Raw genomic sequence first — 115,343 nt, 5'->3', positions numbered from 1 at the left:
AATTCCGTCAACGGTCTCTTTAGAAGAGGCATTACTCTTTAGCAAGCCCAATTGTTTTAAATAGGAGAATGCGGCAATAGTGGCGTGCCCACAATGTGCTATTTGCTTGGTGGGTGTATAGAAATCTAATTTATAATCTGCCGTCTTAGATTCTGATATAAATGCAGTTTCTGAGAGTCCGACTTTCTGGGCTATCTCTAATTTGTTTTCGTGCGATAAGGCATCTGCATGCAGTACTACACCTGCCGGGTTGCCGCCTTTATTATTCTCGGTGAAGGCATTTAGTATTTGTACGGTTACTGTTTTTGTATCGTCCATCATAACTTATTTAAGGTTTATAGCAGATAGACGGCGGACATTAAAAAAAGACGTAGCTAATCTTCATTATTTTTAAAATCGAGTAATTTACCGGTCCCATCAACAGCAACATTCGGACAACTGAGCAACTGAATTTTTAATATTTCGCGTGCTTTTTGCACCCGAGATTTTGTGCCCGAATACGATATGTTCAAGTGCTTTGCCAACTCCTTTTGAGAATACTCTTGAAAGGTGGTCAATACAATAGCTTCTTTATGCTGGGCAGACAATTCGCCTATTTTCTGATTGATGCAGTTGGTCAACTTTGAATAATTAAAATCATTGGCTTCTTCCTCTGGCATATCAATATCTAGCACATCGACCGTAGGGCTTTGTTGCTTTCGAAAATGGTCTATGATCGTATTTCGCGTAATTTGATATACCCAAGATGTCAACTTAGACGTGTGCTGCAGCTGATGAATTTTGGTCTGTATCTTCAAAAACACCTCTTGATGAATATCTTTTGCCTGGTGCTCATCTTTAATTTTACCCAAAATGAAATGATACAATTCTTCATTGAGGTCTAGCCAAATGGTATTGATTTCATTTTTCATACTACTTTCCTTTTTCCGCTAAAACTGATCTTCGTTGGCAATTAAAGCTCTCCAAATGGCAATAAATTCTTGTACACTTTCTTTTTCTAATTCTGTGTTGACCAATAACAGTTTTCCGACCTTGGTCTTTTCATTAAAGAACATGTGGGTGACTACACTTGGGTCTCCGCCTGTATGCCCAATTTGCCCTTTTGAAGATATGCCCATAAACACACCCATATTGTATTCGTCATTATATTCACTATCACTTCGGTCTTTATGGTTCTCATCGGTCAACTGGGGTATAAATAACTCTTTATAGCTTTCTGCCGTTAACATTGTGCCAGTACCTGCATAGCCTTTTATAATCTCAGATAGGTATTTTGCCAAATCGTGAGCAGAGGTAATGAGTCCGCCATCTGGGTAATTCACTAGCTTGTAAAATGCCAGTTCAGTATCTGCATCGGCATATAACTTGGAATGCATTGAGAAGTCTATGGTATCAAAAGACCATCCGGTACTTGTCATTTCTAAAGGGTCAAAAATATGTTTTTGAGTAAACTCTGGGAACGATTCTCCCGTTGCCTGTTCTAATACATACGCTGCCAAACCTGCGCCAATATTAGAATAGTTGAACATACCGTCTGGTGGATACTTTGAAAAGGTTTTCTTTTTATACCACATGCCTTCTGTACTCAAAATAGCTTTTAGATAATCGCCATGGAGCATCATCTCATCGGGACTACGAAAATTGCCATTTACTTTAGCATCTCCGTTTTCTGCGTCTTTGAGTATATAACCTTTTTTCTCATATTCTAATGGGTCTTTTATACCCGAAGTATGACTAGCCAATTGCCGAATAGTAATTGGTGCATTCTTAAATTTAGGATGTTCTACCTTGAAAGGCAGATAGTCATTTATAGGGTCATCTAATTTTAGTTTCCCTAATTCTCGTGCCTTTAATAATGCCACCCCTATAAACGTCTTAGAAATTGAACCTATGTTCTGAAGTGTGTTTTCTGTATATTTCTTATTTGCCTTCTTGTCTGCAAATCCGAATCCGTTTTCATACAGCGTTCCTTCTTCATTAACGATGGCTACAGAGAAACCAACTATGGGTCCGTCGCCAGCTATTTGCTCTAATTCGTTGGTGAGTTTGTTAGAAATGGAATCATTGGTCTGTGCATAGGTGCTACCTATTAGCATAGAAAAAAGAATAAGCGAACTGATTTTTTGTGCTATCATGATGGTAAACGATTTGATTGATTGATTGATTTGATTGGTGAATGAGCTGCAAGTTAGAGATTTAGGAATTGGTTGTTGGTTGCAAAATAGTATTAAGTAAAAAGTACTAAGTATTAAGTATTAAGTTAGCTGTTTGTATGCCGCGGTTGTGGTGTATAGAAAGTTTTACTACCTACTACGTTTTTAATACCTTAGTTATACTATACAAATCTGAACCAAAATATCTTATCATGTCAAAGCTTCTTTTTACCCTTTTCATGTTTTTATCAATTACTTCGGGGATAGCTCAAAATAGCTTTCAAGATGTATTTTCAAACACAAAAAGACCATCAAAAGACAACATTCGTATAGAATTTCAAGATCATAGAAACAACAAAACCTATTTACCTATATCTATATTAAAAGGAAAGAGTGAAGGTCCTGTTTTTACCATGGTTGCCGGAGTACACGGCTTTGAATATCCGCCAATTGTAGGGGTTCAAGAGCTTTTAAGAGAAATCAATATCGATGACTTAAAAGGTACTTTGATAATTATACCTATTGCAAATACAAGTTCTTTCTTTTCAAGAACCTCTATTGTTAATCCGTATGACCAAGTGAATCTTAATGGTGCTTTTCCCGGGAAATCTTCTGGTAGCGTAACCCAGAAAATAGCCGATTTCATTACTACGACCATAATACCCGCTAGCGATGTATTTTTAGATATTCATGGTGGTGGTGTCAATGAAGATCTGCTTCCGTTTGCACTTTTCTACGATAACCCCAATTATCCGGAACAAACAAAAAAAGCTAGGGAACTTACAGAGATCAGCGGATTTGAATACATTGTTTCATATCCGTTCACTCTAAAGGACAACGAACCTGCAAAATATGTCTTTAAACAAGCCTCGCAAGATGGAAAAATAGCCTTGAGCTTTGAAAGCGGCAAATTGGGCAACGTACAGAAAGATGCCGTAAGCTTTATAAAAAACGGCGTATACAATATGCTGAACAACTTAGATATGTATAATAAAGGAACAGGACCACATGCCAACCTAGTACAACTAAACAACCCGACCTATATCAGCGCCTCCGAAACCGGACTTTTCTATAGCAACCTTAAAGCAGGTGATGCTGTTACAAAAGGTGATATCATAGGATATATTACGAACGAATTTGGCGAGAAACTCAAAGAATACAAAGCTGATGCAACTGGTATTATTCTGTATAAAATATCAACACCGCCAGTGAATGTAGATGATACGTTGTTTTGTATTAGTTCTAGTTTGTAGAATATTGTTTTGTGGTGGTGTGCTAGAAAACTTGTATTTGTTTAATTACAAATAGGAACAAATAAAAAAAGGCTCCCATAACTGAAAGCCTTTTCTAATACTTATTATTTTTTAGAATCGTTTTATCTAATTGCTAACATAAACCGCTTTATCACCAGAGTAATTTGTAAAATATAATAATCCATCTTGCTCTATCTGTACTACTATATCTTCTGAATTAGTTTCGTAAACCGGATAATTATCTGAACTAGGCTGTATCGTAACCAATTCTAAATATCCATTTCCAAGTAGTTTAAAGTGTAATTGATATGCTACTCCGTCATACGTTTCATATGAAGTGGCCGTATATTCTTTGTTGATGGACAAAAACACTTTATCCGTTCTTTCCTCATTGTCATTATTGATTTGTTCATAAGATAGAAAAGACCAATTACCAACGAACTTTCTATGATCTGTCATGTACACCGTAGAATAAGACTCATTGGTGTTTGCAGGAGAAAACTTAATAATATTAGAAGCGTCTACATCTAAATCAATTACTTCCCAATTACTTAATACTTTATCTTCTGTATAAATATCTACATAGTAACTCTTTTCCTCTAAATTTTCTGAAATTGAGATTTTGCCAGTAGCATCTATATTACCCGAAAAGACTGCGTTTACTTCATTGAAATAATCTTCTTTGGTATCGTATACCTTTACCATAAAGTCTGTATACTCATAGTCATCTGAGTATTCTTCTACTTGATCTAGGTCTATTTGAATACTTATAAGGTTTAATTGTTCTTCTGTATCATTACTGGAGCAACCGAATAAAAATATAAGAGATAGATAAGTGAAAATAATTTTCTTCATTTTAATGATTTTCTTTTGGGGGTTGTATGTATCATCAATAATCGTGTTATAATAACATTTTAATGATCATGATATTGTATATCTGAAGAAAATGTAAAATGGCTTTAGGAGGAAGTAGTGCGTAAACTAGTGTTTAGTAAATGGACTTTATTCACGGGGACGCTCTATTCTTTTAGTATTATAGTGAAACTAAATACTTGAATTAATCTTCGAAAAAGCAACAAAAAAAAGACTCCCAAAATGGAAGCCTTTTACGTGGAGAATACCGGATTCGAACCGGTGACCCCTTGCCTGCCAGGCAAATACTCTAGCCAACTGAGCTAATCCCCCAAAATATTTAATATAAAATAAGCGAAAAAACGATTTTCCGAAAGTCTCGCTTTAAAGCTTGTAAATATAATTCATTTTTATAGAGACCCTACTCTCTCTCAAAAGTATATTTCGGCTTAATAGGTTAAACAACTGAGCCCGCCTAAAAAGTCGGGCAGGCTAATTCCCCAAAATAATATTACTCTTTTTCCATCTTCTTCCTGCAGCCGATTTTAAATACTTTTCTCTTACTCTAGCCTCTTGTTTATTATTGTACTCTTCAGTATGAACAATTCGCCAAGGTACATAAGGCTTTGTGCTTTTTACTTTACCAGAATTATGTGTTACCAAACGATTCTCTAAATCGTCAGTCATACCAACATAGAACCTTTTAAAAACATCGCTGTAAAGAACATATATATAACTCATTATCTGAAAAATTGCGCTCCCTGCCCGAACATGCCTTTTTCGGCATGGGCGTGTAGCCAACTGAGCCCGCCTAAAAAGTCGGGCAGGCTAATCCCCCAAAACATTTTATTAATACCGAAGGTATTAAAATTTAACCTTCCCGAGTGCTTTCGGAACGCACAAGAAAACTACGCTAATCCCCCGCTTTTCAAGAGCATCAAAGAAAATACATTTTACTATGCTAACAAAGTACTACTTAATCTTTCTTTACACTTAATACCAAGACCGGTACTGGGGCATAAAACTCCGATTTTGAAATAGTGCTCTTTTCCCATAATTTCTTGAAAAAACCACGTTTTCTTCTAAAAACACACAATAAATCGGGGTGTTTTGCTTGAAAATGCTCTAAAACGCCATGGTACGTAGTTGAGTTTTCTGTGAAAGTCAACTGTGAACTGATGTCCATCAATGCCGTATTTATCTTTAAATCGTCATCTGAATATCCGGGAGTTTTCACCATCAATAAATTTACGTTGGCGTTGTGCTTATTCTTCATCTCAATTAACGGATCAAGAATTCTCTTTCTTTTTAGAATACCAGACTTAAAGGCTACCAATATATTTTTAAACGACTTATACACTGTACCTTTTGGTACGATCAACGTTGGTATGTTCGTTCTTTTAATAATGGCTCCAGAAGTTTGTCCTAAATAATTCTCTTCTTTAATATCATTACTTCTTGGTGCCAAAATAATAAGGTCAATACCTATACCCTTATCAATTTCTTTTAGTCCGTCTTTTAGCTCACCGTTAAAGCTTGCTATTTTTATAGAGACGTCTTTTGTATCTACTGTTGCTACTATTTCCTTTAATCTTTCTTTCGAATTTTCGGCTACCTTCTGTGTTATATTGGTAAGCGTTCCTGTTTTTCCACTGACATTAAAAACGTCCATTACATATATTTCTGCGCCAAAGTCTTGTGCAAAATCTACTGCATATTGTAATGTTTGATTCGCATTTGAGGAGGTCCCGATCGGAACAAGAATATTCATCATGATAAAAAGTGTTGTTTATAACTCTAAATTTACAATTTAATTAAATTGCTTTTATGATAGCACCGGCAAAGATATCGCAAATACCCAAAATTCTTATCATGACAGATGCTTGTAGAATAGCTATGGAAGCCAATGGCATTTACCAATGGACGACCGATTACCCCTCTAAAGCGGCATTTGAAAATGATATAGAACGCAATGAACTTTATGTGCTTCAAAATGATAACGAAATAGTAGGTTGTATTGTTGTTTCCCTTTTTATGGATGAAGAATACACTTCGGTAAACTGGCTGACTGAAAATGTAAATAACCATTATATTCATCGCCTAGCAGTGCACCCTAACTATCAAGGCAAAGGTTTTGCCCAGCAGTTAATGGACTTCGCCGAAAACTTTGCCAGGGAAAACAATGCCGTATCCGTTAGGTTAGATACCTTTAGCCAGAACAAAAGAAATCAGAAATTTTACGAGCAACGTGGTTATACCAAATTAGGAAATATCTTTTTCCCCAACCAAAGCGAACATCCTTTTCATTGCTACGAACTTGTACTATAGAAACCCTATTTTTTGAAAACTTTAGTAAATTTTAAATCTATAAATGCCTTGGCGATCCCGGCAACTATTGCGGGTATTGCAGAACCGCTATTATCCATAACCGATACGGCTATTGTGGGTAATATTCCGGTAGATGGGTTAGAGTCTCTTGCTGCTGCAGGTATTGTAGGCTCGTTTCTTTCGATGCTCATCTGGATTCTTGGACAAACACGTAGTGCCATATCTTCCATTATTTCACAATATTTAGGTGCTGGTAAATTAGAGGAAGTTAAAACATTACCCGCACAGGCTATTTACCTCAACATTGCTTTGAGCATTCTGGTTTTGCTATCTACCATTTTTGTTGTTCAAGAAATCTTCGAGCTCTTAAATGCCAAAGGAAAAATACTGCAATACTGCATTAACTACTACTCCATTCGCGTTTGGGGTTTTCCATTAACCTTATTTGTTTTCGCAGTGATGGGTATTTTCCGCGGATTACAGAATACCTATTGGCCCATGGTCATTGCTATTACTGGTGCAGTTTTAAACGTTATTCTAGATTTTGCTTTTGTATACGGAATTGAAGGATTCATCCCAGCTATGTATTTAGAAGGTGCAGCTTATGCGAGTTTGCTTGCTCAAGCGATTATGGCACTAATGGCGTTCTACCTACTTTGGACGAAGACCGATATTAGTTTAAAACTAAAATTACCTATGCACCAAGAACTTGGTCGTTTGGTAGTTATGAGCTTGAATTTATTTGTTCGTGCCATTGCCCTGAATACCGCGCTTATTCTTGCCGTTAGAGAAGCTACAGCACTTGGCGATAAATACATTGGTGCGCATACCATTGCTATAAATCTATGGCTATTTTCTGCCTTTTTTATTGATGGTTATGGTGCTGCCGGTAATATTATGGGCGGTCGATTATTGGGAGAACGTAATTATGACGGACTCTGGTTATTAGCGAAAAAGATTACGAAATACGGACTCATAGTCAGCCTTGTGATTATGGCTTTGGCTACTATTTTCTATAAACCCTTGGGTAGCTTATTCTCTAACGAACCCTTGGTGCTTTCTGCTTTTTACGGCATCTTCTATATTATTATACTGGGGCTACCTTTTAATAGTACTGCTTTTGTTTTAGACGGAGTTTTTAAAGGTCTTGGTGAAATGAAATATTTACGAAACACCTTGCTTGTTGCTACCTTTTTAGGCTTTGTGCCCATGCTGTTCTTAGGCAAATATCTTCATTGGGGGTTAACAGGTATATGGCTTGCCTTCACCGTTTGGATGTTTATTAGGGGCGCAGCACTCGTATGGAAATTCAGAAACAAGTTCAAACCTTTATTGCAAAATCCGTAATTTTGTATCAGCTGCTTCTAGACAAATCTCTAAGTAGGTAATCTCGATTATCGAGTAAAATAAAATGCTATGGTCACTTCAAGAAAAAATGGAAGTTTATATACACGAATAGATGGTAAAGTTGCTCATGTAGAGTTTGGGCATCCTGCTAGTAATTCTTTCGTTTCTGAACTTCTAGAACGCTTAACAGATACTATTAATGAGCTTTCTGAAGATGAGGCCATATCTGTTATCCTATTAAAATCTGAAGGAGAAAAAGCGTTTTGTGCCGGTGCTTCTTTTGATGAGTTACTTGAAGTATCTAACCTCGAAGAAGGTAAAGCATTCTTTAGCGGATTTGCCCATGTCATCAATGCCATGCGTAAATGCAAAAAGGTTATTGTAGGTCGTGTACATGGTAAAACTGTTGGTGGTGGGGTAGGTCTTGCCGCAGCTTGCGATTATGTATATTCTAATGTAAACGCATCAATAAAACTTTCTGAGCTTAGTATTGGTATTGCGCCTTTAGTAATTGCACCTGCTGTAGCTCGTAAAATAGGTACTGCCGCTATGGGTGAAATGTCTTTAGCACCTACCGAATGGAAAAGTGCTTATTGGGCTCAAGAGAAAGGTTTGTTCAATAAAGTATATGACTCTGCACAAGAAATGGATAAGGAACTTGACTTCTTCATTCACCAGTTGGCAAGCTATAATTCTGAAGCTTTAACTGAATGGAAGAAAGTTTTATGGGAAGGTACCGACCATTGGGATACCTTATTGACAGACCGCGCAGCTATCACCGGAAAATTAGCCCTTTCTGATTTTACAAGAAACGCACTGTCAAAATTTAAAAAATAAACAATAACTGAAACAGCGCTTCGTTCTGTTTCTAAATAATTAGTATGGAATTCTTTCAATTTTTAAACGGAAACCTAGTTTTCCCTGTTCTTGCCCTATCTGTTTTGATCATTTATTTCGTAAATAAAGTACGTACAAAAAAGAAATACAAAAGGTAGTTCAACACCATACGCAACTAATCGGTATTTGAACATCTTATACAAAACCAGTTTTATGTTCGCGAAAATCACATTAGTTTTTCTTTCTATATTCCTCGTTGCCTGTAATAACAACGACGATGCCGAACAGCAAGACTGTTATGAAACTATTTGTACTCATAATTTTGTTACCATAACTGTTAGTGTCAAAGACGCAGCGGGTGAAGCAATAGCATTAGATACCTATGAGGTTATCGATAATGATACTGGTGAGGACTTAGCTGCAGATTTAAACGGCGAAGAATATCAATACCTAAAAGAACAAGGTTTCTACCCTATTATTAGTGACGCCAATCGAGTTCAATACCAAAATACTACCGCAACGCTTACATTTAAAGGTTATGTTGACAATGAAGCCATTATCAACGAAACTTATGAAGTTGGCGCAGATTGTTGCCACGTTAGCTTAATCACTGGAAATACCGAGATTGTTTTAGAATGATTTCTCTCTATAAATCCTTTTAAAGATTCCCTACCTTTGCCATATAATTATAGGCTATGAGCAATATTCGTATTACCAAACAATTCAATTTTGAAACGGGACATGCACTTTACGGTTATGACGGTAAATGTAGAAATGTACACGGCCATAGCTATAAATTATCTGTAACCGTTATTGGTAGACCTATTACTGATACCAGCCACGTAAAATTAGGCATGGTTATCGATTTCGGAGATCTAAAAAAGATAGTCAAAGAAGATATTGTTGACATTTTTGATCATTCTACAGTATTCAATAAAAATACACCCCATGTTGAACTTGCCAAAGAATTAACAGATAGAGGACACAGTGTTATCTTGGCAGATTACCAACCTACTAGTGAGAATATGGTCATCGATTTTGCCGCAAAAATCAAATCTCGCCTTCCAGAAAACATTTCTTTATTCTCTTTGAAACTTCAAGAAACCGATACTTCTTTTGCAGAGTGGTATGCCAGTGATAATTAAGTTTACCAAAACTTAACGGAACACTTTACTTACAAGCTTTCAATTTGTTTTATTTTTAGGGTAACTCCTTAATAAATAACAACATGACCAAACATCATATTTACTGGTGGAATCTTGAAAACCTTTTCGATATTGAAAATTCGCCTAGAAGAAGTGAATTTTTAAACAACCATTTGGGTAAAGAACTTGACGGATGGAGTGCTACTATTCTAGACCAGAAAATTGTCAATCTAACAGCGGTCATATCAAAATTTAATAATGGTGAAGGCCCCGATATATTGGGGGTTTGTGAGGTAGAAAATGAATATGTTATCGAGTTACTTATTGATGCGATGAGCACTGCACTTGATAAGAACTATGGCTATGTGATCTCTGAAGGAGAAGATAAACGAGGTATCGATACTGCGCTTATTTATGATAAAACCAAATACGGACCAGAACAGCAAACCTTTAGTCTACGTATTATAAAGAGAAATACGACCAGAGATTTGTTTCAAGTACATATCAATACTGCCAATGGCAATAAGCTGGTATGCATACTTAACCATTGGCCTTCTAGATCTGGTGGTGAACTTGAGAGCGAACCATTTAGAATTATGGTAGCCGAAAATTTATCGTACTGGATCGAGAGAATCTACGAAGAGCAAGGTGATGATGCAAATATCATATTAATGGGCGATTTTAATGACAATCCGTACAATAAGAGTATTACATCGTATTTAAAGGCTATTAATAATAAAGCCTTGGTAAAAAGTAATAGAGTGCGCCTAAAGTACTTCTATAATGTAATGCATCGATTTTTAGATGCTCAAATAGGCACATTTGTATTCGGTAATGAATATAATATGCTTGATCAGTTTATGATTTCTAAAAGTATATTATCAGAGAAATCAGCATTACCTTTTAAGTTGAGTAGTGCAGAAATCATTGCCTACCCTGAGCTTACTTCAGGCTCGTACCAGAAACCGGTAAAGTTTGGCAGACCAAATTCGTCTACATTTAATGACAAGGGTTATAGCGATCACCTACCTATAAAAATAGTACTGAACGAAAAAGATGCTGCTGTATAATTCCACATCTAAAAACTAGCATGCTCTTATTTTGACCTGTGTATTCCCTCGGTACGCAAAACAGTTATTATATTTACATCCTGATGACGAACATTGAACTTCCCGCAGGAAAAAAAGTATATTTTGCTAGTGATAACCACTTAGGCGCACCTACTATGGAAGAAAGTAGGGTGAGAGAACTGAAGTTTATTCGTTGGTTAGATACGATCAAGTCGGATGCAGGAGTGATTTTCTTAATGGGTGATTTGTTCGATTTTTGGTTTGAATACACCACCGTTATCCCAAAAGGATTTACCAGAACTCTAGGAAAGCTTGCAGAATTGTCGGATGCAGGCATACAAATACATTACTTTGTAGGCAACCACGACCTTTGGATGAACGGTTACTTTGAAGAAGAACTAAACATACCTGTTTACCATAAACCTCAACAATATTCCATTAATGGAGTTTCCTTCTTTATAGGCCATGGTGACGGACTAGGGCCAGACGATAAGGGATTCAAAAGAATGAAAAAGGTATTTACAAACCCTGTAGCTAAATGGTTCTTTAGATGGCTACACCCAGATATTGGCGTTCGTTTGGCAAAACACCTTTCGGTAAGCAATAAATTGATTAGTGGTGATGATGATGCCAAGTTTTTAGGTGAAGACAAAGAATGGTTGGTGCTATATGCCAAACGAAAACTAGAAACGCAACATTACAATCATTTCATTTTTGGTCATAGACATCTTCCCCTAGAAATAGAATTAAAAGAAAATTCAAAATATACCAATCTAGGTGATTGGATCGGTTACTACACCTATGCCGAGTTTGATGGCTTACAACTTTCTTTGAAAGAATTCAGCTAAATTTCATCAAAAACATCGACGAAATACATAAATTTAATTGTAATCCTTTTCTTACAACAAGAATTAAACAGTTCACAACAATAGTTTTATAAAACTAGTTCTTGGTTATATCTTTACAGTGTTATTAAGTTTGAGTGTTGACCCCAAATCTTCACATTACCTACAAGTTTCCCTAGCTTAAAACCCAAATTTTAAGTGTACCTACTTTAAAGAACAGCCCCTATTTTAGGGGCTTTTTCGTTGTTTTATCTTTTCTGATTCAAGTTTAATAATTTCAAATTAAAAAATCCTTTAAATTTTTAAAAATGGAAATACTATTCATTCACTCTTCAGAAAAGATAAATAATTTACATTTTTTATATGATGTCTTTTTTATAAAATCAGACTTATTCAAGTTAAAAATATCATCAAACAACATGTAATCCTTTTCTTACATGTTAAAATTAGCACTTCACAACAAAAGTTAGTGTAAACTACCAATTGGTGATACCTTTACACTGTTGTTAAGATTAAGTGTTGATTCCCAAATCTACAGTTTACCTACAAGTTCCCCCGCTTAATGACCCAAACATTAAGTACCACCTACAATAAAAAAAGCCCCTAATTAGGGGCTTTTTTTATGATATGAATCTAAGTGATTTAACTCTCATGCTCTTCAACATCTTTCTGTAGATCGAGCTTTCTAAATTTAGGCGAAACAATCGCGGTAAGACCAACGGTCAATAAAGTCATGGTGCCGCCAAAAACAACGGCGGTTACCGTTCCCATTAATTTTGCCGTTACTCCGCTTTCAAAAGCGCCCAATTCATTAGATGACCCTACGAACATTGAATTTACCGAAGCAACTCGCCCACGCATATTATCAGGAGTCTTTAATTGTAATATCGTTTGTCTTATAATCATTGATACGCCGTCAACTGCGCCACTTAAGAACAACGCGATAACAGACAGCCAGAAATAGGTAGATAATCCAAAGACGATCATACATATTCCGAATCCAAATACGGCGAATAATAATTTCTTTCCTGCATTTTTATGTAACGGAAACCTCGTAGAACCCAACATTGTTATGGCTGCCCCAACTGCAGGTGCTGCTCTTAATACGCCGAAACCTTCTGACCCAACATGTAATATATCTTGAGCAAAAATGGGCAACAATGCCACTGCACCACCAAAAAGTACGGCAATCATATCTAAGGTTAAAGCACCTAATACTGCTCTATTCTTAAAAACGAATGTTAGTCCTTCTTTTAAACTCTGAAAAACTGGCTCCCCTAACTTCGGATTAAGAATTGGTTTTTTAGAAATATTGAAAAGTGCCGTCAATGCCAATAAGGAAAAACCGAAAATGACACACATAGACCAATGTACACCTATTAAACTAATAGAAAACCCTGCTAATGCCGGACCAAGAACTGATGCCATTTGCCATGTAGTACTACTCCACGTAGCAGCATTTGGATATATTTTTTTAGGAACTATTAAAGCTATTAATGAAAATATAGTGGGACCTAGAAATGCTCGAACCAATCCGCCACAAAAGACCAATGCATATATACCGTAAAGAATAACTTTGGTCTCATAGCTTTCTAAAACAGATGGAAGACTAAGCATAAACAGACCGAAGCTAATGACAGAGAAACCGCAAATACATTTTATCAGCAAGTTTCGCTTTTCTTTTTGATCCACAATATGTCCGGCAAAAAGTGCCATACTAACTGCAGGTATCACTTCCATCAAACCAATAATACCTAATGATAACGGGTCTTTTGTCATCGAATATACTTGCCATTCTATGACTATAAATTGCATAGACCAGGCAAAAACCATGGCAAAACGAACTAGAAGAAAAATATTGAATTCCTTATATCTTAAGGCTGCATATGGATCATTAACGCTCATAAGGCAATCGCTAAATAGGATTCAAAGATATTTAATAAATAACAGGGCATATAAAGAATACCGAACAAATTAATCGATACATGCAATGCTAGTTTTTTTCTACTTATTCAATGCCTAATTCGCCAAAGTAAGAATCTAACTCTAGCTTAAACATGGTGCCATTTATTAAATCTCTTACTTCAATCGCTTCTTGGTAACTTACCGCAAAAGTTATTTGGTGCGCAGGTGTATTCAACAATAAAGATCGACAAGAATCTTTCGTTTTGCAATCTCCACAAATAGTATCCTTGCCATTTTCTACAGTATCTGCTATGCATTTAGAAAAATGCCGCAATTCGCTCTTGGTAAGTAAAAGTCCAATATCCCTGAAAATCACTTGAACTTTATTTGCTTCATTTGGCTTCTCTCTTTTCCATTGGAAGGCTATTCCGAAATCATTTTGGTAAATAGGATGTATATCGTTCATAAGAATTTACATATTTAATATAAATATATGAATCTTATTTAGAACAATTATAAATAGTATTGTTAAATGGTGATTTCTATCTGATTGCCTTCTGGGTCGAGAATCACACTTTCGTAGTAGCCATCGCCTGTAGTTCTAGGCTCACCAGTAATTTTAAATCCGTCAAATCTTAGCTTTTCAGTCAAAAAATCTACTTGTTCTTTTGTCCCTACCGACATGGCAAAATGTATGAATCCGGTATTTACTTCATTATCTGTGGTTGCAGTAATACTTGGTTTATGCATAAGTTCTAACCTTGCACCATCAGTAAAACTTAAAAAGTAAGATGTGAATTTTTTGGTCGCATTATGATACTTTTCTCCTACTACTACGGCATTGAAATACGTTTCATAAAATGCACGCATTGCTTCTAGATCCGTTACCCAAATAGCAATGTGCTCTATTCTCATTTGATGTCCTTTAACTTCAATTGTAGACTCACATTACCTTGCCACTCATTTTCATCAATAGAAAAAACAGCGCTAAAAGGTTTTCTGCCAGTTACCAATGAAAGTTTATCGCCCATATTAAAACCGATACCATCAATTTTATGACTGTCTTGCTGTACTACCGAAACTTTTAAATGTGCTTCTTCTTTACCGACACCTTTTGCATAACCGGTATCTTTTAAGTCTTCTGCCATAAATACTGGTGACATATTACCTGGACCAAATGGAGCAAACTGTTTTAAAATCCGCATTAATTTTGCATTAATATCTTTCAACTCAATTACGGTATCGATACTAATTTCTGGTATCAACATTTGTGGATCAATACTCTCTTTCACCACTTTCTCGAACTGATGTTTGAAGTTATTATACTGCTCTTCTAACATCGTTAAACCTGCAGCATATTTGTGTCCGCCAAACTGTTCTATATAATCTGCACAACCTTCTAGGGCATTATACACATCAAACCCTCTAACCGATCTTGCCGATGCTGCGAGCTTATCGCCGCTTTTAGTAAAAACAAGTGTTGGTCTATAGTAGGTTTCTGTTAATCTCGATGCTACAATACCGATCACCCCTTTATGCCAAGTATCTTTATATACGACAGAAGTGAAACCTTCTTCCTCTTGATTTTCTTGAATTTGCCCTAACGCTTCAATGGTAATTTCTTGATCTAAGCCCCTTCTATCGGTATTGAATATTTCGATTTCAGCAGCGAATTTTATGGCCTGGTCTATATTGGTTTCGGTCAATAGATTTACCGCATATTGACCATGTTTCATTCTACCGGCAGCATTAATTCTAGGTGCAATAACGAACACTACATCGGTTATCGTAAGCTCTGTTTTATTGATCTGATTTATAATAGCTTTGAATCCGGCTCTAGGCTGCTGGTTGATAACCTGTAAGCCATAGAAAGCTAGTATTCGATTCTCTCCGGTTATCGGTACTATATCCGCTCCGATTGCAGTTGCCACTAAATCAAGGTAATAGATAACATCGTCAATAGTTTCTCCTCTTCGAGAACCTAATGCCTGAATTAACTTAAAACCTACTCCGCAACCACATAACTCATCGTACGGATAGCTACAATCGTCTCGTTTTGGATCTAGAATTGCTACTGCATCGGGCAATGTTTTTCCTGGTCTGTGGTGGTCACAAATAATGAAATCAATCTCCTTCTCTTTTGCATAGGCAACCTTATCAATTGCTTTCACTCCGCAGTCCAATGCAACGATTAATGTGAACCCATTATCCTCTGCAAAATCAATTCCTTTATACGATACTCCATACCCCTCATCATACCGATCCGGAATATAGGTTGCCACATTAGGATAGTAACTCAACAGATATGACGACATTAAAGCAACAGCCGTTGTACCATCGACATCATAATCGCCATACACTAAAATATTCTCTCCGTTGGCAATTGCTTCCTCAATCCTGTTCACCGCAATATCCATGTCCTTCATTAGAAAAGGATCATGTAAATCTTCTAACTGCGGACGAAAGAAATCTTTCGCCTCTTCATAAGTTGAAATCCCTCTTTGCAACAATAACTGCGCCACCAAATCATCGACCTTTAACGCATCGGCTAATGCATCAATATCCTCTTGTTTCGGTTTCGGTTTAATTGTCCAGCGCATTCTATTCAGTGTTCAGTTTACAGTTCTTCAAATTCAAATTCAAAAATCAAATTCAAATTCAAATTCAAATTTCTCAGTTGGCAGTATCAGTTGTCAGTGTTCAGAGTATAATCGATATCGTCTTTGCGAGGCACGAAGCAATCTCTCACTTAGGTGTACCAAACAAACAGATTGCTTCTTCCGATTGCTATCGGAATCGCAATGGCGTTTTATTTTTTATGAAAAACAGTCTTAATATCTAGCTCGGCGAATTGTCTGAACATTTCCATTACTCCGCAATATTTTTCGACAGATAAGTCTACTGCTCTTTGTAGTTTTTTCTCGTTTAGGTCTTCACCATGAAAATGATATTCTATAACTACTTTGTCATAAAACTTAGGATGCTCATCAGTTAAGTTTGCGATAGTTTCGATATGAAACTCATCTACTTCTAATTTCATCTTCTTAAACATTGCCGCTACATCTAAGCCAGAGCAACCCGCTAATGAAGACAACATTAATGCTTTTGGTCTAAAACCACTACCGTCACCACCATCTTCTTTGGCGATATCCATTCGTAAAGAATGCCCTGAAGGATTATTACTTTCGAAAGACATGTTGCCCAACCACTTTGTACTAATATGATTTGTTGTACTCATAATTTTATGTTTTTTGTAGGCTACAAAAATACAACAATATAGGCTGGGATGTTGTTAGGCGCCATGTTGGTTGTTGGTAAAAATTATAAAATTGTCATTGCGATTCCGATAGCTATCGGAAGAAGCAATCCGTTTAATTTTGGGTATAAGCTCGAACATGTTTTACTGTCAGTTCGAGTAGTTTATTATTCAATATTTTCATTGAATAATAAAATGTATCGAGAACCATTTGGAGCACGTTAGGTTCTCGATACATTTTATTTTTGAAAAAACAGTAAAGTCATCATTTTTGTAATATATCAGCCACCAATTCTTTCAACTCCCCTACAACCTCTTTTTCGAACCACGGATTCTTACTTCGCCAAAAATGATTTACTGGCGATGGGTGTGGTAACAAGAAAAACTTTGGTAGATATTCTTTGTAATGCAAGACATTTTCCGTCAGGTTCTTTTTTGCTTGTTTACCTAAATATTGGTCTTGTGAGTATTTACCAATAAGTAGAATCAGTTTTACGTTTTTAAATTCATCCCACACTTGCGAATGCCATAATGGGGCGCATTCTTTTCTTGGAGGTAAGTCGCCTGTTTTTCCTTTACCAGGATAGCAAAAACCCATGGGTAGTACCGCAAAATTATCAGGATTAAAGAATACCTCATCAGAAACTCCTAGCCATTCTCGTAGTTTTCTGCCACTGGGTTCGTCCCAGGCTTTGTTCTCAACATGAGCTTTTGTACCTGGTGCCTGACTTACCAATATGATTTTAGAATTAGTAGTACCTGCAACAATGGGTCGTGGCTCTAAAGGCAAGTGCGCCTTACAAACAGTACAACCTCTTATTTTAGATAATAAATCTTGCATGATGTTATTGATGTATACTTTAAATTTCCACCTAGCACTATAGGGTGAAATGACGGAACCTATTCCAAAATCTTAGCTACCAATTGCTGCAACTCCCCAACAACATCTTCTTCGAACCACGGATTCTTACTTCGCCAAAAACGATTTACTGGCGATGGGTGAGGAAGAAGAAAATATTTTGGCAAGTATTCCTCGTAGTGTAAAACGTTCTCCGTCAGATTCTTTTTTGCCTGTTTTCCTAAATATTGGTCTTGTGAGTATTTGCCGATCAGCAATATCAGTTTTACGTTTTTAAATTCTTCCCATACTCTTGGGTGCCATAATGGGGCGCATTCTTTTCTGGGTGGCAAGTCACCCGATTTTCCTTTACCTGGGTAACAGAATCCCATGGGTATAATTCCGAAATTATCGGGATTATAAAATTCTTCATCAGTGACACCTAACCATTCTCGTAGCTTCTTACCACTAGGGTCATCCCAAGGTTTATTTTCTACATGGGCCTTTCTGCCCGGTGCCTGACCTATTACTATTATTTTAGAGTTTTTAGAACCTGCAACAATAGGTCGCGGTTCTAAAGGCAAATGCGCCTTGCAAACCGTACAACCTCTTATTTCAGATAATAAATCTTGCATGGCGTAATTGATGTATAATTTATGCCTCTAACGAGTACTAGCGGAATCTTAATAATAAATAACTCTAAAGCAACTTCAATGCTTCGCCATCAAAAGACAAGCCTTCAAAGCCCGTATTTATAAAGTTTCTAATATTTTGGTGCGAACTTCCTTTAAGGTCAAGAAGCACCTCGTCAAAATAGTACTGACCAAAACAAGCCAAAGTTTCTTCTTTTGAAAGTCCTTCTTTAATAGCAAAAGAGAATAGCTTACAAGAACCTGAATTTTGACCAACTTCGTTACTTACATTACCGTTAGTATATGATGTTGGTGTAAAACTGTATTTCGAATCAATCGCAACCATGGTGTCAGAAAAATTAATTTCTTTCGGTGTAGTCCTTAGTTTATTCTTGAACTCTGCTAATGTCATAGTATTTATTTATTTCCCCCAACAACAATTACAATTTCCCCTTTTGGTGGTTTCTCTGTAAAATGCTTTAATACTTCTTCGGCTGTGCCTCGAACTGTTTCTTCGTAGAGCTTAGTTAACTCTCTTGAAACGGAAATAGGTCTTTCTGCTCCGAAATATTCCACAAAATGCGCTAAAGTCTTTAGCAGCTTATGCGGAGATTCATAAAAGATAATGGTACGTGGTTCTTCTGCCAATAATTTCAACCGTGTCTGCCTGCCCTTTTTTACGGGTAAAAATCCCTCAAAAACAAACTTGTCATTTGGCAGACCACTATTGACCAAAGCTGGTACAAAAGCTGTTGCGCCCGGCAAGCAGTCGACCTCAATACCCGCTTCTACACAGGCACGGGTTAAAAGAAAACCAGGATCTGAAATTGCCGGTGTACCTGCATCTGAAATGAGTGCAATATTCTCACCTCCTTTTAGCTTACCTACCAAATAATCGACCATATTATGCTCGTTGTGCATATGGTGACTTTTCATCTGTGTACCAATCTCAAAATGATGCAATAATTTTCCGCTGGTACGTGTGTCTTCCGCAAGTATTAAATCTACCTCTTTCAGAATACGAATTGCCCTTAAGGTCATATCCTCTAAATTTCCGATCGGTGTAGGTACTAAATAAAGCTTTCCCATGTATTTTAAAGTAAAAAACCTCTAAGCAGGACTGCGAGGTATTGAATTGAAAATTTAATTTAGATTTCGATTATCAAGTAAAAAACCCAACACAAGTGCTGGGTTTTTTACTTATATGGTATTAATTAAGAGAATCTACGAGATACCAATTCAATAAATCGCTCTTCATAGGGTTCTTTACCAGCCCAGTTATTATAATCTGGTTTTACCATATTTTTTATAAAAGATATCGAACGCTCTTCTGTATCAATAGTATTTAACTGAGATAGCACACGGTTATAATCTTCCATACTATTATTAAACAAATGTTTTACAAATGCCAAGCGATCGTTCAAATCTACTTTTACATTACTTTTTGCCAAACGGTCATTCAATGATTTTGGTGTAGCATCTGGTTGCTTTAAGTCCTCTTTAGATGGTGTAAAAAGCTCCATATCATTTTTCATTAGATTGGGCTTTGACATAAATTCTGCCAAAACATCTTCTAACTGATCATTATCCGGCATTTCAGAAATAAACCCTTTTATAGTTTCCATGCCTGGGTGCTTAACGATATCCTCATCATGCGGATTACTCTCAGGTACACCTTTATTTTCTTTCAAAACCGCATTTGCCATTTCTTCAAATTTTGCGGCAATGGCATTTTTAGAAACATCAACTTCCATATCATTGAGTTCGACCTCAATAAACTTAAGCACAGCAAGTTTCTCATATAGGTTTTTAGAAACCTCATACAAATTTGTTACATCATCTAAATTATCAGCAGTCAAAATTTCTGTAGATAACTTTCTCAATTCCAGTTTCAACTTATTTTTCATCTCACAAATTTTACGGTAAAGACTTAAATAGTGGGTTTTTTAAATACCTTTATCATCTTTAAAGAATAAACGAAAATCCCATTATTTTCGTCTAAAATTACAAAATGTTTCTCGAAAACACAGTTAATCATAAAGAACAATTCGGCTGGATAGAAGTCATTGCCGGGTCGATGTTTTCTGGAAAGACAGAAGAATTGATTCGTAGACTTAAAAGAGCGCAGTTTGCCAAGTTAAAGGTTGAAATATTTAAACCTATGGTAGATACCCGTTATGATGATGAAATGGTGGTATCGCACGATGCCAACGAAATTCGTTCTACGCCAGTACCCGCAGCTGCCAATATTCGTATTCTAGCAGATACCTGCGACGTTATCGGTATTGATGAAGCCCAATTTTTTGATGATGAAATAGTTACTGTTTGCAATGACCTAGCGAATAAAGGTGTTAGAGTTATTGTTGCCGGACTAGACATGGACTTTAAAGGAAAACCCTTCGGACCCATGCCTGCTCTTATGGCTACTGCAGAATATGTTACTAAAGTACACGCCATTTGCACACGCACGGGCAACTTGGCAAATTATAGTTTTAGAAAATCTAACAACGATAAATTGGTTATGTTGGGCGAAGTAAATGAATATGAACCCTTAAGTAGAGGTGCATATTACAAAGCTATGCTTAAAGAAAAGGTGAAAACGATAGATGTAAAATCTGAGGAAATCGATACCATCAAAAAGAATGAAAATGGCTAAGGCAGAGGAAACCGTTTTAGAAATTGATCTAAAGGCACTTGGTCATAACTACACTTTTTTACGCTCTAAAATAAAGCCCGATACCAAATTTATGGCGGTAGTAAAGGCATATGCTTATGGTAGTGATTCTGTTGCTATTGCCACATACCTTCAAAATTTAGGCGTTGATTATTTTGCCGTTGCTTATGTAAATGAAGGTGTAACGCTCAGGGAAGGCGGTATTACCGCTCCCATTTTAGTGCTTCACCCACAGAAAACTCATTTTAAAACGCTCATCGAAAACAATCTTGAGCCTAGCATATATTCAAAAACTATTCTATCGGATTTTATAGCAACTGCCGAAGAAATGGGTAAGACAGATTATCCTATTCACTTAAAATTTAATACGGGACTCAATAGATTAGGTTTTTCTGCGGATGACTTACCTGAAATCTCTTCTCTTATTAATCAACAAAAAGCAGTTCAGGTAATTGCACTGTTATCGCACTTGGCAGCTACTGAAGATGCAAACGAAACTGACTTTACCAATCTTCAATTAACTCGGTTTGATGCTATTTGCAAAAAGGTGGATGCACTGTTTACAACCAAGACTTTAAAGCATGTGCTCAATACCTCGGGCATTATTAATTACCCGCATGCGCAATATGATATGGTTAGAAGTGGAATAGGACTTTACGGTTATGGTAACGAACCACATATAGATGCTGAATTGCAACCGGTAATGACACTAAAAACAATCATATCTCAAAAACATACGATACCTACAGGTGAATCTGTTGGCTACAATCGCAAATACAAATCTGACCACAAAACCATAACCGCAACCTTGCCTTTAGGTCATGCAGATGGTATAGGTAGGGAATATGGCCATGGAAAAACATATGTTAGTATACACGGAAAATTAGCTCCAATTATTGGAAATGTTTGTATGGATATGATTATGGTAGATGTCACCAATATTGAATGTGAAGAAGGTGATGAAGTTGAAATTTTTGGAAAAAACCTGTCAGCAAACGAATTTGCGGAGACTGCCCAAACCATAACCTATGAAATACTTACGGGACTTTCTCAACGCATTAAGCGAATTATTAAAAATTGATTCGTTAACATTTCATTAAGGAATCGATTTTTTTAGTAAATTGCGTTACTTTTTAAATTTAACCATTAATAAAAATTAAGTAAACATGTTAAAAGAATTCAAGAATTTTATTTTGACGGGTAACGTCATCGATTTTGCTGTAGCAGTTATTTTAGCTGGAGCAGTAGGATTAGTAGTAAACGGATTTGTTGCTGATATCATCATGCCAATCGTAGGTCACTTCGCAGGTGGAGTTGATTTTGCAGATTTGAAATTGATCTTAGATGAAGCAGTAGTTGGTGCAGATGGCGCAATTGCTAAGCCAGAAAATGCTATCCGTTGGGGTGCATGGATCAACACTATTGTTAACTTGTTGATCGTTGGATTTGTAATGTTCTTGCTAGTTAAAGCTTACAACAAAAGTAAAACTCCTCCAGCTCCAGTTGAAGAAGCTCCAAAAGGACCTACAGCTGAAGAATTATTGATTGAGATAAGAGATTCTTTAAAAAAGTAATCTTAAATAATACTCCCTAATTATAGGGTACCGTTGCACTGCAACTTACATTAATTAAAACCGTCAACTTTGTTACGCTAACATTGTTGACGGTTCTTTTTTTACCTCACTTTGCAAATTGCCTCTAAATAGACAATTGTTACAATTTAAACAATTTGTTATATTTTGATTATTCTTTTCTTTTTTACTTGCGCAAGTACCAGTATTACTTATTTTTGCCGCTTAATAAAATGTTTTACAAATGAAAGTAGCTGTAATTGGTGCCACAGGCATGGTTGGCGAAGTAATGTTGAAAGTATTGGCTGAACGTAATTTTCCTTTAACGGAATTATTACTTGTTGCCTCTGAACGTTCTGTAGGTAAAAAATTGACCTTTAAAGGTAAAGAGCATACAGTTATCGGTTTAGCAGATGCTGTAGCCGCAAGACCTAATATTGCCATATTCTCTGCAGGTGGTGACACTTCTTTAGAATGGGCTCCAAAATTTGCAGAAGTTGGTACTACCGTAGTAGACAACTCTTCTGCTTGGCGAATGGATCCGACCAAAAAATTGGTTGTTCCTGAGATCAATGCTCATGAGCTTACTGCCGAAGATAAAATTATAGCAAACCCTAATTGCTCTACTATTCAGTTAGTAATGGCACTATACCCATTGCACAAGAAATATAAAATGAAACGTGTTGTTGTTTCTACCTATCAGTCGGTTTCTGGTACTGGGGTAAAAGCGGTAAAACAACTAGAAAACGAAATCGCAGGTATACAAGGCGAAATGGCGTATCCTTACCCAATCGGTAGAAATGCATTACCACATTGCGATGTTTTCATGGAAAACGGATACACCAAAGAAGAAATGAAATTGGCACGTGAACCGCAGAAAATTCTAGATGATCGTACATTTTCAATTAGTGCTACTGCAGTTCGTATACCTACTGCTGGCGGTCATTCAGAATCTGTAAACGTAGAGTTCGAAAATGACTTTGAACTTAACGAGGTTCGTCGTTTGTTAAATGAAATGCCCGGAGTAACTGTTCAAGATAACCCTGATACAAATACCTACCCTATGCCAATATATGCTCATAATAAAGATGAAGTATTTGTTGGTCGTATACGTAGAGATGAAACGCAAAGAAACACTTTGAATATGTGGATCGTTGCCGATAACCTTAGAAAAGGTGCTGCAACAAACGCTGTTCAAATCTCAGAATACCTAGTAGAAAAAGGCTTAGTTTAATTTATACCCTGTACAAAGTTAAAACCTTCAAAACTTCACTGTTTTGAAGGTTTTTTTATGGTATTTTAGTACAAACTGAACTACTCATGAAAAAAGTAATACCTGCGCTACTTGCCTTTGCGCTAATTTCTTCCTGTAAAAACGAATCTAAACCTGAACCCATTATTGTGAATTATCCTGTTACCGCAAAAGTTGATACTGTAGATACTTATTTTGGCACCGAAGTTAAAGACCCATATCGTTGGTTAGAAGATGATAGAAGCCCAGAGACTGAGGCTTGGGTAAAAGAACAAAATAAAACTACATTCGGTTATTTAGAAAATATTCCTTTTAGAAATGATTTAAAAAATCGTCTTGAAAAACTATGGAATTATGAGAAACTAGGTTCTCCGTTTAAAAAAGGGGATTACACCTATTTTTATAAAAATGACGGACTCCAAAATCAATATGTAGTGTATAGAGCTAAAGGCGATGAAAAGCCTGAGGTTTTTTTAGACCCAAATACCTTTTCTGAAGATGGTACAACATCTTTAGCTAGCTTAAGCTTCACCAAAGATGGTTCATTGGCAGCTTACCTAATTTCTGAAGGTGGTAGCGATTGGCGAAAAGCGATTATTCTAAATGCTGAAACTAAAGAGATTGTCGAAGACACCTTAATTGATATTAAATTCAGCGGACTCTCTTGGAAAGGTAATGAAGGATTTTACTATTCTAGTTACGACAAACCAAAAGGTAGTGAGCTATCGGCTAAAACCGATCAACACAAGGTATACTATCATAAATTAGGCACTCATCAAAAAGACGACAAACTTATATTTGGTGGTACTTCTCTAGAAAAGCATCGCTACATTGGTGCTAATGTCACCGAAGACAATAAGTATCTATTAATAAGTGCATCTGTTTCTACTTCTGGCAACAAACTGTTTATTCAAAATTTAGAAGACCCGAACGGATTACTTATCCCCATGGTCGAAGACACCGATTCTGATAACTATGTTATTGACAACATCGGTTCTAAGCTGTATATCGTTACGAATAGAAATGCACCCAACAAGAAAATAGTTACGGTTGACGCTGCTAATCCTGAAGCAAAAAATTGGATAGATTTCATCCCCGAAACAGAAAATGTATTAAGTCCGGATACGGGTGGCGGTTACTTCTTTACCGAATATATGGTCGATGCCATTTCGAAGGTGAATCAATATGATTATGATGGTAAACTAATTCGTGAAGTAAAATTACCAGGTATAGGATCCGTTGGCGGATTTGGTGGTGAGAAAGATGATAAAGAATTGTACTTCTCTTTTACCAATTACAACACTCCCAGTTCTACCTATAAATTTGACCCTGCAACCGGTGAATATGAATTATACTGGAAACCAGAAATAGATTTTAATCCCGCAGATTATACTTCTGAGCAAGTTTTCTATGCTTCTAAAGATGGTACCAAAGTACCTATGATTATCACTTATAAAAAGGATACAGAATTGAATGGTAAAAACCCAACAATTCTTTATGCCTATGGCGGATTCAATGTAAGTTTAACTCCGTCATTCAGTATCGGTAATGCCGTTTGGATGGAACAAGGCGGAATTTATGCTGTTCCCAATCTACGTGGTGGTGGCGAATATGGTAAAAAATGGCATGATGCGGGTATTAAAACTAAAAAACAAAATGTATTCGATGACTTTATCGCTGCTGCAGAATACTTAGTGGATAACAAATATACTTCAAAAGAATACTTAGCCATTCGCGGAGGTTCTAATGGCGGATTGCTAGTTGGCGCCACAATGACACAAAGACCAGATTTAATGCAAGTAGCATTGCCTGCAGTTGGAGTTATGGATATGTTGCGCTATCATACATTTACGGCTGGCGCCGGGTGGGCTTATGATTACGGTACTGCAGAAGACGATGATGAAATGTTTCAGTACCTAAAAGGCTATTCGCCAGTGCATAATGTAAAAGCGGGTACAGCTTATCCTGCTACTTTGGTTACTACCGGTGATCATGACGACAGAGTAGTACCGGCACATAGTTTTAAGTTTGCAGCAGAACTTCAAGAAAAACAAGAAGGTACGAACCCAACCTTAATACGTATTGAAACAAATGCCGGTCATGGTGCAGGTACGCCTGTGAGTAAAACTATTGAACAATATGCAGATATTTTCGGCTTTACACTCTATAATATGGGCTACACCGAGCTACCTAATAAAAGCATTTTGAAAGATTTTAAGGAGTAATTACCTTTTGAAATCAATAAATTATTGAAAAATCCGTTTCAAATTGGAACGGATTTTTCAATTTTGCATTCCTAAGAATAAAAACATGTTACGAGTAGAGAATCTATCATTTTCATATGATAAACTTCCAGTTTTAGAAGCTGTTAATTTGCGTATTCAACGTGGAGAGCATGTGGCTATCATTGGTGAAAGCGGATGCGGTAAAAGCACCTTGCTCAAACTAATGTATGGTTTGATGGATTTAGATGAAGGAGAAATTTTCTGGGAAGACGAACAAATTTTAGGTCCGGCTTACAACTTAGTTCCTGGTGCGCCTTTCATGAAGTACCTATCTCAAGATTTTGATTTAATGCCGTTCATCACCGTTGCTGAAAATATTAGCCAGTATCTCTCTGTTTTTTATCCCGATGAATTAAAAGAAAGAACTGAAGAGCTATTAGAAATGATAGAGATGACCGAGTTTGCCGATAAGAAGGTGAAAACGTTAAGCGGCGGTCAGCAACAACGTGTCGCTTTAGCAAGAGTACTAGCTCAAAAGCCGCAAGTGCTACTCTTAGACGAACCCTTTAGTCATATCGACAACTTTCTAAAAAACAGCTTACGTAGAAATATCTTCAATTACCTGAAAGAGAATCTTATTACTACTATTGTTGCTACCCACGATGTAAACGATGTTTTACCTTTTGCAGATCGTGCCGTTGTTTTACGCGATAAAGGCATTATAGCAAGGGCAAGACCTATGGAGCTTTATAAAAATCCTAAAAACTTATATGTCGCTTCTCTTTTTGGTGAGGCAAGTATGATTTCTATAGATGTCCTTAAAACCTATGCAAATACAAAAAGGAAAATAATTGTCTATGCACATGAGTTTCGAGTTTCGCCTTCATCTGGCTTTCATGTTATTGTAGAAAAAGCATACCCAATGGGTGCCTATTACTTAACAGAAAGTAAAAGCGATGATGATGAAACCATCTTTTTCAATGCAGATAAATTATACCCGAAAGGGAAAGAATTGTTTTTAAATGTGGCTATTGAAACTATCAATCAGCGTATACAAGAAGCTGCTGCTAATTAATTTAAAAGCATGTTATGAACCAAGAACAGATTCTTACCGAGTTACAGTTTAAAGCCATTAGAAGTAGTGGTCCTGGTGGTCAGCATGCCAATAAAGTTTCTTCTAAAGTAGAATTATCTTTCCATATCGAATCTTCAGCGGGACTAACAGAACGCCAGAAAAAGAGGGCGCTTCTAAAATTAGAAAACAAACTGAGTAAAGAGGGACTTCTAATATTACAGTGCGATGAATCTCGCAGCCAGCATAAGAACAAAGAATTGGTAATTAAACGATTCTTTAAACTTCTAGAAAAATCTTTAGTAGTACCTAAGGCTAGAAAGAAAAGTAGACCTACTAGATCATCTATTGAAAAAAGGTTGAAGGGCAAGAAAATTGCCTCTCTCAAAAAGCTGAATCGCGGTAAGCCAGACTACTAATAGCTATATCGTTTTATGCGAAAATGGAATAAAACACAAACACAGTTATCGCACCTGTAAGACCTAGAACACCTGTACCTAAACCGAAAAGGCGATACCCTGTTTTTACATTCATGCCGCTCATTTGTGTTACCACCCAAAAGAAGCTATCGTTTGCATGAGAGATTACCGCAGAACCTGCACCAATCACAACCACTACCAGTGCTTTCTGTATTTCGGTGTCAAAACCTAAAGATGACATCATAGGCATGATAATAGAAGCTGTCGTTACCAGTGCCACCGTAGAAGAACCTTGTGCTGTTTTTAAGGCAGCAGCCAATACAAATGGCAAGAAAATACCCATATTATAGTCCGTCAAGGTTTGCCCTAGAATTTCTGCAATGCCTGAGTTCTGTAATATTTTACCAAAGATTCCGCCAGCGCCTGTAATCAATAATATAGAAGCTGCATCTTTAATTGCCTTACCCACCCAACCTGCTGATGAGAGCATATCGTAATTTAATTTTTTAGGCAAGAACAGACATAAGAATACGCCAATTAATAAAGATATAACTGGCTCACCCACAAAATTGATAAAATCTAACAGTCCATTTTCTTGTCCGACATCCATAGAGTTTAGAACGGACTTCAAGACAATTAGAAAAATAGGAACTAGAATGGGTATAGATGCTTTTAAAGCACTTGGCGAATCTTTAATCTCTTGTTCTGCTTCAAGTGCATCTTCAACATCTGGTGCTATCATGGTTTTTGATGCATACTTTTTAGCGAATATGATTCCGACAATCAAAGCCACGATACTTGTTGGAAACCCGAAAGCGATAACCAAACCTAAATCTGCCCCAAGAATACCTGCAGCTGCAATCGGCCCCGGAGTTGGAGGTACCATAGTATGCGATGCCATTAAGCCTAAACCTAACGCTATTGCCGGACCAGCAATTGATATTTTCGCTTTCTTGGAAAGACTTTTATTTAAAGGGTGCAGCAGCATAAAACCGCTATCTGCAAAGACAGGTATAGACACGATATAACCGATAATCCCCATTGCCGTAGTCACCCGTTTCTTCCCTATTAAGCCCAATACTTTTTCTGCAATGGCAAATGCACCACCGGTATGTTCTAAAAACGCACCAATGATGACTCCGAGTACAATAATCAACCCTATTTTACCTAGTGTACCGCCAAAACCTTCATTGATAGATACAATGATATCAGCATAAGGCATACCGGCAAAAATTCCGTATAAAATTGAAATAATGAACAGTGCAAGAAAAGCATGAATCTTAAGCTTTGTCGTCAATATAATTATGGCAATGACCGCGAGAAGTAAGTAGAATATTTCCATGCTTGGTGGTTGTAAATTTTAGAAAACAGAATGAATAAATATACACAGACCATAATTTACAGCCTCAGTTTACATTACATTTCAGATCTATTATTTTAATTAGGGTTGAGTAAGTTGTACTCGTTATAAATTTTCTTCAAATTGCTCATTTCCTCTCCAAAAGATATAATCCCTACCGGAACTTCTCCTACAGTTTCTATACGATTACATTCAAAACAAATCTCTAAAAACCCTTTTAACCTTAACTCCGAATCATAAAACATAAGCCCATGCCTAGGCTTATAACAATCAGCAACTACAATTATCGATTCTGAAACTTGACTATCACTTACTCTAAATAATCTGTCATAATCCGATTTCTTTAAACTAATTCGTTTACCGATATAGTCATCTTTCAAATCCACTTCACTATTTCTAAGACTACTTTTTTTATTTATAATAATTGACTCATAATCACAATTCTCAACAGTTTTACTACTAATTCTTTCAGTAAATTCTTCATTGAAAATAGAGTGCGTTTCAGTTATACATTTTGGAAGTATGGTAATTAATTTTACAGTCGTATTCTTTGTAAAATCATCAAATGAAGTGTTCGTATTCTCTATTTCACTATTTCCATTATTTACCTTCTGCGAAGAGCAACCTAGAGTCATAAAAACCAAAAAAATAAAAATTCTTTTCATTCTCGATATTGAAGTTTGTCTTTTTTATCCTGAAAAAACAAAAATGTAACTTTCATTAAGTTTTGCTCTGTTGAAGATAGATTTTAATTGACCAATACCATCAATAATATCCCCTTTATTAAATGCTCGGTCACTAGATTCATTATCGTGCCAAACTTCAGGATATACTCTATTAGAATTTAATTCTTGCGAATTATAGTTTTCATCCAAACAATTTACGGTTACTGTCTTCAACAACTTATCTATTGTTGAAATTTCAACTGATGATAAATAACTAATTGAATTATCAATAAATTGATCAAATTGATCAATATTGAAATTTTAAAAATCTGGTTTTTCGCCCAAATAATCTTTGGGATAGAATAATGAATCAACAGTTTTATGGTATTGGGAATCCAAAATTTTTTTAAGAATAAATTCTATTCCAAAAGCATTTTTTTTCTAAAGTTTCAAATGATTCTATTTCTGAAATCTCAAATAATAATGGGTCTGCTTTTATTTTAAAAAAAACAGTCTTTGTGATTTCGTAGTATGTCGAACTTTGTCCCATTTAAATTGGATTGTAAATGACTAAAAACTATTGAACACCAACAATAGCCAACTCCTTACCATTAAAACTAAAAATATCTCCAACGGCTTTACCAAAGACGAGTTTACCAATAGGTGTCGCGGCAGATATACAGTAAACCGATTTAGGTTTACTCTTAAATTCCCCTGCCGAAATAGCTATGTAATACACAAATGAATCTGTAACGACCAAACTACCTAAACCTACCGTTGGGGCTTTTCTGTCTTTTGGTACTTTTGAAAGTAGTTGTTGGGTTTTTTCTAATTCTGCGAGTTGCTGACCTAATTTTTCTCGTTCTAACTGTATCATGGCACGACCGGTTTCATGCTTATCGCCTGCACTACTTTTTGTTTCTGACGTTAGCGCAGTTTCCAACTCTTTAATGTGATTCTGTATTCTCGTCAGCCTATCGTTAACGAAATGCACGCAAAAGTCGTAAGCCTCTTTTTTTAAAATCTCAAGTGATTCAGTTTCCTTCAATGTGATACAGATCTGCCAGTTTATAGATCAAGTAATTTACAATTTGATTATCACTTTCACCAGCACTTATCATCTTTTGAATCTCTATTTTATTTTCAGCTTTAAAATAGTCTAAATCGCCAGAACGATCATCACTAAATATGTTCCATGATTTAAGTCCGCTTAGCATTGCCTTATGTGCTTCGTAACGCTTTGTAATAGATTGAACTCTCTTTTTGTCAACCTTTACAGTTGCTTCTTCATCATGCAATAATTTATAGTCTGCAGTGATTTTGGTATCGGCTTTTTCTGCTTCGGTAATAATTTTGAAATATGCCTGAGATACTAATGATTCATATGTTTTATTGAAACCAGCATCTATGCTCTCATCTTCAGCTAGGGGAACATCGGCATCTGTACTTGCGTATAAATCGTCGTTGGCATATGAATTATCAGCTATTAACGATTCTTTCCATGCTTCACTTTTTATATGCTCTTTCCAGACTTTTGCATATTCTCGTTGGTAGTCCGTTTTAGATAAACCACAACTGGTAAGGCAAATACCCCCTATAACAACTGTTAGTACAGCTGCAGCACTTCTTCTTAAAAATGTTCTCATATAGTATACTATGCTATTACAAACCATCTTAAAAGTCTACTGTTCTAGGTAAACCGATAAGTGCATTTTAGGGTAATAGGTAATCAAAGGGGATATACAATTTATAAATAAAATTAAGAGTACCGTTGCCTTTTGGATAAGATTTAAAAAAACAGGTTAAACTGAGCATAAATTAATTAATCAAATTAGCTAATTTTTTACCAATTGTGCTGCCTATGGCAATACCCATACCGCCTAGTCGTACTCCGCATGCCACATTATTAGACACTTGTTTTACAATGGGTTTCTTCTGTTGACCAACACCCATTATACCGCTCCAGCTGTAATCGATTTCAAAGGTGGTATTTGGCAAAATGACTGTATTTAATAGTTGCTTTAGTTTATTCTCAACCAAGGCAGTAGTTTCAAATTCAGTAGTTTCTTCGGCTTTAAAGTCCAAATTACGACCTCCTCCCAACAAAATACGATTATCAATATTTCTAAAATAGTAATAGCCTTCTTCTAAATGAAAAGTGCCTTTTATATGTAAATCTTTAATTGGCTTTGTAATCAACACTTGCGCTCGTGCAGGTTTCACGTTCTCAGATAATAATTGGGCGGCAAAACCATTAGTAGCTATCAGTAATTTTTTGGTTGTAAATTCTAGGTCATCTGTTTTGACAATTACTTCTGAACCTGCATCTTCAAAAGAATGTACTTTGGTTGAATTTACAATTGTGTTGCCTTTTTGCTGGGCTAATTGCACTAAAGATGTCATCATCTTACCGGTATCAATTTGCCCTTCAAAAACCTGAGAAATATAGTTGTTGTTAATTCCTTTAAAATTGAAAGAGTCTGGAGTGACCTTAAAGGCATCCGCTTTAAAAACAGGATGTAGTAACTCATTTACCGATTTTAATTCCTTCAGACAACGCTCGTACAACCCTATATCCTTGTTTAAAAATAACTCGTGTCCGCCATTATTCTGATAACCAATAGCGGCATCACCTAAAAGGTTGCGCAAAGAATGTATACCATTATATCGTTCTTGCACCAGATCAATTACCTCTTGTTCTGAGTGTGTTTTTAAGTCGGATAAAATTTCAGAAATACTACCAAAACAGGCAAACCCGGCATTTTTGGTACTCGCACCTTGTGGAAGTTTCCCTTTTTCTAAAATAAGAATACGTGCTTTTGGATGCTTCCTCCTTAATTCTAATGCACAATTTAAGCCTACAATACCACTACCAATAATAGTATAATCGATATTCGAAAACCACGATGTACGTTCCCAGTAGCTTAGGTTCATTGTATAATTTAGTTTATTGAATTATAATCCTCTTGCATCCATTTCGTCTTTTTCATACCTACTATCTTCTGCCGGATACCTAAGGATGTTTTCATATTTTCCTGATTGTTTTGCCAAAGACCAAATAAGACTTTCACCAGCAAATTCTGAATTGGGTTGATTCTCAAAAACCTCATCGGCATATGCTTTATCGGCATCAATAACGGTCCATCCTTTATTTTTAAATTCTTGTATTAAGTCTCCTAAAAACAAAGCTGAAGTTAAATTATGATGGAGCAATATTGTGTGGTTAATATGTCTGTCGTTCAACTCATACGATAGCTTTTCATAATAATTTGCCCTATCGATTAAATGCTGTAAATAATACTTCTTAAACTGATCTATGTCTGCTTTATCTAACCCAACCTCTTTTATTCGCTTTAATAGGCGTTGGTTTATATACCAATCTGATGCATCAATAGTGACATACCCATTTTTGTATTTATGAGCTTTAAGAACATTTCTAATACTATCTACCTTAAGCTTACTTGCGCCTTCTTTTAAATATGGAAACCTAAAATATTTGACTGAATTACTAAACTTAGAAATGATAGAATCTGTCTTGTTCAATTCATTTTCAAATAAAACTGTATTATTCTTTTCAGAGTTAAAATTAGGATGTGTAAAAGTATGGTTGGCTATATTATGCCCCTTTTCATTCCAGCTAGTCAATAAGTATTGACCTTTTTTATCCAATTTATTTTTACCAGTTACATAAAAAATAGCCTTAAGATTGTTGGTATCTAAGTGCTTAAGTAACATTTGGTTCCAATCTTCAAAGGCAAAGCCACCTAAATCAGAAGTAACACCATCATCAAATGTAAAGCTGATCGTTTTGCTTGAAGATTTTACCGCTTCTTTTACTACTATATCATCTTTTTTCTTCTCTACAGAGCTATCCTTACATCCAATGATGAAAAATAATAATGCGGAAATAGTTATAATTTTGGTCATTAAAAAATAGAGGTTAAATGAACTTTTATCTTTAAATATACTTAAACAGGATAAAATGTAATTTCTCAAAAGAATTAAAATAAAAAAAACTCCAACATTGCTGTTGGAGTTTTCTTGATTAATCTTCTTTAAGTGGATTCATTTTCCAATCGTTCATAAAGGCTGTTGTATAATTACCAGCCAAATAATCTGGGTGGTCCATTAACTGCCTATGAAATGGAATGGTGGTCTTAATTCCTTCAATTACAAACTCATCTAAAGCTCGCTTCATTTTATTGATTGCTTCTTCCCTAGTTTGGGCAGTAGTTATCAACTTAGCGATCATTGAATCGTAATTTGGAGGAATACTATACCCACTATATACGTGAGTATCCATTCTTACCCCATGACCACCTGGCGTATGTAAGGTTGTAATCTTACCTGGCGATGGTCTAAAGTTATTATAAGGATCTTCCGCATTAATTCTACACTCGATAGAATGTAATTTTGGAAGGTAGTTTTTACCTGAAATTGGCACACCTGCAGCTACAAGAATTTGCTCACGAATTAAATCGTAATCAATAACCTGTTCTGTAATTGGGTGCTCTACCTGAATACGAGTATTCATTTCCATAAAATAGAACTTACGATGCTTATCTACCAAAAATTCTATGGTACCAGCGCCTTCATATTTTATGTATTCTGCAGCCTTAACCGCAGCTTCACCCATTGCTTCTCTTAACTTATCTGTCATGAAAGGTGACGGAGTCTCTTCTGTCAACTTTTGGTGACGACGTTGTATAGAACAATCTCTTTCAGATAAGTGACATGCTTTACCATATTGATCACCTACAATTTGAATTTCAATATGACGTGGCTCTTCAATCAGCTTTTCCATGTACATACCGCCATTACCAAAAGCAGCAGTTGCTTCGTTTACGGCGCTATCAAAAAGCTCTTCCATTTTATCTTCAGAGAACACAGCACGCATACCCTTACCACCACCACCGGCAGTAGCTTTGATCATTACAGGGTAGCCCATTTTCTTGGCTATCTTCTTGGCATCTGCAACATCTTTCAAAAGACCTTCTGAACCAGGTACACAAGGTACACCAGCTTCTTTCATGGTTTCTTTGGCCGTAGCCTTATCTCCCATTTTGTCTATTTGATCACCAGAGGCACCAATAAATTTTATATCATGCTCAGCACATATGCGTGAGAACTTTGAATTTTCTGAAAGAAAACCATAACCTGGGTGAATAGCATCTGCATTTGTAATCTCTGCAGCTGCAATTATATTAGGGATCTTTAAATAAGATTCGCTACTAGCAGCAGGACCAATACATACAGCTTCATCTGCAAAACGCACATGTAAACTTTCTTCATCTGCCTTACTATATACAGCTACCGTTTTAATACCCATTTCTTTACAGGTACGAATAACACGCAAAGCGATCTCTCCCCTATTGGCAATCAGTATTTTTTTAAACATCTTTTAAATTTTAAGTTCTTGGTTCCATAACATTCTTAAACACCGTTTAGCAACGGCATCTAACAATAACTACTCAAAATTTAGTTAAGACGGATCTACCAAAAATAATGGTTGATCAAACTCAACTGGTGAAGAATCATCTACTAATATCTTAACGATAGTACCAGAAACTTCAGATTCGATGTCGTTGAACAATTTCATTGCTTCAATTACACAAAGTACATCTCCAATACCAATAGTTTGTCCTACCTCAACAAAAACTGGTTTGTCTGGAGAAGGCTTTCTGTAAAAAGTACCAATGATCGGAGACTTTATAGTGATGTATTTATCATCTTCAGCTTTCTGCTTTTCAGCTTCTGTAGCTCCGGCTGCTGCCTGAACTTCTACTGGTGCAGGGGCTGCAGGCATAGCTTGTTGAGCCATAGGCATCGTATGCACATAAGTTGGCTCAGAATTAGCTGATAAGCTTCCGGTACGAATGGTGATCTTAATATCATCCGTTTCCAGTTTTACCTCGCTGGCGCCTGACTTGGCTACAAACTTGATAAGGCTTTGAATTTCTTTAATATCCATATTTTCTAAGTTATAATTGGTCGTTGTTGTTGCTGTTATAAGCCCATTTTAAGTAGATAGAACCCCACGTAAAGCCACCACCGAAGGCTGCAAATACAAGGTTATCTCCTTTTTTAAGCTGTTTTTCGTAATCGAATAATAATAGTGGTAAGGTTGCCGAAGTGGTGTTACCGTAGCGCTGAATATTCATCAACACTTTTGATTCGCCTACACCCATTCTTTTAGCTGTGGCATCAATTATACGCTTATTCGCTTGATGCGGCACTAGCCAATCTACATCTTCTTCAGTAAGGTCATTTCGATCCATGATCTTCGCTGCTACATCTGCCATATTAGATACAGCAAATTTGAACACCGTTTTACCTTCTTGAAAAATGTAATGTTTTTTATTGGTCACACTTTCTATCGTGGCCGGCATTATAGATCCGCCACCTTCCATACCCAAAAATTGTCTTCCGCTACCATCTGCTCTCAAATACTCATCTTGCAAACCAAGACCTTCTGTATTTGGCTCAAAAAGTACAGCACCGGCACCATCACCAAAAATGATACATGTAGTACGGTCTGTATAATCAATAATCGAGGACATTTTATCTGCCCCTATAAGTAATACTTTTTTATATCTACCGGTTTCGATATGACCGGCAACTGTTGACATGCCAAAAAGAAAACTTGAACATGCAGCTAATAAATCGTAAGCAAAGGCGTTAACGGCTCCAATTTCTGAAGCAACAAAAGCAGCTGTAGAAGCTACCATACTATCAGGTGTTGCCGTAGCAACTATAATAAGGTCTATTTCTGAAGCATCTAGCCCCTTCTTCTCCATTAGGTCTTGTGCCGCTTTAATGGCTAAATACGACGTACCTTCTCCCTCTTCCTTCTTTAGTACCCTTCTTTCTTTTATTCCCGTTCTGCTAGTAATCCATTCGTCATTGGTATCAACCAAATCTTCAAGCATTTTGTTGGTCATTACAAACTGGGGAACATAGCCTCCTACCGCGGTAATAGCTGCTGTAATTTTGGTCATACTTTATTTGCTTTCTTGTAAAAAACTTAAAAAACCTGTCAAAAGTCATGAAAATTAGTGATTTTCAACGACTTTTTGGGTAAAGTTATCGGGTTTTTGAAAAATTGCAATTAATAGCCATATCCGTTTAACCCCTTAGATTATCTGAATAACAAGGCGCTAAAAAACAAATTGGGCTAAAAAAAACTCCCTCCTTCAAATGAAGTGGGAGTCTAGTATAATGTAAAAAGGTATTAAGCTTCTGCTTCTTCGGTTTTGTCAACCAAAACTTGACCTCTATAATGTAATTTTCCTTCGAACCAGTGAGCTCTGTGAAATAGGTGAGTCTCGCCAGTTGTAGAATCTGTAGCCAAAGTAGGAGCTACTGCCTTATAATGTGTTCTTCTTTTGTCTCTCCTTGTTTTGGAAATTTTTCTCTTAGGATGTGCCATTTAAACCTTATTTATCCGTTAATAGTTTCTTTAATTCGTCCCAACGGGGATCGCTTTCTTCTTTTTCTAATCTTTTCTCTTTTGGTTGAAGCTCGTTTAACCTGTCTAACACTTCAGATTTTAAAGTGCCATCTTCAATACCAGGATGAATTCTTTTTTGTGGAACTGCCAATACAAGCATTTCATACACATACTGATCAATGTTCAATTGGTGTTCGTTATGAGGAAGAATTAATATTTCGTCATTCTCATCATTATACTCTTCACCAAACTTAACTACCAAATGCAAATCTCCGCCTATAGCTTGATCATACGGTTCGCTAGTTATGTCACAATCAACATTCACTGTTCCTGATGCTTCCAAATCAACCTCCATCATTGTACTTGTCTTATTAAGTACTACATCTAAATTGATGTTGGTAGCGTTGAATTCATCGTATCCAAAAGAATCAAAGAACGTATTTTCAATCTGGTAATTAAAGTTGTGTTTCCCTTGCTTCAATCCTGAGAAAGGAATATTGAACTCCTTTTGCTTCATCTCGTACACACTTAAATTAACACTAATCGCCCACAAAAGGCGGGTGCAAAGATACTATAATTTTGATAAAAGACAATAGTTATCAACTATTTATCTTTATAACTTTTTAATCTATTCAAAAATTAACGTTCTCTCTTTAAACGCTGCTTTTTTAATACATCTTTTGTTAGCTCTTCGTACTCGGTTCTATTCTTAAATATCTTCAGCGCCATAAAGACCGCTTCTTTGAACGAACTCTCGTCAGCTACCCCTTTTCCTGCTATTTCATAAGCAGTACCATGATCTGGCGATGTTCTAACTTTACTTAGACCTGCCGTAAAATTCACGCCTTGACCAAATGATATTGTTTTAAACGGAATTAAGCCTTGGTCATGATATGCAGCCAAAATTGCATCGAACTTTTTGTAGCCATCAGATCCAAAAAAGCTATCTGCCGAGTACGGACCATATACCAAATGACCCATATTTGACATTTCTTTTATCACTGGCTTCATTACCTCATCGTCTTCTTTGCCAATTACGCCATTATCTCCGCTATGCGGATTTATACCTAACAAAGCTATTTTTGGTTTACGAATACCAAAATCCATCATCAACGACTTTTCTATAGTATTTATCTTATCGCGTATTAATCTTGGTATTATAGCTGCAGATACATCTTTTACCGCTACGTGATCGGTCAATAAACCAACCTTTAAGGTATCGGTCACCATAAACATCAAACTTTCGCCTTCTAATTCTTGTGCTAAAAAGTCGGTATGCCCTGGGAATTTAAATTCTTCTGACTGAATATTGTTCTTATTGATCGGTGCTGTCACCAATACATCAATATCTCCCTTTTTTAAAGCATCTACTGCTGCTCGTAATGATTTAATAGCATATTCGCCACCTTCTTTAGTTGCCTGCCCAAAATCAATTCTAGGCATTTCTTTCCAAACATTTACAATATTGATCTTATTGTCTATGGCTTTTGAAGCTTCGGGTATGCCATTGAAAACAATATTCAGATTCAACCGCTTCATTTGAAAGGAAACCGTCTTATTGGAGGCAAAAATAACGGGAGTACAAAAATCTAACATTCTGCTGTCTTCGAATGTTTTTAATGCTACCTCACAACCTATTCCGTTCAAGTCTCCTATAGAGATACCTAACCTTATTTTCCTATTTTCCTCCATGATAATCTGTACCTTTGTAACCCCACTCAAAACCTTAATATTGGTTTTGACTTCCCCCAAAGGAGAGGTAAAGTGGTTATCCCATGTATACATTGGGATATAAATATTGAAGCACAAAATTACTTAAATTAAACGACACATGTTTACGGGAATTATTGAAACATTAGGTAAGGTTACTTCTCTTGAAGCTAAGGGCGGTAATTTAGATATTACTATAGAATCTAATTTAACATCTGAACTGAAAATAGATCAAAGCGTAGCACATAACGGCGTTTGCTTAACCGTTGTTAGCTTAACCGATACTACATATACTGTAACCGCTATTGCCGAAACCTTAAGCAAAACCAATCTTGATACTTTAAAAACAAACGATACCGTAAATTTAGAACGTGCTATGATTTTAGGATCTCGATTAGACGGACATATTGTGCAAGGCCATGTGGATCAAACGGGGGAATGTACTAGTGTGAAGGAAGATAATGGCAGTTGGATTTTCTCTTTCACTTACGATGCCAAAACAGGAAACCCGACTATTGAAAAAGGTTCTATTACCATTGATGGTACAAGTTTAACGGTAGTGAATTCTGGTAAGAATACTTTTGAAGTAGCGATTATACCTTATACCTACGAGCATACTAGATTTAATACTTACAAACCGGGTACTATTGTAAATCTAGAGTTTGATGTTATTGGAAAGTACGTTGCCAAGTTGATGGCAAAATAATCGGCTATACCTTAATAAATATCTTTTTCTGATATAGAATATAGCCCACAAGGCTATAAAACAACACTACACTTAGCCCATATAAAAGGGATGATGTTTCTAGTGCTAAAAAATCATGAACATATACGGTTTGAAACAACCACCCATGTAACGAGGTGTCGCCAATTTGTATTTGCCCCATTACCTTACTGATGAAACTTGACAAAAAATAAATAACAATAGCATTTGCCCCGGCATATCTGAAGACAGAACCGAATTCTATTTTCTTGACGTCGGTTAAGTAATAAATAAGTGCTAAAATCAAATTTGCCCAACCTGCGGTTACCAACACAAAACTACTTGTCCAAAGGGCTTTATTGATTGGAAAAACGATATCCCAAATGTGCCCTATAATTAATAGACTGCCGCCCAGACCCATTAAAATAGTGGCTTTCTTTTCTTGTTTACTGGTTAAAATGAGACCTGTGAATACTCCCAATAAGGCGCTAGCAATTGAAGGTACCGTACTTAATAATCCTTCTGGGTCATAATCTGCTTTGTAGTTGTGAGAACCGAATACTTTTACGTCTATCCAATTGGCTAGATTATTTGGCGCTCTTTCTAATGTTGATGTCACTCCTTCTACAGGAACAAATGTCATCAGCAGCCAATATCCTATTAATAATATCCCCGTTACCCAAATCAATTGTTTCCAATTCAGGTTGACGAATAATAATGCCGCGAAAAAGAATACGACACCGATTCGCTGCAAGACCCCAGGAAAACGAATATCACTAAAGCTTTTAAAGAACGGAAAATGAATAAGAAATGCGCCTAAGAAGAGTCCTAATACAATTAACTTCAACGCTCTTACTGCAATCTTTTTATAGGCTTTAGCATCTACGGTTCTATTTTTATAAGAGAAAGCAATTGATGTACCCACTATAAATAAGAAAAATGGAAAAACTAAATCGGTCGGCGTATAGCCATGCCAATCTGCATGGAGGAAAGGGGCATACACATTGGACCATGTTCCTGGTGTATTTACCAAGACCATTAACAATATGGTTGCTCCCCTAAATATATCTACCGATAAAATTCTATCCTTTACCATCTAGCTATAAGATGTTTCCTTTTAAGCGGTTCCAAGCTTTAACCAACAATACTCCTGCTATTGCAGAAACAATGGTTAAGACGATAGCTTGTGTGGTTCTACCATAGATCCAATACCCTGTAGCGAACATTATAGAATAAATTAGAACTACCCCTAATAACATTGCTGTTATACCGGCAGGTACACTCCATTTTTCTTTGTCTTTTACAATCTCAACTGCATCGGTTTTTGCATCGGCTACCACTTTAGACCAACCCGGACCACCTGGTTGAATCTTCCTGTAGAAACTTCTCAAAGTATCGGTAGATTCTGGCTGTGTCATGAATGTTGCTATCAACCAAATCGCCGTAGTCAACACTACAATAAATATGTATTCTGACCAGTCTGGAAAAAGACCCGTTTCCGTGGCAAAAAGATATGCACCTACGGGAGTCAATTTTAATATGATAGAAATAATACCTGATGCGAACATCGCAGTAATCTCACTCCATGCATTAATTCTCCACCAGAACCATCTTAGTATAAATATTAGTCCGGTACCTGCACCAAATGCTAATAATATATCAAATAACTGAAGCGCATTTTGTAGCAATAATGCCAATGCAGCACTAAATATCATTAAAACAACCGTTGAAATTCTACCTACCGCAACCAATCTTTTTTCAGATGCATTAGGATTTATTTGTTGCTTGTAAAAATCAAAAACAATGTATGAAGACCCCCAGTTTAACTGCGTACTGATGGTACTCATATATGCCGCAATTAAAGATGCCAATACAACACCCAACAATCCGCTAGGCAGTTTGGTCAACATTGCTGAATATGCTAAATCATGACCTAATTTATCGGGAGTTACATTTGGGAAAGCTTCTTGTATGCTTGCCAAATCTGGGTATACTACTATTGATGCCAAGGCTACCAAAATCCACGGCCATGGTCTTAATGCGTAGTGCATAATATTAAAGAAGAATGTTGCACCAATTGCATGATTTTCATCTTTTGCCGCTAACATACGTTGCGCAATATAACCACCACCACCTGGCTCTGCACCTGGGTACCAAGAACTCCACCATTGCACAGCTAGGGGAATTATAAATAAGGTAATCAATGCTTTCTTATTACTAAAATCTGGTAATATATTTAATTTTGAAGCTACGTTTTCATTCGCCATTAACGCTTCGATACCGCCAACTTCAGGTATATTAACTAGGTAATAAGCAGCACCTATCGCACCTGCCATGGCTACAAAGAATAGAAGAAAATCAGTATAAACAACACCTTTGAATCCGCCAAGGGCGCTAAAGGTTACTGTAATCAAACCAGCACTTACAACCGTTTGCCAAGGTTCTAAGCCTAGCATAATGCTTCCTATTTTAATCGCTGCCAATGTTACGGCAGACATGGTAATTACATTGAAAATCACTCCTAAATAAATAGCCCTAAATTTTCTTAAAAAACTAGCCGGTTTTCCGCCGTAGCGCATTTCATAAAATTCTAAATCTGTATTTACATTCGACTTACGCCATAGTTTTGCATAAACGAAAACGGTCAACATACCTGTTATTAAGAAACACCACCATACCCAGTTACCAGAAACGCCGTTGGTACGTACAATATCTGTTACCAAATTGGGAGTGTCTGTTGAAAATGTCGTCGCTACCATTGAAAGCCCTAAAAGCCACCATGGCATGGTTCGACCTGATAGAAAAAATTCTGAAGAATTTTTACCCGATGTTTTTGACACATAAAACCCTATGCCTAAGACAAGGGAAAAGAAAACTATAATAAATGTATAGTCTAACGTACTGAGTTCCATAAGTTGGTTTTAGGTTGATTGTTAAAGATATATTATTTTAGGACATTCTTATACCTAATACGCTAAACGTACCACGTGCTTCTATCAATAACTACAGAAATTACCCCAACCGCTTGGATCCTTGCATCAATTGCAACTTTTATCATAGGATTATCTAAAGCTGGCATAAAAGGTATTGCGGTTTTAAATGTCACTATAATGGCATTGGCATTTGGCGCAAAACAATCTACAGGCATGGTAGTACCGCTACTTATACTTGCTGATATTTTTTCTGTTATCTACTATAATAAATATACACAGTGGAAGTATGTTTTTAAAGTTCTGCCGTGGATGGTATTCGGCTTACTGATTGGCGTTTTCATTGGAAATGAATTACCTGAGAAGTTTTTTAAAATAGGCATGGCGACCATAATTATCATTACTGTAGGTATGATGTTTTATTGGGACCGTAAAAAAGACAAGACCGTACCTTCTCATTGGACATTTGCTGGATCTATTGGTATCATAGCAGGTATTACCACCATGGTCGGAAACTTAGCAGGCGCATTTTCCAATATTTACTTTTTAGCCATGCGCTTACCTAAAAATCAATTTATAGGTACTGCCGCTTGGTTATTTTTAATCATAAATATCATTAAACTACCCTTTCACTTTTTTGTTTGGAAAACCATCTCCATTGAATCGCTGACCTTAAACTTAATGCTTCTACCAGGTATACTTATAGGTTTCTTTGTAGGTATTCGGTTTATTAAACACATAAAAGAAGCCTTCTTTAGAAAGATGATTTTGGTTTTGACTGCTGTGGGTGCTGTGCTTATTATGCTTAGTTAGTGGTGAGTTTTATTTTTAAGTTTTAAGAAATCCAATTATATTTAATAATGAAAAATTATAATCTGTGGAGTATTTCAATTTGTCTACTAATAATAATTATCACTTTCCTTACCTTCAATGATACTGAACCCAGCATGGGAAAGGCAATTTTATTGATTTATTTTATGTATCCTATATTCGGAATTAGCATATTAATGCTAATCCTAACCTTTATAATTGCAATAACCGGTAAAAAGCTTTTTAATGGCTTAACAATTATAAATATTGGGGTAATATGTTTGACAGGAACTTCACCTTTCTGGTTAATTTGATTTAAACATATATTTTGTGTTGACAAATTTATCAGTTGAAAGAGCTTAACACAGATTATTATATAACTACTCTAATTTGAAATATTCTCCTATAACACACAAAGCTAATCTTATATTTGAATCTTGAAATAATTGATCTTACACATTATGAAAAAGATTAATCAGGTAGTTTTAGTATCTCTTACTGTACTGATTTTTGGATGTCAAACTGATTTTGACTCTGTTAAGTGGAAATCAAAATATGACGGTTTTTATCCACAGCGTAAAAAGATGGTGAAATCCTTAATAGATTCTGAATTATTATTTAACAACTCTCAAGAACACGTAATTGAAATATTGGGCCCTACAGACTCCAAAGACACACTTAATAACGGAAATATTGAATTGACTTATAATGTTCAAGAATCTTACGGTTGGGATATTGACCCAAGATATACTGTTAATCTAAAATTACAAATCGATACCACTAACAATACCGTTGTCTTAATTAATTTAGTTGAATCTGAAGATAGAAGAAGCCTACTTGAAAAAATAACAACGGATTAAATTACTTTTAAATAAACGGCACGCAATTCGAACTTTTGGGCAAAACTAAAGTTCTGCTCATAATTGTATGTAAAAAGTAAAGAATTAAATACTAGGCTCTTCGTTAAACCACCAACCCAATAAAGTTCACATATTTCAGATTAGGGTTAATCTTTACCCCACGTAACCAGTAATTTAGCAGTACTAACCTAAAATACCGTTATATATGAATATCATAGGAAATTTTATAAAAGGAGTTATCGATATTACCGACAAAATTACTGGTGATGACAACCCTATTGAAGATCAAAAAGCTGTTCTCCAAAACCTTTTAGAAACCGCAAAAGAGACTTCTTTCGGTAAAGCCTATGAATTTGAACGTATTTTAGAAAGTGATGATCCGCAGCAAGCATTTCGTGATGCCGTACCTTATTTTGACTACAATCAAATCAATGAGAAATGGTGGAATAAACTGCACGAAGATCAAACCGATGTTACGTGGCCTGGTAGTCCCGATTATTTTGCATTGAGCTCTGGTACTACAGGAAAAACCAGTAAACGTATTCCTGTAACCGATGCTATGATTGATGCTATTCGACAAGCAGGAATTAAACAAGTTCTCGCTCTTTCTAATTTTGACCTTCCGGCAGATTTCTTTGAAACAGGAATTTTAATGTTAGGTAGTTCTACTGATCTGGTTGAAAATGATGACCATTTAGAAGGTGAAATTAGCGGTATAAGTGCGAGTAACATTCCGTCTTGGTTTAGTGGCTACTACAAACCCGGAAAAGAGATTGCCCAAATTGATGACTGGGACGAACGTGTTGCCAAAATTGCCGAGAAAGCTGCAGATTGGGATATTGGTGCGCTAAGCGGCATCCCTTCTTGGATAGAATTGATGTTGAAAGAGGTCATCAAAAAGCACAACCTCAACAACATTCACGAAATATGGCCAAACCTACAGGTATATACTTCTGGCGGAGTAGCATTCGGACCTTATGAAAAGAGTTTTAATGCCTTAATGGGGAAACCTGTAACGGTAATTGACACGTATTTGGCATCCGAAGGTTTTATCGCCTTTCAAGCCAGACCAGAAACCGATGCTATGAAATTGGTGACCGATAATGGAATCTACTTTGAGTTTGTTCCTTTCAATCCTGATTATATTTTAGAGGATGGTTCTCTATCTCAAGATGCTCCGTCATTAACATTATCCGAGGTTGAAACCGGTCAGAATTATGTGCTCATAATAAGTACCGTTAGTGGTGCATGGCGTTACCTTATTGGTGATACTATCGAGTTTACCGATGTGGAACGTGCTGAAATAAAAATAACAGGGCGTACCAAGTTCTTTTTGAACACGGTTGGCTCGCAATTATCTGTCAATAAATTGGATGATGCACTACAAGACATCATGGAAATTTTTGATATTGAAATCCCTGAGTATACACTTTGTGCAAAAAAGTATCAAGACGGATTTTACCATACCTGGTATTTGGGAACTACAGCAACGCAAGATGCTGAAGCTATAGCTGAAAAGCTAGATGAGTCTTTAAAAGCCGCAAATAAAAATTATAAGGTCGCCCGTTCTAAGGCATTAAAGGGAGTGAAAGTTTTTACTATTAATCCTGATGTGTTTTATGATTGGAACGATAGCAACAAAAAGAAAGGCGGACAAGTAAAAATGGAACGTGTGATGAAAGAAGAAAAGTTTGCCGAATGGGAAGCTTTCGTAAATAAGCATGATTAAGTGCTTATTTACCTTGGCTCAATGCATCTCTTTCTTCAACTAATAACATAATTTCTTCTGGAGATAAGTACAGGTTTTTAATACGATCAACATATTCTTGTGTTAACCCTGCTTCTTTTAAAATAAACTCTTTGGTGGCAAGAATATAAGTTTCCATACCATGGGTAACGGCAAAAGAATCTGCACGGCGCTCAGCATCTCGTATATAATTTTCTGAGGTTACATATTTAAAGCCGAAGCCTATTAAATTAAAACCACTTCGCTGCTGATAATCCATTACATGACCGAGTTCATGACCTAACCACCCAATCATAATTTCTGAAGGAATGTCTTTAGTATAGTATACCGAATCGGCAATCTTTATTCTTTCGCTAATCAATATATTATAAGTTCTATTTTTCTTGGATTTAAAGACACTCCAAAATGAAGGTTGTGCCTGCATTGTTGACTTCTTGATTTCCTTTTTAAACTTGAATTCAATTTTAGTATTAGCAAGCTCAGGATAGTGAGAAAGTGCAATTTTTGCTTCTTCAGTTATTTCATCGGGTATTGTATGTTGTGCAGATGCAACCATAGTGTAACTTAATAGTATTAAGATTAAATAATTTGATTTGTGCTTGAATAGGTGTTTCATTATAGTAGCGGACTAAAGAATTTGGCGAGACCTTCTAAAAATTTACTGAACGGTGATCTCTTTTTAAATTTTTCTAAATCTACCTTCGCCTCTTCTGTACAATGTTTAGAAAACAGCTCTTCTATTTCAGAAGCTTTTTCTTTATCATACAAAATAGCATTGGTTTCAAAGTTGTGCTCAAAACTTCTATAATCAAAATTTCCAGATCCTACAGATACTATTTCACCATCAATGATTATGACCTTACTATGCGAAAAATCTGGTCTTAGGTAAATATTGGCACCTACTTCTAGCAAAGCTTCAAAAGTTGAAAACATACTATATTGAGCCAATAATGAATCTGATATTTTAGGGGTTAATAACGTTACTTCTACTCCGCTTAATGCTGCAATTCTTATAGCTTCTAAAACCGGTTCTCCAGGAATAAAATACGGATTCGCAATACAAATACGTTTTGTAGCAATATTGATCATTGCCAAGTATTGCTGCATAATTGCCGGATATCTAGAATCTGGTCCGCTAGAAATTATCTGTGCTACCGTATCTCCTTGTGGTTCTACTTTTGGAAAGTACTTGTCTTGAAGCAACAATTCTTCCTTTCCGGCAAAATGATAGTCTTTTACAAAAACGCGTTGTAAACTGTTTACTGCAGGACCTTCTATCTTCAAATGTAAATCTTGCCACACACCAAGTTCAGAGACCGGTTTCATGTATTTATCAGACACATTGAATCCTCCTGTGAAACCAACTTTGCCATCAATGATTATAATTTTTCTGTGATTTCTATAATTAAGGGTGAACAATAGATTTCCGAAACGAATTGGCATCGTCGGATATGCTTTTACCCCAATATCTATAAACCGTTTTACTCTTTTACCACGCATAGAATTGCTTCCAAAAGAATCATATAACATTCTAATTTCTACACCTTCTTTTATCTTTTTCTGAAACAGTTCGTGAAATCTGTCCAACAACATGCCTTCTGCTAAAATGTAATATTGAAGGTGAATAAAATCTTCAGCTTCTTCAATGGCTTTAAATATTGACCCGAATGCTTCTTCACCACTATTTAATAAGGTTACATTATTGCCTTTGTAAGGAGCGAAATAACTATTTTTTCGAATGAGCGACGCTAGTTTATTTCGTTTGTAATCTTCAAATTCATGTACACTTTGCTCACCGCCTTCAAGTTCTTTATGGGTTTCTGAATACAGTCTTCTTTTTTCGGTTTGCTTTAATTTGAAGAGTTTAAATTTTCTTCTGTTAATTCCAAAAAGGTAATATAAAAGCGGACCTAAAAAAGGAAAAATTATTACAGATAAAGACCAACTAATCATCTTAGTTGCTTTGGATCCATTAAATATAATATTGACTATACTCCATAAAGTTACCGCTATGTATGCAAGCCAAAAAATGGTATTCATGATTAATTGTTTTGTTCCTTAACAAGATACTATAATTTGCTTAAGCCCTTGTTTGATTAAACCTATCAAGATACTTTTAGTTTTAAACGAGTTAATTACTACCTCGATATGTGAGTACTTTTAAAAAAAAGTAATGGGAGTAATCGCTATGGACAAAAAACAGATAACCTTATATTATAGTTCGCAAAATTCAATAGGCAAACAACTAAATGCCTATGTTGAATCTTCTGGTAAAGATCATTTAACTATAGATATTTCTAAGACGAACGTTACGGGTACGCAATGGGCAGAACTTGCTGATGGTCTAAATAAAAACATTTCTGATTTGGTCAATACCGACCACCCAGACTTTAAAGAAGCTTATGGCGAAACATCTGTTGATCTTGATGATGATGGTTGGTTGAAAGTACTGGACAAGAACCCTAGTTTACTCAAAAACGCCATCGTTATAAAAGGTAAAGATTTTATTGAACTAACCAGTGCGTCAGATTTTAAGCAATATATGGATCCTGATAGTGCAGGTATAGAAAAGCCTTATAAATAACAGCGATTATAGAAATTCAACGTTTAAGTTGATACATAGGGTTGCTAAACTTCTAACCACATTCCCTTAAATATTCCTTATGTACAAAATTCTAAAATGGCTTGTTCTACTTCTTATTTTCTGCGTTGGTGGCTATATGCTTGCCGAATGGAAAATGAAAAAAGAGGTCGTTAGCTTTTTAGAAAAAAAGGTGCCTGATCATATAGACTTTTCATACGATAAATTGACTATCAGCCTAATGAAAGGCAACATAGCATTTAAAGATGTTGCCGTAGTTAGTTTGGGTAAGCAGACTTCTTCTTGCGAAATTAAAGTGGATGCCGAAATGCTCTCTATCACAGGAATTGACTACTGGAAAATTCTATTTCAAAAATCTATCTACATTAAATCGCTAACGCTTACCAAACCTCATCTAAATTTTAAAACTTGCCCTGAAGACACTGATAATGTAGTTGCCAATAAAAGCAACCCTATCAAATTACTAAAAAAAATATTTGTTGAAGAAATCATATTCGATGCTGGTAAGGTTGAAATTTGGGACGCTAGTGAAGAAGTCTCATTAATAGCTGTCGACCAAATAAATCTATCCTTAAAAGAAGTAGCTACCGACCCAGAAATTATAACCAAATATGTTCCCTTTACATTCTCAGAATATACTATTGAAATTCTAAATTTAAACGCTCCTTTAGGTGAGTTCGAAGCGCTAAAAATGCAATCAATGGTGATGAACGATGCCACTATTGATATTACTAATATATCGCTAGCTACAAAACTTACTAAAGTTGAATTGAGCAGAGAAATTAGATATCAAAGAGATCATGTAGACTTATCTATTCTCTCAATAAAAGTTGAAGACCATAACTATTTAGTCAGTAATGATTCGCTTCAAGTAAACTTCAAAGAACTTATACTTTCACAGCCTAAACTAGAAGTTTACCGCGATAAGTCTAGATTAGAAGATTTTAGAAACAAGTCTCTTTATGGTAAATTATTGCAAAAACTGCCCTTTAAAGTGGCAATTGACTCCGTTTTTATCGAAAAAGGAGCAATAGTCTACGAAGAGAATATTCCGAATAATGTGAAAGCCGGTGCATTGAGTTTTGAAAATTTAGATGCAACAATCAGTAATTTATCAAATAAAAAAAATATTAAAGACCCTGTTCAAATTCAACTAAATGCCGATTTAATGGGAACAGGGAAATTTCATCTTAATTGGCAATTTGATGTTTATGATCCCCGAAGTACTTTTCTGATTTCTGGCGGATTAGCCAACTTCAATACTTCAAGTTTAAATGATTTTCTGGTGCCGAACTTAAGAACACAAACTACAGGAACTATCGACCAACTTTACTTTACTATTTCTGGAGACGAATATGTTGCTACAGGAGATATTAAAATGAGATACGAAGATTTTAAATTTCAAGTACTCAACAAAGAAAGAAACGGAGTAAAAAAAGTACTTTCATTTATTGGCAATCTATTTATAAATGATGGGTCAAAAACAGATGAAGATGGGTATAGATATGGTGATATAGAAACTGAACGAATAAAGAATAAATCGTTCTTTAATTATCTATGGGTCAATTTACAAGATGGTCTTTTAGACGTACTGACAGGTAACGGAAAGAAAGATTAGACTAAATGATTTAAAAGTAAAAAAGCCAGGTAGTAAACTACCTGGCTTCTCTTTTCATAGCAATATTTTAATTCTAGTTGTCATCAGTAGCATCTTCTACTGCGTCTTCAACTTCATCAGCTCCATCTTCGATTTCATCTCCAACATCATCAATTCCTTCTTCAATCTTCTCTCCCGTAGTTTTTTCTTCTCTACAGCTTGTTGCAATGCTCATTGTTGCAAATGCAAATACGATCATTAATAGTGACTTTTTCATAATATAGATTTTAATAATTAGGTTAACATTTAAATATTTAGGTATAAAGGTTTACTTGTTAACTAAATAGTTTCCCATACCTGTCACTGCAAATATGAAGGTTTTAATGGCGTCACTTTAGTTGTAAAAAAATCAATATTAACTCATCTACGAAATGCGCATATGTGTCAATTAACATCTTGAAAGTGTTAAGGTTATTCTCTTTTTTCTAGTTTTTTTGTACTGTACGATTGCCATTGTACATAAAATAAAACAATGAGAGAGTTAACCATAAATAGTTCAAAGTCTGACGATATGTTTTCCAAAATACAAACGTGTATACAAGGGGATCTCATTGAGGACTGGGGCGAAAGTGTTTTAACTTTTGATAATACGGTTGGAAAAGGCTCTTTGCGAACCATCGATTTTAACTCGGGAGTATCTCTTATTGATTGTAATATAAAACTAAATGAAGAAACTAAGGTTGTTTTTGATACTAAAGACCTGGCACCTATAGAGTTCATTTTTATTACAAGCGGGTATTTTGAGTACAGTGAAAATAATACAGATACGTATACCAGATTAGAGCAATTTCAGAATACGATTATATCGCATAAACGTGAAGCCGAAAAGACATTTCTGTTTCCGAAGAACGAGACTTTAAAAATCAATTTTATACGAATTAACCGTCAAGAATATTTACAAAAGAAGAACAATAATATATCTAAACTAAACCAATTATTGGTGTCATTATTTAATGATAGCAAAGGGGAGGCTACTTTTCAACATGGTGGCAGTTTTAGTTTAAGAATTGCAGATGAAATTAAATTGCTAAATGATGTTGATGCTACCAGCGGTATGCTTAGGTCTCTTTCTCTTGAGGGTAGACTTTATCTAATTCTATCGCTACAGTTGTTAGAACATAAAAATTTTGAAGAAAACATGAATTTACCTGAAGCTATTTCTAAAGAGGATATTCTAAAGATTCACAAATTAACCACTTACATATTAGAACATATTTCTGATACTGTTTCTATAACATCGTTAAGCGCAGAATCTGGATTAAGCCCTAAGAAACTTCAAATTGGTTTTAAGATTTTATATTCTAAAACCGTGAATGAATATGTTAGACAGCTGAAATTAGAAGTCTCGAAAGATTATCTAAAAAATTCCGATTTATCGGTTTCTGAAATTGTGTACGCTATTGGTATTAAAAGTAGAAGTTACTTCTCTAAAATATTCTTTGAAGCTTATGACATTCTACCAACAGACTATAGAAAGCATTTAAAAAATAAGAACTCTTCATTACGCTAGCTTTCTGGATACTCATAGGGCATTAACATACTGTCATATGAGATATCTTGATTAAATAGATTCTTTGCAATAGGTCGTATTTCTAAATCTGTTGTATGTGGCGGTTGTAAAATCATTTGCGCTCTTTCTATTTTAGTATCTTCTGAAAGCCATTCATATTTATCGTCATGGTCTATAATTACCGGCATATAATCTACTAGGTTTTGGTAATTAACCACTTCTTTCTCAAGCGGACCAGTCAATAAAGAACACGTAATAAACCCATCATCTAGAATAGTATAAATACCTGCTAAGTATAATATTCCGCCATTTTTACGACTTACATGGTAAGGATATATTTCTCCGTTTTTCAATACCGAAGTAAAGAAGCCGGTTACCGGTATAATACATCTACTATTCTTAAACGAATCATAATACCACATATTCGTATCTATTTTTTGAGCAGAGATAGTCAACGTATTCGTCAGCTTTTGAAATAGCCCCCAATCATCATTAAAAGTACTTGGCAATAAACCCCAAATAGCTAAATTAACAGCATTGGGTTCATTCATGGTAATTATGGGAATAGAGACTTCCCTTAAACCGCTAATTACTACTTGCGGAGCATATAAATTTGGATACTTGAACAAGGCATTTACATCTTGTTCTATCTCTTTCATTTTTGCTGTATTTGAAATTTTAAAATACATATCAATCATTTTCATTTAGTACAAATTTCATCAATAAAGCGAAAGGCAATTGTTGCAGAAACATAAAAAGATAACGCATTAAAAAAGAGCTTATTAATTGTTACCTAGCGGGTAAATACTTGAAAAAATTAAGCATAAAAAAAGAGGCTATAAATAGCCTCTTTTTACATTCACCAAATATGCACTTACCTAATATCTTCTAACATTTTAATGTTTGAGAGTCCGTTTTTAATTGCCTCTTTCTGACTTCTTAATACGGTTGCCGTTGTAGATGGTAAAGAAGTATCTACTAATACATCTTCATACTCTTCAATTGCAGCTTTTTCTCCTCTAATCGCCTCTTCTAACATAGCTTCTGCATTATCTAGAGAGAATAGTGCTTTTACATCCATCCAAGCTCTGTGTGCTTTACCTGCAATGCTATCGCCTTTATCAATTTCTTGACCAAATGTCTTGATTTCTGCCTTTAGTTCATGACCAAAATCGTAACGTTGCTTTGCCTTTGTTTCGAAAAAAGCTTTCAACTGAACATTATCAGTGTTTTCTGCTGCCTTCTTAAATCCTTTTTCGGCATCATATGTTTTTTCTAAAAGTTCATTTAATTTATTTCCTACTTCTTCTGTATATGTACTCATTTTGTATAGTTTTAATGATGTGATTTTTTATTTAGAGATGTCAATCATAATTACATCTTGTAAAATTTATTTCTATTCTTAAATTCTTGTAATTTTCTTTTTAGCTCAGATACATCTTTACTTTTTGATGTATCTGAATACATTAATACATGCTCCATATCAATTTCGCAAAATGCATCCTCTTGATCACTGCTGTTATCAATATCGATACTGTCAACGATAAAATCTTTTAGCAATAAACTGACGAATGCTAATACTATCATTATCGATATACCTGTAATTAATTGTATCATCTGTATTGTTTTGATGACAAATATATATTCAATTATACGTACTTTTTATCTTGAAAAATTATAGCATTAACTCCTTTGAATAGGGTTAATTTTCAAGGTTTTAAGGTCAAAAATATAATGTCCTTGCTATACAATAAAGAATAAAATTATAGAACTTGTAGTATCAAATTAGTTCTCACGTTTGTGCTACTCTAAATGGTTATTTCCATCACATGGTTCTCCAAAAAACTAGCTGTGATGGAAAGCACAAACAATAAATAAATTTATTATGATAAGAAAAGGTACAATAGTAAAATGGTCTTGGGGTAATGGTACTGCCGAAGGTAAAGTTGAAGAAACTTATACTTCAAAAACAACAAAGACAATTAAAGGAAATGAAGTTACTAGAAATGGTAGCGATGATGACAAAGCACTTTACATTCAACAAGAAGATGGCGATTATGTTTTAAAGAGCGAAAGTGAAGTAGAACGTGCCGATTAATTTATAAACAAACTTTTAGTACTACTTCTTTATATCTAAATTCAATAAGGGATTAAAATCGGCTATTAGGTTTATCAATTCTTTTTCTGCTGCGGTTTGGTATTCTGATGAAGTTGCCTTCTCTACGCTTTCAAAAACATCATTAAGCTCACTCTTTTCATACTTTTTGACTACAAATGGGTGTACATAGTATTTTTTGCACACATTTCTAGTATTACCCAATGCTTTGGCAGTAGCGTCAAATGCTTTTATCACATTCTTTTTAATTTCACTTTCTGCATCGGTAGGCTCATTTTCCATAAGCGATTCAAAAAATATGAGCGTACCTGACCATGTTCTAAAATCTTTAGCAGTAAAAAGTTCTCCGCTTATTTCTTGTAAATATTCATTGACCATACCACTATCAACTCCCGTTTTGGTTCCGTCTTCATCAAAGAATTGAAAAAGATCCCAACCAGGTATTTCTTCACATTGCAATACTAACTTGCGTAATTTTCTATTATTTAAAGTGATACTGTGCTTTTTGCCTTTCTTACCGGTAAATTCAAATTTTAGCTTATTCTTACTGGTTTTTAAATGCCTTGTTCTTAAGGTTGATAAGCCATAGGTTTTGTTTCTTCTTGCATATTGCTGATTACCTATGCGTATATGGGTTTCTTCCATTAACCTTACAATTAGGGCGAGAACTTTTTCTTTAGGCCATCCATCTAACTGTAAATCTTCATCTACCTTTTTTCGAATTAAAGGCAAAGCTTCTCCAAATTGATGCATTCTTAAAAACTTGGTTCTGTTTCTTACTCGTAACCATAATTCATGGTAACGGTATTGAAGTCTATGCTTGACATCAAAACCTACTGCTTGCAAATGTGCATTGGCAATAGGTGCAATTTTCACTTCTTGCCATGCCGGCGGAATTACCAGTTTTTTAATTCTAGATAGTTCAGCTTTTTTACTGAGCGGTTTATTCTTTAGTAAATACAGAAACTGATCTTTCTCTTTAATTCGCAGTATAGATAACGCTTCTCTGTTTACATATTTTAAGTGCATGTGCGCAGCGACATCATGCGGCTCACTCGCCAGTAGTTCTGAATAATTCATCTATTATATTCTTTTAAGTTTGGCATTTGTACAAAAACAAGCAATTCTGTTTACTCTTTTTTTCACAACTTGAAACAAAAATAACGAATCAAGCGGCTATATTGGTGTTCTATACAACTCTTTTGTAGCCTAAAAACTTCTTTTAGCTATTTCATAATTCACATACATTAAGCTCGATTGCGGTAGAATTTTTACTATACGGATTCTTTTTAACCGCATAAGTTCTCTACCTTTCCTATTATAAATATCCATTGCTTATGAAAGGAGAACCAATGTTAATATGTATACCAGACATAAGCGGATTTACTGAGTTTATGAGCGAAACTGATTTTGAATTAAGTTCTAAAATCATTCCTGCGCTTTTAAACCAAATTATCTACACGAATAAAATCGGACTCAAAGTTTCGGAAATAGAAGGCGATGCCGTTCTATTTTTTAAGACTGGCGAAATGCCGAGCTTAGAAAATTTAATTGAGCAGTGTAGAAAGTTTTATACCGAATTTTATAAGGAACTTACTTCACTTAGAAAAAAACATATAAAGAATAAAGATGCCGAATCAATACCCGAAATTCTTGGTCTAAAAATTATACTACATTACGGTAAAGAAATCGCTTTGACCAAAGTTGGTAATAGCATTAAACTGTTCGGTGAAGATCTTATTATAGCTCACAAATTGTTGAAAAACGAAATTAACTTGAGCGAATATTTACTCTTAACCGATGGCTTGACCAATTACTATAAAGAGAACAATTTAAACGATCAGTTCGATTGGGGCTCATTAAAACATAATTCTACCGAGTATGACCACGTGGGTGAAATAAACTACTCATATATCAACTTAAAACCTTTGGTAGAAGAATAAACTTTACATCACTTCTAAACTGTAAAACGTTCATCATTGCCTCTTCTGAGTCAAAGATAACTTTCCATATCCTTTAATTTTGTAGTAGAATAATTAAACAAAATTATGAGCTATTTAGATATTAAATCAAAAGATATACAGCCAATCGTTGATGAATTGAACACGTTGCTGGCAGATTACAATTTGTACTACCAAAACCTGAGAGGTTATCACTGGAATGTTTCTGGAAAGAACTTTTTTGACCTCCACATTAAGTTCGAAGAACTCTATACCGACGCAAGAATTAAAATCGATGAAATTGCTGAGCGTATCTTAACCCTAAGACACAACCCAACTAGCGAGTTTTCAAAATATTTTGAAATGTCTTCTATTAAAGAAACATCTTCCCTTATTGCAGATACCGATATGGTAGATCACATTTTAAATCAACATGAAATTTTGTTGAAGCAAATGAACAAGGTGATTAAGAAAGCTGAAGCTGGTGGTGATGAAGGAACTATTGATATGATCGGTGGTTATATAGGCGAAATTGAAAAAGTAAGTTGGATGCTTGATGCCTGGTCGAAAGAATAAGTTAACTACAAATAACAGTATATAAAAAAGCACCTCTTAAATAGAGGTGCTTTTTGCTTTCAACTAGATTGCAAATACAATCTGGCTATATATTATTTTACTACTTTTCGCATTATATATAACATGCCAAATTTCTTGGCAGCAGAGAATGCGGTCGATACCCAGTTATACGGACTCAAGTCTTCTTGTACATCTTGTTTCAATCCTTTAAGCTCTTCTAAAGCAATTTCGCGCTCTAATTTCAAGCGTTTTAAATTGAACTCTATTTCCTCAAAATTTTTGTACATATCTTCTTAATTAAAGAATTTAACCGACAGCTTTTTTACTAGCATGTTGTCAATTTTACCTCTAAAAACATAGGCTAAAATTAATAACACGACAAACAAAGCTCCGGCAATTAAACAAGCGCCTACCATACTCTCGAGAACATTTGCCAAGAAAACAACACCTGCTACCGTTATAAATATAAGTGCCAAAAAAGCAAGACCACCTATAACTGCCATTTTCAGCAGCATACCGGTGGTCATTGTTAATTGTTGAAACACTTTTAGCCTGTAGTATTCTTGGGTTTTCTTGTAGTAAACCTCTCCTACATCAATTGCCTTATTAGACGTTTCGTTAAGTGAATCAATAACTCCCATTTATACTGTTTTCTGCAGTTTCTTATTTTTTGACTTCAACTCCGACAATTTCTTCTCTAAAGTTGAAATTACATCTTCTGTTTTATAGCTCAAATCAGAAACTAAAGATTCTACTCGTGTATCTAAAGTGTCTTTTTCGTCAGACATTTTAGAAGCAACTCTGTTTTTTAGGTCTACTGCATTGTCGGCAAAATTATCTCTTGTTGCAGCTGCTTGATCAGCAATTAATTTTCTTGTATTCTCACCTTTATCTGGTGCGTAAAGAATTCCTAAGGCTGCACCTATTGCAGATCCTGCGATAATTGCTAATAATGTATTTCCACTATTGTTCATATTATATATTTTAGATTAAACGTTTTTTAATACATGATAAACTATTGCTTATCGTGTTATACAAATGTCTAAAATAAAGATACAACTACTTAACTCAAAACCTTTTAATATTGACGTTAACAATAGCTTAAAAGGGTTAAGAATAATTTGAAACGAATTAATACATCAAACTCTTTACCTCTAAATTTGCAACTATGAAAGAATATCAAACTAAGAATCCGTACAACGGTGAAGTTGTTAAGACATATATACAAGACAGCACTGCCGATATAGAAAAAAAATTACAAAAAGCCTTAGCTATAGAAGCCTCTTGGGCAGCTGTGGAAATTGAAGATAAGTGCGAACTTCTCTCCAATGTGGCAGAACTGCTTATAGACCGTAAAGAGGAATATGCAGAGCTGATGACCCAAGAAATGGGAAAACCTTTTTCTCAAGGTATTTCTGAAATTGAAAAATGTGCTTGGGCATGTGATTTTTATGCACATAACGCTGAAGACCTTTTAGCTGATGAAGTAATAGAAACCGATGCCGATGAGAGTTTTATAAGTCACGATCCCTTAGGATGCATTCTTGCCGTTATGCCATGGAACTATCCTTTTTGGCAAGTACTACGTTTTGCGGCACCTACATTAACAGCTGGTAATACTGCATTACTTAAACATGCGCAAAACGTAACTGGTTGTTCTATGGCTATTGAAAAGCTATTCTTAGATGCAGGATATCCTGAAGGATGTTTTCAAAGTTTAAAAGCGGGACATGAAGAGATTGAAAAGCTTATTGCCAATGACGGAATTAAAGCGGTAACCTTAACCGGAAGCGAAAAAGCTGGTAAGTCAATAGCTGGTACAGCAGGAAAAAACTTAAAGAAATCTGTTCTTGAACTTGGCGGAAACAACGCTTGTATTATTTGGGAAGATGCCGATTTAGACCAGCACATCGATACTATGGTAACGGCACGTATGCAGAATACGGGTCAAAGTTGTATTGCTGCAAAACGCTTTATCGTTTGTGAAGACATTTATGATTCTTTTCTAGAAAAATTTACTACAAAAGTGAAATCACTTAAAAGCGGTGATCCTATGAAAGAGGATACATTTATAGGTGTTATGGCTCGAGAAGACTTAGCTGAAGAACTTCAAAAACAAGTAAACGATTCTATTAAGCAAGGTGCTAAAGTTGTGCTGGGCAACATGCGTAAAGATGCTTATTTCTCACCTACCATACTTACCGATGTAACTGTAGACATGCCGGTATTTAAAGAGGAAACTTTTGGACCTGTTGCTGCCATTACCAAAGCAAAAAACAGAGAAGAAGCTATTGCCTTAGCTGCAAATTCTAGATTAGGACTCGGTAGTATGCTATTCACTGAAGATATCGATGCCGCTATGGATGTAATATCTAATATACCCGATGGCGCATTCTTTATAAACGATATGGTTAAATCTGATCCTCGATTGCCTTTTGGTGGTACAAAAGCATCTGGCTATGGTAGAGAATTATCGAGAGAAGGCATCTTAGAATTCGTAAACAAGAAAACGATTTACATTAAAAAATAAAATGATGACACAAAATACACAAGAAACAAAGTTTGTAAAAGAATCGGAAGAAGAAACACAACTATACATTCTACAAAAAAATAAAAAAACTAAAGTAGGGGTAACCATATTGGTGGCTTTTCTTGTTGTACTTGTTATTGGTGTTGTAATTTCAAGTGTGTTTTTCACCAACTAAAGAATACTACTCAAAAAACAAAAGGTGAGAATAAATTATTCTCACCTTTTTTTGGTCGTACCAACTCGTAACCTATTTGCTAAGCTTTATCTGTTTTTATTTTCAATAAGATGAATACACAAAGGTTTCGAACAATCCATTAAACGCAAGAGAATTATTTTTGTACTTTTCTAAAGTATTATAAAACTATCATGTCTACACTAGTTGCTACAGCCGAAGAATTTGCCACTAATCAATTAACTGGCAATACTGACCCAAGATATCTCTATCATAATCTTAGGCATACACAACGTGTTGTAGATAGTACCAAAGAACTAATTGAAGGCGAAAAAATTGGCGATGAAGAGAGCGAACTACTTTTAGTTGCAGCTTGGTTTCATGACCTTGGGTACACTGTTTCTTATGGGAATCACGAAGAGCATAGCTGCCAATTATCTAGAGATTTTTTAACCAAGCATAATTGTACTCCAACTTTTATCACCAATGTTTGCAACCTAATTCTGGCAACTAAAAAAGGGTACGATCCAAAAAATGAATTGGAGAAAATAATTCGCGATGCAGATTCTTCTCATTTCCATGTCAAGAATTTTATGGCAACGACCGAATTGCTAAGAGAAGAGCTTGCTTTAATAGGCAAAGAAAGTAATACTTCAGCAGACTGGCGAAAAGAAAACATAACTCTATTACGAGCCAAACATCGTTTTTATACCGAATATGCCATAACTCATTGGCAAAAAGGGAAAGACAAGAATATTAAAAGGCTCATCAAAGCAAAGAAGAAGAATAAAGAGCTCATTAAAAAGGAAAGTTTAAAAGCTAAATTTAAGGGAGAATTACCAGACCGCGGAATACAAACATTATACAGAGTTACACTAAGCAATCATTTAAAACTAAGTGATATTGCTGATACAAAGGCGAATATTTTACTTTCTGTGAACGCCATTATTATTTCTATGGCATTGGCAAACTTGGTTCCAAAATTAGATAACCCCTCTAATGACTATCTATTTTACCCAACATTTCTATTCATTATTTTTAGTGTAGTGTCTATGGTGATGTCCATTTTAGCGACCAAACCAAATGTAACCTCTGGTCAATTTACAGAGGAAGAAGTCACCTCTAAAAAAGTAAATCTGTTGTTCTTCGGTAATTTTCATAAAATGAAATTAGAGCAGTATAACTGGGCAATGTCTGAACTTATTAAAGACAAAGATTATATCTATAGTTCATTAACTAAAGACCTTTATTTTCTTGGGATTGTTTTAGAAAGAAAGTATAGAATTTTACGGTGGACGTATACCGTTTTTATGGTAGGAATGATAATCTCCGTAATTGTATTTGGTATTGCGCTGAAGTTCTACGGTCCAGAACGAATATTAGAACTCCCCGTAATGCAGCCTTAAGTAAAGCAGCTGTCATTAAATTAAATGCGGAAAAAGCTAACTGCAAGATTTAGACTCCGAAAGTCATCAAAAGTATACACGTTAAAATTCCGATTGCAGCAATTACGATAGTAACTTTTAAAGCTTTTGCAAAAGCTGGCTCTTTAGTCTGATCATTTACATTTACCCTGGTCATGAGTGGTTATTTAGAATTATACCACAAATTTATGCCGAAACATTCTAGAGTTTTAACTTCATAAATTAATTTCTTGTCTCCATTGTACTTATTTCAACTCATTTATATCTTGTAAAGCATTATTTTACAGCTAGTTGTCTTTAACTCATTTGTATCATAGCTTCTTTAAATGTAGCTTTTGGAGCCGAACACATTGGGCACTCATACGCGTCATCAATATCTTCAAACTTGGTACCTGCGGCAATATTAAATTCCTCATCACCAAATGTCGCATCATAAACCGTTAAGCAGTCTTGACATTGATATAACGATTGTGTTGCTTCTATAACTTCAACACTAGTTGTTTCTTCATCATCTTCGGCGCGACCTAATTGATCAAAGTACATTTTACTTAACTCCATCAACAACCCAGGTAATTCTATCTTATCGATATCTTGAGCATAGGTAATGTACTTTTGACTATTAGGGTCAAAATGCTCGAAATGCAGAACGTTGTAGGTGGGGCGGACTTCAAATTCTTTAACAATGGTGGGCAAACTATTCTTTTCAATAATCACCGAGGCAAAGTGCGAACGTTTACCCACCTCATTGCTAATACCAAAAGTAAGTCCGTAGGTACTTATATCATTTTGATCAAAACTTCGAACCAAATACTTCTTTAACTCCAGCGCCTCGCCATCATCAATAGGCACATGCCAATTCATCTCTAATTGCGAATGCCTTACATTGATTCCTTTTTTGCCCAAAAAGCGCTCTAAGGCAGGTCTACTAGATTTTTTGATACCTTTTACTACAAAAGATTTCCACGGGGTAATACAGATTTTACCAATACTATTATCCAAACAAAAGCCGCAGAATTCTTTTAAGAAGGATAGATCATATTTATTATTTCTCCAATAAAGACCAAGCCAATACATATCTGAACCCAACCGGTTCATACCTTCATAATAAGGAAAGGTCTGAAAAGGAACCTTCAGTTCCTTTTCCATAGTTTTGTTGTTGGTTTCTAAGTTCTTGTTCATCACAAAGAACAACTCATCTATATCGGTAATATCTTCATAAATTTCTTCGATCTGTTTTGAGATAGAATTGATATCCCAACTATAAATAAGCACGGGATAAAAGGATGATGATTTCCAATGTGGTAGTTTTATATTCAAGTACCAATAATCTTCTTGTTCAGATGCTATAAAGTTGAGGTTACCACTAAAAATAGGAACCAAGCGTTGTTTTGGATCGGTAATATTGATTTTCAACTTCGGTAAAAAATCAAATCCTTCTAAAATATATAAGTAGGTAGAACCCTTTAACCAATGGGTCATATCAAAAATATCTGCAGATACATACGAACTTACAATGTTCTGATAAGTACGATTGGCAATAATATCGGTATTGAATTTCGAGATACTTTCTAGCTGCTCTTCTTTTGCATCCTTTAGCGGAAACAAAATATCTTGTCGAGACCCAAAATTAACACTTGTGAGTCCGGCAGACTCCAGCATGGTAATAATATCTTTCAATTCACCAGGTGAAGTAACACCACCTTTTATCAGTATTCTATGAAGATCATCGTTCATGTCTCGCTATTTTAATTTGCTAATACCAGTTGTTTCTTTAATAAATCTTTTATCTCGGGCTTACAACTTCCGCAGCCCAAACCGGCACCGGTTTCTGAGCATAACTTGTTGAAATCTGAGCATCCACCGTTGATGGCATCTACTACATTACCTTCACCAACCTGACTACAAGAACACACCAATTTACCTTTTAGTGGTACAGAGGTCGATGCTCCACGCAGCAACTCATTTCGTTTTTCAGATAGTTCAATCTCTTCTTCTATCAGTCTTTTAAATTCTGCAAACTCATTTTTATCACCCAATAAAATGGCACCTTTAAGCGTATCATCTTTTACAATACACTTCTTATAAAAACGCTTGCTCACATCCATTAAAATAATTTCTTCATAAGAAGAATCTCCTATGGGTGAATTCACCATACCAATACTGCAGAGATCCAGATTTTCGAACTTTAAAATGTTCATTAAAACCGAGCCATTGTAGATACTACTAAAGTCCCCTAGAATAAAGTTCGCCGCAATATCTGCTTGCTGCTCGGCAGCTGAGGTAATACCGAAAAGTGAGTTTTTAAACTCCGCAATTTCCCCCAAAGCAAATATCGAAGGATCACTACTTTGCAAGTATGAATTTACCACCACACCTCTTCGGGTTTTGATCCCCGTTGGTTTTGCCAATTCTATATTCGGTCTTGTACCAATAGCATAGACTATGGCGTTGCACTGAATAGAACGCCCAGTTTTAAGATTTACAGATAGGCTATGTTTTTGATCCTTATCTTCAAAAACAGTACTTACTTCATTATCGAAATACAAATTTATACCTCGTTCTACTACATCTTCTGCCAATAAGCGACTGGCAATAGTATCTAATTGACGCTCCATTAAACGCGGTGCGCGTTGAATGACACTAATATTGATGTCTATTTTCTTTAAAGCTGCAGCAAGCTCTAAACCTAACAAACCACCACCAACTATAACCACATTTTGGTCTTTTGCTTGCAGTCCGGTTTCTGCGAGGTATTTTCTTAATTTATCGGCATCTCCTCGTTCACGCATGGTAAAACGACCTGGTAATTGTATTTGCACATCACTAGGTATAAATGCCCTACTACCGGTTGCCATAATCAATAAATCATAGCTGTGTTCTTTACCGTCGGAATCTAAAACCGTTTTGTTCTCCGCATCAATATTGTCGATACCAATACCTTTATGTAAGGAAACATCTAGCTTTTGTAGCTCTCCATCTTTTAATTTCTCTAAGGCTTCCCAAGAAAGCTCATCACTAACATATTCAGGGAGCAATACACGATTATAAAAGGGATCTTTCTCTTTTGAAAAAACGTGTAATTCGTCTATACTATTTTTTTCTCTGTACGATTGTATAAAGCGGTATGCCGCAGCACCTGCACCTATTACAACTACTTTCTGTTTTTCTTTTACAAATTTTGAAACCTCAACGGCACAGTATTTAAAATCTGGCTCTTTTGATACAGGATCGACCAAATCGTTGGTTAGGTTATTTGCCCTACCAAAATCATTATTCAATACTTTACCCCAATGCATGGGCAAGAAAACCACCGATTCTCGTATATCATAATTGAGCTGCACTTTTACCTGCACTTGCCCTCTTCTACTTTTTACTACTGCAATATCGCCTTCCTTTATTTTTCTCAAATAGGCGTCTACCGCATTCATTTCTAAATAGGGCTGTGGAACATGGGTCAATAACCTTTTTACTTTACCTGTTTTGGTTCGAGTGTGCCATTGATCACGAACGCGCCCTGAATTCAATATTAGCGGATAGTTATTATCGGTTTCTTCAGACTTATTATACAACGTCGACGGAGCATTAAAATGTGCTTTTTTATCATTCGTAAAGAACTTAAGATCCGTAAATAATCTTGGTGTACCCTTATGTGTTTTATGAGGTACAGGCCACTGAAAACTTCCTTCATTGATCAAGCGTTCATATGACAAGCCAGAAATGTCTATTTCAGTGCCTTTCGTTAATAAACAGTGTTCGTCATAAACTTCACTGCTATTCTTATAATCAAAACCTTTATAGCCCATTGCCTGTGCAAAACGCCATATAATTTCTGCGTCTGGCAAAGCTTCACCCGGAGCATCTATTACTTTAGGCAAATGACTGATGCGTCTTTCCGAATTGGTCATCGTGCCTTCTTTCTCTAACCAACCTGCTGCAGGTAATAATAAATCGGCAAATTTTGTGGTTTCAGAATTATGAGAAATATCTTGAACTACTACGAATTTTGCCTTTTTTAAAGCTCTTTCTACTTTGTTAGAATTAGGCATACTAACTGCGGGATTGGTACAGACAATCCAAACTGCTTTTAACTTTCCTTCATCGAGGGCATCGAACATTTCTGTTGCCGTGTACCCTGGTTCTGCTTGTATTTCACCTCCTCCCCAAAAGTCTGACACTTCTTTTCTATGCGCCGCATTCCCTAAATTTTTATGTGCCGCCAGTAAGCTTGCCATACCACCAACTTCTCTACCACCCATGGCATTTGGCTGACCTGTTAATGAAAACGGACCAGCACCTGGTTTGCCAATTTGTCCTGTTAATAAGGATAGATTTAATAATGATACGTTTTTAGCTACACCAATAACACTTTGGTTCAACCCCATAGTCCACATACTAATGAACTTCTTGGCATTACCGATATATTCGGCAGCTTTACGAATATCACCAACGGGAATACCACATTTTTTTGCGGCTTCTTTAAGGGTTAGCGTATAAGCCATTTCTTTAACGGCCTCATAATTTGAGGTGTGCTTTTTTATGAAGGCGGAATCTATTTTTCTTTTCTCAATTAATCGACGGGCAATGGCATTGAAAAGAATTACATCGGTGCCCGGTAAAATCTGTAAATGTAAATCTGCCACTGCACACGTTTGTGTTTTACGTGGGTCTACTACAATTATTTTTACCTGCGGATTCTCTTCTTTATGCTTTTCTAATCTTCTATATAAAATAGGATGACACCATGCCGGGTTTGCCCCTGCGATTAGGAAGCAATCTGCCAGCTCAATATCTTCGTACGAAATAGGTACAGAATCTTCACCCAAGGTTTTTTTATAACCTACCACGGCAGAACTCATACATAGTCTAGAATTGGTATCTATATTATTGGTGCCAATGAACCCTTTTGTTAGTTTATTGATGAGGTAGTACTCTTCCGTTAAACACTGACCGGACACATAAAAACCGACACTATCAGGACCATGCTTGGCAATAATACTTTTAAAAACTGCAGCTGCACGTTCAAAAGCAGTGTCCCAAGAAACACGTTGTAAGGGGTGATTTATGCTCCACTTCATTTCTGGATACAGAATGCGGTCTGTAGTGTCTTGAGCTACGTAGTTAAGATTACGTCCTTTGCTACACAGCATACCTTTATTAGATGGGTAATCGGGATCACCATCTACCGAAATAGTTCCTTTTGCATCAACATTGACAAGTATACCGCAGCCAACACCGCAATAGGAACATATTGTTTTATGAGTTTTATTACTATTCATTTTATCAGTGATAAAGAATGGTTCAGAAGTATACTGCAAATTATAAAAAGTACGTATAAATACGTACTTTTTTATCGTAAATGTTCTGCGTATAATCGAGTGATCCGCAATTATTCTGCCTTAAGACTGAGAATGAATCAATAAATAGGAAAGTGAGGTATTGAAATGTTAAAATGAAATATTGGCTGAGTGAACTGTACTGAGAATATTTTTAGGCGGAATTTATTTCTTTTTCCAATCTCTTACTTTTACGCCTTTACTGAACTTAATTTGAGATACCGAAAATCCTTTTTCAATTATTTCATCATTTCTTAATTCAGATTCTTCTATAGTACTTTTACTTTTCAATTTGATATAAGCATCAAGTTTATGCGATTCAGAGTTCCAGAAGAAGAAATAGCTATTTAATTTTGTGTGAACAACATTTAAATATGTATTAATTGCGTTACTTTTTAAAAGATCTTTCATTGCAAGGTCCCAAGTCTTAAATTCATCTTTTGTGAATTTCGAAGGATTTATGTCCTTTGCAATATTCAATCTCAAGGCGTAAAGACTTTGTAATTCCGTTCTTGGTTTTGAAAACCCTTTCTGAAATAAAACATCATCATTTTCCATTTCCAAAGCACATTGTTTGATTTTATCATCAGGATATGCCTTTAATTTAGTGAGGACTTGAGTAAATGTCATGTGTTTCAAAATATTGTTTAACATTCAACCACACAAAAAACTAAATCAAATTATGCTTCTGTGCCTTTTTAGAAAGGTCAATAAGGTTTTTTACATCCATCTTACGCATTAAATTAAAACGATGTGTTTCAATAGTACGTTTACTGTTTTGAAGTTTTTCTGATATCTGTTGATTGGTTAAACCAGACAATACCAACTCTAATACTTTCAATTCTTTATTCGTTAAATCAAAAACATTGTCGGCGTTTTTACGTGGCTCTTCTTCTTTAACCACTTGTTTTTTAGCACTCAACAGGTTATTTACAAGAACATTACTTATGTCTCCGCTAAAGTATTTACCACCTTCTCTTACGGTGTGTATTGCCTTAATGAATTCTGATTTATCGGTATCTTTCAATAAATACCCATTTGCACCAGAGCTAATAGATTTTAAAATGTATTCTTCTGAGTCGTGCATAGATAGTATAATGGTCTTCACCTCAGAATTGCTTTTGGTCAATTCTGCTACGGCATCAATACCGTTCATAACGGGCATTCTAATATCAATGATTAAAAGATCAGGATTTACCTTCCCCACCAATTCAATAGCTTCTTTACCATTCGATGCTTCACCGATCACTTCTAAATCAGATTCAGATTCCAATAAAGAACGGATTCCGTCCCTAACCAAAGCGTGATCATCTGCCAATACTATCCTCGTTGTTTCACTCAAAATATAGGTAATTATACGTACCGTGCTAAATTACATATTTTAAAAACAACAATACGGTCTACACAACCAATGCTGTATAGACCGTATAACTAACTAAATCCTTGTAAAACCCTATTCTTTTTTGGTATTCAAAAATTGAGGCTTGATCGTTAATTGTACCCAAGCCCAATTTTGACTACTTGCCGCTAAGTCTTCTGTAACCCCTTTAAGTTCATACATACCATCTGCAGCGAACATTTGAGAATACCCAATTGCAAGACCATAACCATTGAACTTTTTGGCAAATACCAAATCAATTTCGGTACCCAAAGATTTTTCTCCGCTTGGTAATTCTTGCTCGCCGCTAAAGTTCAATACTTTAACCAATAAACTAGATTGCTTACCTAAATCGAATTTTGCACTGGCATGAATATCAAAAAGACCTACCGAATTTGCGTGGTTACCTACGTAGAAATAATCCATGAAGCCGTTGAACTTATGATTGGTTCCGTATAGTGGAAAAAATGCTTCTGTTTTGTCTGCAGTATCCGCTTTGTTTCCGCTGATCACTTCTGCACCTAACCCTAAAGACACTTTATCGCTAGCCTTATACCCAAGCTCTAAACCTAATAAATAGGCTCCACCAACTTTGACCTCATTCTGTCTTTCACCTGTTTGTATAAATGCATTCGCCTCTGCATTAAATTTACCTACTTTATAACTCAAATGCGTACCTATAGTTTGTAAACTACTTAACCCATCTGCAGCACCTTCGGTATCGAAATTTTGAAATCCGTTATTCAATGCTAAAATACTACCAGAGAATTTATCCCATTGTTGTTTGGCATATAGATATTGCATGGTTTTATAGGTAAAAAAACCAGATGTATTATACGCTGTACCTACAGATTGAAACCCTGTTGGGTTATCAAAATCTTGACTAAAAGCAAGACCTACATCTAACATAAATTTGTCTTTCTTGTACTTTAAAAGTCCCGCGTCATGGTTTCTACCTTGTTGCGCCCAATCCAATCCGCCAAAAATACGCTGGTCGTCATATGAAATAACTTGTCTGCCTAACTTAGTAGACCAGCCTTTGCCTAAATTAATGCTTGCCCACGCTTCAAATACAGCAAAAGAATCGTTCTGGTCATCTGGTAAAATTTGTCTGTTCTCACCCCAAACCATCACATCTTGTATGCTCAAATAAAATTGATACGCTTCCGACTCATACTTTGCATTTAAACGTGCACGGGTAGAGATTGCAAATCCTGCATCTGCAGCATCAGGAATTATGCTTCCGAAACCATTTCTATATTCTGTTCTTGGTCTAAACTGCCCGTCTAAGGTAAATTGGGCCATTGCCATTTGTACACATAGAAAGACAAGCGCCGCTATTATATATTGATTTTTCATTGAATATTATTTAGGATAATGACATAGCATTCTAATCAACCTTATTAAATTAATTCGGTCAATGCTTGGCATTAAGTAGTGTTAAAATGTTTAGTAGGTTTTTTATTAGTCTAAGCTTGCTAACTTAAATTCGGCTTTCATTTCTTCTTTAACCGCTTTTTCATCGGCTGTAGAAAATTTAATTGCCAAGGTTGTTAGCGCGGTAATGGCTACAAAACCACCGATAATAAAGTACCCACTAGAAACAGCACCCGAAGCAGCAGCAGCTTGTGCCGCTTTCATAGCTTCTTCACCTAAATTTGAATTTGCTGCTAAAGCATTTGTTTCTGCCATTGCCGATTTAGATTTAAGTAATAATGCTGCTAAAAATGCACCTACATTACCACCTGCACCTACGATACCAGATATAGAACCAATGGCTTTTTTATTTATAAATGGCACTACAGAGAAGGTTGCACCTTCTGCCATTTGTACAGTAATACTAAAAGCAATTAAGAATATAATACCCAATGCAAAACTGGTAGTCAATGAAAATATAGAAAGCATAGCACCTTCAAGAGCAAGAATAACGGTTAAGAAAAGAACTCTACCACGTAACCCTTTTAATCTACCGAAACGGTCACCAAAAAATCCGCCTAAGGTTCGGGCAAATATGTTCATCAATGCAAAAGAAAGTACCAAATTACCAGCCATAGACCGTGTAAGTCCGAATGTGTTTTGCAAGTAATCATCCATAGTACCATAAACGGTAAGTTCCATACCGAAAGATGCTGCGTATACGATGAAAAGAATCCACACTCTGTAATCTTTCAATACACTTAAAAATGATTCTTCATCTTTTTTAAGTGTCGGCATCTTACCAGCCTCCTTTAATTCTTTGAAGTTTCCTTCGGGAGTATCCTGAGTAAAAAAGTAATAAACAACACCCATTAACATTGCAATTACCCCAGCAATGATCATTGAATACCTCCAAGCAATTTCATCTGCAACACCAAAACTTACTACAGCTGCCGCAATTAAAGGCATACCAAGACGATTGGCACCACCACCTAAATTTCCCCATCCTGCTGAGGTAGCATTGGCAGTACCAACAATATTGGGGGCAAACATAATAGAAGTATGAAATTGCGTTATTACGAATGATGCTCCAATAAACCCTATAAACAATCTACATATTAAGAATTGTGTTGGTGTCTGTACAAAGCCAATTAGTATTACGGGTATGGCACCAAATATCAATAAATAGGTATAACATAATCTAGGACCATATTTATCACATAATTTTCCAATTAATAATCTAGCGAAAACAGTACCGGTTACTGCTAAAATAATTGAGTTCCATTTTTGATCAGGAGTCAAACCTAAATCTTTTACCACGTCGGGCATAAATGGTACAATTCCAAACCAAGCAAAAAAGCATATAAAGAATGCTATTGATGTAATCCAAAAAGTACGTATTGGCATACTTTTCAAATCTGTTAATTTTAAGGTTGTCGATTTTTTAGATAGATTTTCCATAATATAGTTCGTTTTAGTTCCTATTGATATACAAACCTACTATAATTAATACGTATAAATACTTAGTATTATAATTTTATAAGCGCAAATACGTATTTTTATGTAAATACGGAATTTGAGAAGGATAAAATAGAGAATCGATATTATTTAGCAGGAGATTTTTATAAATCCTTAATTTGAGATTGACATTGACCACCTCTACATTAAGAGATTAGAAGATTAAAAGGTCTTAATACGTATAAGATTAGAGTTAAATAGCATCATGCAATATACGCTGTACTTCCTCTTCAAAGAAAGATGGATGATCGGCTACTACATCACCGATAACAATAATACCATGCATCGTTGTATCTATATTAGATGTATGATGTTGAATACTATCTAAGCTAGCCACAACGCAGCTTTCATTTTCTGTGGTTCCGTTTTGTATTACAGCTATAGGCGTCATTCTACCTCTATATTTACTGACCTCATCTACTATTTCAATAAGTTTTCTAATCCCCATTAATATGACCATTGTGGTAGATGATTTTGCTGCATATTGCAAATCTTGTGAGAATGTACCATCTTTTTTAGTAGCGGTCATTACCCAAAAACTACTGCTTACCCCTCTTTTGGTCATTGGTATTCCTTGACTAGATGGTACGGCAATCGAACTTGAAATACCAGGTACAATACTTACAGGTATACCAAATGCTTCTACATATTCTATCTCTTCATTAGCTCTACCAAAAACAAATGGATCTCCGCCTTTTAAACGGACTACATGTCCAAACTCAAATGCGTATTTTACTATTAGTTCATTGATTTCATCTTGGGTATGGGAGTGTTTTCCACATCTTTTACCTGTATATATTTTAGGCATATCGGTACGTAGTTCAGATAATAATTCATCGCTAACTAATGCATCGTATAATATAACATCCGCTTCGTTCAATACCTTCAAACCCCTTACTGTTATTAGGTCTTTAGCTCCAGGACCTGCTCCTACTAAACTAACTTTTGCCGTTTTCTCTAATTCCATCTTCATAGTATTTAGCTTTATTAATTATCGATTCAGCAACAAGAATACGTATTTTTTTTGATATAAACATAGAATATATACGTATTTATACGTAATATTGCTCTGTAGCTAAATAAGTAAGCGTATGAAAACTATACTAGTTGTCGGTAATGGAATGGTAGGATACAAATTTTGTGAGAAGTTTGTAGCTAAAGAAGAAAGCAATCAATTTAAACTTATTGTTTTTGGAGAAGAGCCCAGACCTGCATATGATAGAGTTCACCTAAGTGAATTTTTTGAAAACCAAGATGCTAAAGCCCTAGAAATGGCTCCGGCAGAATGGTACGCAGAAAATGGTATAGAATTAATAGTAGATGAACGCGTTGCCGACATCCACAGAACGAATAAAACCATCACCACAGCCAAAGACAGAGCGTTTTCTTATGACTATCTGGTTTTAGCAACAGGATCATCTGCTTTTGTACCGCCTATTAAAGGTGTTGAGAAAGAAGGTGTTTTTGTATACAGAACTATAGAAGACTTAGAAGGCATGTTGGCTTACGCCGCTAAACTGAAGGCAAAGAACCCAAATGCGAAAGCTGCTGTTCTAGGTGGCGGACTTCTAGGATTAGAAGCTGGCAAGGCAGTTATGGATATGGGTTTAGAACCACACATCGTAGAGTTCGCGCCAAAATTAATGCCGAGACAGTTAGACTCTAGAAGTAGTCAAGTACTACAATTGAAACTGGAATCTATTGGTTTAAACATACATCTAAGTAAAGCTACCAATCAAATTCTTGGAGATGATGGATACATTACAGGAATGGAATTTGGAGAAGATGATGTTTTAGATGTTGAAATGTTAGTAGTTTCTGCAGGTATTCGCCCAAGAGACGAGCTAGGCAGAAGTTCTGGATTAGAAGTTGGTGTTCGTGGCGGTATTGTTGTCGATAACAAAATGCAAACATCTGATAGCAATATATACGCCATTGGTGAGATTGCTCTTTATAATCAAATGATTTACGGGTTAGTTGCACCTGGCTACGATATGGCCGGTGTGGCAGTAGACCAAATTTTAGGCCATACAGAAACACTAATGCCTGCTGAAATAGACATGTCGACCAAACTAAAGTTAATTGGGGTTGATGTTGCTAGTTTTGGAGAGCCTTTTATGCCTGCAGCAAAGGGACACTCCATAATTTTTGAAAACAAAACACAACATTTATATAAAAGAATTAATGTTAGCCTCGATGGCAAAGAACTGCTAGGTGGTATTCTAGTTGGTGACGCATCTGATTATAGTATGCTCCACCAAATTTACTTGAACGGAATGGCAATTCCTGAAGATGCTTCTCAATTAATTCTACCTGCAAGCGAAGGTGGTTCTGCTTTTGGTAGTGCTTTAGATTTGCCAGATGAAGCTCAAATTTGTTCTTGTGAGAATGTAACTAAAGGTGAAATTTGTAATTCAATTAAAGATGGTACTTGCGAAGATTTAGCTGGTGTTATCGGCTGCACCAAAGCAAGTACAAGTTGTGGTGGTTGCAAACCAATGGTGACGGATCTTGTAAATGAAACTTTAAAGTCTCTAGGTAAAACGGTTAAAAATGTTATCTGTGAGCATTTTGAATATAGCCGTCAAGAACTATACATCATTATAAAAACCAAGAAACTAACAAGTTTCAATGAAGTTTTAGATACTTGTGGTACCGGTCATGGATGTGAGACTTGTAAACCTTTAGTTTCTTCAATATTCGCAAGTTTATATAATGTTACCCCTAACGTAGAAGATGTTACTCAAGATACGAATGATAAATTCTTGGCAAACATTCAACGTAATGGAACGTACTCTGTAGTACCAAGAATCGCAGGTGGAGAAATTACACCTCAAGATTTAATCGTTCTAGGTAAAATAGGTTCAAAATATAACCTGTACACCAAAATTACAGGTGGTGCACGTATCGATTTCTTCGGAGCGGAATTAAATGATTTACCTGCCATCTGGAAAGAATTAATTGATGCCGGTTTTGAAAGCGGACATGCCTACGGTAAATCTTTACGAACGGTAAAAAGTTGTGTAGGATCAACATGGTGCCGCTACGGATTAGATGAAAGTATCTCTTTTGCAATAGAATTAGAAAATAGATATAAAGGGTTACGTTCACCACATAAATTAAAAGGAGGCGTATCTGGTTGTATACGTGAGTGTGCTGAAGCACGTGGAAAAGATTTTGGCGTAATCGCAGTAGAGGGCGGTTGGAATTTATATGTTGGCGGTAATGGTGGTGCAACACCTAAACATGCCAAATTATTAGCCGAACAAATAGACAACGAAACTGTAATAAAATATTTAGATCGTTATCTAATGTACTATATACAAACTGCCGCACCATTGATGCGAACAGCAGCTTGGTTAGATAAATTAGAAGGTGGTATAGAGGAGCTTAAAAAAGTAGTTATCGAAGACAGCCTAAATATCAATGCCGAATTAGAGCAGCAAATAGAATTTTTGATTGATGCATATGAGTGTGAATGGAAACAGGCCATTGAAAATGAAGAAACAAAGAAACGTTTCAACCATTTTGTGAATTCTGACGATAGAGATGACAACTTAGTTTTTGTACCGTTGCGTGATCAAAAAATGCCAAAACATTGGGAGGCCAAAAGTAAAAAGGTTGAAGAGATACTATAAGCTAGATTTAAACATTTTCTTAAAAAGATATCATTATGAGCGAATTACTTTTAAAATATAAAACGGTAAAAGAAGAAAAGGTTAGCGTATGGTTTAAAGTTGCCCCTGTAAGCGCTTTTCCTAGTGATGGTGGATCATGTGTAAAATATAAAGATTTGCAGATTGCCGTTTTTAATTTCTCTAGACTTAACAAGTGGTATGCTTGTCAGAATTTATCGCCCGAGAAACTCGAAAATGTATTGTCAAGAGGTATGCTTGGCGACCATAAGGGAATTCCGAAAATAGCTTGTCCATTACACAAAAGGACTTTCTCGTTAGAATCTGGCGAAAATTTAAATGGAGATTTGGACCCTATCGCCATTTACCCGGTAAAAATAGAGTCGGACTTTGTGTATGTTGGCTTTTCTGAATAGCTTTGAGTAAATAATTGACTTATGGCGACGACGGATAAATTACTGGTAGCATTTCAACATTTTGACGAAGCCAACAAGCAAGATCCAAATACTGAAGTTTTTGAAGGTACTACCTACCCTAAAGAAGTACTCTACGGTATTCGAATGACAGAACGCTTAAACGAATTTGACCCAACTGCTTCTGAAGCTTTACGCCTTACAGCACGTTGTCAACATATCTGCAGATGGGAAATACCTCGGGAGTCTTATGAAATGAACCGCGAGGGATATCTAAGATGGCGACAAGAACTAAAAAAATTCCATGGTAAAAAAGCTGCTTCTATTTTAGAAGATATTGGTTATGATGATGAAACCATTGACAATGTCAAATTTCTTTTAGAGAAAAAACAGCTAAAGAAAAACGAAGAAACCCAATCTTTAGAAGATGTTATCTGTTTAGTATTCTTAGAGTTCTATTTTGAACCCTTTGCGCATAAACATCCTGAAGATAAGACTATAGACATCCTTCAGAAAACATGGAAAAAAATGTCTAAGAAAGGTCAAGAAGCGGCATTAAAATTACCGTTGTCTAAATATTCTTTAGATTTAATTACCAAGGCACTGCACGCCTAAGTATAATTTACTAATCACTTTTATGGCCAATAACGAGCACAATATACCATTGGACACGGCTACGTTTATACGTATACGAAAGTGGTATTTGTTGGCATTGGCTGCCATTGCGCTTACTGTTATTATCGCCCAAGTGCTGATTCAATTGCATCTAAAAGCACAATCTGGCGATTCTCAACTTATTAATGTAGCAGGTAGACAACGTGCCTTTAGCCAAAAACTGGCAAAAGAAACCTTGCTACTAAAAAATAGTAACGACCCTACAGATAAAAAATTAATATTATCTGAAATTGAGAAAACACTAAGCGTTTGGAAAGTATCTCATGACGGACTTCATTTAGGCGATGCTTCTTTTAACCTGCCCTACGAAGATGACCCTAAAGTACAGTCGCTTTTTAAAGAATTAGAGCCGCACCATTCTGCCATGGTCACAGCTGTTGAAAACATTCTTTCAACTCACGAGCAAAATATCAACGCCAATGTTCAAGAAAATGACCTAAACACATTGTTGAATAATGAGCGTCCGTTTTTAAGTATTATGGATCAAATTGTAAATGAGTATGATGCCCGTAGCAATGAGCAACTTCAGAAACTAAAACGAAAAGAATATTGGTTGTTGGCATTCTCTTTATTGATTCTGCTATTAGAAATCTTCGTGATTTTTAGACCGTTATCCATCCAAATTAAAAATACCATTGGTCATTTAATGGGTAAAGATGAGGAATCTAAGGGTCAGCTAGACAAAATTCAGAGCTTATACAACGAAAAGGAACGCTCTCTTAAAGAACTTCAAGAATTGAATTTCGTAATTGATAACGCAGCCCTTTTTGCAAGTATTCGAAAAGATGGTACCATCGTATTTATTAGTAAGAAATTCTTAGACTTACTAGGGCACGATACGGCACCTGTAAACAAACCTATTTCAGAAATACTCACTATTGAAGAAGGGCAGCAATCGTACCTTAAAGAGGTGTTGAAAATCAATAGAAAAAATGTAATGCGTAATGAAGAGCTGCAGGTAGTAACCACAAAAGGCGCTACGATTTGGTTAGATATGTCTATCGTACCCATGCATCAATCTACTTTAGAGCAAGACATTCTTATTCTATGCTCAGACATTACAGAGCGTAAAGAAAATCAGCTTAAAGTACAACAATTGACCAAGCAGAATTTTGAAGAACGCATGCAACAAAAGAAGGTGCAAGCAAGCCAAATTGTAGAGGGTCAAGAAGAAGAACGCAAACGTATTGCCAAAGATATTCATGATGGTATTGGACAAATGCTTACCGCCCTTAAATTTAATATTGAATCTATTGATATTGAAAATACTGCTAAAACAGGAGAGAAAATCGCCTATTTAAAAGCATTAACCTCAGACCTAATTAAGGGTGTTAGAACAGCCACTTTTAATCTTACTCCGCCAGAATTAAGTGACCATGGTATTTTTCCTGCAATTCATAAAATGACCACTGAGCTTTCTAAATTGACCGGTAAAAATATCTTGTTCAAAAACAAAACAGACGACAATATAAGATTCGACTCTTTGGCAGAAACCAATATTTATCGCGTTACCCAAGAGGCTGTAAACAATGCCATAAAATATGCTGAGGCTAATTACATTTTGGTTACTTTAAATTACTCCTATCCTATTTTGAGCGTGGTGATCGATGATGATGGTAAAGGTTTTGACGATACCATTCTTGGTCTATTACCAAAAAATAATAGTGAAGGCGGTATGGGTCTGTTTTTTATGAAAGAACGTATCGACTATATTAACGGCAGACTTTTTATAAACTCTGAAATTGGAAAAGGAACGAGAGTTACTATCAATTACAAAACAGAAGAAAACAGAACATCACATGGAACGGAATGAGCTTTACCCCGTATTTTTAAAAGTATCTAACCTACATATTTTAATTGTTGGCGGTGGCAATGTTGCGCTAGAAAAATTGACCTTTTTGTTAAAGTCAAGTCCTAATGCACAGGTAGAAATGGTTGCACCTATGTTCCGCGAAGAAACCATTGCACTTGCCAATAAATTCGATATAAAAATGAATGTAGCGAATTACGATGTTTCTTATTTGAAAGGGAAACACATCGCTATTGCTACCACAGACAACGTGCCTGTAAATGAACAGGTATATCACGATTGTAGAGAACGGCAAATATTAGTAAACGTAGCCGATAACCCACCTTACTGCGATTTCTACATGGGCGGCATTGTTACAAAAGGGAATGTAAAAGTGGCCATTTCTACTAATGGAAAATCACCCACCACAGCCAAAAGATTACGTCAGTTTTTTGAAGACGTAATACCTGAAAATATTGATGATCTCGTAAAAAACCTCAACGAATTTAGAAAGACCATAAAAGGCGATTTCGAAGAAAAAGTCGAGACCTTAAATGAGTTTACTAAAGGGTTGGTGAATAAGAAAGAGGAGTAATCTAGTTCTCAAAACTAAGATGGGCAACGTCATGACTACAACTGTAATGCGCGTTGTCTGCTGCGTATACAGCCGAATCTGCTGAATCTTGTGCTTCTTTCATTAAACGCTGTGCTTTACGCATATAGAATTGTAAGTTACCAAGGTTGTTTGCCTTCGTAGCATTTTTTACATTTTCAAAAGCTTCGGTAGAAAAATCGCGAGAATCTATAGTATGTCTTTCGGCATCTATAGTGTAACTCATGGTTTCTTGTAAACCGCAGGTTTGTGAATCGTATTGCGCTTCTGAAGCCAATATTACAGCTTCATCTGCAGCATTAACTGCCTGCCCCATTAAAAGCATTGCTGTTTTAGTATTTTTTCGCGCCTTACTTATTGATGCATCAAAAGAAGCAATTTCAACAGCGGTGCTTAAAGAATCTGAAAGGGTACTTACTTGCTGCATGTAGCTCTGTACATCGCTAATCTCACTTTTAAAAACTTCACATTGGGCTTGAACAGATGTTGATGTTAAAAACAGTACTGCAACTTTTAGGTAGGTTTTAATCGTAATCATATTTGGGGGAAATTTGATAGGTTATGATACTAACTGCATTATTTCGCAAATCGTATTATTATTAGGCCAACTGCATAGAATAAGGAAAATTCTTGTTAATTAGGATTTAATCCTCTCATAACCATTGCTCAAAACAATGCCTAAGTTTCAATACCTTTAACCATTGAATCGTAGTGCTAAAACATGACTAAAGAATCCATCCGAAAAATACTTTCTGCATTTAATCTCAACGGAAGTTCATTGAATTGGACGCCCTTAACTAGTGGACTCATTAATGACACGTATTTGGTTACGGAAGATGATGACCAACAATATATTCTTCAAAAGATAAATACCCAGGTGTTTAAAAATGCTGGTATTCTGATGGATAATATTCAATTTGCTTTACCTGTGCTAAAAGCAGACGATTACAGCCAAATTACTTTTCTGAATACAACTACAGGAACCAATCATCTTATTCAGGACAATGATTTCTGGCGGATGATGACCTACATACCCAATAGTACCACTTACGATACAACAACCCAAACTTCAACTGCCTTTGAAGCAGGACGCATTATTGGCAAGTTTCATCAGCTCTTGCAATATTCAGATACGGCACTATTTAATGATACCCTACCCAAGTTTCATAATCTAGACTTTAGAACTCTAGAGTTTCAAGAAGCACTGCAGAATGCTGATGCACAAAAAACAGAAATTGCTGACGGCGCCATAAAAAAGGCAAAGTCATTTCTCAAAGAACTGCAACATTTAGATACTACTAATTTGCCCGTTAGAATTTGCCATAACGATACCAAATTGAATAATATCTTATTCTCTAAATCCAATAATAAAGCATTGTGCCTTATTGATCTAGACACCATTATGAAAGGCTATTTCTTCTACGATTTTGGTGATGCCATTAGAACTGTAGTTAACAATGCACCTGAAGATGAGCAGAACCACGAATTGATAAACTTTGATGAATCATTGTTTAAAGCCTTTGTTGATGGCTTAGCCGATAATAGTTCATTTTTAACTGTTGAAGACATAAAGAGTTTACCATTAGGTGTCGTTTTTATGCCCTTTATTCATGGTTTACGTGCATTAACTGACTACCTGAACAATAACAGGTATTATAAAGTTACTTACGAGAATCAAAATTTAGATCGTTGTTATAGTCTCTTCGATTTTGCTGAAAAGGCACTCAATAAAAAAGATTTTATGGCAGCTTATATCACACAAAAGCTAAGCTAGGTTAAAGTTGACTTTTATGGCTTCAGTTTTAATTTGGTAATAGTACCGATACCGTCTTTTTTTCCTTCGCTTGAAATATACAATTCACCATCGGGACTAAAAGTGATGCCTTCCGGTTGTGGAAATATATTCTTGTCTAAACGATATCCTTTTTTAGCAATTCCGTTTTCATCTAAAATCAATAGTTTAGGCTTTGCGCCTTCTAACATGTATATTTCTTTGGTCTTTGGGTGTATGGCAATGTCTGAAGGGCGAAAGTTCTTATACACCTTCTTCTCCCTAAAATGCTTCAATACGTCATCACCCATATCTAAACGCATTACAGGATTAGAATCCAATTTATAATCCTCCAATGAAAATGCATAAACACCTTTGAAATCATCTGAATCAATATCACGGTCTTTAGGTATCATCAGCAATCGATTATTTACTACATCTAATTCTAAACTTTCCATGTTATTCTTCTCATCAAAGCTGGTTTCGTAAGATGTTATTTTTCTATTTGAATCTTGAAAATTCTCCACTATAGTAATCGTACCATCACTCTCTAAAACATAGGCATTATCCCCTTTTACCGAAAGACCTTCATAATCGCCGGCATTCCCGAATTCAATTTCTTGTATCACCTTTTTTCTTTCTAAATCATAAATAAATATGATTCCGTCTTCATCTTGCACTGCAGCTATTTGATTTTCATCCATCCAAGAAATACCAGAAACTTCACGTAATTCTTTAGGTAATTTCCATCGTTCAGAAATTTCATAGGCTACCTTATCAGCACTATCATAAGGCATCCAATCTCTAAAGTTCATAAAAAGAAAACTCATACCTAAAACGATGGCAGCAATTGTCCAGAATTTTACTTTTGCCATACTCAACGTGTTATTCTTAGTTGTCATAATTCTTTTATTTAAAACTGTTTAGACAAAACTAGCCTTCAAATCTGTAAAGAAATAGGAATGGAATTATTGAAGCACTTTTTTATAAAAAGCTTAACGCAGCTGAGGAAAAATTAGCGTAAAATTATGCTTCTCAGAATATGTATATAGCAACTGTAGTTGATATTTATCTGCAATAGCCTTACTAATAGCAAGTCCTAATCCGGTAGAGCGACTATCTGCAGAAGTCTTTTTAAAACGCTTGAAAAGACTGTTGGTATCTAATGCTGGTGCAGCACCATAATTTCTGACAGTTATTTTATCTGCATCAATAACAATGTCTATTTCTTTATCAGCCTGCCCATGTATTATTGCGTTTTTAATTAAGTTCGTCATCATAACAATAGCTAAGTCGGTATTCATGGTATACTGCACATTAGCATGTCACGTCCTAAAATACGGCTACAGATTAATATTATTTTTAAGCGGCATATTGATGCACGTAATTTGGTGTTTTATAATCTAAAGATAAATGCAATCTTTTAGAGTTGTATAATTTGATTGCATTTTTGGCTGCTTTTTTAGCATGTACAACGCTTGTAAAAGTCTGGTCAAGATAGAATTCATCTTTTAGAATACCGTTGACCCTTTCGGCTAGGGCGTTTTCATAGCAATGGTTTTCTTCTGTCATACTAATTTCTATTTTCTTTCTTTTTAGTATTTGGGTATAGACGTTACTACAATATTGAATACCTCTGTCGGAGTGATGAATAAGGCTGTCAATGTTCTTAGCATTGTAAATAGCCTTATTTAAAGCTCTGACACAACCTTTTAGTTCAAGGCTATCACTCAGGTCGTATCCAACGATTTTACGGGAGTACATGTCCGTAATCAATGCCAGGTAACAGAATCCTTTTATAGTTCTGATATAGGTAATATCGGATGCCCAAACCTGATTAGGCCTATTGATCTTCAAGTCTTTTATAATGTTATTATACTTGTAGAATCTGTGATATGAATTGGTAGTTCTACAGGAGTATCTCTTTCTTCTTATGAGCAAATTGTTTTCTCTTAAGATACGGAATAGCCGGTCTCTGCCTACTTTGATGTCATACTTGTGAAACTCATCTTTTAATGACCTCATGAGTTTTCTGGTGCCTTCTCTGGGCAGTGTTCTTCTACTTTGCCGAACAAGTTCGATTATATCCTGTTCTATCTGTTTTTTGATTAAAAACCTTTTTTGGTATTTGTAATAGGCATCTCTTTTCAAATCAAAAGCATTGCAGATAGTACCAATGGATAACAGTCTTTCATTACGGTTTATCGGTGCTACTTTCATTAAGGCTTTATGTTTAAGTTTTTTTTTAATTCCTCAACATCTCTATAACCTAGATTCTCAGCAGCTACCTCGAGATAGCTATCGGTCACCAATTTGTCCAGGTCTTTTTTAATAAGAAGGTCCTTAAGTTGCTTTAGCTCTTTTTGCAGGGCTTTGATACGGGAAAGTTCATCGTCTGTTTGCACGGTTACACGGGTGTTCATTAGATCTTTACGATCGTACTTTTTTATCCATACGTTTATAGTACTGGATTGTATACCGTAAGTTAATGCAATTTGTCTTTTGGAATGGTTTCCTTTGGTTAGTTCTGCCAATACCTTGAGCTTAAAGCTCTCACTATAGCGTTTTACATATCCATCATTTTTATACATATACTTGAAGTGTTTTGTATACATATTTCAGGACGGGTCAGCATTTGCTACAACGTTTAAACGCATATTTTTATGTGTAGCAAAATCTGAGAAATCTGTAGATACATTTTTTGTCAGTTCATTAAAATCAATAGTCTCTTCTTCTAAATACTGTTTGTTATCAATTTTAGAAAGCAATAACAATGACTTGTTTAATCGCGTTAATCGTGTAAGATTATCTAAAACACCACCAACTTCTTGCGATTGTAAACCTGACAGTTCATTTTGCTCTAACAACAACTCTAACTTGTTAATAGCAATGGCAAGCGGCGTCTGTAATTCATGTGCTGCATTTTCTATAAACTCTTTTTGGGCTACATAACTATCGCGCGATTTCTCTGTTAAACGCTCTACACTTTGGTTCAATAAATTAAACTCGTCTATTGTTGTAGGTTCTGATTTTATGGGGTCGTCCTTTTCTATACGAAAGCCTTTTAACCTATCAATGAGGGTGTAAAAAGGTTTCCACACTTTTTTCATGACCAGGTTGTTAAGCACCACAATGCTCAGAATCAATACTAGGTAAAGTCCCACCAAATACTTAAATAAGTTTTCTATTTGGTCATCTTCTTCGACCATAGAAGTAATGAGCTTTATTTTGTAATAATTACCGTCTTGTTGAAACGTGCTTTCAAGCATACGAATAGGCTCATATTCATCTTCGTTCTGCATATACATTAACGTATCGCGATAACTATCTTTAAACTTGGTATGATCACCAACCTCGGTGTTTTTAATGGTGTAATTATTGACTCCGAATTCTGTGTCTTGCAGCAAATCTGGATCATCGTTTACCGCTCTTATTATTAATTCTTTTTGATTCTCCAATCCGTCATCTAAACTATCATAAACCTCATCTAACATGGCAAAATAAAAGATCACCGCCCATATAGATATAAGTACAATGAGCAGTATGGCAAAGTATTTTGTAGTGTGATTTAGAAGTTTCATAGTTGCTACAAATTATATAACCTGTAATTTATACCCAACACCATAAACGGCTTCTATCTCTATACTTGCCACAGCATCTGAAAGTTTTTTACGTAGGTTTTTGAATTGAGAATAGATGAAGTCAAAACTATCTGCTTGGTCAATATGGTCTCCCCACACATGTTCTGCTAAAGCAGTTTTGGTCACCAAACGTGTTTTATTAGATATCATATATAAGAGTACGTCGTATTCTTTACGGTTAAGAACTACCTCTTTTTTATTAATATGAATGCTTCTACTTTCTGGGTCGATGCTTATGTTTCCAATTTCTATGAGCTTATTACCATCAAAGGTTCTACGACGAACTATTGCTTTTACCCGTGCATGTAATTCTGCCATATGAAAAGGTTTGGGCAAGTAATCATCTGCACCTAAATTAAGTCCTTTTATACGGTCGTCTAAAGAGTCTTTTGCCGAAACAATAATTACCCCGTCATCTTTACCCAATTGTTTCAATTGTTTTAAAAGTTCTAAACCATTACCGTCTGGCAACGTTATATCTAACAGAATACAATCATAATCATACACCCCAATTTTAGTGCTGGCGGTTGCAAAATCTGCAGCAGTTTCTACCATATACTGCTCGCGCTCTAAAGTTAGGCGCATATTCTCTAGCATTTGGGGTTCGTCTTCTATAATTAGAATTTTCATGGCACTGTTGTTTGCAACAACAATATAAAAGAATTCTAGAAAGATATGGGAATTATAACCCTAAGCATTTAAGCGCTAAAAAAAGTAAAATTACCAGCATTCCCAATTTCTTCTAGATTTGGCTCTTTTCTTTGAAGGGAATTTAAAAATTTACTGATAATGAAAAATAAGAATTTAGCAACAATAGCTTTAACCATATTGGGTGTATGTACCGTATTTGCACAAGATATTAACCCTAATTCTGTGCCCGCAAATTTAAGACAGAGTTTTGAGCAAAATTACCCTCAGGCAAGTAATGTGGAGTGGGAATTAGAAGGACAGTCATATAAGGTTGAATTTGATAATAATAGACTGGAACATGAAATTTGGTATACTACGGATGGAATAGCGACTAAAGCGGAACATGAAATTACCGCAGCAGATTTACCACAAGCCATTACCGCTGTAATTGCCAGTAACTATGCCGGATACAAAGTAGATTCTGTCGAAAAAACTACTATGGACGGTTCTACTACTTATGATGTTGAGCTAGAAAAAGGATGGAATGATGAAAGAGATGTGGTTTTCAACGAAAGCGGAAAAGTATTGAGTGAAATGATTGATTAATGTTTCTTTGATTGGGAGATGTGGAAAGGGCCGGAATTTTGATTCCGGCTTTTTTTTGTTCGTTAGCTACCTCGAAGAAAACTACATTACTTCTCTATAAGTTCATCTAACAGATTACGTATTTTTTTACTGTTCCAATCTGCGGCACCGGTTTCTTTTATGATGATTTTTCCTTTAGCATCAATTACATAATTAGTGGGGATGCTATTTTCTTGCAATATTTCGGGAGTTTGCATTTGTGGAAAATAGATAGGTAGTTCATAACCTCTCTTTTCAATAAACCGATGTACTCTTTCTGGCTCTTCTTGAGTCAATAATATAAAATTGACCTTGTCTCCGTAGTCTTTATACAAATCTTGAATTCCTGGTAATTCTGCAATACATGGCGGACACCAAGTTGCCCAATAACTGATAAAAGTAACCTTACCTTTACCTACCGATATGCTTTCAGTTTCACCTTGTAAATCAACAACGGCATATTGAAACGGATTAACCTCATTTTGGTCTTCTTCATCTTCAATACTGGGTGACCAAATTGCTACTTTCAGTTTATTGACGGCAACCTGAATTGGCGTTCTTGTCTGCGGAATTATCAACAACAAGATAAACACCACAAATATGATATCACTGATTTTAAATTTTCGCTTTTTCATGTGATGTGTGAGTCGAAATACTTGGTAATTGTTTACGGAAACTTTAATTTAACAAACAAAACAATACTATTTTACCTCCCAAACATTATAGATAGACCCAAAACAGTATTATTGTTCAAATTATATTGTTATTGTGGCTTTTTACTTTCTTTAAGGAATCCGTTAAATACTACCCCAAATAAAGCAAGCCAAAGTAAACGGAAAACCCAAATATTCATATCAATTCCAAAAAATTGACCTGTATCGCTGTCTCCAACAAAACTATATGCTATTTCAATTATCGCTATGACCATTCCAACAATTGATAATATTTTTCTCATAATTCTAATTTTGTATCCCTAATTAATTGGCCGAAAACTTAACGCTTATTTTCTGGAATCTAACTCCTTTTTCAGCGCATTCATATTCTTTACATTTAAGGGTATAATTGCTGATAACGCTAACGGAACTGCCAATAACGGCGTGAATCCATCTTGAATAGAAACATAGATAAAAAAGAGTAAAACTCCAGTTAAACCTATTGTCAAAACCCACACCATAGTTTTTACTGCTGTATGCCTTTTAAGCAGTTCTTCTGTACTTAATTTAGAGAGCGATTCTTTATTCATACTCTAATCATTAAAATTTTATCACCAGTTTCCTTTCTCGTATAAATCTAAGAAAGCTGCTGCTGAAACACCAAGAAAATCCACTAAAAAATGAGAGAAGATAGTCCAACGTAGGCTATTCGTCTTCTTATAAACCCATGCCCAAACGACACCCATGATTAAGGTAGAAATGACCAACTCAAATCCACTATTGACGGCGGAGTTAACCCCGAATGCTGCATGATTAATTGCAAACAGTATTCCTGTGAACAATACTGAAGCCCAATTAGACCACGTTTTGGTATAGTCTAACAATAGTCCGCGCCAGTAAAACTCTTCAATAAAGGGATTAAATACCGCAAGTAGAATCCAAGGTAACCAAATGGTCCAATGGTCTAACAATTGATAGTGCATTAGAAAAAGAGGCAACGGAATCAATCCGACAATTACCGCAAATAATTTCCAACCAAAAGCTCCTTTAGCTTTCTTTAACCAATTGGCAACGGACTCTTTTCCTCCGTATTTAAAAATAAAGAAAATCCAAAGTGCCCAACCAATAAGAATCATGGGTATAAATGCCCATTTCCCCATGAATTCACCGAAACCAAAAGCAACCGCAAAATTTACGGCAATGATCAAAAAAGGGGATGCGATAACTAGCTCTCTTTTCTGAAATGCCATAGCATATATTTTTAGTTTTGGTTACAGTTATGTTGTGTAGTCTTGTTCTTCCATTGAATCCAATATTCTTGCAATCCTTCGTTGGTTGTTTTCAAGTTACTAATATCTAAAGATTCGCCAGGCATTAAAAGCGGACTTAATTCTTTCTTTCTACGAGATAATGAGGGTTCATGATTCCATCCGCCTACATGATCAAAAGAAGTATAGGCATAGCATTTTGTAACAACAGTAACAAACGGAATCTTCAACTCATACGTTACCACGCCAGAACCCATACCATTGGTAGACATGTATATGTTTTCAAAATCTACTTTTACGTATTTATCTTGAGCATAGAGTTCCTTTAATTTATGCCCAACCTTAGCTGACATGGTATTCGAGAATTGATGGCCGACATCTGAGCCATCGATAAATTCTTTACCATAATAACTACCAAAACAACCTTCGTTGTTGCATTCGATATTAACAGTAGTTTGTACTTGGGTTTTCACCGCCACCTTTTGGGCATTGATATTATGGCATAACAAAATAGAAATAAGCATTACCAACATGTGTTTTGTAATCGCCATTTCTTTTAAATTATACCAAATCGCTAATGAAAATTACTCTACTGCTTCTTCTTTGGACTTATTGTATTTGGTGAATTCTACCTTTTTGTCTTCCAAAATTTTGTAGAACCTACGGTGGCTAATTTTAAGGTCTTTCGTTATTTGAGCTACCTTTTTCTTTTTCTTCTTATACAGTTTTATCTCTGCCGTTACAGCTTTGTTGAAGTAATATTTGTGAAGCGCCTCTACTACCTCTAGTTCTGTTTTGCCGTTAGTGCTAACCAACTGTTCAATTTCAGATTTTATTTCTTGTAAGCCTTTCATATTGTTGCTTATTTTTCAGGCACAGCAGCTGAGAACTTAGTAATAAGACCAGCATACTTATCTAAATCTTCTAGAGAATGATTACCGTAATCATTAACAACATTGAACTTTATATTGTTGTTTGCCAAGAAAGTGGCTACTCTTTCAAGCTCTTCGGGGGAACCTTTAATTTCAATTTTTGCCATTATTTACAAATACATTTTATTAAGTGTTTGCCTAATTTAAGATTATTCTTTGAATTCTGTGCGGTAAAATTTGCCGCCAAGGCATATACCTTTTAAAGTTAATTGAATTTTTAGAATTTTCGCTGCTACACTGTCTATATAATAGATTTTGTTGAAAATGAGTTTTTGGTTTTTACTTGAATGAGGTAATTGGAGAGTAAGAAGTCTTGTCTCGGACGGACATCAATAAAAAAGCCCAATAATAAAGAGCAACACTAATTTATTCTGGGGGAACTTTAGTATACCAATATTAAGGGCTGCCTCAATTTAACATTTTATTAGGAAATACAGAAATCAGTTTTTGAATTAAATTTAATATCAATGTATAGAAACTTCTTAAAAACCAAGAAAGCAGCCTTTTAGGCTGCTTTCTATTATCTAAAATATCTTCAATTTACTTAGTCACCTACATAAGTGAAAGTCGTTACGTATGTTTCATTCTCGTCTGAGTGCATAGAAACCGTAGAAACGGTTGCTGCAGTTGGGTAATCACCATCGTAAGTGTAAGACAAGTTTATGGTGTATTCTATTTCACCTTCCTCATTTTTATACACTACTTGCGACGGATTGTTATTAGGGAACAATGCTTTTGCCCTTGCAATTTCTTCTGCCTGTGGAGCTTCTGCAAAATTCAATTTAATTTGATCTAAAACATCAATCATTCCTGCTGCTTCTGCCGTTTTGTAAAATGGGTTTGGCTTATCGTCATAAGAGATTTCTGCTGTGTAATACACGACCTCTTCTTCGTCAGTCATATAATCATAATCGTACTCTATAAATTTGATTACAGATGGGTTACCATTGTCATCATATTCTTCTATTTGTCCGGTTTCAAAAGCATCGTACGGCGATTCATATAATTCTTCTACATTTCCGTTATCTACGTTACCGGTTACATTACTTAAATTATCTCCATCATAAACGAAGTTGGTCGATTCTGTTCCGTCGAAAATAGACGTTAATTGTAAATCATTATTGTACGAAAATAAAATGTTGCCGCTATCTTCTGAATCTTCGGCAGACGTAACATTTATTGAGCTGATAAGCTTTGTCTCTACGTTTCCGTTAACTTCTTCAAACTCCTCTGAGGTTGACTTTTCACAGCTAAAATTAATCACTGCAATAGAGGATAATAATAGTAATTGATTAAATGTTTTCATGGTGATTTTGGTTTTAATTTATTTGTTAGGTCTATACTTAACAAACCGATTTTAAAAATATTGCACGCCCATTTATTACGGTTTTCCGTAATATTTACGCTACGTCAATAACCATGGTATTTGTAGGAATATTTACTTATAAAACTTTTTTGAAAAATTTAAATGCTTACTATTTCTTAACATTAATTACCTAAATAAAACAACACATTTCTACGTACCCTAATTTGCTGTTAAACTTTAAAACAACAGGGATCACGCTTTATATTAATTCTTACTTTTAGGTATTGTACTTCGTCTTTGTACAATCAAACCAAAACCTAACACAAACTAAATCATGAAAAAATTACCAGTTTTCTTCATGGCATTTTTATGTGCCATAACCTCATCTTTTGCAATTACCACAAACAATTTACCTGAACCTGAAAACACCTTTATTGGCACTTGGACTATCGATGTAGTAGGTGGCGGCGTAGCTTGGCTAAAAGTACACGAGCAACAAGGTGTTTTAGACGGCGAATTATTATGGATCGGCGGTAGTATTTTACCTGTATCTGATGTGTACTTAGTTGATGAAAACACCTTAATTGTTACCCGTACTTCTGAAGAGGAACTAAAAACCACCTCAGGCAAAGCACGTACTCACATCAGAACTTGGACGATGCGCATTACCAAAATAAATGATGCCATTGCTGGTACCATGACAGGACCTGCTTGGGGAAATACAGGTGAAAATATTAGTTATTTTACTGGTTCTCGCATGCCTGCCGCAGGACCTGCATCAGACTTTAGCACTTTAAAATACGGTAAGCCGATCAAACTTTTTAACGGTAAAAATATGGATGGCTGGAGAACGATTGACCCTAAAAGTCCGAACGGATTTAAGGTCGTAAACGGCACTATGCAAAATGACCCTGTACAACCAGAAAATGGTGAGCATATTTATTATGGCAACCTACGTACCGATCAAGAGTTTGAAGATTTCAATTTAAAATTAGAGGTTAATGTACCTGAAGGAAATAACAGTGGCGTTTATCTTCGGGGGCTTTACGAAATACAAGTGGTCGACTCATACGGTCTAGAATTGGACAGTCATAATATGGGTGCTCTTTACAGCCGTGTTACACCAAGTGAAAATGCCGAGAAACCTGCTGGCGAATGGCAAACAATGGATATAACTTTAGTAAACCGCCATGTTACGGTGATTTTAAATGGAAAGAAAATTATAGAAAATGCAGCAGCTGAAGGACCAACCGGAGGAGCAATAAGCTCTGACGTTTTTGCACCAGGCCCTATTTACTTACAAGGTGATCACGGTAATGTTGCCTACAGGAATATTGTGCTTACTCCCTTTATAAAATAATTCTGAAAAACAAGTACTGATTGACACCACCTAATTAAGTGGTGTCAATTATTTATATACCTTAAACATAGTACACATATTTAGTATGAACCAACGAACATAAGTAGCTAACCGCCTTACAAACAAGATTCCATCGGACAAGGAGCGAAGAGAGGATTTTATAACCTTTGTTCTTTTTAAAGACGGAAAACCAAATGGAGACTGGGAGATATTCTCGGACAACTTTGGCGAATTCGATTTAGACAACCCCTAATAAAGTACATTGAAACATCGCCTATGCAGATTAGCACAAGAAACAGGTGGAGCGCTTTGTGTTTGTTAGAAGGATATTTAAGATTACCTATTAATTTAATTTTTACATATGAAAAAGTATTTTATTCTAATTGTTGCAACAATTTTTCCTTTGTGGGGATTCTCGCAAGATGTTACAATTGTTAATCAATTTATCAGCTCATTGACTACGCAACAAAAGTCAAAAATCGTACATGAATTCAAAGAAGTTACGCGAGACGATTGGCACTTTCTGCCTTGGAGTTTATATGAGCGAAAAGGACTGCCGTTAAAAGAGCTAACCCCTGATCAAAAGGGATTGGTTCACAAACTGCTGCAATCCTCATTAAGTGATACAGGCTACAAGCAGACCACCGAAATAATTGGTTTAGAAAAAGTACTGGCTGCTATTTCTGGAAACACCGTCTATAGAGATCCCCAAAAATATTACGTTTCCATTTACGGTGATCCAGCAAATGAAGATGCTTGGATGTGGTCTTTTGAGGGACACCACGTTTCTTTGCATTTTACTACCGTTGCTGATAAAGTTTCATATTCACCAAGGTTCTTTGGCTCTAACCCTGGTAGAATTATGGAAGGGGAACATAAAGGGTTTAGTCCGCTAGTAAATGAAGAAGACTTAGGGTTAGAACTCATTAATATGCTAAGCGATAGCCAGCAAAAAATAGCCATTTTTAATGAAAAAGCATATAACGATATTCAAAGCTGGAATAATTCAGTAGCAGAAAAACTACCCTCTGAAGGTATATTGGTAAGCGATTTAAATGCCAATCAGAAAAAACAGGTAATGAGTATTATTTACGAATATGTTTCTACCATACCAACAGATCAAGCTAAGGAGAAAATGGATGCCATTAGAAATGAAGAATTAAATGATATGCGATTTGCATGGGCAGGGGCGACAGTTCTTGGTAAGGCTCATTATTACCGTATTCAAGCAAAATCATTTATGATTGAATTTGACAATAGCCAAGACAATGCCAATCACATTCATTCTGTCTGGCGCGATTTTGATGGTGATTTTGGTAGAGATTTATTAAAAGAACACTATAAAAAAAGTAAGCATCATCATTGATGATTTCTTAAAATATTTCAATAAAAAATGCCCATCATAACCTGATGGGCATTTTTGTTATTTAGGTAATTAATTATCACATTAGGCTTGTTTACAGCTTTGCATTTCGACTGCGCTCAATGTTACAACCTCTAAATTCATTCCACTAACTCACCATATCTTTAGACTTACTCTGCAGCTCCTTCAAAAATAGAATTAAAAATAAGCTTGTACGTTCCTCTTGGTTGTGCTCTAAACTGTGGTCTAAATGCAAATAACACTACAGCGCCTTTTCCATATTTCGCTTTTACCATTGCTGGCTTTTTAGCGATATACTTTTTCTCGCCCATTGCCCAGCCGCTCATCAACAAATCTTTTTCTGCATAGTTAGCAATAACCTCAACTTCTGGTGCCGGAGCATCTTTAATATCTTCTGTACCGCCTTCTCCTTTTTTAGTTTGCTTATCAATTACAAAAGCACGGCTCTTATTAAACGAAACTGCCACCGTGTCTTGCATACCAAATGCTAATGGATGTGTTGTATCTATTCCTGCTTTAATCAATGAACCAGGTATAAAGAACTCTGTACTTTCTGTACCTGCTGTAGCATCTTTTAATGGTAAACCAAATTGCTCTATTACATAGTTACTTGCTTCGTCGAATGCTATTAATGTTCCGCCATTTTTTACATAATTGCTTAGTGCTACCGACCCTTCTAAACCAATACCACCAGTAAATTTCTCTGGCATTTTTAATGGAGAATTACCATGTAAAATTGATTTTGGTCGTTGCGACGGTAGTATCAAAACATCATACTGAGATAAATCTTTTGTTTGAATGTCTTTATCATGAAGGGTATCGGTCTCGAACGAATATTCATCCATTATAAAACGAGTCCATCCTTCATCCATATTTGGCACCCAAGACTTATACAACCCTACTTTGGGTGCATGTACTTTCGTTAGTTCTACTTTTGGTTCTGCGGATAATCCTATTACTTCTAAACCATATTCAGCAGCCAAATCTTCTACAGAAGCACTACCGCCAGAGACGATATAGGCACCTGCCGGATATGTTGTTTTTCCTGATTTGAAGGATGCCTTTGTTTTATACGCCGTACCGCCTGCTTTTAATACTTTGTTAGCTACAATTACCGATGCATTACTGTTGGCACTAAGCAAATATCCGAAAGAAGCATTTCCTTTTACATCACCTTCATAATACGATGCTTCATCTGATACTTTCTCTGTAGCCACTTCAAAAGGCTCTGCAATTTTATCAACCGTAATTCCCATTTGCATTGGCAATGTCCAACCTGCTAAGTCATACGGAGTATCTGGAGGGCCGCCTGGGTATTGAAAACGTGTTGGGTAATTTTGCTTCTCTAACAAATCCATCAAATATGGTCTAAACGCTTGTGCCGTATAAATTACATAAGCACCTTTTTCATATTTCTTTCCGTTGACCTCAAAACTTTTGGTTGTTTTCTCAATTTCGATTCCACCTTTAAGTAACACATTTACCAAGTTCACAGATTCAAAAGCATCCCATTGATCCTTACCGATTACATATGCAAACGGTCCTTCTTCTTTGGAATCTGCAATTGCCGACGCACCCATTTTATAGATATTATATAGGTAGTTGCTCTTACGGTCAGCCGCCAAATCTAAGGTTGCCCACGTCGCAGTCAACATATAATCTACCGCATCGCGAAAATGAGACTCGCCACCTTTCCATGGATCTGGGTACATAATATCTGTACCATCGGTTGGTGTACCGCCAGCAACGGTTTTTGGTAATTTCTCTGGATCATAGAATCTTGGAGTCGGACTTGTATGACCAACTTCAGTTAAAATTCCGATCATGTTATGGTAGTAAGGCACAGTTCGCCCACCACCGTTCCAGAACATGGTATAGAAATTATCGGCAATTGCACCTGGCATATTCTCTAATGAAAACCTTTTGGTCATTGCAGAACCTAACTCACTTACACCTGCAGTAATCGCTGGGTGAATTCTTGGGTTTACTGGATCTGCATATGGTGGCAATGATATTTTTGTCCAAGATGGAGAAGATTGGTGATGGTTATACACTATCTGCGGATACCACTCATTGTACAATATCTTGGTAACATTATAGGTCTCTGGCATGGTATTCATGAACCAGTCTCTATTGTTATCATGACCCATGTAATAGTGATACAAAATTGGAGGTCGCGATGTTTCATAAGCGGTACCTAAGTTCTTTTTGTACCAATCAACAACAATATCTAACCCATCTGGATTCATTACAGGCATCAATATCGTAATGACATTCTCCCTGATTTTTTTCATTTCTGTAGTTTCTGATGTGGTCAAAGTATACGCCAGTTCAGATGTCATTTGCCCATGCGCCAATTCGGTAGAGTGCATACCGCCATCGATCCAAACTACAGCTTTACCTTCTTCAGATAGTTTCATAGCCTCATCATCTGAAACCTGAACACGAGCTAGTTTAGTACTAATGTCTTTCCACTTGTCTAAATCTTTAAGGTTCTCTTCGCTAGAAATAAACAAGATGTACATTTTTCTACCCAATACAGTAGTCCCAATTTCCACTTTTTTAACGCGTTCAGAAGAAGCGTCTAGTTTAGAAAGGTAGTCTTCTATTTGGCTGTAGTCTGCCAGTTTGTAGTCGGCACCTACCTTAAAGCCAAAAACATCTTCTGGAGAAGGTACAGTTTGCGCCACCGTCACAGATATGCACGAAATGGCAAGTACAAAGGTCAGCAATGCCGCCTTGTACCAAGAGTTTTTTGTAGTCATTTTTCGAATTAGTTTGTTTGAACTAGTAAATTAAGAAATAGTAGAGAGCTAGGTAAATATAGCTTAGAAAGATTGTGTTAAAAGAAATGTTAATTTCTGAGTCGGTAATCTAATGGGGTTGATTTTATTGAATTGTATGTTATGCTACATTCTATCAGTAATCTATGAGGTACGAACAAGCAAATTCTTGGTAACTTAAGAAGAAAAATGTATAAATTTTACTTTACTGGGTTATTATTTATTGAATTTGGTCGTTCTACTTTAATAAGGCGAGCATAGGTGGGGTTATTTTGAAAAAACTCCGCCCTTGTAACTTTAGATGTTTTATGATCTCCTGTATGGCTCCAACCTGGAGGCATAAAAATATATAAGAATTTATTCTTTATCCCTGGCGCCTTAGCTACATCTTTGAAAAGACCTACGAATTCTCCGAAATAGACGTCCATAAAACTACCAGAGTCTATTTCTCTAGTTATACCATACTCTATTTTCATTTCTTTTTTCTCCTCTTGATACGTACCAAATACATGATCCCATATATTTAACAAATTACAGAAATTAGTATCCATATAAAGTGGATTTTTAGCATGATGAACACGATGATGTGATGGTGTCAAGATAATTTTATTCAATGGTCCTAAACGTGCATCTTTAATTACATTCTCACCCACATGAATAAATGCTCCGTAAGTGCCATCAATAAACATTATCAAAAATAAAAGCTCTGGCTGAATCCCTAGTAATATACAAACAGTAGTACGTATAGTATCTGCATATGGAGCTTCTAAAAAAAAGTGTGCATGTGTTACCGAAAGATTCATGTTTTCAGGCGCATGATGCGTTGAATGAAGACACCAAAATAATCGCACTTTATGTCCCCAATAATGATATAGAAAATGGGCGAATTCCCAAATGATATAACCATATATAAACCAATACCAAGTCATGCTAGTTTGAAAAGGAGCATACTGCTGAAATAAACCAATAATTATAGTAACCATGGCTATGGCAATAAAACGACCAATAAACCTATTGAACACATAAATAAGAAAATTGACTTTATAAACCTTGGTGTCTGGCTTTTTATAGACGAAACCTAATATCAATTCTAAGATTAACAACAACGGTATAATTGGGTAAATAAGGGAAACCACACCGTCGAATGTTCTGAACTTACTATAATCTCCTGTCTGTAGAATTTCCCAAGCTTGAGATATCCCTAAGAATCCTATTACTTCATTGTAAATTGTATCTAAAACCTCCATGATCGTTCTTTTAGCAACATTATAATAACATCATTGCGAATACTCCATTAATTTAAATATGAAATTACAAATGTGATTGATAATACTAAAGAACTTTAAAAATAACAAAGGCATAAACAAATTCGACGAACAATAGATTGGGGTCGACCGAAGTTGAAATCAATTAATTAGAGTAGTTTATAAGAAAACAAGTTTCTAGCCTTAATAAGAAAGCTCAGCTTTAAGAAATATCGTTATTGAAGAGGTAGATGTATAGCACCTACTTGAATGTAGACTTATCTAAAACAAAAAAGAGAAGCCTTTTGGCTTCTCTTAGTGGTCCCACCTGGACTCGAACCAGGGACCACCTGATTATGAGTCAGGTGCTCTAACCAGCTGAGCTATAGGACCGGTAACAATTCTAAAATTGCTCTGTAAAACTTTTTCAATTAAAATCGATAAAGACTGGTGCTCAAACCAGCAATTTCAGAACTCGCGAATTGCGGTTGCAATATTACTACTTATTTTTAATCGACACAAACAAAATAATGCTTAGTCTCTAATTTCTTGACACAACTCTACCAACACCCCATTCGCGGTCTTTGGGTGAACGAAGGCTACTAGCTTATTATCAGCCCCTTTTTTAGGTTTTTCATTCAATAACGTGAACCCCTCCTTTTTTAACCGTTCCATTTCTGCAACGATATCTTCTACTTCAAAAGCCACATGATGTATGCCTTCTCCCTTTTTTTCTAAGAATTTGGCAATAGGTCCGTTTGGTTCTGTGGCGGCCAAAAGCTCTATTTTATTAGGTCCGTTTTTAAAGAAAGATGTCATTACGCCTTCTGACGCTACTTCTTCTTGTTTATAGGGTGCTATGCCCAATAATTTCTCGAAAAGCGCATTAGAATCTTCCATGTTCTTTACCGCTATACCTAAATGTTCAATCTTTTTCATGCCTTATTAGCTTCAGTGTAACTTATATAGGGGTTAAGATACAATTTCTATGTATTTTTGCAGTATGGAAACGCAAAGACAACGTAAAATAGCTGGGGTCATTCAAAAAGATATTGTAGACATTCTACAAAAAGCTGCCATTCATGGCGGACTTCGTAATACCCTAATATCTGTGTCTAAAGTTGCAGTAACCACAGATTTATCTATCGCTAAAATATACTTGAGCATTTTCCCTAATGACAAAGCGGGCGAATTAATGGAAGGTATTAAGTCTAACCAACCACTTATTAAACATGAGCTATCTCAACGTACGCGTAACCAATTACGTAGAGTGCCTGAGTTGCTTTTTTACCTTGATGATTCTTTAGATTACATTGAGAATATTGAAAAGTCATTAAAACGTGAAGAAAATCCAATAGAAAACAGAGATTTGTTACCTAAACGTAAAAAGTCCTGATCGGTTGAATTTTCCTCTCTATATCGCTAAAAGGTATGTGCGTTCTAAAAGCACCCAGAACGCGGTCAACATTATTAATTTTATCACCTTTTTAGTTATAGTTATTGGCTCTGCAGCACTTTTTATTGTGCTTTCGGCTTTCGCCGGATTAAAAACCTTTAGCCTTTCTTTTACTGAATCTTTTGACCCAGATTTGAAAGCATCTCCCGTAACCGGAAAGATTTTTACACTTTCTCCTGAACAAGAACAACGTTTACATTCTGTAGACGGACTAGCATTTTACTCTAAAGAATTAGAAGAAAAAGTATCTCTTGAGCACCGAGGTAAAAACCATATTGCCTACATAAAAGGTGTTGATAGTAATTACACCAAAGTAACTGGCGTTGATAGCACACTCTATATTGGCGACTGGACTATTAATGATACTCAAGTTGTTTCTGGTTTAGGTATAGCCAATATTCTTGGTGTTACCATCAACCAATTTCGTAGCCCAATGCAGATCTATGCTTTTAAACCCGGTAAAGGCTCTATTTCGCAACAAAGTATTTCATCACTCTACAATCAACTACCTATGGTTATTGGCGGTGTGTATGCTGTAGAGGCTGATTTGGATAATAAATATGTGTTTGCCGATTTAAGATTGACTCAAGCTTTACTTGAAAAAGACTCTTTATCTATTTCTGGAATTAATTTTAAAATGGATGAAGGCGTTGAACCAAGTGCTTTACGTTCAGAGATTCAATCTATTCTTGGTGCTGGTGTACAATTAAAAAACAGACAACAACTGAATAGTACCCTTTATAAAATGTTGAATACCGAAAACGTTGCTACATACCTCATCTTTACCTTGGTACTTATCATCGCACTTTTTAATGTAGTCGGCGCTATTATTATGATGATATTAGATAAGCAGCAGAATTCAAAAACACTGTACAGCCTTGGTACAACGATAAAAGAATTACGTAGAATTTACTTTGTACAGGGTATTCTAGTTACAGGTTTTGGCGGATTTATTGGAGTCTTAATAGGTGTACTTATCGTTTGGTCTCAACTTGCTTTTAGCTGGTTGAAAATTACTCCGTCATTAGCTTACCCAGTAAAATTTGAATTCATCAATATTGCCATTGTTCTTGCTACTATTATTGTACTAGGTGTCATTGCATCTAAAATTGCAAGTAGCCGAATCAATAAAAAATTGGTTGACCTTTAAACGGTAGTAAATTCGTGATCTCCAAACTTTTGCATCACCTCATCAAAGGCTGCAAATACCGATGCAGAATCATCACTAGTTACCATTTTCATTCGATACTCCTTAAAATTAGGAATTCCCTTAAAATAGTTGGTATAATGTCTACGGGTTTCAAAAACACCTAATATTTCACCTTTCCAATCTATAGACATTTGCAAATGACGACGAGCGGCATCTACACGTTCTTCCATCGTTGGTGGGGCTAAATGTGTTCCCGTTTCAAAAAAGTGTTTTATTTCTCTAAAAATCCAAGGGTACCCAATACTAGCACGACCGATCATTGCACCGTCCAAGCCGTATTCATCACGCATTTTTAAAGCTGCTTCTGACGAATCTACATCTCCATTACCAAATACAGGTATATGCATTCTAGGGTTGTTCTTGACCTCTCTAATTGGGTTCCAATCAGCATTACCCTTATACATTTGAGCACGGGTTCTACCATGAATTGAAATTGCCGCACAACCTACATCTTGTAACCGCTCTGCAACCTCAACAATTCTTATAGAATCATCGTCCCAACCTAGTCTTGTTTTTACGGTAATAGGCAAGCTGCTATGTTCGACCATTGCCTTAGTCAAAGAGACCATTAAATCGATATCTTTTAATATACCGGCTCCCGCTCCTTTAGAGACTACTTTCTTTACAGGGCAACCGAAATTAATATCTATAATATCTGGTTTAGATTTCTCTACAATCTCAACCGACTGCAGCATACTCTCTAAATTTGCGCCAAATATCTGAATACCTACTGGGCGTTCCTTTTCATAAATATCTAATTTCATGACACTCTTTGCGGCATCACGAATTAATCCTTCCGACGAAATAAATTCTGTATACACGACATCGGCACCTTGCTCTTTACAAAGGGCACGAAATGGTGGGTCGCTCACATCTTCCATCGGTGCTAAAAGCAACGGGAAATCAGGCAGTTGTATGTCTCCTATTTTGGGCACTGGCGTAATATTTTTGGGTTGCAAAGTTATATAAAAATACGACAAGGGCATTACTTAGACTTTTGTATAAATTGTATGGTCTTGAAGGCAGTAATCACATGCTCTAATTCTTGTTTATAGAAAGAGCGTAAATTAGTGACGAAATTGGTCTTTTAAACTACTAAATCTACCACCAATAAATTCATGATTAATTCGCTCCTTATTTTCTCAATACCTTATGAGCCTGTTGTATTTGGTGTAAAATTAAACATGCATCTTATTCTTGAATACTTGGCGTTCTTTCTCGCATTCAGATATTATGTTTTTCTACGGAAAAGAAGTACTGATGTCATTTCATCTAACAACCGATTATCTATAATTATTGGTGCCATTTTTGGAGCTTTGTTTCTCTCTAGATTAATCGCATTTTTTGAGAACCCCGTGGCACATATTCAAGAAGATTGGCTATACAATCTGAATAACAAAACCATAATGGGCGGACTGTTTGGCGGACTTTTAGGTGTAGAGCTTGCCAAGAAGATTATTGGCGAAAAACATTCTTCTGGAGACCTGTTTACATTACCTATTATCTTAGGGATTATCATTGGCAGAATTGGCTGCTTTTTAGCGGGTATTAAAGAGTTTACCTATGGGAAAGAAACAACATTATTTACAGGTATGGACTTAGGTGATGGAATTCACAGGCATCCTATTGCGTTGTATGAAGTGGTGTTTTTAACGGTGCTTTTTATTATCATCCGTAGACTTCAAAAATCAAATCTTACTTTTAAGAACGGAGCTCTTTTTAAGCTCTTTATGGTCAGTTATTTCTCCCTTCGTTTCTGTATCGAATTTCTAAAACCCAACAGTTTTTATACCCTAGGTCTAAGCAGCATTCAAATATTATGTTTAATTTGTTTGGTTTACTACTATAAATTCATCCTACAGGGAATAACATATGTCCGAAAAAAACTATACGTATTATGATTTTACTTTAAGTCTTTGCCCAGAATGTCTTAGAAGGGTAGATGCTAAAATCGTTTTTGAAAACGAAAAGGTGTACATGCTTAAAAATTGTAAAGAGCATGGTAGATCTAAGGTGCTTATTGCTGATGACATCGAGTATTATAAGAACATAAGAAATTATAATAAGGCTTCTGAATACCCGAAAATATTTAATACTGAAACTCATTATGGCTGCCCTTATGATTGCGGACTTTGCCCTGACCATGAGCAGCATTCTTGCCTTACGGTTATAGAACTGACCGATCGTTGCAACCTTACCTGCCCTACCTGTTATGCTGGTTCTTCGCCAACTTATGGTAGGCATAGAACGCTTGAAGAAATAAAGAAAATGCTCGACGTTATCGTAAAAAACGAGGGCGAACCAGATGTGGTGCAGCTTAGTGGTGGCGAGCCCACTATTCACCCCGATTTCTTTGAAATACTAGATTACGCCAAGTCCCTACCTATTCGGCATTTAATGTTAAATACCAACGGAATTAAAATTGCGAAGGATTTTGAATTTGCTAAACGATTGGCTACTTATGCTCCAGATTTTGAAGTGTATTTACAATTCGATTCGTTGGAGAATAAAGTGCTACAAACTTTGCGTGGTGGAGATTTAGCCGATGTTCGTTTAAAAGCTTTAGAGCATCTCAATACTTTAAACCTTTCTACCACACTAGTAGTTGTGCTACAAAAAGGATTGAACGACCACGAAATGGGAAGCACCATAGATTTTGCCTTGAAGCAAAAATGTGTTCGCGGAGTTACTTTTCAGCCCACCCAAATAGCAGGTCGTTTAGAGAATTTTGAAGTGGATGAAAACCGCATCACCTTAACAGAAGTACGTAGAAAGATATTAGAACAATCCCCAATTTTTGAGTCGGACGATTTAATACCCGTTCCTTGCAATCCTGATGCATTGGTAATGGCCTATGCTTTGAAATTAGGCGATGAAGTGAATCCGCTTACACGTTTTATAAATCCGGATGACTTATTAAACGAAGGAAAAAATACCATTATTTACGAGCAAGATGAACAGCTACATGGTAAAATGATTGAGCTTTTTAGCACAGGTAATTCTGTAGAGAAAGCTTCGGAAAACTTGAAGAGCATTATGTGCTGCCTACCAGAAATAGATGCGCCCGAGCTTGGGTATGATAACTTGTTTCGCATCATTATAATGCAGTTTATAGATGCCCATAACTTTGATGTACGTGCTATAAAAAAATCATGTGTGCACATCGTAAATAAAGACTATAAAATTATTCCGTTTGAAACTATGAACCTCTTTTATAGGGATGATAAGATTGAACGACTAAAGGAACTACAAAACGAAATGATATGATTTTAGAAGGCAATTTAGATGGTCTAGCGACCTTCTTATTTCTAATAATGTTCGGTCCTGCAATTTTGTTCATTCTTATAGGTGCCGTTTTATTTTATTATGAGAAGAAAAAAGCGGGTAAAGTATTTATGATTTTAGCTGGAGTGTATTGTTTAATAAGCCTTGGAATCTGCGGTGCTATGCTGTCATAGTATCTATAAACGCTTACCCTCTTCTGTATTCTTTCTTTTCGAGTTATCTCGTATTTTAGAGTTTCCGAATTTATATCTAAAGCCTAAAACAAATAATCTATTCTCGACCCTACCGCTAACTGTGTTTCGTTGATCAAGATAATTTCTAGTTGAAAGTGTATTACCGTTATTAAAAATATCTTCAACACCCAAAGAAATACTTGCGTCTTTATTCCAAAAGGTTTTTCTAAACGATACCCCTAATTTGCTAAATGACTCCGAGATTGCATTACCACTAATGTATGGTGAAAAATACGTATAGGTAACATCGGCAAAGAGCGATTCATCTTTAAGAAGTGTGAAGTAATTGTTGGCGCGAATAAAGGTGGTCCAAATAGAATTCTCTACTATGGTATTTGTGTTTAGGTCTGTAAAGCTCTTTTTATCATGATAATGGCTAACAAGAGCATATAGATACCAATATGATGTAAGCTCTTTCGACACACTTGCATCGATACCGTAAAAATAATTGGGTTCTAAATTTATATATTGAGTTCTTAATGTATTGGTTTCGTTGTCTTGGATAATTTGTTGCGCTTGTTCATTGGATTTTCTATTGACAAAGAATACCACTTTATAATCGCGGTCATACACATAATCGAACTGCACATAATCACTATATGCCGGCTTTAAATTAGGGTTACCTTCATAAAGAGAATTTGCCGTTAAATAGAACTGAAAAGGATTTATGCTACTATATCTCGGTCTAGTAATTCTTCTATAATATTTTAAATAAAAGGCATTCTTTTCTTTCTTATATGAAAGCGCCATATTAGGAAAAAGTTTAAAATAAGAAGTTGTATTTAAAGAAGCCGACATGTCTAAATTACCTTCGGTATCTGTATACTCTGCTCTAAGTCCAACATTTAATTTCCAACTTTCCCAATTGTTATTTAAGCTGACATAGCCTGCATAAATTTGTTCGTCATAATCAAACAAACCAGATTCTGTAGGGCTTATTCCGTTTACCGAATCATCAAAACCAGATTGCATAATACTCGCTTCAGAATTGATAGTTGCCACTCTCAAGCCTGTTTCCATTACAGATTGCTCTGTTAGCGGTAGTGTAAGGTCTGTTTGTGCACTAAAAAGGTTTATTATTTGATCTGAGCCTATATTCAATGTGTTTTCTGATGTATTCTCTGTAAAGCCCTGTACTATGTTATTGTTCAATACCTGGTTCTGTTTAGAATCATAGTAAGTAAAATGGGCATTAGTAGTTAGTTCTGCTCCTTTATCATTTAATTTATATACCCAATCTAGATAGTTAGATGTGTTGTACGAATCATCTTTTTGTACGTTTAAACCATCTAACCTAGCAGTTAAGTCGCCATCGATAGTATTAATATCTGTAATTGAGAAATAATCTGTATTTCCGTTTGGTGATAAATTAGAGGTGGAGGTTATGCTTAATGTATTCTTTTCATTTAATTGTACATCTAAAAAGAGGTTGATATTGTGACTTTTCTTCTTGCCTATTATTTTTTGTTCAGCTGTCCAAACTTCACTTTCTTGTCCGTTTTCCAAATAGGTAGTAATGTCGGTATATCTCGTCAAGTTTCTATTGTGGCTAAAACTATAGTTGGTAGAGAAATCTATCTTTTTTCCTTTAAAAAAATGGTCAGTACCTAGTGTGTGCTTTGGTAATACCCCTTGTGTATATCTATTGAATACGGCACCATTATAACCCGCAACCAAGTTTTTCTTCATTTTAATATTAATCAGTAATCCGCCTTCTGCACTGTATTTAGCAGGCGGACTCGTAATTACTTCAATAGCTTCTACATTGCTGGCTGAGCTGCCGGTAAGAAGGTTCACAATATCGCTTTCTGGTAAGTTTACTAGTTTACCATTAATCATCACATTAACATTGGGGCTACCATTGATGTATAAACGATTATTCATTACCATAACACCAGGGGTACGTTTTAAAACATCCCAAATATCACCATCAGATAATGCGGTGTTTTCAATACTAAAAATATGGCGATCTGCTAGTTGTTCTAATACTGGCTTTTTTTGAGTGACTACAACCTCATCTAACTCTTGAGCGCTTTGAAGAACTAAGGGTTTCATTTCAATATTTTCTGAAATTGAAATATTAGAGCTCTCCACAGTATTTGCTATGTAGCTGGCGACAATATTATAAGTGCCAGAGGTAACGGCTTTAAACTCGTAAAAACCTTGATCATTTGTTACCGTGCCTTTAATGAATTCACCTTCGCTGGTTAACAAAATTACATTCGCTAAAACAACAGGGTTTTGATTATCATCTATTACTACACCATTAATAATAAAATCTTGAGAAAACGCTAGAGAAAACGAAAGACAAAATAGTAGTGTTATATAGAAATTCTTAGTCATTTAGTGTGCGTATAACACTAAATGTAGGAAAGTAATATTGAATTATCTTACGTAAATCTTAATTTTTTCTTAATAAAAAATAAAGGTTCTGATAGTTAAATAGTTAACTTTACTCTAGACGTTCGCGCTCTATTTTATCTATATCACGTTGGTTGTCTTCTAAGCGGAAATTACCAAAGTTGTACGTGAAGCCAAACTTTACAAATTGGGTTTCGGGAACCGTTAAATAACCGTTGTCTTGGTTTAAATATTTAGAAGATACATACCCATTATATTTACCTAATAAGTCGTTTGCACCTACGCTTAGTACAGCTCTATTATTTAAAAATGATTTTCTTAAACCTACGGTTAAATTTGTAGTTTCTTCTTGTATATAAGATCCCTGCAACCAGCCTGACAAGTATGTAAAGCCTAGTTCTCCTTTAAAACTGCCGTCTTTAGACAGCGTTATATAATTTGTAAGGTCTATATACGCACCGTCAAAATCATTGGTAAAAGAATACTCATCACTTTGTAATGCAATAAAAGATTCCTCTTCATGAAAAAGAGAAATATAGCTGTACAAATACCAATTATTAGTGATTGACTTGCCGTATGAAAAATCAAAACCGTAAGAGGTACTTTCTAATACGTTTTGAGTAACATCTCTTAAAACGAGATTATCATTATCTTGAAAAGTAAGTGTAGAAATATACATACCGTTATCACGGTAATAGAAGTCAAAAAAGAATTCTTGATTAAGGGTATAATTCAAGTTGAAATTATGGCTAAAACTAGGTGTTAAATTAGGGTTACCCTCTTGAAAGGTACGTTCATTAATATAGGTTCTAAACGGATTCAAATCTTCATAACGAGGGCGTTGCACTTTTCTAGCATAATCAAATGCCAAACTATGGTGGTCATTGATATTGTGCAGAATGTATAATGATGGGAATAGTTCAAAATAACTAAGCTTATTCATACTTGATACATTTACAGACACTCCTGAACTTTCTGTTTGTTCTGCACGTAACCCAGTTTTTATACTCCATTTATCCCAGTCTTTCGAAAGGCTAAAGTAACCCGCATACACGCTTTCGTCATAGGTATAGTCATCAGATAAATTAGGTATAAACTGCGTACCGTTATTCTGTAAAAAATAATCTAATCTACTTTCAGAATCAATAAAAGAACCTTTTGCCCCTGTTTCAAAAAATACACTGCCAAAATAATCAGTGTAATCTATTTGAGCGGTCTTTATTTCTATCTGTTGATCGGCAATAGTCGAGAAATTAAAATCGCGCAGAAATGAGCCACTAGGCTGAAAATAATCTGAGTTTACATCTTGATTTCGGTCTAAACCAAAATTTGTATAGTGTGCATTTACAGTTAAATTTCCTTGGTCTTTAAACTGATGTTTAAAAGTAAGATCGCCCGAAACATTATGCTTCTTTTCGCTTAAAAAACTGTTGGTTCTGAATATAGAATCTAATACCCCTGCGCTGTTTTTAATGGTAGTTTCCTGAAAAAAATCAGCATCCTTTTTTGGTTGATATTGTGCGTTGCTTGTTAAGCTTAGGGAGTTCTTTTCGTTAAATTGATAATCTACCGATACCCCTGCGCTATGGGTATTAGTACGTATTACTTGATCAAAATCTGTATCCCAAATAGAAGTAATACCAGTATTATCCATAAAATTGGTACTGCTCAAAGTATTCTTAAATTCCTTTTTGGGTGTGTAATTATAGCTTGCATTTACATTTAGTTTTTTGGTTTTATAAAAATGCGATGTTCCAAAATTGTACTTCGGAAAAACTCCTTGTGTATACCCAGCATTTACATTGCCTTTATAGCCCACAGATACATTTTTACTGGTAACAATATTTAAAATTGACCCACCCTCAGCATCATAACTTGCTGGCGGATTATGAATAACCTCAACTGATTTTATATTCTCGCCTTGGTAGTTTTCTAACAGACTTCTAACCTCTTCTGCAGACAGTTGCACTTTTCGATTATTGATATAAACCGTTGTTTCTTGATTTCTTACTTTCAACTCATCATTCATCATAATGACTCCTGGTGTTTGACGAAGAATATCCCAAGAACTGTTCTGAGAAATGACAGTATTTTCCACATTGAAAACAATGCGATCAACTTCTCTTTTTACTACAGGTTTATTGCTTACAACCGTAACTTCATTAAGTTGTTCTGCTTGCTGCTCAATTATTACTGCTCCGATTTTGGTGTCCTTTAAAATCTCTATCGCTAAGTTTTCTGATGTTTGACCTACATAAGACGCTTTTAAAAAATAGAGTCCCTCTGCAATATCAGAGAATAAAAACGCTCCATTTTCGTCGGCAGAACTTCCTTTAACCAATACAGAATCTGTAACGGTCAGTAGAAATACAGACGCAAATGCAACGGGTTCTTGGTATTGATCTTTAACCTCACCTTTTAATTCAAAGGTTTGACTATACCCAAAATGGGACATACCTATGCAGAAGAATAAAATAGCCGTTAGTTGTTTCAAAGTTGACTCGGGGTTGGTAATCAAATCTAGTTAAAAAAACGTTGTAATCCTTTACAATATATGTAATCCAAATCAATCTACGCAACTATAAATAGGTAACTACACTCAAGCTTAGCGCTATAAATTAGATTATATTTGCAATTGCTCTTTAATGCCGGGGCAATAATCCTGGTATAAATTGGCTTTATTATTACTGTTACCGCTATGAAAAACATTAGAAATTTCTGCATTATTGCACATATTGACCATGGTAAAAGTACCCTGGCAGACAGACTGTTAGAGTTTACCGGTTCTGTTACCGATCGAGAGAAAAAGGAACAGTTGCTTGATAGTATGGATCTTGAAAGAGAGCGTGGTATCACTATAAAAAGTCATGCCATACAAATGGAGTACACCTACAAGGGTGAAGAATATATTTTAAATCTAATTGACACTCCTGGTCACGTAGATTTCTCATACGAAGTTTCTAGATCAATTGCTGCCTGTGAAGGTGCATTATTGGTGGTAGATGCTGCACAGAGTATTCAAGCACAGACGATTTCTAATTTATATTTAGCTTTAGAAAACGACCTTGAGATCATACCTGTTTTAAATAAGGTTGATTTACCAAGTGCCAACCCAGAAGAGGTTACCGATGATATTGTTGATCTTTTAGGTTGTAAGGCAGAGGAAGTAATACCTGCATCTGCAAAAACCGGTATTGGTATTGAAGAAATATTAAGTGCTATTATTGAGCGTATTCCAGCACCAAAAGGTAACCTAGACGAACCATTACAAGCACTTGTGTTTGATTCTGTTTACAACCCGTTTAGAGGTGTTGAAACTTATTTTAGGGTTATAAATGGCGAAATTAAAAAGGGACAAAAGATAAAATTTGTAGCAACCGACAAAGACTATTATGCCGATGAGGTAGGTACTTTAAAGTTGACACAAGAAATTAAAAAGAGCGTTAAGGCTGGTGATGTTGGTTATTTAATTACCGGAATCAAAGATGCTCGTGAAGTTAAAGTAGGTGATACGATAACTGATGCTGCTAACCCAACCAAAAACGCAATTAGCGGATTTGAAGATGTAAAGCCAATGGTTTTTGCAGGTATTTACCCTGTTGATACCGATGAGTTTGAAGAGTTACGTGCTTCGATGGAAAAACTACAATTAAATGATGCCTCTCTTGTATTTGCACCAGAAAGTAGTGCAGCACTTGGATTCGGATTTAGATGTGGTTTCTTAGGAATGCTACATATGGAAATTATTCAAGAGCGTCTAGAGCGCGAGTTCAATATGACGGTAATTACTACGGTACCCAATGTTAGTTACCATGCATTTACCCGTAAAAATCCTGATACCCCAATTGTTGTAAATAACCCAACAGATTTACCTGACCCATCAAGTATTGATCATGTTGAAGAACCTTATATTAAAGCTACCATTATTACGAAAGCTGATTTCGTAGGTAACGTTATGTCATTATGTATTGAAAAGCGTGGTGTAATTACCAATCAAACGTATTTGACCACCGAGCGTGTTGAACTTAATTTTGACATGCCTTTGGCAGAAATCGTTTTTGATTTTTATGACCGTTTAAAAACCGTCTCTAAGGGATATGCCTCTTTCGATTACACGCCTATAGGTATGAGACCTTCTAAACTGGTTCGTGTAGATATTTTACTAAACGCACAGCCGGTAGATGCGCTATCTGCATTACTACATGCTGATAATGCTGTAAATATTGGTAAGAAGATTTGTGCCAAGCTAAAAGAACTGATACCAAGACAACAGTTTGATATTCCAATTCAAGCTGCTATTGGTGCAAAAATCATTTCTAGAGAAACTACAAAAGCCTTACGTAAAGATGTAACTGCTAAATGTTATGGTGGTGATATTTCTCGTAAACGTAAACTTCTTGAAAAACAAAAGAAAGGTAAAAAACGTATGCGTCAAGTTGGTAACGTAGAAGTGCCTCAAGAGGCATTTATGGCGGTATTGAAGCTAAACGATTAAGTTACTCTAACCACTTTCTAAAGTCGGAAGTGGTAGAAGTACTTGTCATTGCTTTTTCTTTACACCCCTTTACCGTAATAAGTAATCGGTTTTTAAAGTGGCTCTCTATCTGTTCAATAAACTCAATATGTACTATTTCGCTACGGTTAATTCGAAAGAATTTCTGTGGTGGTAATTGCTGTACTAAACTGCCAATAGTTTGAGATATCGGGTGTCTTTTGCCTTCTTGGTCTGTGGCAATACAAAAATCGCCTGAGGCTTCAATCATACTTATATCTGACGTATTTAATAACTGAATACCATTAGAACGTTTTATAACAAACCGTTTTTTATAATTATTCTGATCCTCTTTTAATGCCAATTTTAAAGCATTAAAAGTGTCGCTATTTAATTTACTATCGTATTCCCCTTGTTTAAAAAGTGATTGATATTTTTCTAGTGCTTTTATAAAATCAGCATTTGTATATGGTTTTAAAATGTAGGCAATACCGTTGGTGTTAAATGCCTGGAACAAATAATCATCATACGCCGAGCAAAATATTATTGGACAACTCACCTCAACCTCATTAAACAAGTCAAAAGAAATTCCGTCTAACAACTTAATATCAGACAAAATAAGATCGTATGAATTTGCCGCTAAAAGTGTTTTGCCCTCAGCTATAGATCGTGCCCAGTGATTCGTTATTTCATCATCAAAAAATGTTTTAATGTGACTTAACAATTTCTGATAAGCAGGAATTTCATCTTCTAATATTAAAAGTGTCATATGCTTCTAATTAGTTGCTTAATTTAATTATCGGAATTGAAATTTTATATTCCGTTTCACTTTCCTCTATTTGAGGTAACTCTTTTGAAAGTAATTGGTATCTCGATTTTAGGTTTAAAAGCCCTGTGCCTAAACTGTCTTTAGTTTTCGTAAAATTTGATTTTTTATTCTCTACAGTTAACCAATCTTCATCAATATCTATGACAACATGTATTTTGTTCTCACCATTTACCTTATTGTGTTTTACCACATTTTCTAGCAACGCCTGTACGGCACCAGTTGGTAAAAATTTGTTCGAAAAATCAATATTCTTATTCACATGAAAATCATAATCATCGCCGAACCTTGTTTGAATTAAGAAGATATAATTCTCTGCCAAATTCATTTCTTTAGACAACTCCATAACCTCAGCATCTTTTGTTTGAATTAAATATCTATAGATTAATGACAAGCGATTAATATATTCTTTTGCCTTTACAGTATCACTGTCTATTAAGGCATCTAATGTGTTGAGGTTATTAAAAAGAAAATGTGGATCTAATTGCGAACGTAAAAGTTTTAGTTCATTCTCTTTCTGCTGTTTTTGAATTTTTACAACCTGCGTTTGGCTTTCATAAAACTTCTTAGTCAACAAAATCCCCAAGGGAATGCCAACATTGTCTGCCCCTACAAAAAGCCCGTTAAGAATAGCTCTATGCCAGACTGGAAATTCATTACAATCATTTTCACATGACCAATAACCAGCAAGAAGTTCAATAAATCCTGTTGCGGTTAATATCACGATTGCTAAACTGATTAATGCAAAATAGTTTGGCTTACCTAATAAATAGTTTGGCATTAACCAATACAAGAACAACACAATTGCAACAATGGTCATCAAAATATAAGCAGGAATATCGATTAGGTACTCTAACAAATCATTACCATAAGTATAATATTGCCATACATTAAAAAGTGATGTTACTCCTAAAATTATACTCAGTAAAATATAATCTGACTTATTAAGTTTCGTGTTCATGTACTGCGCTGTATTAATTATCTTGTTTAATACGGTTTTGTTCGTCTTTTGAAGAGTTCTCTCGCTTATTGTTTTTTCCGAATTTTGAACCAAAGCTATAGTTCAATTGTAAAAATACATTGTTTCTTGCCCAATTAGAAACCACAGTTGCATCTACATTATCATAGCTTACACTACCGGTAAAAGGTCTTTGTATCAATTCTTCATACTCTAAACTAACCTTTAATTTATCATCAAGAAAGCTTTTGCTAATAGCAATATCCATACCGGCCATCCAGTCATATTCAATGATTCCTTCTAATCCGCCAGAGGTGTAATATCCAGATATTTCTGAATTAATTTCCCAGGGTAACTCATATTCAGCTCCTGCAAAACCTGTAAAGCTCCATTTAGACAAGTCTAATGTCGGTTCTAAATTTTCAGAGGTATATTCATTATGATTCGCTTGAACGCCAACATAACCATCTATATTCTCTATAAAATCTAATGGTGCATAAAAGCTAAAACTCCAGTTTTTGTTTTCAGCCAAGTTAATCATAGTTCTAGAGGTCTGTGCAGATGCATCGTTCTGGGTAATAATTTCAAATAACTGATCTGAAGTTTCTCTATAACTTATATTAAAGAATGGTTGGTTTTCATACGTCAAATTAAACTGATAGCTATTTGTAAATGCAGGTTTTAAATTAGGATTTCCTTCTTCAAAAGTAAACGGGTCATAGAAATACACAAAAGAATTAAGTGAGCTGTAAGAAGGTCGTTGAATACGATAACTATACGCCAAATTTGCACTAATTTCTTCTGTAATTTTTCTACTGATACTTGCACTCGGAAATAGCTTTGATATTTTTCTAGTTCTTGTCTCACCTGTAGTTGTGGCGGTACCTTCGGTATCACTTTCTTCCCAACGCAATCCGCCAGAGAAGGTCCATTTATCAACCTTTAAGTTCATTTTAGAGTAAAAAGCAAGAATCGTTTCATCTACCAAGAACCGATTGCTTTCGGCTGGTCGAAACTGAAAAACTCCCTCATTATCTTCCGTTAAAGATTGTAAGTCACTATCTGATTTCACATCAGAAAACTTAGCACCCGCATTCCATGAAAAATTCTCATTTACTGTTCGTTTATAATCGATTTTATAGGTATTAATCTTATAAGATGCATCTTGAAAATAACGTCTATTATTATATGGCAATTCTGATGCACCTACTTGATATAAATTGTTTTCATTGTCATAGCTATAGTCCACAAAATTATAATCTAGCACTAGTTTATTCTTATCATCTTTAAACTCGTAGTACGGATTAACAGAATAGATACTTCTATTTCTATCAAAACTATTATCGGTAAGTAATGTAATATCAGATGAGGTACTTGATATAGTTGTGTTGTTATTTGATATACGGTCAGAATCACTATTTACCATTCTACCGTTCACCCCGATTGAATGTTTGTCTGTTAAGTAATAATCAACACCTGCACCAATATTCGCAATAATGGGGTCAAAAGCAGATTTTGAAGTTTGTTCATAGGTTTCATCTAAGACCTTACGTGACAATGTTAAATCATCTCTTGAGGTAGATTTTCTATATCCTGCGCTTAATTGCCAATTAAGTTTGTTTTTATAGCTCGCTATAGAAGCACTGGTCGCATACTCAAATCTATTCTCATAGCCCACCATTTGCTTTACATTGCCGTGCGTGCCTAGTTTTACATTATTCTTTAAAATGATGTTTAGAATTGGTCCAGAGCCTTCGGCGTCGTATTCTGAACCTGGTTGTTGTATTAACTCTACCTTAGAAATATTGTCTGCCGGCAAATCTCTTAACAAACTTGCGGTGTCCATATAGTCGGTAGTTTTACCGTTAATGAGTATTCTAATATTGCCTTGACCCGCATAACTTACATTACCGTTGGTCATTATTATACCCGGCACTTTTTTTACTACATCTTGAAGATTGGTGTTCACCATATCTGAATTTTCAAGATCGACAATTAGCTTTTCTGCAGTTTGTTTAATTTGTGGGCGTCTACTTTTTACAACGACTTCATCTAAATTTTGAGTTTCTTCGTTCAGCGTAAAATCTACTATTAATTCTGATTGAGGTATTTGAAATTCATCAGATCTTTTGGTTTCAAACCCGAGAACAGATGCCTCTATCACATAAGTGCCATTTGCAATATTCTCAAATAAATAAGCACCAATTTCATTACTGATTACACCGGTTATAGCTTTTTCTTCACCTACCTGATAAAGAATAATATTAGCATAAGGTAACGGTGTTTTTAATGGGTCACTTATAGTACCCGAAATAGTGTTTTGAGCGATAGTAACCGCTGTGATTAGTAGGGTAACTAATAGAATTGTTGATTTTAGTTTCATGACTGGTCGTTTATTGATTGATGCCGTAAAACTATAGTCAACCTCTTATTCTATAAAGTAGATTCTGCCCAATTGGGATAAAAAAGAGGTAAAGCGGGTGTATCTATCGTAAACAGCAATCATATAAAAGATAGGTTTAGACAGAAAAAAAATATTCCAAAGTACTTAATAGGGATAAAATGCTCTATTATGGATTCTCTTTGGCTTCTTCCTTATCTGGGTCTTCAAGGGGGAACATTTTACCCAAGTATGCCAATTTGTATCCTTTTTGAATGTCTGTGAATTCTTTACTAAATGCAGTAATAATATGTATTTCTCCTTCTGGATCTATCAGAAATAAAGGAACAATATCTGCATCGGCCTTAGTTATTTCTATCAAACCTTCGTAATGCTCTGTATCGTGAAGTTCGATTTCATGTATCGCAGGATATTTTCGTGCCGCTTCGGTCAATTTAATAAAGTCGTCGGTGTGCGAAAACAATCCTTCTTTTGGGTTGTTCTCTGGATCTGACATTTCATCTGCATCTACCAATCTAAAAGAGCCATTCTCCCCAAATGCATCTTGAAATTTATCTATAGCATACCTGTTTATATCTGAGTTTGCGGTCAATGCCATTAAATAACCAATATCGTTAAGTTCGATATTATCGGTTAAATTATCAGAATAAATGTTTGCTGAAATAGCTTCTAATCCTAATTTATTTGCCTTTTCAATATTAGACTGATTATTGTCTATAAGCACTACATGCCTGTCGTTTTTGTGTAAATACTCTCCAATTAAGCGAGATACTTTTGAGGCGCCTAGAATTAAAATTCCTTCAGACTTATTAAGAAAGACACCTATTAGTTTTGCAAAAATTCTAGCTGTGGTAGCATTTAATAAAACGGTACCTAAAACAATCATGAACACTAGCGGAGTAATATAGTCTGCCCCTGGCTCTCCCTTAGCTATTAATTTAGAACCAAATAAAGAGGCAATACCAGCTGCAACTATACCTCTTGGACCTACCCAACTGATAAAAAGCTTTTCATTCAACTTTAAACTAGAGCCAATAGAACTTAAGAAAACACCGAGTGGTCTAATGATTAACACTATAGCTAAAAACAGTACTATGGTTTTCCAAGTATAAATTAATTCTAAATCTGAAATATCAATATTCGCAGCTAATAAAATGAATAGTATAGAGATTAAAAGAATGCTCAACGATTCTTTAAAATAGAGTAATTCTTTAATATTCGGTAAATTGGTATTACCCATTACCATACCCATAACAACCACCGCCAATAAGCCAGATTCATGTGCAAAAACATCTGACATGACGAAAACGCCCAATACTACAGATAGCGATACCACATTCAATAAATAATGTGGAATAAGACTTTTTTTGATTAAAAATGTTAGTGCATGTGCAAATGTGAAACCAAAGGTAAAACCGAATAACAGAATTTTACCGAACTCGATTAATGCAGTCATAGTATACGCTTGACCTTCGCCAACACTTATAAATTCATAGACTAATACCGCTGCCAATGCACCAATAGGATCAATTAGAATTCCTTCCCATTTTAATATGGCAGAAACGTCTTTTTTAAGTGGAATATTCCTTAGAATAGGGGTAATTACTGTCGGGCCCGTCACAATTATTAAGGCTGAAAACAAGAAACAAAGCTGCCATGAAAGTCCGAATAAAAAGTAGGCTGCCAATGCTGCTCCAAAAAAGGTCGTTAAGCTACCAAGAGTAATTAACTTGGTTATTACCGGACCAATATTTTTAATCTCAGAACGCTTAAGTGTTAGTCCGCCTTCGAATAAAATAATGCTTATCGCCAATGACACAAAGTAATACAAACTATCCCCAGGAAAAAGACCCTTGGTTCCGTTCCAAATTGGCTCGATAATTTTAGAATGATCTTCGGTGTATAATGTTGATAATGGACCTACAATTAAACCTATAAGAATTAATGGTAAAATTGCGGGTAGTTTTAAGCGCCATGCTACCCATTGAGCAAGTATTCCTAAAATGATAATTCCTGCAAGCTCTAGCATACATTTTATTTTGTATAAAAATAACAATTAAACGTCACTATTAACATAAAGAACGTCGTAAACAGTGCATTTTTGAGTACTAGGTTCGACAGTACCAATTCACTTGTAATTATTTAGCCCTATCTTGTTGAGCACAACATTAGAACCAACGACTTATCAAGTTATATAATTCCATTTTATTCGGATTTGCATTTTCGCCTTCACTCAAAGTAAATATACTAGAATCTAGCCGCATTGCATATTACTTAAACTGCAAACTTATTCTTCTACATGTAGGAGAAAAGACCGCTGAAAAATCTGCGAAGATTAATCAAATTATTTCTGAAACTGAACAGGCTGACGAGGCCATTGAAGTGGTTTGGAAAGAAGGTGACCCTGAGCAAATTATAACTAAAGCTTGTATCGATTTAAAAATCGATTTATTGATTTTAGGTGCTTTGCAACATGAAAATAAGTTTCAATTTTATGTGGGTTCTATTGCCAGAAAACTAACACGTAAAGTTCATTGCTCTGTTCTGCTATTAATTAAGCCAACAGAAAAAAGAGTGCCTTGTAAACATATTGTCGTAAACGGTCTAGATGCCCCCGAAACACCAATGGCCATTGAACATGCTTTTTATGTATCGAGCCTTTTGGGTGCGCAACAAATTACCATTGTTGAAGAAATTTTGCCAAAAGAAATTCAGGTAAACGTTGAAGATGACCGTTCGTTAAAAAAGGCAAATATTATTAAACAACGAATTAGACATAGAGAAGATTCTAGGGTCAACACCATCTTAAGTTCTCTACCAGAGAACATTACAAAAGGCATTAAGGTGAAAACACAAAGTATTTTCGGCAAAAGAGGATATTCTATTGGGCATTATGCCGAGGTGGTAAGAGCTGACTTGTTAGTTATGAACGCACCTATAAAAACTAGTATTTGGGATCGAATATTTCCACATGATATTGAATATATCCTATCTGATTTACCAACCGATTTATTAATAGTTAGAAAATAGATTTGACAGCTAAAAAGCAGAATAATTCAAACTTTATAGCCACGCTTCCAAAGAATTTATTTTCTGGTTTCGTTGTTTCATTAATAGCCTTACCTCTTGGGTTGGGACTTGCTCTTGCGAGCGAGGCACCGCCTATATCAGGTATTATCGCTGCAGTTGTAGGTGGTATTGTTGTGTCGATTCTTGGAGGCTCGAATGTAACCATTACAGGACCTGGAAATGGTTTGGTCATTGTTCTTTTAGGCGCGATTACGACCCTTGGTGGGGGTGATCTTTATGCTGGGTATTT

General features: G+C 35.6%; 119 protein-coding genes and 2 tRNA genes (2 of these 121 running past the window's edge). 45 read left to right on the top strand and 76 right to left on the bottom strand.

Translation table 11 applies throughout. The features are described from left to right. The 3 genes in view from QSV08_RS16955 to QSV08_RS16945 are tightly spaced (at most 53 nt apart) and all read right to left on the bottom strand, a layout consistent with a single transcriptional unit that may run on beyond the window. Positions 1–321 carry the 5' portion of a PhzF family phenazine biosynthesis protein gene (locus QSV08_RS16955; RefSeq protein ID WP_324024895.1) on the bottom strand. 567 nt of this gene lie to the left of the window's left edge, so 321 of the gene's 888 nt are visible here — the first part of the coding sequence; its start codon is at positions 319–321; its stop codon lies beyond the left edge, outside the window. 53 nt (positions 322–374) lie between these two features. After that, on the bottom strand, positions 375–911 hold the full coding sequence (locus QSV08_RS16950; protein WP_324024894.1) for a sigma-70 family RNA polymerase sigma factor: 537 nt from the start codon (positions 909–911) through the stop codon (positions 375–377). Between the two features lie 18 nt (positions 912–929). Further along, a complete protein-coding gene (locus QSV08_RS16945; protein WP_324024893.1) occupies positions 930–2,135 on the bottom strand; it encodes a serine hydrolase domain-containing protein in 1,206 nt (401 codons plus the stop codon). Between the two features lie 230 nt (positions 2,136–2,365). On the opposite strand from QSV08_RS16945, the gene QSV08_RS16940 reads away from it, so the two are divergent. After that, a complete protein-coding gene (locus QSV08_RS16940) occupies positions 2,366–3,406 on the top strand; it encodes a succinylglutamate desuccinylase/aspartoacylase family protein (RefSeq protein WP_324024892.1) in 1,041 nt (346 codons plus the stop codon). 126 nt (positions 3,407–3,532) lie between these two features. On the opposite strand, the gene QSV08_RS16935 is transcribed toward QSV08_RS16940, so the two are convergent. From QSV08_RS16935 to QSV08_RS16920, 4 genes are all read right to left on the bottom strand, one after another. Then, on the bottom strand, positions 3,533–4,261 hold the full coding sequence (locus QSV08_RS16935) for a hypothetical protein (RefSeq protein WP_324024891.1): 729 nt from the start codon (positions 4,259–4,261) through the stop codon (positions 3,533–3,535). Between the two features lie 256 nt (positions 4,262–4,517). Then, positions 4,518–4,591: transfer RNA gene (locus QSV08_RS16930), tRNA-Ala, on the bottom strand. Between the two features lie 159 nt (positions 4,592–4,750). Continuing rightward, on the bottom strand, positions 4,751–4,999 hold the full coding sequence (locus tag QSV08_RS16925) for a GIY-YIG nuclease family protein (RefSeq protein WP_324024890.1): 249 nt from the start codon (positions 4,997–4,999) through the stop codon (positions 4,751–4,753). Between the two features lie 235 nt (positions 5,000–5,234). Beyond that, positions 5,235–6,032 (bottom strand): universal stress protein, encoded by a 798-nt coding sequence (locus QSV08_RS16920; RefSeq protein ID WP_324024889.1) that lies wholly within the window; start codon positions 6,030–6,032, stop codon positions 5,235–5,237. Positions 6,033–6,085: 53 nt separating this feature from the next. Between QSV08_RS16920 and QSV08_RS16915 the strand changes: the two genes are divergently transcribed. The 7 genes from QSV08_RS16915 (at position 6,086) to QSV08_RS16885 (ending at position 11,833) form a co-directional block, all read left to right on the top strand. Further along, complete coding sequence (locus QSV08_RS16915) at positions 6,086–6,586, top strand: GNAT family N-acetyltransferase (protein WP_324024888.1); 501 nt, start codon at positions 6,086–6,088, stop codon at positions 6,584–6,586. 12 nt (positions 6,587–6,598) lie between these two features. Further along, entirely contained in the window at positions 6,599–7,933 is a 1,335-nt protein-coding gene (locus tag QSV08_RS16910) for an MATE family efflux transporter (RefSeq protein ID WP_324024887.1), read from the top strand. A 69-nt stretch (positions 7,934–8,002) separates the two neighbouring features. Continuing rightward, complete coding sequence (locus tag QSV08_RS16905; protein WP_324024886.1) at positions 8,003–8,770, top strand: enoyl-CoA hydratase/isomerase family protein; 768 nt, start codon at positions 8,003–8,005, stop codon at positions 8,768–8,770. Positions 8,771–8,983: 213 nt separating this feature from the next. Continuing rightward, entirely contained in the window at positions 8,984–9,409 is a 426-nt protein-coding gene (locus tag QSV08_RS16900) for a hypothetical protein (RefSeq protein WP_324024885.1), read from the top strand. A 56-nt stretch (positions 9,410–9,465) separates the two neighbouring features. Beyond that, positions 9,466–9,915: a 6-pyruvoyl trahydropterin synthase family protein gene (locus QSV08_RS16895; RefSeq protein WP_073241193.1), complete on the top strand. Its 450-nt coding sequence runs from the start codon at positions 9,466–9,468 to the stop codon at positions 9,913–9,915. 83 nt (positions 9,916–9,998) lie between these two features. After that, entirely contained in the window at positions 9,999–10,985 is a 987-nt protein-coding gene (locus tag QSV08_RS16890; protein ID WP_324024884.1) for a hypothetical protein, read from the top strand. An 83-nt stretch (positions 10,986–11,068) separates the two neighbouring features. Then, entirely contained in the window at positions 11,069–11,833 is a 765-nt protein-coding gene (locus tag QSV08_RS16885; RefSeq protein WP_324024883.1) for a UDP-2,3-diacylglucosamine diphosphatase, read from the top strand. Between the two features lie 639 nt (positions 11,834–12,472). Here QSV08_RS16885 and QSV08_RS16880 read toward each other — a convergent pair. From QSV08_RS16880 to QSV08_RS16835, 10 genes are all read right to left on the bottom strand, one after another. Beyond that, positions 12,473–13,735, bottom strand: a complete 1,263-nt coding sequence (locus tag QSV08_RS16880; RefSeq protein WP_324024882.1) for an MFS transporter — start codon at positions 13,733–13,735, stop codon at positions 12,473–12,475. 103 nt (positions 13,736–13,838) lie between these two features. Next, positions 13,839–14,201, bottom strand: a complete 363-nt coding sequence (locus QSV08_RS16875) for a hypothetical protein (RefSeq protein ID WP_324024881.1) — start codon at positions 14,199–14,201, stop codon at positions 13,839–13,841. 62 nt (positions 14,202–14,263) lie between these two features. Further along, a complete protein-coding gene (locus QSV08_RS16870) occupies positions 14,264–14,650 on the bottom strand; it encodes a VOC family protein (protein ID WP_324024880.1) in 387 nt (128 codons plus the stop codon). Continuing rightward, positions 14,647–16,335 (bottom strand): single-stranded-DNA-specific exonuclease RecJ, encoded by a 1,689-nt coding sequence (recJ, locus tag QSV08_RS16865; RefSeq protein ID WP_324024879.1) that lies wholly within the window; start codon positions 16,333–16,335, stop codon positions 14,647–14,649. The genes QSV08_RS16870 and recJ overlap by 4 nt, the downstream gene beginning before the upstream one ends. Positions 16,336–16,544: 209 nt before the next feature. After that, a complete protein-coding gene (locus QSV08_RS16860) occupies positions 16,545–16,973 on the bottom strand; it encodes an OsmC family protein (protein WP_324024878.1) in 429 nt (142 codons plus the stop codon). 283 nt (positions 16,974–17,256) lie between these two features. Beyond that, the gene (locus tag QSV08_RS16855; protein ID WP_324024877.1) at positions 17,257–17,832 is read right to left on the bottom strand and encodes a uracil-DNA glycosylase family protein; all 576 of its coding nucleotides are present in this window, start codon (positions 17,830–17,832) and stop codon (positions 17,257–17,259) included. 59 nt (positions 17,833–17,891) lie between these two features. Beyond that, entirely contained in the window at positions 17,892–18,464 is a 573-nt protein-coding gene (locus tag QSV08_RS16850) for a uracil-DNA glycosylase family protein (protein ID WP_324024876.1), read from the bottom strand. A gap of 64 nt (positions 18,465–18,528) precedes the next feature. Beyond that, the gene (locus QSV08_RS16845; protein ID WP_324024875.1) at positions 18,529–18,873 is read right to left on the bottom strand and encodes a HopJ type III effector protein; all 345 of its coding nucleotides are present in this window, start codon (positions 18,871–18,873) and stop codon (positions 18,529–18,531) included. 5 nt (positions 18,874–18,878) lie between these two features. Then, on the bottom strand, positions 18,879–19,550 hold the full coding sequence (rsmI, locus tag QSV08_RS16840; protein ID WP_324024874.1) for a 16S rRNA (cytidine(1402)-2'-O)-methyltransferase: 672 nt from the start codon (positions 19,548–19,550) through the stop codon (positions 18,879–18,881). Positions 19,551–19,675: 125 nt separating this feature from the next. Next, the gene (locus QSV08_RS16835) at positions 19,676–20,368 is read right to left on the bottom strand and encodes a hypothetical protein (RefSeq protein WP_324024873.1); all 693 of its coding nucleotides are present in this window, start codon (positions 20,366–20,368) and stop codon (positions 19,676–19,678) included. A gap of 104 nt (positions 20,369–20,472) precedes the next feature. Here QSV08_RS16835 and QSV08_RS16830 point away from each other — a divergent pair, with 104 nt between their 5' ends. The 7 genes from QSV08_RS16830 to arfB all read left to right on the top strand — a co-directional run bounded on the left by QSV08_RS16830 (position 20,473) and on the right by arfB (position 27,674). Continuing rightward, positions 20,473–21,117, top strand: a complete 645-nt coding sequence (locus QSV08_RS16830; RefSeq protein WP_324024872.1) for a thymidine kinase — start codon at positions 20,473–20,475, stop codon at positions 21,115–21,117. After that, the gene (gene alr / locus QSV08_RS16825) at positions 21,110–22,216 is read left to right on the top strand and encodes an alanine racemase (RefSeq protein WP_324024871.1); all 1,107 of its coding nucleotides are present in this window, start codon (positions 21,110–21,112) and stop codon (positions 22,214–22,216) included. The genes QSV08_RS16830 and alr overlap by 8 nt, the downstream gene beginning before the upstream one ends. An 85-nt stretch (positions 22,217–22,301) precedes the next feature. Next, positions 22,302–22,709 carry a large conductance mechanosensitive channel protein MscL gene (gene mscL, locus QSV08_RS16820; protein ID WP_324024870.1) on the top strand — a complete coding sequence of 136 codons (408 nt, stop codon included), beginning with the start codon at positions 22,302–22,304 and terminating at the stop codon, positions 22,707–22,709. 241 nt (positions 22,710–22,950) lie between these two features. Further along, positions 22,951–23,940, top strand: a complete 990-nt coding sequence (locus QSV08_RS16815; protein ID WP_324024869.1) for an aspartate-semialdehyde dehydrogenase — start codon at positions 22,951–22,953, stop codon at positions 23,938–23,940. A gap of 86 nt (positions 23,941–24,026) precedes the next feature. After that, a complete protein-coding gene (locus QSV08_RS16810) occupies positions 24,027–26,183 on the top strand; it encodes a prolyl oligopeptidase family serine peptidase (protein ID WP_324024868.1) in 2,157 nt (718 codons plus the stop codon). 85 nt (positions 26,184–26,268) lie between these two features. After that, complete coding sequence (locus QSV08_RS16805) at positions 26,269–27,258, top strand: ABC transporter ATP-binding protein (protein WP_324024867.1); 990 nt, start codon at positions 26,269–26,271, stop codon at positions 27,256–27,258. Between the two features lie 14 nt (positions 27,259–27,272). Continuing rightward, complete coding sequence (gene arfB, locus QSV08_RS16800; protein WP_324024866.1) at positions 27,273–27,674, top strand: alternative ribosome rescue aminoacyl-tRNA hydrolase ArfB; 402 nt, start codon at positions 27,273–27,275, stop codon at positions 27,672–27,674. Positions 27,675–27,687: 13 nt separating this feature from the next. On the opposite strand, the gene QSV08_RS16795 is transcribed toward arfB, so the two are convergent. The 13 genes from QSV08_RS16795 to pdxA all read right to left on the bottom strand — a co-directional run bounded on the left by QSV08_RS16795 (position 27,688) and on the right by pdxA (position 38,841). Continuing rightward, complete coding sequence (locus tag QSV08_RS16795) at positions 27,688–29,016, bottom strand: GntP family permease (RefSeq protein ID WP_324024865.1); 1,329 nt, start codon at positions 29,014–29,016, stop codon at positions 27,688–27,690. 95 nt (positions 29,017–29,111) lie between these two features. Next, positions 29,112–29,699 carry a hypothetical protein gene (locus QSV08_RS16790; RefSeq protein WP_324024864.1) on the bottom strand — a complete coding sequence of 196 codons (588 nt, stop codon included), beginning with the start codon at positions 29,697–29,699 and terminating at the stop codon, positions 29,112–29,114. A 24-nt stretch (positions 29,700–29,723) separates the two neighbouring features. After that, positions 29,724–29,990, bottom strand: coding sequence for a DUF1877 family protein (locus QSV08_RS16785; RefSeq protein ID WP_324028385.1), 267 nt, complete (start codon positions 29,988–29,990; stop codon positions 29,724–29,726). 286 nt (positions 29,991–30,276) lie between these two features. Continuing rightward, positions 30,277–30,747, bottom strand: coding sequence for a 3-oxoacyl-ACP synthase (locus QSV08_RS16780; RefSeq protein WP_324024863.1), 471 nt, complete (start codon positions 30,745–30,747; stop codon positions 30,277–30,279). Next, the gene (locus QSV08_RS16775) at positions 30,734–31,345 is read right to left on the bottom strand and encodes a hypothetical protein (protein WP_324024862.1); all 612 of its coding nucleotides are present in this window, start codon (positions 31,343–31,345) and stop codon (positions 30,734–30,736) included. Before QSV08_RS16775 ends, QSV08_RS16780 begins: the two co-directional genes overlap by 14 nt. A gap of 172 nt (positions 31,346–31,517) precedes the next feature. Next, entirely contained in the window at positions 31,518–32,633 is a 1,116-nt protein-coding gene (locus QSV08_RS16770; RefSeq protein WP_324024861.1) for an NAD(P)/FAD-dependent oxidoreductase, read from the bottom strand. Positions 32,634–32,654: 21 nt separating this feature from the next. After that, positions 32,655–33,626: a polysaccharide deacetylase family protein gene (locus QSV08_RS16765; RefSeq protein WP_324024860.1), complete on the bottom strand. Its 972-nt coding sequence runs from the start codon at positions 33,624–33,626 to the stop codon at positions 32,655–32,657. Between the two features lie 118 nt (positions 33,627–33,744). Next, positions 33,745–35,097, bottom strand: coding sequence for an acetyl-CoA carboxylase biotin carboxylase subunit (gene accC / locus QSV08_RS16760; RefSeq protein WP_324024859.1), 1,353 nt, complete (start codon positions 35,095–35,097; stop codon positions 33,745–33,747). 84 nt (positions 35,098–35,181) lie between these two features. After that, a complete protein-coding gene (gene accB / locus QSV08_RS16755) occupies positions 35,182–35,670 on the bottom strand; it encodes an acetyl-CoA carboxylase biotin carboxyl carrier protein (RefSeq protein ID WP_324024858.1) in 489 nt (162 codons plus the stop codon). Between the two features lie 10 nt (positions 35,671–35,680). Beyond that, entirely contained in the window at positions 35,681–36,697 is a 1,017-nt protein-coding gene (locus tag QSV08_RS16750) for a beta-ketoacyl-ACP synthase III (RefSeq protein WP_324024857.1), read from the bottom strand. Between the two features lie 233 nt (positions 36,698–36,930). Next, the gene (gene rpmF, locus QSV08_RS16745; RefSeq protein ID WP_324024856.1) at positions 36,931–37,128 is read right to left on the bottom strand and encodes a 50S ribosomal protein L32; all 198 of its coding nucleotides are present in this window, start codon (positions 37,126–37,128) and stop codon (positions 36,931–36,933) included. Between the two features lie 7 nt (positions 37,129–37,135). Next, positions 37,136–37,666, bottom strand: a complete 531-nt coding sequence (locus tag QSV08_RS16740; protein WP_324024855.1) for a YceD family protein — start codon at positions 37,664–37,666, stop codon at positions 37,136–37,138. A 122-nt stretch (positions 37,667–37,788) separates the two neighbouring features. Further along, positions 37,789–38,841 (bottom strand): 4-hydroxythreonine-4-phosphate dehydrogenase PdxA, encoded by a 1,053-nt coding sequence (pdxA, locus tag QSV08_RS16735; RefSeq protein WP_324028384.1) that lies wholly within the window; start codon positions 38,839–38,841, stop codon positions 37,789–37,791. Positions 38,842–38,980: 139 nt separating this feature from the next. On the opposite strand from pdxA, the gene QSV08_RS16730 reads away from it, so the two are divergent. After that, on the top strand, positions 38,981–39,565 hold the full coding sequence (locus QSV08_RS16730) for a riboflavin synthase (protein ID WP_324024854.1): 585 nt from the start codon (positions 38,981–38,983) through the stop codon (positions 39,563–39,565). 4 nt (positions 39,566–39,569) lie between these two features. Here QSV08_RS16730 and QSV08_RS16725 read toward each other — a convergent pair whose 3' ends face one another. Further along, complete coding sequence (locus QSV08_RS16725) at positions 39,570–40,658, bottom strand: acyltransferase family protein (protein WP_324024853.1); 1,089 nt, start codon at positions 40,656–40,658, stop codon at positions 39,570–39,572. 4 nt (positions 40,659–40,662) lie between these two features. Beyond that, entirely contained in the window at positions 40,663–42,474 is a 1,812-nt protein-coding gene (locus QSV08_RS16720) for a sodium:solute symporter family protein (RefSeq protein ID WP_324024852.1), read from the bottom strand. Between the two features lie 75 nt (positions 42,475–42,549). On the opposite strand from QSV08_RS16720, the gene QSV08_RS16715 reads away from it, so the two are divergent. From QSV08_RS16715 to QSV08_RS16705, 3 genes are all read left to right on the top strand, one after another. After that, entirely contained in the window at positions 42,550–43,305 is a 756-nt protein-coding gene (locus QSV08_RS16715) for a sulfite exporter TauE/SafE family protein (RefSeq protein ID WP_324024851.1), read from the top strand. 458 nt (positions 43,306–43,763) lie between these two features. Further along, positions 43,764–44,162 (top strand): hypothetical protein, encoded by a 399-nt coding sequence (locus QSV08_RS16710; protein ID WP_324024850.1) that lies wholly within the window; start codon positions 43,764–43,766, stop codon positions 44,160–44,162. A gap of 205 nt (positions 44,163–44,367) precedes the next feature. Further along, the gene (locus QSV08_RS16705; protein WP_324024849.1) at positions 44,368–45,891 is read left to right on the top strand and encodes a GH3 family domain-containing protein; all 1,524 of its coding nucleotides are present in this window, start codon (positions 44,368–44,370) and stop codon (positions 45,889–45,891) included. A 4-nt stretch (positions 45,892–45,895) separates the two neighbouring features. On the opposite strand, the gene QSV08_RS16700 is transcribed toward QSV08_RS16705, so the two are convergent. Beyond that, positions 45,896–46,525: a hypothetical protein gene (locus QSV08_RS16700; protein WP_324024848.1), complete on the bottom strand. Its 630-nt coding sequence runs from the start codon at positions 46,523–46,525 to the stop codon at positions 45,896–45,898. Beyond that, the gene (gene cls, locus QSV08_RS16695; protein WP_324024847.1) at positions 46,525–47,949 is read right to left on the bottom strand and encodes a cardiolipin synthase; all 1,425 of its coding nucleotides are present in this window, start codon (positions 47,947–47,949) and stop codon (positions 46,525–46,527) included. The genes QSV08_RS16700 and cls overlap by 1 nt, the downstream gene beginning before the upstream one ends. A gap of 133 nt (positions 47,950–48,082) precedes the next feature. Between cls and QSV08_RS16690 the strand changes: the two genes are divergently transcribed. Together QSV08_RS16690 and QSV08_RS16685 are read left to right on the top strand one after the other, a co-directional pair. Beyond that, positions 48,083–48,493 (top strand): arsenate reductase family protein, encoded by a 411-nt coding sequence (locus QSV08_RS16690; RefSeq protein ID WP_324024846.1) that lies wholly within the window; start codon positions 48,083–48,085, stop codon positions 48,491–48,493. A gap of 79 nt (positions 48,494–48,572) precedes the next feature. After that, on the top strand, positions 48,573–50,129 hold the full coding sequence (locus QSV08_RS16685) for a hypothetical protein (protein WP_324024845.1): 1,557 nt from the start codon (positions 48,573–48,575) through the stop codon (positions 50,127–50,129). Positions 50,130–50,202: 73 nt separating this feature from the next. Here the strand turns inward: QSV08_RS16685 and QSV08_RS16680 are convergent, their stop codons facing one another. Then, positions 50,203–50,385: a hypothetical protein gene (locus QSV08_RS16680; RefSeq protein WP_324024844.1), complete on the bottom strand. Its 183-nt coding sequence runs from the start codon at positions 50,383–50,385 to the stop codon at positions 50,203–50,205. 255 nt (positions 50,386–50,640) lie between these two features. Here QSV08_RS16680 and QSV08_RS16675 point away from each other — a divergent pair, with 255 nt between their 5' ends. Continuing rightward, on the top strand, positions 50,641–51,678 hold the full coding sequence (locus QSV08_RS16675; RefSeq protein ID WP_324024843.1) for a helix-turn-helix domain-containing protein: 1,038 nt from the start codon (positions 50,641–50,643) through the stop codon (positions 51,676–51,678). Here QSV08_RS16675 and QSV08_RS16670 read toward each other — a convergent pair. The 3 genes from QSV08_RS16670 to QSV08_RS16660 all read right to left on the bottom strand — a co-directional run bounded on the left by QSV08_RS16670 (position 51,675) and on the right by QSV08_RS16660 (position 53,265). Next, positions 51,675–52,337, bottom strand: a complete 663-nt coding sequence (locus QSV08_RS16670) for an SOS response-associated peptidase family protein (protein WP_324024842.1) — start codon at positions 52,335–52,337, stop codon at positions 51,675–51,677. The genes QSV08_RS16675 and QSV08_RS16670 overlap by 4 nt on opposite strands. A gap of 215 nt (positions 52,338–52,552) precedes the next feature. After that, complete coding sequence (locus tag QSV08_RS16665; protein ID WP_324024841.1) at positions 52,553–53,002, bottom strand: ferritin-like domain-containing protein; 450 nt, start codon at positions 53,000–53,002, stop codon at positions 52,553–52,555. Between the two features lie 50 nt (positions 53,003–53,052). After that, a complete protein-coding gene (locus QSV08_RS16660; protein WP_324024840.1) occupies positions 53,053–53,265 on the bottom strand; it encodes a hypothetical protein in 213 nt (70 codons plus the stop codon). A 298-nt stretch (positions 53,266–53,563) separates the two neighbouring features. Between QSV08_RS16660 and QSV08_RS16655 the strand changes: the two genes are divergently transcribed. Beyond that, positions 53,564–53,776 (top strand): DUF2945 domain-containing protein, encoded by a 213-nt coding sequence (locus QSV08_RS16655; protein ID WP_324024839.1) that lies wholly within the window; start codon positions 53,564–53,566, stop codon positions 53,774–53,776. Between the two features lie 21 nt (positions 53,777–53,797). Here the strand turns inward: QSV08_RS16655 and QSV08_RS16650 are convergent, their stop codons facing one another. Further along, the gene (locus QSV08_RS16650; protein ID WP_324024838.1) at positions 53,798–54,874 is read right to left on the bottom strand and encodes a DNA topoisomerase IB; all 1,077 of its coding nucleotides are present in this window, start codon (positions 54,872–54,874) and stop codon (positions 53,798–53,800) included. A 257-nt stretch (positions 54,875–55,131) separates the two neighbouring features. Between QSV08_RS16650 and QSV08_RS16645 the strand changes: the two genes are divergently transcribed. Further along, a complete protein-coding gene (locus QSV08_RS16645) occupies positions 55,132–55,737 on the top strand; it encodes a DUF2652 domain-containing protein (RefSeq protein WP_324024837.1) in 606 nt (201 codons plus the stop codon). A 105-nt stretch (positions 55,738–55,842) separates the two neighbouring features. Beyond that, positions 55,843–56,310: a Dps family protein gene (locus QSV08_RS16640; protein ID WP_282074983.1), complete on the top strand. Its 468-nt coding sequence runs from the start codon at positions 55,843–55,845 to the stop codon at positions 56,308–56,310. A gap of 92 nt (positions 56,311–56,402) precedes the next feature. Here the strand turns inward: QSV08_RS16640 and QSV08_RS16635 are convergent, their stop codons facing one another. Genes QSV08_RS16635 through QSV08_RS16625 form a run of 3 tightly spaced genes read right to left on the bottom strand, consistent with a single transcriptional unit; the run spans position 56,403 to position 57,284 of the window. Beyond that, on the bottom strand, positions 56,403–56,597 hold the full coding sequence (locus tag QSV08_RS16635) for a hypothetical protein (RefSeq protein WP_299798917.1): 195 nt from the start codon (positions 56,595–56,597) through the stop codon (positions 56,403–56,405). Between the two features lie 6 nt (positions 56,598–56,603). Beyond that, on the bottom strand, positions 56,604–56,951 hold the full coding sequence (locus QSV08_RS16630) for a phage holin family protein (protein WP_324024836.1): 348 nt from the start codon (positions 56,949–56,951) through the stop codon (positions 56,604–56,606). After that, a complete protein-coding gene (locus QSV08_RS16625; RefSeq protein WP_324024835.1) occupies positions 56,952–57,284 on the bottom strand; it encodes a YtxH domain-containing protein in 333 nt (110 codons plus the stop codon). Between the two features lie 194 nt (positions 57,285–57,478). Between QSV08_RS16625 and QSV08_RS16620 the strand changes: the two genes are divergently transcribed. The 3 genes from QSV08_RS16620 to QSV08_RS16610 all read left to right on the top strand — a co-directional run bounded on the left by QSV08_RS16620 (position 57,479) and on the right by QSV08_RS16610 (position 60,418). Next, on the top strand, positions 57,479–58,840 hold the full coding sequence (locus tag QSV08_RS16620) for an NAD-dependent succinate-semialdehyde dehydrogenase (RefSeq protein ID WP_324024834.1): 1,362 nt from the start codon (positions 57,479–57,481) through the stop codon (positions 58,838–58,840). 1 nt (position 58,841) lies between these two features. After that, the gene (locus QSV08_RS16615; protein ID WP_324024833.1) at positions 58,842–59,015 is read left to right on the top strand and encodes a hypothetical protein; all 174 of its coding nucleotides are present in this window, start codon (positions 58,842–58,844) and stop codon (positions 59,013–59,015) included. A gap of 191 nt (positions 59,016–59,206) precedes the next feature. Beyond that, positions 59,207–60,418, top strand: coding sequence for a Pycsar system effector family protein (locus QSV08_RS16610; protein WP_324024832.1), 1,212 nt, complete (start codon positions 59,207–59,209; stop codon positions 60,416–60,418). Positions 60,419–60,467: 49 nt separating this feature from the next. Here QSV08_RS16610 and QSV08_RS16605 read toward each other — a convergent pair whose 3' ends face one another. From QSV08_RS16605 to cobA, 8 genes are all read right to left on the bottom strand, one after another. Next, positions 60,468–60,593: a hypothetical protein gene (locus QSV08_RS16605; protein WP_324024831.1), complete on the bottom strand. Its 126-nt coding sequence runs from the start codon at positions 60,591–60,593 to the stop codon at positions 60,468–60,470. A 140-nt stretch (positions 60,594–60,733) separates the two neighbouring features. Beyond that, positions 60,734–62,170 (bottom strand): rubredoxin, encoded by a 1,437-nt coding sequence (locus QSV08_RS16600; protein WP_324024830.1) that lies wholly within the window; start codon positions 62,168–62,170, stop codon positions 60,734–60,736. Between the two features lie 11 nt (positions 62,171–62,181). Beyond that, entirely contained in the window at positions 62,182–65,712 is a 3,531-nt protein-coding gene (locus QSV08_RS16595; protein WP_324024829.1) for a molybdopterin-dependent oxidoreductase, read from the bottom strand. Positions 65,713–65,934: 222 nt separating this feature from the next. Then, on the bottom strand, positions 65,935–66,399 hold the full coding sequence (locus tag QSV08_RS16590) for a hypothetical protein (RefSeq protein ID WP_324024828.1): 465 nt from the start codon (positions 66,397–66,399) through the stop codon (positions 65,935–65,937). 40 nt (positions 66,400–66,439) lie between these two features. Then, positions 66,440–67,111 carry a response regulator transcription factor gene (locus QSV08_RS16585; protein WP_324024827.1) on the bottom strand — a complete coding sequence of 224 codons (672 nt, stop codon included), beginning with the start codon at positions 67,109–67,111 and terminating at the stop codon, positions 66,440–66,442. A gap of 111 nt (positions 67,112–67,222) precedes the next feature. Further along, complete coding sequence (locus tag QSV08_RS16580; RefSeq protein WP_324024826.1) at positions 67,223–68,506, bottom strand: alginate export family protein; 1,284 nt, start codon at positions 68,504–68,506, stop codon at positions 67,223–67,225. A gap of 105 nt (positions 68,507–68,611) precedes the next feature. Then, complete coding sequence (locus tag QSV08_RS16575) at positions 68,612–70,024, bottom strand: MFS transporter (protein ID WP_324024825.1); 1,413 nt, start codon at positions 70,022–70,024, stop codon at positions 68,612–68,614. A 250-nt stretch (positions 70,025–70,274) separates the two neighbouring features. Continuing rightward, the gene (cobA, locus tag QSV08_RS16570; protein WP_324024824.1) at positions 70,275–71,054 is read right to left on the bottom strand and encodes a uroporphyrinogen-III C-methyltransferase; all 780 of its coding nucleotides are present in this window, start codon (positions 71,052–71,054) and stop codon (positions 70,275–70,277) included. Positions 71,055–71,172: 118 nt separating this feature from the next. On the opposite strand from cobA, the gene nirB reads away from it, so the two are divergent. From nirB to QSV08_RS16545, 5 genes are read left to right on the top strand one after another with little or no spacing between them, the layout of a single operon-like run. After that, a complete protein-coding gene (nirB, locus tag QSV08_RS16565; protein ID WP_324024823.1) occupies positions 71,173–73,719 on the top strand; it encodes a nitrite reductase large subunit NirB in 2,547 nt (848 codons plus the stop codon). 35 nt (positions 73,720–73,754) lie between these two features. Next, positions 73,755–74,132: a nitrite reductase small subunit NirD gene (gene nirD / locus QSV08_RS16560; protein WP_324024822.1), complete on the top strand. Its 378-nt coding sequence runs from the start codon at positions 73,755–73,757 to the stop codon at positions 74,130–74,132. Between the two features lie 21 nt (positions 74,133–74,153). Continuing rightward, the gene (locus QSV08_RS16555; RefSeq protein WP_324024821.1) at positions 74,154–74,744 is read left to right on the top strand and encodes a DUF4202 domain-containing protein; all 591 of its coding nucleotides are present in this window, start codon (positions 74,154–74,156) and stop codon (positions 74,742–74,744) included. Positions 74,745–74,766: 22 nt separating this feature from the next. Beyond that, a complete protein-coding gene (locus QSV08_RS16550) occupies positions 74,767–76,617 on the top strand; it encodes an ATP-binding protein (RefSeq protein WP_324024820.1) in 1,851 nt (616 codons plus the stop codon). Continuing rightward, on the top strand, positions 76,604–77,188 hold the full coding sequence (locus tag QSV08_RS16545; RefSeq protein ID WP_324024819.1) for a precorrin-2 dehydrogenase/sirohydrochlorin ferrochelatase family protein: 585 nt from the start codon (positions 76,604–76,606) through the stop codon (positions 77,186–77,188). The genes QSV08_RS16550 and QSV08_RS16545 overlap by 14 nt, the downstream gene beginning before the upstream one ends. Position 77,189: 1 nt before the next feature. Here the strand turns inward: QSV08_RS16545 and QSV08_RS16540 are convergent, their stop codons facing one another. Next, positions 77,190–77,744 (bottom strand): hypothetical protein, encoded by a 555-nt coding sequence (locus tag QSV08_RS16540; protein WP_324024818.1) that lies wholly within the window; start codon positions 77,742–77,744, stop codon positions 77,190–77,192. 183 nt (positions 77,745–77,927) lie between these two features. On the opposite strand from QSV08_RS16540, the gene QSV08_RS16535 reads away from it, so the two are divergent. Beyond that, positions 77,928–78,980, top strand: a complete 1,053-nt coding sequence (locus QSV08_RS16535; protein ID WP_324024817.1) for a phosphotransferase enzyme family protein — start codon at positions 77,928–77,930, stop codon at positions 78,978–78,980. Between the two features lie 14 nt (positions 78,981–78,994). Here the strand turns inward: QSV08_RS16535 and QSV08_RS16530 are convergent, their stop codons facing one another. The 6 genes from QSV08_RS16530 to QSV08_RS16505 all read right to left on the bottom strand — a co-directional run bounded on the left by QSV08_RS16530 (position 78,995) and on the right by QSV08_RS16505 (position 83,248). Continuing rightward, positions 78,995–79,879 (bottom strand): SdiA-regulated domain-containing protein, encoded by an 885-nt coding sequence (locus tag QSV08_RS16530; protein ID WP_324024816.1) that lies wholly within the window; start codon positions 79,877–79,879, stop codon positions 78,995–78,997. A 93-nt stretch (positions 79,880–79,972) separates the two neighbouring features. Next, positions 79,973–80,281 (bottom strand): ATP-binding protein, encoded by a 309-nt coding sequence (locus tag QSV08_RS16525; RefSeq protein ID WP_324024815.1) that lies wholly within the window; start codon positions 80,279–80,281, stop codon positions 79,973–79,975. Between the two features lie 58 nt (positions 80,282–80,339). Beyond that, positions 80,340–81,197 (bottom strand): IS3 family transposase, encoded by an 858-nt coding sequence (locus QSV08_RS16520; RefSeq protein WP_324023650.1) that lies wholly within the window; start codon positions 81,195–81,197, stop codon positions 80,340–80,342. Further along, complete coding sequence (locus QSV08_RS16515; RefSeq protein WP_226989911.1) at positions 81,197–81,592, bottom strand: transposase; 396 nt, start codon at positions 81,590–81,592, stop codon at positions 81,197–81,199. Before QSV08_RS16515 ends, QSV08_RS16520 begins: the two co-directional genes overlap by 1 nt. A 3-nt stretch (positions 81,593–81,595) precedes the next feature. After that, positions 81,596–82,558: a histidine kinase dimerization/phospho-acceptor domain-containing protein gene (locus QSV08_RS16510; RefSeq protein ID WP_324024814.1), complete on the bottom strand. Its 963-nt coding sequence runs from the start codon at positions 82,556–82,558 to the stop codon at positions 81,596–81,598. 12 nt (positions 82,559–82,570) lie between these two features. Continuing rightward, positions 82,571–83,248, bottom strand: a complete 678-nt coding sequence (locus QSV08_RS16505) for a response regulator transcription factor (RefSeq protein WP_324024813.1) — start codon at positions 83,246–83,248, stop codon at positions 82,571–82,573. Between the two features lie 159 nt (positions 83,249–83,407). Here QSV08_RS16505 and QSV08_RS16500 point away from each other — a divergent pair, with 159 nt between their 5' ends. Next, complete coding sequence (locus QSV08_RS16500; RefSeq protein WP_324024812.1) at positions 83,408–83,854, top strand: PepSY-like domain-containing protein; 447 nt, start codon at positions 83,408–83,410, stop codon at positions 83,852–83,854. Positions 83,855–83,940: 86 nt separating this feature from the next. Here QSV08_RS16500 and QSV08_RS16495 read toward each other — a convergent pair whose 3' ends face one another. The 8 genes from QSV08_RS16495 to QSV08_RS16460 all read right to left on the bottom strand — a co-directional run bounded on the left by QSV08_RS16495 (position 83,941) and on the right by QSV08_RS16460 (position 88,031). Further along, a complete protein-coding gene (locus QSV08_RS16495; protein WP_324024811.1) occupies positions 83,941–84,507 on the bottom strand; it encodes a TlpA family protein disulfide reductase in 567 nt (188 codons plus the stop codon). 128 nt (positions 84,508–84,635) lie between these two features. Continuing rightward, positions 84,636–84,827 carry a hypothetical protein gene (locus tag QSV08_RS16490; RefSeq protein ID WP_324024810.1) on the bottom strand — a complete coding sequence of 64 codons (192 nt, stop codon included), beginning with the start codon at positions 84,825–84,827 and terminating at the stop codon, positions 84,636–84,638. A 45-nt stretch (positions 84,828–84,872) separates the two neighbouring features. Then, positions 84,873–85,115: a hypothetical protein gene (locus QSV08_RS16485; protein ID WP_324024809.1), complete on the bottom strand. Its 243-nt coding sequence runs from the start codon at positions 85,113–85,115 to the stop codon at positions 84,873–84,875. 21 nt (positions 85,116–85,136) lie between these two features. Beyond that, a complete protein-coding gene (locus QSV08_RS16480) occupies positions 85,137–85,775 on the bottom strand; it encodes a CPBP family intramembrane glutamic endopeptidase (protein WP_324024808.1) in 639 nt (212 codons plus the stop codon). A gap of 11 nt (positions 85,776–85,786) precedes the next feature. Continuing rightward, positions 85,787–86,344 carry a hypothetical protein gene (locus QSV08_RS16475; RefSeq protein ID WP_324024807.1) on the bottom strand — a complete coding sequence of 186 codons (558 nt, stop codon included), beginning with the start codon at positions 86,342–86,344 and terminating at the stop codon, positions 85,787–85,789. Between the two features lie 33 nt (positions 86,345–86,377). Continuing rightward, complete coding sequence (locus QSV08_RS16470; protein WP_324024806.1) at positions 86,378–86,647, bottom strand: hypothetical protein; 270 nt, start codon at positions 86,645–86,647, stop codon at positions 86,378–86,380. Positions 86,648–86,655: 8 nt separating this feature from the next. Then, complete coding sequence (locus QSV08_RS16465; protein ID WP_324024805.1) at positions 86,656–86,832, bottom strand: hypothetical protein; 177 nt, start codon at positions 86,830–86,832, stop codon at positions 86,656–86,658. A gap of 437 nt (positions 86,833–87,269) precedes the next feature. Continuing rightward, positions 87,270–88,031 carry a hypothetical protein gene (locus tag QSV08_RS16460; protein ID WP_324024804.1) on the bottom strand — a complete coding sequence of 254 codons (762 nt, stop codon included), beginning with the start codon at positions 88,029–88,031 and terminating at the stop codon, positions 87,270–87,272. Between the two features lie 334 nt (positions 88,032–88,365). Here QSV08_RS16460 and QSV08_RS16455 point away from each other — a divergent pair, with 334 nt between their 5' ends. Both QSV08_RS16455 and QSV08_RS16450 read left to right on the top strand, forming a co-directional pair. Next, positions 88,366–89,391: a family 16 glycoside hydrolase gene (locus tag QSV08_RS16455; protein WP_324024803.1), complete on the top strand. Its 1,026-nt coding sequence runs from the start codon at positions 88,366–88,368 to the stop codon at positions 89,389–89,391. 361 nt (positions 89,392–89,752) lie between these two features. Further along, positions 89,753–90,757, top strand: coding sequence for a DUF3500 domain-containing protein (locus tag QSV08_RS16450; protein ID WP_324024802.1), 1,005 nt, complete (start codon positions 89,753–89,755; stop codon positions 90,755–90,757). Between the two features lie 167 nt (positions 90,758–90,924). Here the strand turns inward: QSV08_RS16450 and QSV08_RS16445 are convergent, their stop codons facing one another. From QSV08_RS16445 to mce, 4 genes are all read right to left on the bottom strand, one after another. Beyond that, the gene (locus QSV08_RS16445; protein WP_324024801.1) at positions 90,925–93,540 is read right to left on the bottom strand and encodes a M14 family metallopeptidase; all 2,616 of its coding nucleotides are present in this window, start codon (positions 93,538–93,540) and stop codon (positions 90,925–90,927) included. A gap of 218 nt (positions 93,541–93,758) precedes the next feature. Further along, a complete protein-coding gene (locus QSV08_RS16440) occupies positions 93,759–94,805 on the bottom strand; it encodes a sterol desaturase family protein (protein WP_324024800.1) in 1,047 nt (348 codons plus the stop codon). 316 nt (positions 94,806–95,121) lie between these two features. Beyond that, positions 95,122–95,195, bottom strand: a tRNA-Ile gene (locus tag QSV08_RS16435). 141 nt (positions 95,196–95,336) lie between these two features. Then, positions 95,337–95,741 carry a methylmalonyl-CoA epimerase gene (mce, locus tag QSV08_RS16430; RefSeq protein ID WP_324024799.1) on the bottom strand — a complete coding sequence of 135 codons (405 nt, stop codon included), beginning with the start codon at positions 95,739–95,741 and terminating at the stop codon, positions 95,337–95,339. A 64-nt stretch (positions 95,742–95,805) separates the two neighbouring features. Here mce and rbfA point away from each other — a divergent pair, with 64 nt between their 5' ends. Both rbfA and QSV08_RS16420 read left to right on the top strand, forming a co-directional pair. Beyond that, on the top strand, positions 95,806–96,198 hold the full coding sequence (gene rbfA / locus QSV08_RS16425) for a 30S ribosome-binding factor RbfA (RefSeq protein WP_073241328.1): 393 nt from the start codon (positions 95,806–95,808) through the stop codon (positions 96,196–96,198). A gap of 4 nt (positions 96,199–96,202) precedes the next feature. Then, a complete protein-coding gene (locus QSV08_RS16420; protein ID WP_324024798.1) occupies positions 96,203–97,408 on the top strand; it encodes an ABC transporter permease in 1,206 nt (401 codons plus the stop codon). On the opposite strand, the gene dusB is transcribed toward QSV08_RS16420, so the two are convergent. Next, positions 97,405–98,403, bottom strand: coding sequence for a tRNA dihydrouridine synthase DusB (gene dusB, locus QSV08_RS16415; protein ID WP_324024797.1), 999 nt, complete (start codon positions 98,401–98,403; stop codon positions 97,405–97,407). The genes QSV08_RS16420 and dusB overlap by 4 nt on opposite strands. A gap of 183 nt (positions 98,404–98,586) precedes the next feature. Here dusB and QSV08_RS16410 point away from each other — a divergent pair, with 183 nt between their 5' ends. From QSV08_RS16410 to QSV08_RS16400, 3 genes are read left to right on the top strand one after another with little or no spacing between them, the layout of a single operon-like run. Next, positions 98,587–99,369 (top strand): prolipoprotein diacylglyceryl transferase family protein, encoded by a 783-nt coding sequence (locus tag QSV08_RS16410; protein WP_324024796.1) that lies wholly within the window; start codon positions 98,587–98,589, stop codon positions 99,367–99,369. Next, positions 99,341–100,735, top strand: coding sequence for a radical SAM protein (locus tag QSV08_RS16405; RefSeq protein ID WP_324024795.1), 1,395 nt, complete (start codon positions 99,341–99,343; stop codon positions 100,733–100,735). The genes QSV08_RS16410 and QSV08_RS16405 overlap by 29 nt, the downstream gene beginning before the upstream one ends. Then, positions 100,732–100,926, top strand: a complete 195-nt coding sequence (locus tag QSV08_RS16400) for a hypothetical protein (RefSeq protein WP_324024794.1) — start codon at positions 100,732–100,734, stop codon at positions 100,924–100,926. Before QSV08_RS16405 ends, QSV08_RS16400 begins: the two co-directional genes overlap by 4 nt. 3 nt (positions 100,927–100,929) lie before the next feature. Here QSV08_RS16400 and QSV08_RS16395 read toward each other — a convergent pair whose 3' ends face one another. Further along, positions 100,930–103,329, bottom strand: a complete 2,400-nt coding sequence (locus QSV08_RS16395; RefSeq protein WP_324024793.1) for an outer membrane beta-barrel family protein — start codon at positions 103,327–103,329, stop codon at positions 100,930–100,932. 109 nt (positions 103,330–103,438) lie between these two features. Then, positions 103,439–105,841: an outer membrane beta-barrel family protein gene (locus QSV08_RS16390; RefSeq protein ID WP_324024792.1), complete on the bottom strand. Its 2,403-nt coding sequence runs from the start codon at positions 105,839–105,841 to the stop codon at positions 103,439–103,441. A 204-nt stretch (positions 105,842–106,045) separates the two neighbouring features. Between QSV08_RS16390 and lepA the strand changes: the two genes are divergently transcribed. After that, positions 106,046–107,842 carry a translation elongation factor 4 gene (lepA, locus tag QSV08_RS16385; protein WP_324024791.1) on the top strand — a complete coding sequence of 599 codons (1,797 nt, stop codon included), beginning with the start codon at positions 106,046–106,048 and terminating at the stop codon, positions 107,840–107,842. A 1-nt stretch (position 107,843) separates the two neighbouring features. Here the strand turns inward: lepA and QSV08_RS16380 are convergent, their stop codons facing one another. The 4 genes from QSV08_RS16380 to QSV08_RS16365 form a co-directional block, all read right to left on the bottom strand. Then, on the bottom strand, positions 107,844–108,608 hold the full coding sequence (locus QSV08_RS16380; RefSeq protein WP_324024790.1) for a LytR/AlgR family response regulator transcription factor: 765 nt from the start codon (positions 108,606–108,608) through the stop codon (positions 107,844–107,846). Between the two features lie 10 nt (positions 108,609–108,618). Then, entirely contained in the window at positions 108,619–109,626 is a 1,008-nt protein-coding gene (locus QSV08_RS16375; RefSeq protein ID WP_324024789.1) for a sensor histidine kinase, read from the bottom strand. Between the two features lie 13 nt (positions 109,627–109,639). Then, positions 109,640–112,006, bottom strand: coding sequence for an outer membrane beta-barrel family protein (locus QSV08_RS16370; protein WP_324024788.1), 2,367 nt, complete (start codon positions 112,004–112,006; stop codon positions 109,640–109,642). Between the two features lie 187 nt (positions 112,007–112,193). Next, positions 112,194–114,053: a cation:proton antiporter gene (locus QSV08_RS16365; RefSeq protein WP_324024787.1), complete on the bottom strand. Its 1,860-nt coding sequence runs from the start codon at positions 114,051–114,053 to the stop codon at positions 112,194–112,196. A 353-nt stretch (positions 114,054–114,406) separates the two neighbouring features. Here QSV08_RS16365 and QSV08_RS16360 point away from each other — a divergent pair, with 353 nt between their 5' ends. Together QSV08_RS16360 and QSV08_RS16355 are read left to right on the top strand one after the other, a co-directional pair. Further along, the gene (locus QSV08_RS16360) at positions 114,407–115,054 is read left to right on the top strand and encodes a universal stress protein (RefSeq protein WP_324024786.1); all 648 of its coding nucleotides are present in this window, start codon (positions 114,407–114,409) and stop codon (positions 115,052–115,054) included. A gap of 2 nt (positions 115,055–115,056) precedes the next feature. Then, positions 115,057–115,343, top strand: partial view of a SulP family inorganic anion transporter gene (locus QSV08_RS16355; RefSeq protein ID WP_324024785.1) — the beginning only. 1,936 nt of this gene lie beyond the right edge of the window; 287 of the gene's 2,223 nt are visible here — the first part of the coding sequence; the start codon lies at positions 115,057–115,059; its stop codon lies beyond the right edge, outside the window.

The organism is Maribacter sp. BPC-D8 (assembly GCF_035207705.1).
In the GTDB taxonomy this organism is placed as follows: Bacteria; Bacteroidota; Bacteroidia; order Flavobacteriales; family Flavobacteriaceae; genus Maribacter.
This window is presented reverse-complemented; position numbering and strand designations above follow the sequence as displayed.

Coding starts and splice junctions, on each gene's coding strand:
- QSV08_RS16950 (WP_324024894.1), bottom strand. CDS start 911: ATGAAAAATGAAATCAATACCATTTGGCTAGACCTCAATGAAGAATTG.
- QSV08_RS16945 (WP_324024893.1), bottom strand. CDS start 2,135: ATGATAGCACAAAAAATCAGTTCGCTTATTCTTTTTTCTATGCTAATA.
- QSV08_RS16940 (WP_324024892.1), top strand. CDS start 2,366: ATGTCAAAGCTTCTTTTTACCCTTTTCATGTTTTTATCAATTACTTCG.
- QSV08_RS16935 (WP_324024891.1), bottom strand. CDS start 4,261: ATGAAGAAAATTATTTTCACTTATCTATCTCTTATATTTTTATTCGGT.
- QSV08_RS16925 (WP_324024890.1), bottom strand. CDS start 4,999: ATGAGTTATATATATGTTCTTTACAGCGATGTTTTTAAAAGGTTCTAT.
- QSV08_RS16920 (WP_324024889.1), bottom strand. CDS start 6,032: ATGATGAATATTCTTGTTCCGATCGGGACCTCCTCAAATGCGAATCAA.
- QSV08_RS16915 (WP_324024888.1), top strand. CDS start 6,086: ATGATAGCACCGGCAAAGATATCGCAAATACCCAAAATTCTTATCATG.
- QSV08_RS16905 (WP_324024886.1), top strand. CDS start 8,003: ATGGTCACTTCAAGAAAAAATGGAAGTTTATATACACGAATAGATGGT.
- QSV08_RS16900 (WP_324024885.1), top strand. CDS start 8,984: ATGTTCGCGAAAATCACATTAGTTTTTCTTTCTATATTCCTCGTTGCC.
- QSV08_RS16895 (WP_073241193.1), top strand. CDS start 9,466: ATGAGCAATATTCGTATTACCAAACAATTCAATTTTGAAACGGGACAT.
- QSV08_RS16890 (WP_324024884.1), top strand. CDS start 9,999: ATGACCAAACATCATATTTACTGGTGGAATCTTGAAAACCTTTTCGAT.
- QSV08_RS16885 (WP_324024883.1), top strand. CDS start 11,069: ATGACGAACATTGAACTTCCCGCAGGAAAAAAAGTATATTTTGCTAGT.
- QSV08_RS16880 (WP_324024882.1), bottom strand. CDS start 13,735: ATGAGCGTTAATGATCCATATGCAGCCTTAAGATATAAGGAATTCAAT.
- QSV08_RS16875 (WP_324024881.1), bottom strand. CDS start 14,201: ATGAACGATATACATCCTATTTACCAAAATGATTTCGGAATAGCCTTC.
- QSV08_RS16870 (WP_324024880.1), bottom strand. CDS start 14,650: ATGAGAATAGAGCACATTGCTATTTGGGTAACGGATCTAGAAGCAATG.
- recJ (WP_324024879.1), bottom strand. CDS start 16,335: ATGCGCTGGACAATTAAACCGAAACCGAAACAAGAGGATATTGATGCA.
- QSV08_RS16860 (WP_324024878.1), bottom strand. CDS start 16,973: ATGAGTACAACAAATCATATTAGTACAAAGTGGTTGGGCAACATGTCT.
- QSV08_RS16855 (WP_324024877.1), bottom strand. CDS start 17,832: ATGCAAGATTTATTATCTAAAATAAGAGGTTGTACTGTTTGTAAGGCG.
- QSV08_RS16850 (WP_324024876.1), bottom strand. CDS start 18,464: ATGCAAGATTTATTATCTGAAATAAGAGGTTGTACGGTTTGCAAGGCG.
- QSV08_RS16845 (WP_324024875.1), bottom strand. CDS start 18,873: ATGACATTAGCAGAGTTCAAGAATAAACTAAGGACTACACCGAAAGAA.
- rsmI (WP_324024874.1), bottom strand. CDS start 19,550: ATGGGAAAGCTTTATTTAGTACCTACACCGATCGGAAATTTAGAGGAT.
- QSV08_RS16835 (WP_324024873.1), bottom strand. CDS start 20,368: ATGAAAAATAAGTTGAAACTGGAATTGAGAAAGTTATCTACAGAAATT.
- QSV08_RS16830 (WP_324024872.1), top strand. CDS start 20,473: ATGTTTCTCGAAAACACAGTTAATCATAAAGAACAATTCGGCTGGATA.
- alr (WP_324024871.1), top strand. CDS start 21,110: ATGGCTAAGGCAGAGGAAACCGTTTTAGAAATTGATCTAAAGGCACTT.
- mscL (WP_324024870.1), top strand. CDS start 22,302: ATGTTAAAAGAATTCAAGAATTTTATTTTGACGGGTAACGTCATCGAT.
- QSV08_RS16815 (WP_324024869.1), top strand. CDS start 22,951: ATGAAAGTAGCTGTAATTGGTGCCACAGGCATGGTTGGCGAAGTAATG.
- QSV08_RS16810 (WP_324024868.1), top strand. CDS start 24,027: ATGAAAAAAGTAATACCTGCGCTACTTGCCTTTGCGCTAATTTCTTCC.
- QSV08_RS16805 (WP_324024867.1), top strand. CDS start 26,269: ATGTTACGAGTAGAGAATCTATCATTTTCATATGATAAACTTCCAGTT.
- arfB (WP_324024866.1), top strand. CDS start 27,273: ATGAACCAAGAACAGATTCTTACCGAGTTACAGTTTAAAGCCATTAGA.
- QSV08_RS16795 (WP_324024865.1), bottom strand. CDS start 29,016: ATGGAAATATTCTACTTACTTCTCGCGGTCATTGCCATAATTATATTG.
- QSV08_RS16790 (WP_324024864.1), bottom strand. CDS start 29,699: ATGAAAAGAATTTTTATTTTTTTGGTTTTTATGACTCTAGGTTGCTCT.
- QSV08_RS16775 (WP_324024862.1), bottom strand. CDS start 31,345: ATGAGAACATTTTTAAGAAGAAGTGCTGCAGCTGTACTAACAGTTGTT.
- QSV08_RS16770 (WP_324024861.1), bottom strand. CDS start 32,633: ATGAACCTAAGCTACTGGGAACGTACATCGTGGTTTTCGAATATCGAT.
- QSV08_RS16765 (WP_324024860.1), bottom strand. CDS start 33,626: ATGACCAAAATTATAACTATTTCCGCATTATTATTTTTCATCATTGGA.
- accC (WP_324024859.1), bottom strand. CDS start 35,097: ATGTTTAAAAAAATACTGATTGCCAATAGGGGAGAGATCGCTTTGCGT.
- accB (WP_324024858.1), bottom strand. CDS start 35,670: ATGGATATTAAAGAAATTCAAAGCCTTATCAAGTTTGTAGCCAAGTCA.
- QSV08_RS16750 (WP_324024857.1), bottom strand. CDS start 36,697: ATGACCAAAATTACAGCAGCTATTACCGCGGTAGGAGGCTATGTTCCC.
- rpmF (WP_324024856.1), bottom strand. CDS start 37,128: ATGGCACATCCTAAGAGAAAAATTTCCAAAACAAGGAGAGACAAAAGA.
- QSV08_RS16740 (WP_324024855.1), bottom strand. CDS start 37,666: ATGAAGCAAAAGGAGTTCAATATTCCTTTCTCAGGATTGAAGCAAGGG.
- pdxA (WP_324028384.1), bottom strand. CDS start 38,841: ATGGAGGAAAATAGGAAAATAAGGTTAGGTATCTCTATAGGAGACTTG.
- QSV08_RS16730 (WP_324024854.1), top strand. CDS start 38,981: ATGTTTACGGGAATTATTGAAACATTAGGTAAGGTTACTTCTCTTGAA.
- QSV08_RS16725 (WP_324024853.1), bottom strand. CDS start 40,658: ATGGTAAAGGATAGAATTTTATCGGTAGATATATTTAGGGGAGCAACC.
- QSV08_RS16720 (WP_324024852.1), bottom strand. CDS start 42,474: ATGGAACTCAGTACGTTAGACTATACATTTATTATAGTTTTCTTTTCC.
- QSV08_RS16710 (WP_324024850.1), top strand. CDS start 43,764: ATGAAAAAGATTAATCAGGTAGTTTTAGTATCTCTTACTGTACTGATT.
- QSV08_RS16705 (WP_324024849.1), top strand. CDS start 44,368: ATGAATATCATAGGAAATTTTATAAAAGGAGTTATCGATATTACCGAC.
- QSV08_RS16700 (WP_324024848.1), bottom strand. CDS start 46,525: ATGAAACACCTATTCAAGCACAAATCAAATTATTTAATCTTAATACTA.
- cls (WP_324024847.1), bottom strand. CDS start 47,949: ATGAATACCATTTTTTGGCTTGCATACATAGCGGTAACTTTATGGAGT.
- QSV08_RS16690 (WP_324024846.1), top strand. CDS start 48,083: ATGGGAGTAATCGCTATGGACAAAAAACAGATAACCTTATATTATAGT.
- QSV08_RS16685 (WP_324024845.1), top strand. CDS start 48,573: ATGTACAAAATTCTAAAATGGCTTGTTCTACTTCTTATTTTCTGCGTT.
- QSV08_RS16680 (WP_324024844.1), bottom strand. CDS start 50,385: ATGAAAAAGTCACTATTAATGATCGTATTTGCATTTGCAACAATGAGC.
- QSV08_RS16675 (WP_324024843.1), top strand. CDS start 50,641: ATGAGAGAGTTAACCATAAATAGTTCAAAGTCTGACGATATGTTTTCC.
- QSV08_RS16670 (WP_324024842.1), bottom strand. CDS start 52,337: ATGAAAGAGATAGAACAAGATGTAAATGCCTTGTTCAAGTATCCAAAT.
- QSV08_RS16665 (WP_324024841.1), bottom strand. CDS start 53,002: ATGAGTACATATACAGAAGAAGTAGGAAATAAATTAAATGAACTTTTA.
- QSV08_RS16660 (WP_324024840.1), bottom strand. CDS start 53,265: ATGATAGTATTAGCATTCGTCAGTTTATTGCTAAAAGATTTTATCGTT.
- QSV08_RS16655 (WP_324024839.1), top strand. CDS start 53,564: ATGATAAGAAAAGGTACAATAGTAAAATGGTCTTGGGGTAATGGTACT.
- QSV08_RS16650 (WP_324024838.1), bottom strand. CDS start 54,874: ATGAATTATTCAGAACTACTGGCGAGTGAGCCGCATGATGTCGCTGCG.
- QSV08_RS16645 (WP_324024837.1), top strand. CDS start 55,132: ATGAAAGGAGAACCAATGTTAATATGTATACCAGACATAAGCGGATTT.
- QSV08_RS16640 (WP_282074983.1), top strand. CDS start 55,843: ATGAGCTATTTAGATATTAAATCAAAAGATATACAGCCAATCGTTGAT.
- QSV08_RS16635 (WP_299798917.1), bottom strand. CDS start 56,597: ATGTACAAAAATTTTGAGGAAATAGAGTTCAATTTAAAACGCTTGAAA.
- QSV08_RS16630 (WP_324024836.1), bottom strand. CDS start 56,951: ATGGGAGTTATTGATTCACTTAACGAAACGTCTAATAAGGCAATTGAT.
- QSV08_RS16625 (WP_324024835.1), bottom strand. CDS start 57,284: ATGAACAATAGTGGAAATACATTATTAGCAATTATCGCAGGATCTGCA.
- QSV08_RS16620 (WP_324024834.1), top strand. CDS start 57,479: ATGAAAGAATATCAAACTAAGAATCCGTACAACGGTGAAGTTGTTAAG.
- QSV08_RS16615 (WP_324024833.1), top strand. CDS start 58,842: ATGATGACACAAAATACACAAGAAACAAAGTTTGTAAAAGAATCGGAA.
- QSV08_RS16610 (WP_324024832.1), top strand. CDS start 59,207: ATGTCTACACTAGTTGCTACAGCCGAAGAATTTGCCACTAATCAATTA.
- QSV08_RS16605 (WP_324024831.1), bottom strand. CDS start 60,593: ATGACCAGGGTAAATGTAAATGATCAGACTAAAGAGCCAGCTTTTGCA.
- QSV08_RS16600 (WP_324024830.1), bottom strand. CDS start 62,170: ATGAACGATGATCTTCATAGAATACTGATAAAAGGTGGTGTTACTTCA.
- QSV08_RS16595 (WP_324024829.1), bottom strand. CDS start 65,712: ATGAATAGTAATAAAACTCATAAAACAATATGTTCCTATTGCGGTGTT.
- QSV08_RS16590 (WP_324024828.1), bottom strand. CDS start 66,399: ATGACATTTACTCAAGTCCTCACTAAATTAAAGGCATATCCTGATGAT.
- QSV08_RS16580 (WP_324024826.1), bottom strand. CDS start 68,506: ATGAAAAATCAATATATAATAGCGGCGCTTGTCTTTCTATGTGTACAA.
- QSV08_RS16575 (WP_324024825.1), bottom strand. CDS start 70,024: ATGGAAAATCTATCTAAAAAATCGACAACCTTAAAATTAACAGATTTG.
- cobA (WP_324024824.1), bottom strand. CDS start 71,054: ATGAAGATGGAATTAGAGAAAACGGCAAAAGTTAGTTTAGTAGGAGCA.
- nirB (WP_324024823.1), top strand. CDS start 71,173: ATGAAAACTATACTAGTTGTCGGTAATGGAATGGTAGGATACAAATTT.
- nirD (WP_324024822.1), top strand. CDS start 73,755: ATGAGCGAATTACTTTTAAAATATAAAACGGTAAAAGAAGAAAAGGTT.
- QSV08_RS16555 (WP_324024821.1), top strand. CDS start 74,154: ATGGCGACGACGGATAAATTACTGGTAGCATTTCAACATTTTGACGAA.
- QSV08_RS16550 (WP_324024820.1), top strand. CDS start 74,767: ATGGCCAATAACGAGCACAATATACCATTGGACACGGCTACGTTTATA.
- QSV08_RS16545 (WP_324024819.1), top strand. CDS start 76,604: ATGGAACGGAATGAGCTTTACCCCGTATTTTTAAAAGTATCTAACCTA.
- QSV08_RS16540 (WP_324024818.1), bottom strand. CDS start 77,744: ATGATTACGATTAAAACCTACCTAAAAGTTGCAGTACTGTTTTTAACA.
- QSV08_RS16535 (WP_324024817.1), top strand. CDS start 77,928: ATGACTAAAGAATCCATCCGAAAAATACTTTCTGCATTTAATCTCAAC.
- QSV08_RS16530 (WP_324024816.1), bottom strand. CDS start 79,879: ATGACAACTAAGAATAACACGTTGAGTATGGCAAAAGTAAAATTCTGG.
- QSV08_RS16525 (WP_324024815.1), bottom strand. CDS start 80,281: ATGAATACCGACTTAGCTATTGTTATGATGACGAACTTAATTAAAAAC.
- QSV08_RS16520 (WP_324023650.1), bottom strand. CDS start 81,197: ATGAAAGTAGCACCGATAAACCGTAATGAAAGACTGTTATCCATTGGT.
- QSV08_RS16515 (WP_226989911.1), bottom strand. CDS start 81,592: ATGTATACAAAACACTTCAAGTATATGTATAAAAATGATGGATATGTA.
- QSV08_RS16510 (WP_324024814.1), bottom strand. CDS start 82,558: ATGAAACTTCTAAATCACACTACAAAATACTTTGCCATACTGCTCATT.
- QSV08_RS16505 (WP_324024813.1), bottom strand. CDS start 83,248: ATGAAAATTCTAATTATAGAAGACGAACCCCAAATGCTAGAGAATATG.
- QSV08_RS16500 (WP_324024812.1), top strand. CDS start 83,408: ATGAAAAATAAGAATTTAGCAACAATAGCTTTAACCATATTGGGTGTA.
- QSV08_RS16495 (WP_324024811.1), bottom strand. CDS start 84,507: ATGAAAAAGCGAAAATTTAAAATCAGTGATATCATATTTGTGGTGTTT.
- QSV08_RS16490 (WP_324024810.1), bottom strand. CDS start 84,827: ATGAGAAAAATATTATCAATTGTTGGAATGGTCATAGCGATAATTGAA.
- QSV08_RS16485 (WP_324024809.1), bottom strand. CDS start 85,115: ATGAATAAAGAATCGCTCTCTAAATTAAGTACAGAAGAACTGCTTAAA.
- QSV08_RS16480 (WP_324024808.1), bottom strand. CDS start 85,775: ATGGCATTTCAGAAAAGAGAGCTAGTTATCGCATCCCCTTTTTTGATC.
- QSV08_RS16475 (WP_324024807.1), bottom strand. CDS start 86,344: ATGGCGATTACAAAACACATGTTGGTAATGCTTATTTCTATTTTGTTA.
- QSV08_RS16470 (WP_324024806.1), bottom strand. CDS start 86,647: ATGAAAGGCTTACAAGAAATAAAATCTGAAATTGAACAGTTGGTTAGC.
- QSV08_RS16465 (WP_324024805.1), bottom strand. CDS start 86,832: ATGGCAAAAATTGAAATTAAAGGTTCCCCCGAAGAGCTTGAAAGAGTA.
- QSV08_RS16460 (WP_324024804.1), bottom strand. CDS start 88,031: ATGAAAACATTTAATCAATTACTATTATTATCCTCTATTGCAGTGATT.
- QSV08_RS16455 (WP_324024803.1), top strand. CDS start 88,366: ATGAAAAAATTACCAGTTTTCTTCATGGCATTTTTATGTGCCATAACC.
- QSV08_RS16450 (WP_324024802.1), top strand. CDS start 89,753: ATGAAAAAGTATTTTATTCTAATTGTTGCAACAATTTTTCCTTTGTGG.
- QSV08_RS16445 (WP_324024801.1), bottom strand. CDS start 93,540: ATGACTACAAAAAACTCTTGGTACAAGGCGGCATTGCTGACCTTTGTA.
- QSV08_RS16440 (WP_324024800.1), bottom strand. CDS start 94,805: ATGGAGGTTTTAGATACAATTTACAATGAAGTAATAGGATTCTTAGGG.
- mce (WP_324024799.1), bottom strand. CDS start 95,741: ATGAAAAAGATTGAACATTTAGGTATAGCGGTAAAGAACATGGAAGAT.
- rbfA (WP_073241328.1), top strand. CDS start 95,806: ATGGAAACGCAAAGACAACGTAAAATAGCTGGGGTCATTCAAAAAGAT.
- QSV08_RS16410 (WP_324024796.1), top strand. CDS start 98,587: ATGATTAATTCGCTCCTTATTTTCTCAATACCTTATGAGCCTGTTGTA.
- QSV08_RS16405 (WP_324024795.1), top strand. CDS start 99,341: ATGTCCGAAAAAAACTATACGTATTATGATTTTACTTTAAGTCTTTGC.
- QSV08_RS16400 (WP_324024794.1), top strand. CDS start 100,732: ATGATTTTAGAAGGCAATTTAGATGGTCTAGCGACCTTCTTATTTCTA.
- QSV08_RS16395 (WP_324024793.1), bottom strand. CDS start 103,329: ATGACTAAGAATTTCTATATAACACTACTATTTTGTCTTTCGTTTTCT.
- lepA (WP_324024791.1), top strand. CDS start 106,046: ATGAAAAACATTAGAAATTTCTGCATTATTGCACATATTGACCATGGT.
- QSV08_RS16380 (WP_324024790.1), bottom strand. CDS start 108,608: ATGACACTTTTAATATTAGAAGATGAAATTCCTGCTTATCAGAAATTG.
- QSV08_RS16375 (WP_324024789.1), bottom strand. CDS start 109,626: ATGAACACGAAACTTAATAAGTCAGATTATATTTTACTGAGTATAATT.
- QSV08_RS16370 (WP_324024788.1), bottom strand. CDS start 112,006: ATGAAACTAAAATCAACAATTCTATTAGTTACCCTACTAATCACAGCG.
- QSV08_RS16365 (WP_324024787.1), bottom strand. CDS start 114,053: ATGCTAGAGCTTGCAGGAATTATCATTTTAGGAATACTTGCTCAATGG.